The following is an 87,717-nucleotide window of genomic DNA, read 5'->3' as shown; positions in this document are numbered from 1 at the left end:
GCGAGGCGCGCGACTTCCGGCGCGCTCAGGTGGGCAACATCGGCGGGCGCGATGCCGAGGCCCTCCAGCAATGCGTCCAGCACTGCCGAGTCGTCCGCACGCGGGGCTGCGGGGCGGGTCTCCGGCGCCGCCGCGCGCGCCGCGTCCAACCGGTGCGCCGGTATGGCAGTCACGGCTTTTTCTGGCGAGACGTGCTCGAAACTGCGTGACGGCGCGGCCGGTTCGCGCTCCGCCGGCGCGGGGGCGTCGCGTAACGGGTCGGCGGAGCCCAGCACGTCCATTAGCGCCTGATTCGCTTCGCCGCCGAAATGGCCCGGTTCGCGCAGTAATGGCGTCGCGGCGAGCGGGTCGGGCGTGAACGGCGTTTCGTCGCGCACAGGCTGCGGCGCAGCGCAAGCGCGGGGCGCGTCCCAGTCGTCGGGGATGAGCGGCGCGCTCGGCGGCGCCTCGAACTCCGGCGTGCCCGGCAGGCTCGCTGCGGGTAGCCGCGCAGGCGGCGTGGCTTGCGTCATCAGTGTTTGATCGAATGGCGCCCGGCTTTCCTCGTCCTTTTCGATGGAAACCGCAAGCGTATAAGCGCCAATCCGGATCTGGTCGCCATCGGACAACACGGCCTCGTGCGCGCCGTTCAGCGCCTCGCCATTCAGCAGTGTCGGATTGCTTCCCGCATCGACTAGCACATAGATGCCGTCACGGCGCTCGATGCTCGCCTGCATGCGCGAAATACCGCGCTGCGCGTCGCTCAGCACCAGCGTGCTCTCCGGCGCGCGGCCAATCGTTGCGCGATCGTCGATCTCCATCGTGCGTGGCGCGGCGTGCTCACCGGCTTCGCCGCCCTCAACAGTCAGCGTCAATCTCACGGAGCCTCCTGATTGCGAATCTTGGTCGTGCCGTCGTCGGCGTCGCGGGGCGGCGTGGGCGGCGCGGGGGGCACGGAAAGCGGCACCGGCGGCACGCCCGGGCCGAGCGGAATCGGGAAGCTCGACATCTCGATCGTTTCCGGACCGATGAGGATGTACGACGCCCCCGCACGCAGCGCGATGGTTGCGCTCGCCTCGATTTCCACCGCCGCGCCCGCCTTGATGTGCACGGCTGCGCCCGCGTCGAGCGAGTACGCCTCGCCCACGAACTGCTCGTGCGTCGTCATGCTGGCGGCCGAGACGGCGCCAACCACGCGCGACGTGCTGCTGCCCAGCACCGAATCGTTACGTGCGCCGCGCGTCTCGCGAAACTCCTCGCCTCCGATGCACAGATGCCGCTCGCCGGTGACGTTCATCAGCGCGTCGTGCTTGACCCACGTTTCGTGATCGCGCTCGGCGTGAAAGAACATTTGTTCGCCGCCCTTGCGGTCGTCGAGGCGCACTTCGTTGTAGCCGTTGCCGCCCTTCGTCGACTGACTCTTGAGCGTGGACACCGCGCTTTGTGCGGGCAGGTCGTACGGCGGCATGTTGGTCGAGTTGTAGACCGCGCCGACGATCACTGGCCGGTCGGGATCGCCTTCGATGAAATCCACCAGCACCTCCTGGCCGATGCGCGGCAGGCACATCGCCCCCCAGCGCCGGTTCGCCCAGCCCTGCGCCACGCGCACCCAGCAGCGATCGAGCCGATCCGCGCCGCCTGCCTGCGAAAGCTGCTCCCAATGGAACTGCACTTTCACGCGCCCGTATTTGTCTGTGAGAATCTCTTCGCCCGGCGGGCCGATCACGACCGCCGTCTGCGGGCCCGCAGTGTGAGGAACGGGCGTGATGCGCGCCGAACGGAACGTGTTGTCGCTGCGAACCGCCCTGAAATGACAGTCGAACATCGGCTGTGTGGGAACGCTCGTGGATACATAGGCATCCGATACGATTTCGGCCTGATTCTCGATCACGAGATACTGACGGTTCTGTGCGCCACCCGGATGATCGCGCAGCCGGAACAAGCCGCCCGCTGCGATGCCGCGTGAGGTGGCGCGCCCTTCCATCGCGTCGTTCTGCGTTTGATGGATCTCCACGTTGATGCGCGCGAGGCGCTCGCCGTCGCCCGCTTTCAGATGCCCGCTCAGATGCTCCTGCATCAAATACCGCGGCGGATCGTAGGGTGCGCTGCGTGTCGCGCGCGAAACGAGCCCTTCGCTGTTGCTCACCGAGGCCTTTTCGAAGTCGTAGTCGTTGACTTCGTAGCGCCCCGTTTCGAGCGTCGCGCCCGCATGCCAGCGGTAGACGCATTCTTCATCGGGTTCCGGCGTGTCCCAGCCCTGAAACGGCACCGACTCATAGTGCGCGATGGGCCGATGCTCCGCGCCGGAATCGGCCAGCACGAGCGTATGCTTGCCGCCTGCGTGCTCGAAGAAGTAATGCATGCCTTCGCGCTCCATGAGGCGGCTCACGAAGTCGAAATCCGTTTCGCGGTATTGCACGCAATGGTCGAGCGCCGGGTAGCTCGCCGTACATGCGTTGCGAAAGTCGATGTCGTACGACTCCAGCACTTGCGCAACGATTTGCGGTGCCGTGCGCTGATGAAAGAAGCGCCGGTGCGAGGCGCGCGTGAGCAGCCACAGGCGCGGATGCACGACCGCCTCATAGCGCGCCATGCGGTTTTTCGTGGAGTCGCCGGGTGCGAGCAGACGCAGCGTCGTGACAATGCCGTTGAACTCGCGCGACCCGCCCGCTGGATAATCGAGCGTCACAGAAAGGTTCTGCCCGAGCACCGCGCCCGGGTCGATATCGTTGTGCATGCTCAGGAATGCGATCTCGAAGCGGCTCAGGCGTCCCAGCGCCTCGCTCGCCGACATACGCAGAAACACTACGTCGTCGCCGAGCGCCGCACAGGTCATACGCACATGGCGACTAGTCGAAGGCATAGCTGAACTCCTCGTCCTCGACGCTCACATGCACACGCGCAAGCGTCTTTCCGTCCATCACGCGCGAAAGGAACGCCGTGCTGATGTGCGGCAGCACGCTGTTGGTGAGGATCGCGTCGATCATGCGGCCGCCGCTTTCCATGCGCGTGCAACGCTGTGCGATCTGCGTCACCACGGTCTCGTCATAGGTGAACGGCACGCCGTGCGTGAGCGTCACACGTTCAGCCACGCGGCCGAGTTGCAGCCGGATGATGGCGCTCAGCATCTCATTGGAGAGCGGGTAATACGGAATGGTCACCATGCGTCCGAGCAACGCGGCCGGGAACGTCTCCAGCAATTGCGTGTGGAGCTCGCGTTCAATCACCTCCATCGGTGGGCTCGTTCGTGGATCGCAGCACAACTGCGCAATGCATTCGGTGCCCGCATTGGTCGTGAGCAGAATGAGCGTATTGCGGAAATCGATGGAACGGCCTTCGCTGTCGTCCATCCGGCCTTTGTCGAAGACCTGGAAAAACAGCTCGTGCACGTCGGGATGCGCCTTCTCCACTTCGTCGAGCAGCACGACGCTGTGCGGCCGCCGGCGCACCGCTTCGGTCAGCACGCCGCCTTCGCCGAAGCCCACGTAGCCCGGCGGCGCGCCCTTGAGCAGCGACACCGTGTGCGCTTCCTGATACTCGCTCATGTTGATGGCAATGAGGTTTTGCTCGCCGCCATAGAGTGCCTCGGCAAGCGCGAGCGCCGTCTCGGTCTTGCCCACGCCCGAGGTGCCCGCGAGCAGAAACACGCCAACCGGCTTATTCGGATCGTCGAGGCCTGCGCGCGAAGTCTGCACGCGCCGCGCGATCATTTGCGTGGCATGCTGCTGGCCGATGATGCGGCGGTCGAGCACCTCGTTCAGCCGCAATACATTGCCGATCTCGTTCTTCAGCATGTTGAGCACGGGCACGCCGGTCCAGTCCTGCACGACCGCGGCCACGGCATGACGGTCCACGCCCGGCAGCACGAGCGGCGCGTCGCCCTGATGCTCGGCGAGTTGCGCCTGGCGTTCGCGCAACGCGGCAAGATCGGCGTCCGGGGCGCCTTCCCGCAGCGCCTGGCGGCGCGCGAGGATGTCTTCGACCATCTCGCGCTCCACCTTCCAGCGCGCGTGCAGATCGGCAAGGCGCGCGGTCTCGGTTTGCAATGCCGCCGCCGCGGCTTCGCGACGTGCCGCCGTATCGACGCCGATCGCCGCCTCGCGCCCGATCACCTCCAGCTCCGTGTTGAGCGCATCGATGCGCCGTTGCGCGTCGTCGACGGCCGGCGGCGTGGCGTGCTGGCTCACCGCAACGCGTGCGCACGCGGTATCGAGCAGGCTCACCGACTTGTCCGGCAACTGCCGCGCGGGCAGATAGCGATGCGAGAGCTTCACCGCCGCCTCGATTGCCTCGTCGAGCACCTGCACGCCGTGATGCGTTTCCAGCGCGGCAGCGAGTCCCCGCATCATCGTCACGGCACGCGCCTCCTCGGGCTCGTGGACCTGCACGACCTGAAAGCGCCGCGTGAGCGCCGGATCTTTCTCGATGTGCCTGCGGTACTCCGACCACGTCGTTGCTGCGATGGTGCGCACGCTGCCGCGTGCAAGCGCGGGCTTGAGCAGATTCGCCGCGTCGCCGGTGCCCGCCGCGCCGCCCGCGCCGATCAGCGTGTGCGCCTCGTCGATGAAGAGGATGATGGGATGGAACGCCGCTTGCACGGCTTCCAGCACCTGACGCAACCGCGCTTCGAATTCGCCTTTCACGCCCGCTCCGGCCTGCAGCAGTGCGACGTCGAGCGCCCGCAGGCTCACGTCGCGCAGCGCGGGCGGCACGTCGCCCGCCGCGATGCGCAGTGCGAGGCCTTCGACCACGGCCGTCTTGCCCACGCCCGCCTCGCCGGTGAGGATCGGATTGTTCTGCCTGCGCCGCATGAGGATGTCGACGACCTGGCGAATCTCCGCATCGCGGCCCACCACGGGATCGAGCCGGCCTTCACGCGCCTGGACCGTGAGATCGACGGTGAAGCGCTGCAAGGCGTCGTCCGTTCGGTGCGGCGTGTCGGGCTCCTGCGTCACGACAGGCGCCTGCGTCGATGCTTCCGGCGAACCGTCGAGCACATCGGCGAAGTTGGCAACGAGGTCATCCAGCTTCACGCGATCGAACTCGCGCGAAATACCGCGCAATGCGTTGCGCAGCACGGGCGTCTGCAACACGCCGACGAGCACATGCGCGCTGCGCACCTTCTGCGCGTCGAAGAGCAGCGAAGCATAGACCCAGCCGCGCTCCACGGCCTCTTCCAGCTGCGATGAAATATCGCTGACCGAGGCCGCCCCGCGCGGCAGTCGGTCGAGCGCATCGGTCAGATCGCGCGCGAGCGCCGCGGGTTCGATGTGGGCGTGCCGGATGACGCGGTGCAGATCCGAATCGGGCAACTGCAGCATCTGATGCAGCCAGTGCGCAAGCTCGACATACGCATTGCCGCGCAAGCGGCAGAACGTGGTCGCACTCTCCATCGCGCCGAAGCTGAGCGTATCGAGTTTGCCGAACATGACGGCGCGGCTGATGTCTGCCATTGCACTAGTCCTTTGCATGAGATGGGATCAACGGACGAAGCTCGAGTTGCGTCGCGTCGGCCGTGGCGGCGCGCGCGTGCAGCCAGGTCGTGTAGCCGAGGCGCTGCTTGCGCCCCAATGCGAGACGCGGCACCTCTGCGCGCCGCAATTGCAGGTTCGCGTCCCATTCGAATGGGTCGCGCAGGTATAGACGCACCCAGTCGGCGAGCCGCGCGAGGCTCGTACCGCCCGGCAGGAAGCGCTCGTAATCGCTCAGCGAAAGCGGTCCGAGCACGACGCGGAACTTGTGCTGCCGATCGAACACGCGGCCCCCAAGCATCGTGCCGACACCCATGAGGGCGTTTTCATCGCGCGCGCCGAGGTGTGTCAGCGCAGCCGCGGGCAGCTTCATCCAGTGCCCCACGTTCTGCACGACTTCCACTGGCAAGCCAAAAAAGCGCGACAGCACGATCCGCAAACCCGCTGCGTGGCGCGTGGGCCCCGCGAGCAGCCCCGCGAAATGCAGCTTGGCGAAATCGGGGACGCTGTCGCGGTTGCGTAGCGCCGCTTCGTTGAGCCCGAACACGGTGCCCACGTATGCGGAGAATCGATCGTTGTCGTCGCGATCGAGACTGACCACCGGCTGCGCCGTGGCCCACGCGCGATAGAACAGCGAGGCCATGCGGTGATGAAAGACGTCGAGAAAGCGCGCGAAAGTCGGATCGCCCGCGTTACGCGCGCGATGACGCACGTATTCGGTCAGATGCGTGGGCATCGGGCCATTCGGGCCAAGCAGACCGAAGAAGTTCACGGCGAGCTTCGGCGCGGCGTCCTGCTTGCTGGCGAAATGGCGTAACGCAGTCGGAAAGAAGATCAATTCGGGTTCCTGACCGAATCGCACTGCGTCGTCACGCGGGCGCAGCGAAGCGCCCACGCGCGGCAACCCGCTATGCGCACATTCCACCAGCCGCACTGCCTGAAAGAAGTCGAAGCGGTTCGCATCGGCAGAGAAGCGCTCGAATAGCATCACAGCGTCCGGCATTGCCCGCTCCCCGGCGCCCAGCGCATGATTTCACCGCGTGTGGTCGAAGACACGCAGGTTTCCGTAAACGAATTCATCGACACGTATTGCTCGAAGAAGCGCGCGAGCACCGCGCCGAACAGAAACGCGCTCGCACCTTCGAAACCGTTCTCGTCGAGCAGCACATCGAGCGCGAGGCCGCGGCCGAACACGATCGGCCCGCGCGACGGCAAGCGGCGCGTGACTGCGCGCGAGCCGATGGAGCGCAGACCTTCGATCTGCCGCGCGGCCGCGCCGTCGCCTTCGGGCGCGTAGAGCGCGAGCAAGTCGCGCATGGCGCGCGCGCCGCTCCCGTCCGCGTCGTCCACGAGCGACGCATAGTTGAGCGACAGGTGACTCAAGAGACGCCACGCCACTGCACCTTGCGCATAGGACGGCAATGGGCGGCTCGGGCCGGCGACACAGCGCACGCCGGATACCGGCGCTTCCAGCTCCAGAGTGAAGTCGGTTTCGCCCCGCCCGAGCGGCATCGTCAGCGTGAGGTCGCGGTTGGTGCACAGCACGCTCACGCCGAGTTGATGCAGATCGCCGGGATACGGCGCTTCGTGCGTATCCACCAGGGCGATCCAGGTTTCGCTGCCCGAATACGACGAACGCGTGCCGCGCTCCTGCTCGCGGGCGGATGGCAGACGTTTCTCGCGCCGCACCTGATAAAACGCCGTGTCGGGTTCGCCTGCGCCCAGATCGCGCATTCGGTAGAACGGCTGAAATTCGATCGGCGCACCGCCGCCCGAGCGATGGCCCGTCACGCTTTGCACGCGATAGACCTCGAAGTCGCGCGGACGCGTGCGGTCCGCCACCACATGATGTTCGAACTGCTCACCCGTCACCGCGATGCGATCGGCGCGGCGCGCAAAGAGATTGATGGCGGGCGTGCAATGCAGCGCGAAGTTATCGTGGTCGACCCGTTGTTCGAGTGTGGTATCGCCCTTCGAAAGCAGTACCACAAGCTCGATTTCGTCGCTTTCGCAACGAGCGAAATGCGAGCGCAATCCATCGATGCCGATGAACATGAAGCGCTGGGAAAATGCGAAATACTCCTGCAGCAGCCGATAGCCGGGAAACGATTGATCGCTCAGGGGCAGCAGGGCTTCTTCGTCGGAGAAGCCGAGCGGGCGCAGCGACGAAGGCGACAGCACGCCACCGGATGTCGCGATGCCAAGCGTCGAGCCGACCAGCAGTTCATAAAGTTTCGCCGCCGCGCCGTCGCTGCCGCGCAGGTAGATGGGCAGATGATCGATCGTCAGATCGCCGATGGTGCGCTCGCCGAGCGCGCGCAACTTGAGGCGCAAGCCTGCCCTCACGCCGCGCGGCACGGCGGCGACGCCGGGCAGCGCGCCGGTGTGAGTGAAAAGCCGCGCCTCCACCAGTTCGAGCGGAGACAAAGTGAGCGCGTGCGCCGTGCGGAACTCGCAGCGCGTCGCACGTTCGCCGTCGAACCGGCCCTGCAGGGCCGTACCGCGCGGCACGGCAACGCCGTCCGCCAGTGCGGGGTGAGTCTTGTCGGGCTGCAGTTGCACGACCGTCATCGCGGGCGTCGGCGCGAGATAGTGCGGATACACCAGTTCGGCGAGATGCTGCGTGAAGCGCGGAAACTCCGCATCGATTTTCATCTGCACGCGCGCGGCCAGAAAGCCGAACCCTTCGAGCAAACGCTCCACATACGGATCGGCGCAGTCGAAACCTTCGAGGCCCAGCCGCCCCGCGATCTTCGGAAACGCCTTGGCGAACTCGCCACCCATCTCGCGAACGTGCTGCAATTCGCGGCTGTAGTACTGGAGGAAGTCGGGGTTCATCTGGGCGTCACCTCTTCGTACACGTTTGCCTTGCCGGCTTCCAGATCGAGTTCAGTGCGCAAATAAAGCCGCTCGGGTACAGGGTGCGCATGGAGATCGCCTTCGACGATGAACGCCAGCGCGTTGTGTGCGATATCCACCCCACCGGACTCAATGGCGCGCACGCGCAGGGTGCCGCGCACGATGCGCGGCTCGAATGCGCCGATCGCCTCGGCAATCAGCCGTTCGATCCGACTGAGCTCCACGTCCGACGCGCTCTTGCCCGCCAGCTCCGCGAAGCCGAAGTTGAGCACCGAGTCGGCCACGCACGGATAGCGCGCGATCTCCTGCGCCGACGCGATGCCCCGCGCATTGAGGAGCCAACCGATATCGCGCATGACGCTCAGGCGCTGCGCGCGCGCCGAGCTGGCGCGATGCTCGCGGACTTCGCTCGTGGCTTCGGGCGCGTGGTCGGTCAGCCGCTCCAGCAGCGAGGGCTGCACACGCTCCGCGTTTCTCGTGCGCATGTCCGCTTACGCCGTTGCGCTGGCCGGAATGTTCCACTTGCACTCGACTACGCCGCCGAGCGCCGAGCCAGTGGTCGGATCCTGCTGCTGGTAGGTCACGTGGAATTTCTCGAAGTTGAGCGTCACCGTTTCGGTGAAGCGGTCTTCGCCGTCCGATCCGCCTGTCGCGTAGTTCGTGACGAGCACTTTTTCCAGATCGATCGTGTAGTACTCCAACGGTTTGGTGCCGCCCGCCTTGCGCACGGTGAGTTTTCCGGTGGGGAAATGCTTGCCCGTCACGCAGGCGGTCATGATGGCCGGCGTGGCGTGGTCCGTGTACTTGGTGATCGAGAGATCGTGCACATCGACCTTGCCGCCGCCACCGCCCGTGCCGAGGTGCATCGTGCCGGACTGGTCCATGCTCCAGCTCCACGAGAGCACGTCGATTTCATCCTTGTGAGTCTGATCCAGCGACTCGCCCGTGACCGTGCCAAGTTTCAGAAAAATATCGACTGCCATTTGGATTCCTTATTGATCATGTTCGTACAAGTTTGAAAAACCGCCGCGGCTCAGGCCGCTTTGGTCGACGGCAGCCGGGAAACGAGCCGCAACGAGACGGTCAGGCCTTCGAGCTGATAATGCGGACGCAGGTAGAACTTCGACGTGTAGTAGCCCGGATTGCCCTCCACTTCCTCGACCACGACTTCCGCCGCCGCGAGCGGCCGGCGCGACTTGGTCTCTTCCGACGAGTTGGCCGGGTCGCCGTCCACGTACTGAAGAATCCAGTCCTGCAGCCAGCGCTGCATGTCGTCCTTCTCCTTGAAGCTGCCGAGCTTGTCGCGCGCAATGCACTTGAGGTAGTGCGCGAAACGGCTGCAGGCGAACAGATAAGGCAGGCGCGCGGCGAGGTTGGCGTTCGCCGTGGCGTCCGGGTCTTCGTATTCGATCGGCTTGTTGAGCGACTGCGCGCCGATGAATGCCGCGATATCCGAATTCTTCTTGTGGACGAGCGGCATGAAGCCGTTCTTCGCCAGTTCGGCTTCGCGGCGGTCGCTGATGGCGATTTCCGTCGGGCACTTCATGTCGACGCCGCCGTCGTCGGTCGGAAACGCGTGGACCGGCAGATCCTCCACCACCCCGCCCGACTCGATGCCGCGAATGCGCGAGCACCATCCCCACGTCTTGAACGAGCGATTGATGTTCACGGCCATCGCGTAGGCCGCATTGGCCCACGCGTATTTCGACGCGTCCGCGCCCGCGGTGTCTTCCTCGAAATCGAACTGCTCCACGGGGCTCGTTTTCGCACCATAGGGCGTGCGCGCGAGAAAGCGCGGCATGGCGAGGCCGATATAGCGCGAGTCTTCGGAATCGCGCAGCGAGCGCCATGCGGCGTGCTCGGGCGTCTGGAAGATCTTCGTGAGATCGCGCGGATTCGCCAGCTCCTGCCACGAGTCCATCAGCATGACGGCGGGGTCCGCGCCGGCGATGAACGGCGCGTGCGCGGCAGCGGAAATCTTGCCCATCTGCGTGAGGAAATCGACGTCGGGGCCGCTGTTGTCGAAGTAGTAATCGGCTACCAATGCGCCGTAAGGCTCACCGCCGAACTGGCCGTACTCTTCCTCGTAAAGCCGCTTGAAGAGCGGGCTCTGGTCCCACGCCACGCCCTTGTACTTGCGCAGCGAGCGGTGCAGGTCGGCCTTCGAAATGTTCATCACGCGCAGTTTGAGGCTCTCGTCGCTCTCGGTGTTGGTGACGAGATAGTGCAGCCCGCGCCACGCGCTTTCGAGCTGCTGGAACGGCTCCGCATGCAGGATGACGTTGATCTGGGCGCTCAGCTTTTCGTCGATGCGCGCGATCAGCGCTTCGATGGTCGCGAGCGCATCGTCGGACACGCGGTGCGTGTCGAGCAGCGCCTGCTCCGCGAGCGTGCGCACGGCGCTTTCCACCGCTTCGCGCGCTTTCTCCGTGCGCGGGCGGAACGCCTTCTGCAAGAGCTGTTGAAACTCGCCTGATGGGCTCGGCGCGTCGGCTTCCTGCCTTTCCGGCTGCGCGAACGCGGATGGATCGAGTTGGGTGTCTGCCATCTTGGGTCCTTTATTCGGAGTCGGGCTCGCCCTGGGGGTTCGGCGCGGCGGCAAGCGCATTCATCAGCGCAGGGTCTTCGAGCAAGCGGGCGACGAGCTTTTCCGCGTCGGTCTTGCCGTCCATATAGGTCAGCAGATTCTGCAACTGGCTGCGCGTTTCGAGCAGCCTCGCGAGCGGCTCGACGTTGCGCGCGATCGCGGCGGGCTCGAAGTCGTCCATGCTCGCGAAAGTCATGTCCACGCCGATCTTGCCCTCGCCGGTCAACGTGTTGTCGACCTGCATAGCCACACGCGGCTTCATGGAGCGCAGCCGTTCGTCGAAGTTGTCGATGTCGATCTCCAGAAACTTACGTTCCGCAACGGACGGCAGCGCTTCCTGCGGCTGCCCCGAGAGATCGGACAGCACGCCCATCACAAAAGGCAAGTTGACCTTCCTTTCCGAGCCGTACACTTCCACGTCGTACTCGATCTGCACGCGCGGCGCCCGATTGCGCGCAATGAACTTCTGACTGCTCTCCTTGGCCATTTGACCGTTCTCCTGGTTGAACTGCGTTGCAGTGCGGCTTAGATCATTCCGCCGGCATTTCGACGGCAGCGGTACCGATCACCTGGGTAAGTTGCGCGAGTCCTTCCGGCGCGAGGTCCTTCAAAAGATCGACAAAGGACTTCTCGACGAGGCCGCGCGCCCTTTCGAGCAGCAACGGCACCGGGCTCGCAGGTTCGTGTTGCGCGTACCAGGCGCAGATCCGCTGCAGCGTGGCGGCCACGTCAGCGCGGCTGCCGATCGTGCTGGAGGATGCGTTGCCGATGGCGGCTGCTGGCGACGCGACACCGGGCTCGTCCGCTTGATGCATTTGCGCCTCGCCCGGGTGCACGCCCGTCGCGAGCAGCGACGATGCGCGCTCCAGCAACGCCTTCAACGAAGCAAAATCGAGCGATTGGGTAGCGCCTACGCGTTCGGCAAGCGTCGCTTCGATTGCGCGGACGCTGGCGTACGCGGCATCGAACGCCCTCTTCGCGCTGCGCGCGGCATCGGGCGACACGGCGATCGACGCGTCGATCGCCGTGAGGCTCATCATCGTGTGCCCTTCTGGCGCGACGGCTTCGCCATTCGCATACGACCACTCGCGCAGCGTGACCGGAGAACGGCCTTGCAGCAGCGGGCTATCCATGAGACCGGCGAGCACGCCGCCGGCCGCCGTCCACGCGGCAAGCGCGTTGATGCGGGCCGTCGCGTCGTCGCCGTCGCTGGCGTCGAGTTGCGGGTGCACGTGCTCCCAATGGCGCTCCAGTAGCGCGGCGGTCAAGACGAGGCCGTCCGCGAGACCGGTAATGCCCTCGCGAACCCAGCGCGCTCGCGCTAGATGCATCACCACGCGAAGGTCTCGCGTGCGGGCCATCAATGCGGTGCCAAGCGCATCGGCGGCTTCCCAGTCGGGCGCAACGGCGGCCACGAGCGTGTCTCCGTACTCGGCTTCGGGACGTCCGCTGACCGCTTCCTCGAGTTCGCGAAATTGCGCGTCATATTCGAGGTCCGGGCCGCACGGCTGCGCTTGCGTGAGAGGTTCGAGCCACTCGGTCCAGTCCTGATGCGTGATGAATTCGATGATCATGGCGCTTTGACTGTCTTAAATTCGCATTCCGAATTAATTGCGGTGTCTCTTTCCAGAGAGACCGTTCTATGATCTGTCTTTTTACTTATAAAAGATGTAAGTCGCGATATAGGGCGAGCTACCCGTCTCGTGCTCGACTGTGCACGGCGCGGCCGGCTTCACACCGCCCACCGTCCTGACCCGCTGCACGTAGCGCACGGCTGCGAGCATGCCCGGTGATCCGGCGGAGTGCGCCTCGAGCAGCAGTTGCGGCACGCTGCCGGGCGTCCCGCTGGGTTCCTGCGCGACGACCTTTCCCTCGATGCGGCTGCCATCGTGCGCCTGCCACGACGGGCCGGCCGAATGCTCGATCACCTCGGCGCCGTGCGCGTCGTAGAGCGTGGCGCGCGGCTGCCGGAACACCCAGTCGAGCGTGTGATCCGCACCGTACTCGCAGGCGTAGATCTGCACCCCCGCTGCGGTCGTTTTCAGGAACGGCTGTACGCCCGGCACATCGATCGATTCGGCTTGCGCGGAAGCCCCACTCATCATCGAAATGAGCCCAGCCCCAATCGCAATATGCTTCCCGCGTGAGAGGTGATTCATGGAGAAGCTCCTTTAGCCCAGCGGGTCGATCCAGTTCGATCCGCTCTTCCACAACAGCCCGGCGAGGAGAACTATTCCATTTGTTTTTTGCAGCCTGTCGCCGTGCATGGGAGGGAATATCTGGAAACGTTCAGCTGTTATGGCTGCATCCCGAATTGCACAAAGGTGAGCCATGAAAGCCCGCATGACGATTTCCAATCTTGCTGTGCCCGTCGAGCGGATCAAACCCATTGGCGGACGCTCTTCCACTGCCACCGCCGGTCATCAATTCGACCTGACGTTTCGCGCTGAGGTCAAGGCGCCCATGCTCGGCAAGCTCATGGCCGATGACATCGAATGCCCCAACTGGAGTGGAACGAGTGCATCGAATGGTTCAGGTTCGACACCGTGACGCAGCAATGGGAGTTCGAAGGCAAAGTCGAGAGAAACATGTATGCGCACAATCGGGAGTCGAATACCTTCAGGAATTGGCACAAGTCGCGCTATACGATCGCGACCGATGTGACCAATCATCCGCCCGCTGCGCTCATGGCCATGAAGCGCGAGGAGGATGCAAAGAAGTGGATCGCGCGCAATGGCTTCAGCTGGAATCTCCACATACGGGATGTTCCCCAAATGGGCGTCCTTGGCGGGTCGGGCGGCGGGGGTGGCTTGAGCCTCGTCACCGGGGATACGCGTCGCCGCGTCATCTATTTCGATCTGGGCTTCAAGGGGCAGCGGGAGCGCGCACGGCTAGTACAGATCCTGGAGACAAAGCAGGGTCGGCTCACGATTCATCACCTGATTCGCGGCGACATCGAGAAGAAGACCGTGGATGAACTCTCGAATCTCGAGCGTTGGCGCTTTCAGTTGCGCACGAGTCACGGTTAATGCCCGTCGGGCTCCGGGTTCTTTCGGGCGTTAGCCTTCCGTGGGAGCAGTGCCGGCTTTCTTGGGGGTGGTGCGGGTAAAAACTGAATACCAGCGGTGTTCATCTTTCGTCTTCCAGTTTTTCGGAGTGGGCACGCCGTTATCGTCTTTGTCCTTCGTGTAGACATCGAGCCACGCCTGCACGAATCCCAGAAGGTGTTTCTCGTACGGACGAGATATCTCGTACACGCCGGCGTTCGGGTCGAAAAAATAGAGCGTGCCTCCCCGGCTCTTGTAAAACGCAACGGCGTGCCCGGGACCACCGGCCTCCTGCTTCAAATCGAGCACGATTGCATTGCCCTTGGGCAACTGCTCCGCGGCTCCGGCAATCGTGGCGTCGTCCAAGCGCTCGGCTACGAAACTCTCCTGGGGGCGGCTTGTGCCAACATTCTGCGCGACATGCTTTACCTTGCGCGTTTTTTCTTCTGGCGTATATCCGCCCGGATCGAGCTCGAGTTCAGCGACCAACCGGTCAGCGGTCTTGTAGCGGTTGTAAGTTTCCTGATTCTTCGCACCCTCCAGCATGGTCGCTTCGTTGCGCGCCCCGCTCTTTCTGCCGCGTGGTTGCCCGGGCTCCTTGCCGATGAGTTTCCCCAGCGTGGAATCCGTGGGCGGGGAGATGCCGTTGCGAATGCGCGAAAGGGGATTGAGTGGATTTGAAAAATGCTTGACGGCCGAATTGCGCAGGGGACCATCAGGACGAAGCAGCCCGTTCGAAGTCGACAACTTCTCCTTGACCCAATTCAACACGACGCCCATGCACGCCCCGCCATCCATATCTGTCCCGTAGGTCTGCCTGACCTGACGATATGAATCGGCCTGAACGAATTTGTATTCGCGGTGAGCGTGCTTGTTCAGCGCGCTGAAATCCCTTGCCATGTCGAGTCCTTTCGGGCGATTGCCGACAATAGAGCAATGTGAAGCGACCTGTCTTCAATAACAGGTCACTTCCGGGATTATTCCGTGCGGGCGCGCGTGGCGGTACCTTCTGTGCGGCGTCGTGACGGCCAGCCATACTCGGCCGCCTGCCAGGCAAGCAGGCCTGGCAGGTAGAACATCAGATCGCGCACGCGTCTTGCGCCCGCGAGCGCAAGGCATGTCGGCGCATCGAACCCCAGCAGTCCGCCAATCACGACGAAGCCGCCCTCCTGCACACCAAGGCCGGCGGGCACCAGAAACGCGATGCTGCTCAGCATCTGGATCAGGGCCTCGATCACGAACGCCTGCACGAAGGTCGCGTCGGTGCCGAGCACGCGCAACGCGATCCAGATTTCGAGCGCGTAACCGAGGCATTGCAGCGTCTGCCAGACGAGCACGTAGCGCACGATCACGCCGGTCTGCCGCCAGATCAGCTTGAGGGATAAATCGACGCGCGCGGACTTGCCCACGAGATCGACGACCTTGCCGCTCGTCACGCGGTTGAGCGTGCGTGCCGCGCGCTCGAACGGCCGAGCGTGCTGCACGAGTGCGAACAGCACCAGCAGCGGGATGAAGCCCGCGAGGCCCCATGCGAGCCGCCCCACGATCCGCGCGGTGTCGGAAGAGGAATGTTCGAGCAGGTAGCCGGCTGCGAGCAACGCAAAGAGCACCTGGCTGATCAGCGTGAGTTGCATGTCGGCGATGAGGCTCGCCACCGCCGTGGCCGGCCGTACGCCCGCACGGCCAAGCAGCCGGAACGAGACGAGTTCCCCGCCCACGCGCGCCACCGGCAGCAAGCCGTTGATCGATTCGCGGATCCACACGAGTTTGAGCATCGTCGCGAACGACGGCCGCTGCGCCGCGCGAATCAGGCTGCGCCAGTCCCATGCATTCGCGCACATCGGCATGATATGCACGGCCGCCGCCAGCACGAGGCCCATGCCCGCCCCGCGCAACAGTTGCAGCACCGCTGCGGGATGCTCGCGCCATACGAGCCACACGGCGATCGCAAGACCGACCAGGGCGGCGATACGTCCCATGTGCTTCATCTGCGGGTGCTCTCTAGTGGATGCTCCCGTCTCATTGTGCCCCCCATCTACTGTGACGCTCAGGTCTCGTGGACTGGCGAAAGCATGCCATTCCTGTCGACGCGAAAGCGCGTGCCGCGCCAAACGACGCCAGACGAACAAAAGCTCGCGACATAGATCGCGAACTGGACCATTTCCCAAAGGGGTAAGCATAACAGTCCGCTGGACTTGTCGCCGGTCGCGCGATCGGTCCGCCAGATCAGCCACGCGCGCGCGCACAGCGCCATGGCGGCCAATATCCACGCGGGCGCCGAGCCGCCGGACAAGGCCACGGCAAGCATGGCGAGCGCGAACGGATGCATCAGCACGGCGCCCAGATGCCCCGAGCGGTCCGCCGCGCGAACAGTGCGGCTCCAGCGCAATTCGTGCGCAAAGAGCTTGGCGAACGTATTCTCCACACACGCGTGCCGCACCAGAATGGGCGGAATGGACACTTCCGCACCGGCGCGGCGCACGGCTTCACCGATCGCATGGTCTTCGGCGAGGTGATGCGCGAATTGCGCCAGACCGCCAATGCGGTCGAGCATTTCACGCGTCATGGCGATGGACTGGCCAAAGCACGGCCGCGCGCGCCCGATGGCGAGCCCCGTGACGACGCCGGGCAAGAAATGATAGTTGGTCAAGGCCGACGCGACGCGCGGCCAGAATCCGGGCGCGCACAGGCCCCGATAAACCGCGCTCACGAGGCCGACGCCGGGTTGCTGCAGTGCCCCGACCACCTGGCGCAGATAGTTCTTGTCGACGAGCACGTCGCTATCGGCAAAGCACAGCACGTCGTGCTCCGCCTGTTCGAGCATGTTCACGAGATTCGCGATCTTGCGGTTGGGACCGTATAGGCGCGAATCGGCGACGACCGTGATGTGTGCATCGGGATAACGTGTGCGTAGCCGCTCGATCGCATTGAGCGCTTCGTCACGCGCGTCGTGAACACCGAACAGATACTGGACTTCTCCAGGATAGTCCTGCTCGAAAAAGCTGGCAAGGTGCTCCTCGAGGTGCCATTCGTCGCCGTGCAGCGGCTTGGCGAGCGTGATGGCCGGGAAGTGCTGCGGCGTCGCCACTTCGCGCGCGAAGAAACGACCGACCAGCGCGCTCGCCGTGCAGGTATAGATAATGCCGACCACGGCGCAAAGACCGCTTAGGACCGCGAGCGATTCGAAGAGCAGGTGCGAAAAGCCAGGCAATTCGGCACGCATGACTTCGATTGCAGCAGAAGCGACCGCAAGCACCGTCACGGCCATCGCAACGATGGCGCCGGTTCGCCCCGTCGCATGCGCGCGGTCCATCATGCCTCGTGTGCGCGCAGGAAGCGGAAGAACTCCACGCCTTCGCGCAGACGCCGCTTCATCATGTCCCAGCTCGTGAGCATCTCGCGCACGATCTCCCAGATCTTCGACGGCCGGAAATAGAACTGGCGATAGAACTGTTCGAGGTGGTGATAGATCTCGTCGCGCGACAGATGTGAATAGCCGATCGCCGCCAGTTGCACGCCTTCCTTGCTCACCAGGTTGATGGTCTTGTTCTCTTCCATCCAGCCGTTTTCCACGGCCTGCTTGTACAGCGTCGTGCCCGGATAGGGCGCCGCCAGCGACACCTGAATCGTATGCGGATTGATTTCCTTCGCGTACTCGATCGTCTTCTTGATCGTGTCCTGCGTCTCGCCCGGCAGCCCCAGAATGAAGGTGCCGTGCACCTTGATGCCGAGCGTCTTGCAGTCGGCGCTGAAGCGGCGCGCGAAGTCCGTGCGCACGCCCTTCTTGATGTTCACGAGAATCTGGTCATCGCCCGATTCGAAGCCCACGAGCAACAGACGCAGGCCGTTTTCCTTCATGATCTTGAGCGTCTTGTACGGCACGTTCGCCTTCGCGTTGCACGACCACGTCATGCCGAGCTTGCCCAGACCGATGGCGATCGCTTCGGCGCGCGGCAGGTCGTCGGTGAAGGTGTCGTCGTCGAACATGAGCTCCTTGACTTCCGGCATGTTCTCGCGGATCCACTTCGCTTCCTCGAGCACGTTCTCGACCGAGCGCGTGCGGTAGACGTGGCCGCTCACGGTCTGCGGCCACAGGCAGAACGTGCAGCGCGACTTGCAGCCCCGGCCCGTGTAGATCGACACGTACGGGTAGTTCAGGTAGCCGATGAAGTAATTCTCGATCTTCAGGTCGCGCTTGTAGATCGGCGCGACGAACGGCAGCGAGTCCATGTCTTCCAGCACCGGACGCCCCGGGTTGTGCTCGATCGAGCCGTCCTTCGCGCGCCACGAAATGCCCTTGACCTCGGCCAGCGGCATGCCTTCGGCGATTTCCTTGCAGGTGAAGTCGAATTCCTCGCGGCAGACGAAATCGATCGCCTCGCTTGCCGTGAGCGAATTGTGCGGATCGACCTGCACCTTCGCGCCCACCAGACCGATGACGATCGACGGCTTGCGCTTCTTGAGGTCTTCGCAGAAGAGCGCGTCGGTCGGGAACGACGGCGTGCTCGTGTGGATGATGACGAGGTCGTATGCGGCTGCAATCTTCAGCGTTTCTTCCACGCCCAGGCCGTCGGCCGGCGCGTCGAGCACGCGGCTGTCGGGCACGAGGGCCGCGGGCTGCGCGAGCCAGGTGGGATACCAGAACGAGCGGATCTCGCGCTTTGCCTGGTAGCGCGAGCCCGCGCCACCGTCGAAGCCGTCATACGACGGGGCCTGCAGAAACAGCGTTTTCATATTCCTTGATTGTCCGCGCAGTATGGTGAAACCCGGTGAGCCATCTTCGAACCAGCGCCGCGCAATTCCCTCGAAATGGATTACGTAAAACCTTCGATTGCCATTCCGGTTCGCATGTTTGTTATCGAATTGAAGGACTAAGCGCCACGGGTCAACCCTAGGATATTAAGCCGAAAATCTGATGCTGACCTTAAGCGCTTTCCCTTCTTCCAACGTATTGAAACATGCCAAACCTCCAGTGTGACGCATTGATATGACAGTTTTCATCGCCCCGCACCGATTGATGTCGGTTGTGATGACAATCGATTACAAGCCATGCGCAAACCCGCCCTCTGGCATCCGGAAATCGCTCCAATCGGCCCGACCTATGCAAGTCATGTGCCATTTCGTGCAAGCGCCTTGCGTATTCCTCGGAAGGATTGGCCCGCAAGGTTTCATCTGCTTTGCATCGCCTCCGCCATATCGGACAAGTTTTCGCTGATCACCGACATCACGTAAAAACGCCTCACACAATCGGGTTACGATGCAGCAAACGGCGCGACTGCGGGTCCCCGCCGCGATTATGCGAGCGGTTCGGCGCAGCCAACGCTGCCCGGCAGGTCTGGACGACTGTCCGGGATTTCATGCAGACCAGGCACCCGTGGTGCGCTGCCTGCTCAACCAAGCGCCACCGCGAGCCGTCATTGTCCATGCGTATCCTCTTCGTCATCGGCAACCTGGGCGACTATCACGTCCCTCGCTACGAGGCACTCGTCAGCGCGGCCTCCAGTCGCGGCCACCAGGTGGCGCTGCTCGAGGTCTTTGCGCGCTCGGGCGTCTACGGCTTTCCTCAGGAACGCCGCGCGGCATTCTTCGCGAACCGCCCGCGCATGGCGGAAACGCTGGTCGAGAACGGCGCCGACAGCGACGGTCTCGGCGCGCGCGACACCGCGCGCCTGATTGCGAAGGTGCGCAACTTCGAGCCCGACGTGGTCATCACGCTCGGCTACAACACCGGCTATTCGGCGGTGCTCTGTTTCCTCAGACATCTCACGCGCCGCTTCAAGCTCATCTACATGTCGGATTCGAAGGCCGACGACGGACTGCGCCAGCGCACCAAGGAGCGGCTCAAGCGCTTTATCGTGAGCCGCTTCGACGGGGCGCTCGTCGCGGGCGAGAAGCATCGCCGTTACGCGCAATCGCTTGGCATACCGAAGGAGCGTTCCCGCATTGGTTTCGATGTGATCGACGTCGACTATTTTTCGGATCTCGCGCAGGCCGCGAGCGTCAACCCCGAGGCCGTGCGATCGCGCTTCGGCCTGCCGCAGCGCTATGTGCTGTGCGTAAGCCGCTTCGTCGCGCGCAAGAACGTCGACGTGCTGATCGACGCCTACCGCAAATCCGGGGTGTACAACGAAAATATCGGCCTCGTTCTGGTGGGTCAGGGTCCGCTCGAAGCGCAGCTGCGCGCGCGCATCGATTCGCTCGGCCTGACGTCTCATGTGACGATACTCAACTCACTCGCCAACCAGGAAATGCCGAATCTCTACGCGCTCGCGGAATTCGTCGTCCTCGCGAGCGAATTCGATCAATGGGGCCTGTGCGTGAACGAAGCGTTCGCGGCCGGGTGCCCTGCCATCGTCACGCGCACATGCGGCGTGGCTGGCGAAGTGGTGATCGACGGCGTGAACGGTTTCGTGGTCGAACCGCGCGACGTCTCGACACTAGCGCAGCGTATCGGCGAGCTGGGCGGCGAGCCCGCGCTGCGCGAACGTTTCGCTGCCGGCGCGCAAAGCACGATCCGGCGCTGGACCCCGTTGCTCTTCGCCTCGAGCGCGCTGGAACTTGCCGAGGTCACGACCCGTCGCGCAAGCGATCCCGCGCGGCACGAACTCGTGTAGCGTGCGATATCGCTCGCCACACGACGCCCCCGCCGTCTATAGATTGGGGGCGAACACGCGCCCGGGCGCAATTTTCCGTTTAAGCGTACGCATCAGCAAATACACCGTGCCGTGGCGCTCGACGCCCAGCCGCTGCGTGAGCGTCGCGCCGAATCCGTTGAGGAAGTTGAATGTCGACGGGCTCGAAAAGCCGTCGAAGTCGAACGTGAGCCTGCGCTCCAGCGCGCGGCCAATGCCGCTCCACAGCAGCAGGCTGATCGAGCCGCTATGCGCGTCCTGCGCGCGCGATGACAACAGGTAATACATTGCCTGATGGTCCCAGACGAGGCCGACCGCCGCCACGAGCTTCCCGCCTTGCCCATAGGCGCCGAGCAGCATCCCGGCCTTGCGCTCGACGAACGCGTTGACGAGGTCGCGCATGACCGCATCCCCATAAGCGTTGGTACGCGAACGCGCCGCGAGATTCGCGTCGTAGAACGCGATGAACTCGGCGGGCTCGATATCCGGCACGACGGTCAATTCACGGGAGGCGCTGCGGATCACGTTGCGTGTCTTGCTGTTCAGACGCTTCCATGCTTCGTCGGCCGACGTGTTCCGGTCGATGCGAAACGTGTAGCGCGCCGTCACCGTAAAGCCATGCAGCGCGAACGCGAGGGCGTCGTCGATGCGCGGGTCGAGCACCTGAAAAAAGCTGTCGCAGTCGGGCAATTGCTCGATCAGCTTGCCGGTGACGTCGAGTTCATGATGCAGTTGGCGAGCCTCGCTGCCCGTCACGGACTTGATGACCGGCCCGAGCGTTCGCGTGAGCGGCGGCAGGTGCGAGACACGCCACAGTCGCGTGCGTTGCATCGCGTACGGCATCTCGCCAATGACCTCGTCGTCCTGCTTCACCACCGCAAGCTTCCAGTCGCCTTGCGTGGCGATGTCGAGCCACCAGCGCTCATGAAAGATCGAAGGCGCCGCGCGTACCGGCACCGGCGTAACAGTAGCAGCCGGCGCCTCGAAAACGGGCAACGTCCGGTCGTTTATGGTCGTCATCGATCACCGGTATATTCTGACTGCAAGCGCCGCGGGATCACACATGCGCTCCACCTCCCCCAGCACCCACGCTCCTCAATGACTTCTCGTCGACGTCGCAACGGCATGTACTCAATGTGACAGTTTACGTGGCTGGTGGTTTTGTCCCTTCCGGGTCCTGCAAGACTACATGCGAAACCACGCTTCGGGCGCTCATGTTTTCGTTTCCGGGGTCACCTGCTCGCGCCGCCATGGATTGCGACGCTCCATGGCGGCGAACTGCCATTTCGTACGTCGCCTTCAGTCTACGAATAGCCACCTGCCTATTTACGCCAAAACCAAGACGCATGCGGATAGGTTATCCCCCTGGTCAATTTTCGTCCGATCATACTGTTCGATTTCGCAATGCAGCAATGCACGAACCTGGTAAACGTTTGCACACCGATTGCTCAACGAGAACGATTCGCGATCAGGTAATTTAGTTAGGAATGCGTTCGACTAGATCAATACCCGCCGTCATCGCTCAAGCCAATGGTTGCGTCGACATCGCTCGCGTGAGCCCGTGCATGGGGCGGCGCACCGCCACATCGAACGGGTTCGTTTGCGGCCCGATGATTTCGGCCTGCCGCTTGAGCAGTTCTACGATCGTCGGCAACCGGTCTTCCGTGAGACGAGCAGCCAGCGTGCCCACGCTCAGTGCGCCCACGGCGCAGCCGTTCTGGTCCAGAATCGGCACAGCCACGCCCGCCATGCCCTCGAGCACGCCGGTGTTGCGCCCCGCGTAGCCGAGCTTGCGCACGCGCTCGATCTCCGTGCGCAAATACACCTCGTCCAGCACGCCGTAACTGCGCAAGCGCGGCACGTTGAACCGAATGATTTCTTCCCGCTCGGCCTCGGGCTGGAACGCGAGAATGGCGAGACTGCCCTGGCCCACGCCCAGCGCTACGCGCCCGCCGATATCGCCCGTGAACGAGCGGATCGGAAACGGGCCTTCGCACATGTCGAGGCACACCGCGTCGAAGCTACTCTTCACGAGCAGGAAAATAGTGTCGCCAAGGCTTGCGCACAGGCGCAGCAATGCAGGCCGGCATAGCGTGCGCATTCCGCTGGGATTACCGGCCTGCGCCGCGAGCGCAAAAAAATCCACGCTCAGCCGATAACGCCTCGTGCCTTCGTCCTGCTCGACCACGCCTTCGGCGATCAGCCCCTGCAGCAGTCGATGCACAGTAGCCTGGGTCAGGCCCACGGCCTTGGCGAGCGCGGTCACGCGACTGCCTTCCGCCTGACTTGCCCCCAGCGCGCGGATCACCGCAAATGCGCGCTGCAACACGCTCGCGCCACGTGCGTCGTCGGCCGGCGTTCCACTTTTCTCTTCCCCTGACGTCATAACGATCTCGGTTGATTCCATAGAGCGGAATATCCGCCAAAAGCTGGCTGAATTGGCGCGCGGCCCAAAAGATTGGACCACCAAACGTCATCGCGCTTGCATCCGGGCTTGTTCAGGGATTTCCCGAAGTTCACCGGATGAAACAATCGGCCAGCAAGCCGCATCCACATTCCATCAAACGGAATATAAGTCAGATTCCTATCGCTTGATGGAATTTTAAATTGACGACTAAAAATTTGGCTAGCTACAGTCGGTTCAACGCCCTGCACCTTGATTCGCCCAGCGGGTGCCGGCGCAACCCAAGCACTGGAAGGCCACACCATGTCGTTCCTCACCCTGACCGATGTATCGAAATCGTTCGGCGACCTGCAGGCGGTCGCGGGCGTCAATTTGTCGGTGGAAAAAGGCGAGTTCGTCTCACTGCTCGGCCCCTCGGGCTGCGGAAAGACCACGACGCTGCAGATGATCGCCGGCTTCGTGGAAACCACGCGCGGGCGCATCACGCTCGACGGGCGTGACATCACGCACATGCCGCCGAACAAGCGCGGCCTCGGCATCGTATTCCAGAGCTATGCGCTCTTTCCGCACATGAGCGTGGAGCAGAACGTGAGCTTCGGCCTCGAAATGCGCGGTGTGGATAAAGCCGAGCGTCGGGACCGCACTCGCGAGGCGCTCGCGCTCGTGCGCCTCGACGCCTACGCGCAGCGTTTTCCGCGCGAGCTTTCGGGCGGCCAGCGCCAGCGCGTGGCAATTGCGCGCGCCATTGTGATCGCGCCGCCCGTGCTGCTGCTCGACGAGCCGATGTCCAATCTCGACGCCAAACTGCGCGAAGACATGCAGTTCGAACTGCGCGCCATTCAGCGCAAGATCGGCACGACCACGCTGATGGTCACGCACGATCAGTCCGAAGCGCTGTCGATCAGCGACCGCGTGGTCGTGATGGAAAGCGGCCGCATCACCCAGGTCGACACGCCTTATCGCGCGTACGAGCGGCCCGAAAACGACTTCGTCTCGCAGTTCATCGGCAAGGCCAACATGCTCGCGGGCCGCATCGTCGCGCGCGAAGGCGATACGATCCGCGTGGATCTCGGCCACGATCTCGCCGAAACGGGCTCGACGGCGCAACTCCCCGAACGCGGCCGCGCGGTGGGTGTCGGCGACGCGATCACGCTGTGCATCCGCCCCGAAAAGCTCAAGCTCTGCGCGAGCGGTTCGGGCCGGCTCGCCGGGCGCGTGACGAGCCGCTTCTTCCTCGGCAGCCAGTGGCTCTACCGGCTCGACAGCCGCGCGGGCGAAATGCTCGTGTGCTGCCAGAACGAGGGCAATGAGCCGCTTGCCGAAGGCGACCAGGTGGGCATCGACTGGCATAGCGACGCGATCCGCTTCATCCATCGGGAGGGCGCCCGTGTCTAGCACGCTCCGCGCTTCGCAGCCAGCCCCGCACGCCACGGTGCGCGCGGGCTGGCAGGCTTACGTGCCGCTCTGGCTCATGAGCGCGCCCGCGCTGCTGCTGTTCGCCGCGCTCGTGCTCGTGCCGCTCGCCATGACCTTCGCGCTCACGTTCTACCGTTTCGATCCGATGAGCGGCCCCATCGCCGCATTCGATCTGCACAACTACGTAGAGGTGCTAGGCTCGTCGTACTTTCACACGATCTTCCTGCGTACCTTCGGCATTGCCGCGCTCACCACGCTGCTGTGCGTCGTGATCGGCACGCCGGAGGCGTACATCCTCTCGCGCATGCGCGACCCGTGGCGCTCGCTCTTCCTGCTCGTGATCCTCGCGCCGCTGCTGGTTTCCGTGGTGGTGCGCGCGTTCGGCTGGAGCATGCTGCTCAACATGAACGGTCTCGTGAACCAGTTCTTCGCTCTGTTCGGCGCGGGCCCCTTCAAGCTCGAATACACGACCTTCGCGATCGTCATTGCGCTCGTGCACGTGATGCTGCCGTTCATGGTGATTCCGGTGTGGACCGCGCTGCAAAGGCTCGATCCGCAAACCGGGAACGCGGCGCTGTCGCTGATGGCGTCGCCTTTCACCACCCTGCGCCGCATCGTGCTGCCGCAACTCATGCCGGGCATTCTCTCGGGCAGCCTCATGGTGTTCGGCCTGTCGGCGAGCGCCTTCGCGATTCCTGGCCTGCTGGGCGGCCGGCGCCTGAAGGTGGCGGCCACCGCCGTGTACGACCAGTTCCTCAGCTCGATGAACTGGCCGCTCGGCGCGACCATCGCCGTGCTGCTGCTCGTCGCCAATCTCGTGGTGATGCTCACCTACTACCGCGTGCTCGAACGGCGCTACGCGCGCAGCATGGGCTAAGGCCCCAGGACACAACATCATGCGCAAAAACGGACCGCTCGCCCTTACGTTCCATAGCTTCGTCATTCTGTTCGTGCTGGCGCCGCTCGTCATCGTCATTCTCGTGGCATTCACGCCCGACGAAACCTTGACGCTCCCCACGCACGGCCTGTCGCTGCGCTGGTTCCGCGCGATCCTCGACTACCCCGACTTCATCACCGCGTTCTTCAACAGCCTCAAGCTCGCGTTCGCCTCGGCCACGCTCTCGCTCGTCATCGCGTTGCCCGCGGGACTCGCCATTGGCCGTGCGCGCTTTCCGGGCCGCGGCTTTCTCAACGCGCTGCTGCTTTCGCCGCTCGTGATTCCGGGGCTCGTGCTGGGCATCGCGCTGCTGCGCTTTTTCGCGCTGCTCGGCGCGACCGGCTCGTTCGCGTGGCTGATCCTCGCACACATGATCATCATCACGCCGTTCGTCATGCGGCTCGTGCTCGCCTCGGTGAGCGGCCTCGACCGCAGCATCGAGCATGCAGCCGCGTCGCTCGGTGCGAACGCGTGGACCACCTTCCGCCGCGTCACGCTGCCGATGATCGTGCCCGGCATCACGGGCGGCTGGCTGCTCGCGTTCATCAACAGCTTCGATGAACTGACGATGTCGATCTTCGTGACCTCGCCGCAAACCGTCACGCTGCCCGTGCGCATGTATATGTATGCGACCGAGTCGATCGACCCGATGATGGCCTCCGTTTCCGCGCTCGTCATTTTCATCACGGCGGGTGCGATGTTCCTGCTCGACCGCGTATACGGGCTCAACCGCATTCTGATCGGGCAGCACTGAACGCCGCCCGCCTCTTTCGATTCCTGCTGCCGCGCCACCGACCTTCCATGAGCACCGCCACGCCGCTTCCCCTTGCCCAGTTCGTCCGCGTTGCCGAAACCGCGCGCGCGAGCGTTTCCTTCGTTTTAGACGGCGTCGAAGTCAAGGCGCTCGCGGGGGATACGCTGCTCACCGCGATCCTCACGCATCAGCGGCACGTGCGCCGCAGCGAGTTCAGCACGGAACCGCGCGCGGGCTTCTGCCTGATCGGCGCTTGCCAGGACTGCTGGGTGCGCTGCGAAGACGGCACGCGCCTGCGCGCCTGCTCCACGCCGTTGCGCGAAGGCATGCGTGTGGTGACGCGCACTGGTTCGGATACCAAAATTTATGGCGGAGGTGCGCGATGAGCGCGACCGGGCCCGACCGCATCGTCATCGTCGGCGCAGGACCGGCCGGCATTCGCGCCGCGCAAACGCTCGTGGCCGCGGGACTGCGCCCCACCGTCATCGACGAAAACGCGCGCTGGGGCGGCCAGATTTATCGCCAGCCCGCTAACGGTGCAGGCTTTTCGCGCACGAAAACCGCGCTCTACGGCTTCGAGGCGAAGAAAGCCGATGCGGTCCATCGCACCATGGCCGACATGCTCCCGAAAATCGACTATCGGCCCGACACGCTGGCCTGGTCGTGCGAGCCGGGCCGGCTCGACACCCTGCGCGCGGGCCGCGAATCGAGCGTGCCGTGGTCGCATCTGATCATCGCGAGCGGCGCCACCGACCGCATCGTGCCGCTGCCCGGCTGGACGTTGCCAGGCGCCTATACACTCGGCGGCGCCCAGGTCGCGCTGAAGGCGCAGGGCTGCGCAATTGGCCAGCGCACCGTGTTCGCCGGCACCGGGCCGCTGCTCTACCTCGTCGCGTATCAGTATGCGAAAGCGGGCGCGCAAGTAGCCGCCGTGCTCGACACGAGCCCGTTTGGGCGCCAGGCCGCCGCCGCGCCGAAGCTGCTCAACCAGCCGGGCACCTTCGCCAGGGGCGTTTATTACGTCGCGTGGCTCAAGGCGCATGGCGTGCGCATGGAGCATGGCGTCTCGCTCGAGGCCATCGAAGGCGACGCGGCGGTGCAATACGTCCGCTGGCGCGCGGCCGACGGCAAGGAGCACGCCATCGCCTCCGATGCGATCGGCCTCGGCTACGGCTTGCGGCCCGAAACCCAGCTCGCCGATCTCGCGGGCTGCCGCTTCGCCTTCGACGACCTCAACCGCTGCTGGCTGCCCGAACGCGATGCGGCGGGCCGCAGCTCTGTGCCGGGCGTCTATCTGGCCGGCGACGGCGCCGGTATCGCAGGCGCCGATGCCGCCGAACTCGCGGGCAGCCGCGCCGCACTCGCGATGCTCGAAGATATCGGCATCGAAGCGCCACAGCACGATGCTGCTTTGCCTGATGTGGCAACGATCGAGAAGCGTCTCGAACGGATCGCGCGCTTTCGCGTTGGCATCGAGCAGGCATTTGCCCCGCCGGCCAACTGCGCCGCCAACTGGCCCGACGACCTGACCATCTGCCGCTGCGAGGAAGTCGATGCCGGCACGCTGCGTAGTTGTATCCGCGACGGTTTCGCCAGCGAAGTCAACCGCCTGAAGGCGCTCACGCGTATCGGCATGGGGCGCTGCCAGGGGCGCATGTGCGGTGAATCCGCCATGGCGCTACTGAGCGTGGAGACCGGCAAGCCGCTGCACGAGGTGGGCCGCTTACGCAGCCAGGCGCCGATCAAGCCGATTCCCATTTCACCGATGCTGTTCGACGACGGCGTGCAAGTCATCGAAGAGGAAGCCCACGATGAGTGACACGCGCCACTTCCAGGTTGTGATTGCGGGTGGCGGGCTCGTCGGCGCATCGGCGGCGCTCGCACTCGCGCGCAAGGGGGTAAGCGTCGGCTTGTTCGAGCGGCGCTTTTGCGGCGCGCAGGCGAGCGGCGTGAACTACGGCGGCGTGCGCACCCACGGACGCAGCGCCGAGCAACTGCCGCTTGCGGTGCGCGCCCGGCGCGTATGGAGCCGCTTGCCCGAACTGATCGGCAGCGACGGCGAATTCGTCGTGTCGGGGCACTTGCGCCTCGCGCGCCGCGACAGCGATCTCGACGCGCTTCACGCGTGGTCCGCCATGGCGCGCGATTTCGGCGTGGAGTCGGTCGTCATGAGCGGCGAAGCGTTTCGGCGCCGCTACCCGTGGCTCGGCAAAACCGCCATTGGCGGGGCACTTTGCGCGAGCGACGGCCACGCGAATCCGCGTCTCGTCTCGCCCGGCTTCGCGGCGGCGGCGCGGCGCGCGGGCGCGCACGTGCAGGAGCAGACCGCGCTCGCCGACCTGAGCTTCGACGGCCGGCGTTTCCAGATGCGCGCGGGCCACGAGCGCATCAGCGCGGACTGGCTGATCAACTCGTCGGGCGCCTGGGCCAATACGGTGGCGGGCGCGTTCGGCGAAACCGTGCCGATGAAGCCGATCTACCCCAACATGTGGGTGACGGAGCCGCTGCCGCGCTTTATCCAGCACAACCTGGGCGTCTACGGCGGCGGCGTCTACGCGCGCCAGGTCGAGCGCGGCAACTGCGTGATCGGCGGCGGACGCGGGCACGGCGACGGCGAGTACGCACAGCCGTCCACCGCCACCACGCGCGCCGTCATGCGCGACGCCTGCGCGCTGCTGCCCGGCCTGCGCGACGCGCTGCTCATCCGCACGTGGAGCGGCGTGGAAGGCGAAACACCGGACAGCAACCCGATCATCGGTTTCAGCAACACCACGCCGCGCCTCGTGCACGCTTTCGGCTTTTCCGGCGGCGGCTTCCTGCTGGCGCCGGGCGTAGGCGAAGTCCTCGCCGAACTCGTCACAGAAGGCACGACGAGCACGCCCATCGAGGCGTTCGCTATCGGCCGCTTCACGCAGTCTTCCGTTCATGCCGCTCTCCCAATCAAATAAGGAGTCCCCACGATGAAACTCACACGCACCCTGGCTCCGCTGGCCGCATTCGTTGCCTTGGGCATCTCGCAAGGCGCCTGGTCGCAAACGAAGACGATCTACATCGGCATGAACGGCGGCCCGATGGAGAAGGCCTACACGAGCCAGGTCCTGCCCGACTTCGAAAAGGCCAACAACGTGAAGGTGGTGGTCGTGCCGGGCACCTCCTCCGACGTGCTCGCGAAGCTCCTCGCCAACCGCAACAGCCCGCAGATGCATGTCGCCTTTCTCGACGACGGCGTAATGGCGCGCGCGGTGAGCATGGGCGTATGCGAGAAACTCGACGATTCGCCGGTGCTCAAGGAGCTGTATCCGTTCGCGCGCATGAAAGGCGACGTGGGCGCGGGCGTGCAACTCGGCATGACGGGCATTGGCTACAACACGAAGGTGTTCGCCGATAAAGGCTGGGCGCCGCCCACTTCGTGGCTCGATTTCGCCAATCCGAAATACAAGGGCAAGGTGGTGTTCCAGTCGGCTTCGAGCAGCACGTTCGGGCTGCACGGCTTTCTCGCCATCAACCGCCTGATGGGCGGCAGCGAGAGCAATGTCGAGCCGGGCTTCACGAAGTGGGCGAGCACGGTGGGGCCGAACGTCGTCGAATATATTCCGAATTCGGCCAAGCTCTCGGAGATGATCCAGACCGGCGAGGCCGGCATCTTCCCGCTCACGCCCACCGCCGTGGGCGACCTGAAGGACAAGGGCCTGCCCGTGGCCTACGCCAACCCGAAGGAAGGCGCCGTGCTGCTGCTCGTGGACCTGTGCGTGGTGAAGAACAATCCCGACCCGCAGCTCGCGCAAAAGCTCGCGCAGTTCCTGCTGTCGGCGCCCGCGCAGAGCAAGGCGGCCTCCGCCGGCAAGCAGATTCCGACCAACCAGAACGCGACCATGCCGCCCGACATGCAAAAGAGCCTGGGCAATCTCGACCAGCTCGTGAAGAAGGTGACGGTGGTCGACTGGGACGTGATCAACGAGCACCGCGCGCAGTGGGATTCGCGCTGGAACCGGCAGATCGAGCAGTGATCGTTTGATTTTCGCGCAATAGCGAGGGCAGCGGGCGCGGCGCGTCCTGTATCATCCACGGGTTGTCGAACCGCCCGCTCGCCCATGCGCTCCGCCCTCGATTCTTCGTCTCGCCTTTCCGCTTTTGCCCTGGCTCCGCGCGCCCGCTTCCTCGCCCTGACGCTAGCCGCCGCGTGCGTGCTGCCGGGATGCGCGACCGGCCCGGCCTCGCAGAGTCCTGCCGGGCAGGCGCTCCCGCCCGATACGGTCACGCTCTTCCCGATCGAGCACTACGACCAGAACGTCGATCACTGGATCGATCCGGCCAGCGCCGGTTACGACAAGCCCTTCCTTTCGCCCGACGTCCAGCGCGCGCAATTCGATGCGCTCGTCGCGCGCTATTTCGGTGCAGGTCCGAACGATCCCTCGCCCTGGAATCGCGCGTTTGTCGAGCAGCGCGTGTATCGCGATGGCGGCAGCGACATCGCCGCGCTGCAGACGCGCCGCCTCGCATACTTCGACAACACCGGCAAGGAGGCGCGCCGCATTGGCTACGGCATGAATTTCCGGCCGCACACGAAGGCGTGGATCGACGCCATCGAGCGCAACGCCAACGTCAGCCAGTTCGAACAGTCCAGCGGCTTCGATGCCACGCGTCGCGCCATCGCCACGACGGCACTGTACGTGCGCGAGCTGCCCACCGTCGACCCGTCGTTCTATTCACATCGCATAGCAGGTGAAGGCTATCCCTTCGACAACCTGCAGGTGAGCGCCGTGCGGCCGGGCACGCCGCTCTACGTGCTCGGCACGAGCGCAGACGGCGCCTGGCGCTACGTGCAGACGCCGGACGTGCAGGGCTGGGTGCGCAGCGACGGCGTGGCGAGCGTCGATGAAGCCTTCGTTTCGACGTGGCGCGCGGCGGCGCATCACTCGCTCGGCGTCGTGGTCGTGGCCTCCGCCGCGCTGCGCGACGATGGCGGCCTGTTCCGCTTCGACGCGCCTGCCGGCACGCTGCTGCCGCTGCGGCCCGCTTCGGGCGCGAAGCCGGGCGAAGTGCTCGTGCCCGCCCGCGATGTAGATGGCCGCGCGGCGATCCGCACGGCAGTGCTCGATTCGAACGCCATCGTGCCTGCGCCGCTCGCGGCGACGCCGCGCCATCTCGCACAGTTGATGAAGGCGCTGATCGGCCGCCCCTACGGCTGGGGCAATACGAACTTCGACAACGACTGCTCGGCCGAATTGCAGAGCATTTTCGCTGCGTTCGGCGTGTGGCTGCCCCGCCATTCGTCCACGCAAATGAACGCGGGGGCGATGACCGATCTTTCGGCGTCCACGCCCGCACAACGCCTCGACTGGCTCGTGCAGCACGGCGCGCCCATGCGCACGCTCATCTATATAGGCGGTCACGTGATGCTCTATCTGGGCATCACGGAGCGCGATGGCAAGACGGTGCCGCTCGTCTATCAGGACGTCTGGGGCCTGCGCCCCGCCGACAACAGCCGCCGCGCCGTGATTGGCGGCTCGGTCATCTTGCCCTTGCTGCTCGCCTACCCCGAAGACCCCAACCTCGAGTCGCTTGCAGGCACGCCGGTTTTCCAGGTCAGCATCCTGGGTGCGCCCGCGGGCAGCGCGCCGCCGCAGGATGAGGAGAATCCGGCGGGGTGAGGCAGGCGCCCGTGTGTCGATTCATGCGCCGGGTGCAACAAATTGATGCGCAAATGTGATCGTTTCTCCCAGGGTGACAGATTCCGCACGGTCGTACAAAAATAGCCCCCATCGAACGTAGCATTCCGTCAACGTTGCACACCTCTCGTCAGGGGAGAAGCGATCGGTGAACGCGCATTCAATCCGGCCCATGCCTAGCCGCAAGCCCACGATGACCACGCGCTCGCCCACGCTGTTCCTGCGCACGCGAGAGGACCCCGGCCGCCGCGCCAGACCGCAGGACTACGCGAAGTACTCCGCGTAGTACGCCGAGCAGCACTCCCAGCATTCCGATTCATGGGGTTCCGCGAGGAACCCCGGCCCCCTTTTGCCTGAAGCTTTATCCGCGGCTTTGCCTGGAGCATGGCCTGAAGCGTGCGCAGCACCTGTCACATCAATCTCAATCCATAAATAACACTAAGGATGACGAAATGTTACAACGCGACAACCTCGGCATGAAATGGCTGGTCCGCTGCCTCGCGGCGGCCGGTTTGATGGGCACAGCGGGTGTCGCGAGCGCGCAGAGCAGCGTCACACTGTATGGCATCGTCGACGGGTCGATCCTCTACACGAGCCATACGCTGAACACGCGGACGGGCCAGAACGCCGGTCATCAGTTCTCGTTTACGGACAGCGGCATGTCCGGCTCGAACTTCGGCATGCGCGGCGCCGAGGACCTGGGCGGCGGGATGCGTGCGGTATTCGCGCTCGAGAGCGGCATCAGCATCGCGAACGGCCAGTTCGGCAATTCCAACGGCAACTTCTTCGGGCGTCAGGCGTGGATCGGCATGGAAAGTCCCTATGGTACGGTCAAGGCTGGTCTGCAGTACTCACCGTTCTTCCTCTCGCTCTACCAGACGGACCCGCGCGGCATGTCGTATTTCGGCAGCGGTCTCGTGAGCTACGTGAACAACGTCTACGTGACCGGGCTCTTCAACAGCAACGCGATTACGTATACGTCCCCGGAAATCGCCGGCATTCAGGCGATGGGCATGTTCGCCATGGGCGGCGCGGCGGGCAACTTCCAGGCGGGACGCCAGTATTCGGCGAGCCTGCGCTATCACATCGCGGGCTTCACGATCACAGGCGCGCTGTATAGCGGCAATGCCGGAGGCAGCGCGGCCACCACGCCAGTGCCGAGCACCATCGAGTTCGTGGGCCGCACGATCGGCGCGAGCTATCGCTTCCCGAACTCGCTCACGATCTCCGCTTCGTACGCGCTTTACAAGGTTGCGCAGTCGTTCGACAACAGCGTCTACTCCGGCGGGCTCAGCTATATGATCACGCCCTACCTCGACGTCGACGCCGGCGTCTGGTACACGCGCGACGGCAACGACGGCACCAACCACTCGCTCCTCGCGTCGAGCGGCGTGCAGTTCTTCCTCTCCAAACGCACGACGCTCTATGGCCAGGTGGGCTACGTGAACAACCACGGTCGTATGGACACGGGCTTGTCGATCAACAACGCGCTCTTTGAAGTCTCCGGGTCGACCGTGGGCGCGAGCATCGGCATCCGGCATCTGTTCTGATGCGCGCGAGTGTTCCGCGGCGCGCGCGTGATGCGACGCGACGCGGAACACTCTCTCGGGTTAGCTGCGGCTCAGCGGGTTTCGCGCCACGCGCACACGTCGCCTCGCGCAAGCTCGCGCGCGCCCAGCACGAACTGGGCCCCGTCGGGGGCCGGCGCCTGAACACGTTGCTCGCCAAAGTTGAAGGCGAAGCACAATCCGCCGCGTCGGCTCACGCGCAAGCCTTCGGGCAAGCGCTGCGTGGCGAGGCCCGCGCCGCGCGCGGCTTCGTCGAGCATGGCGAGATGCAGCTCGCGCGAAAACCACGCAGCGGCGTAACGCACGCGGCCATGCGAGAGCAGCGCAGGCCAGCCGTCTTCGAATTGCGCCTGAACGCGCGTGGCGCCGTTGGCGCGCACGTGATCGCGCCAATGCAATGCCTCGCCCTGCACGCCGGCTAGCGTGACCGCAGGCGCGAGCGTGGGCCGCAGCGATTCCGCCTCGAGCACCTGCAACGGCAGCACGCGCTGCAACACGCCGGGCGGCAGGTCGCCGGGTATGGCGAAGTGCGCGGTCTTCGAGCCGCTGCGCGGCCCGAACACCCACAGGCCGTCGCTGCGCTCGATCTGATCCACGAAGGCGTCGTCGATCACGGCCAGCGACGGCACCACCACGAGCCGGTACGCTGAAAGATCCGCGTGCCGCGAGACGATTTCGACATCGAGGCCCAGTTCGCGCAGCGCGCTGTAGTAGTCGAACGCGAGCGTCTGATAGTCGAAGCTCGCGCCGTGGCGCTGGATCTCGAACATCCACTGCGTTTCGTAGTCGAATACGAGCGCCACCTGGGCACGCCCCGCCGGTGCGAGTGTACGCAACACGTCGCTCGCCGCGATCTCCCGCGCGGCCTGCTCCACCTCGCGGCCGCCGGGAGACAGCTCGTTATTCGGCAGATTGAGGCCCGAATGCATCTGCTCCTGCGCATACGGGCATTGCCGCCAGCGGAAGTACGAAACGAGTTCGGCGCCGTGCGCGAACGCTTCATAGGCCCACAGGCGCACCATGCCCGGCGCGGGCACCGGATTCCACGGCGCCCAGTTCACCGGCCCCGCCTGCTGCTCCATCACCCAGAAGCGCCCGCCGCCTATTGTGCGGTAGCGGTCGTGGTCGAACGACGAGACGTCTGGGTGCGCGGTGCGCGCGTAGCGAGCCTTCTGCGCTTCCGGCAACCCGATCACTTCGGTGCGCGCGATCGGATAGCTGTCCCACGTCGCCACGTCGATGGCCTTGTCCGCCGCGAACTGGTAGTGATCGAAGGTCGTGAAAAAACCCATGAAGTTGTGCAATACGTCGGCGTTCGGCGCGTGGCGGCGCAGCACGTCTGCCTGCTCGCGATGAAAGCTCGCGACTTCAACCGACATGTAGCGGCGAAAATCCAGATGATGCGCCGGGTTGGCGTCGGTCGGCGTGCGCACGGGCAACCCCACCGCTTCGAACGACGGGTACTCCATGCTCCAGAACACGTTGCCCCATGCCTCGTTGAGCGCCTCGATCGTGTCGTAGCGCTTCGCGAGCCACGTCTGGAAGCGGCGCTGCGCGGCACTCGACCAGCTCGGCACGGTGTCGTGGCAGCCCAGCTCGTTGTCGGTCTGCCATGCGATCACGGCCGGATGCGCGCCGTAGCGCTGTGCCATCGCCTCCGTAATGCGCACACAATGGGCGCGATAAGCCTCGCTCGCAATGTCGTAGTGGCGGCGCGAGCCGTAGTTCCAGGGCGTGCCGTCGGCGCGCACGGGAAGCATCTCGGGCGTCGCGTCGACGAGCCACTTCGGCGGCGAGGCCGTGGGCGTGCCGAGCACGATCTTCAGGCCACGGGCCGCGAGCGTTTCGATCGCATCGTCGAGCCAGGCCCACTCATACACACCGGCGCGCGGCTCCATGCGGCTCCAGGCGAATTCGCCAATGCGCACGTGGGTAATGCCGAATTCGGCCATGCGGCGCGCGTCGTCGGCCCACATCGTTTGCGGCCATTGTTCGGGGTAGTAGCAGACACCGATTTGCATGAGTGACAATCCGCCTCGGAATAACGTCGGGAATACGAATGAAATAAAAAAGGGCCTTCGGCTGCGGCCGGGCTCTCTCAGCCCTTGCTCGCGCCGAAGGTAAGCCCCGCGACAAAGTGTTTCTGCATGGCGAAGAACATCAGCACCGAAGGCAGCGCCGCAAGCACCGAGCCCGCCGCCACGAGGTTCCACGCCGTGGTCCACTGCCCCTTGAGCGCGGCTACGCCCACCGTGATCGGCGCGGCGTCGTCGCCCTGGGTGAGACACAGCGCCCAGAAGTAGTCGTTCCAGACGAACGTGAAGACGAGAATGCCGAGCGCAGCGAGCGCCGGCCGCACGAGCGGCATGACGATGCGCCAGTAAATGGCCCATTCGCTCGCGCCTTCCACGCGCGCGGCCTCGATCAGTTCGAACGGCAGTTGCTTGATGAAATTGCGCAGGAACAGCGTGCAGAATCCGGTCTGAAACGACACGTGAAAGATGATGAGCGCCCACACGGTGTTGTAGAGCCCTACGCGCAGCGCCATGTCGCGCACCGGGATCATGAGGATCTGGATCGGCACGAAGTTCCCGGCGACGAAGGCGAACAATACCGCCGTGTTGCCGCGAAAGCGATACGTGGATAGCGCGAAGCCCGCCATCGAAGCCAGCGTAATGGCACCGATCACCGAAGGCACCGTGATCAGCACGCTGTTCGCGAAGTAATGGAGCATCGGTGTTTGCGTGAGCGCCGCCCCGTAGTTTTCCAGCAGCGCGAAGTGCTTCGGCCAGCCCCAGTAGTCGCCCTGCTGCAGTTCCTCGGTAGACCGGATCGAGGTAATGAGCACGGCGAGCATGGGCAGCAGCCAGATGACGAGCGCAATGGGCAACGAGATCTTGTAGAGCGCGCGATTCGCGGGTTTCCAGCGATCGACGGGAAGCGGATACATGGGCAGCGACTCCGTGAACAGCGACGAAAAATCGACGGGTAACTCAGCGTTCTTCGCGCAACATGCGGCGCAAATGGAACACGATATAAACGAGCATGATGGCGAACAGCACGACGGCAATCGCCGCCGAATAGCCTTCGCGGTAGTATTTGATCGCCTGGTCGTACATGAAGTACGCGAGCACCGTGGAGCTGTCGAACGGGCCGCCGCCGCTCATCACGGCGATCAGGTCGAAGCTGCGCAGCGCGCCAATCACCGTGAGCACGATGGCCATGAACGTGGCAGGGCGCAGCTGCGGGAGCACCACGTGCCAGAAGAGCCGCCAACCCTTCGCGCCTTCCATGCGCGCGGCTTCCACGATCTCGGGGTTGATACCCGTGAGGCCCGTGAGATACAGGATCATGCAGAACGGTGTTTGCGGCCAGAGTGCGGCGAAGATAATGCCGAACGTCACGAGCTTCGGGTCGCCCAATACGGGTATGCCATGGCCGACGATCATCTTGAGCAGACCGAAGGTCGGATCGTAGAACCACGAGAACACGAGACCGACCACCACGCCCGAGAGCACGAACGGCGCGAAGAACAGCGACTTCACCGCGCATATGCCGCGCACGTGCTGGTTCAGATAGAGCGCGAACACGAGACCGAGCGGCGGCGCGAGCAGGAAGAACACAAGCCACAGCAGATTGTTCTTGAGCGCGGTATAGAACGTGTCGGTCTGGAACAGTTCGACGTAGTTCGCGAGCCCGACAAACGTTTTCGCGGTCATCCCGTCCCAGTTATAGAAGCTGAGCGTGATGCTGCTGAAGATCGGGTAGACCACGCACAGCGCAAAGAGCGCGCAGCCCGGCAGCAGGAAAAACAGCGCGGCGCGATTCTGTTGCCGCCGCACAGTAGAGACGCGACGCGGCCGCGCCGCCCCAATGGGGCGCGCCAAGGTATCGGACATGGTGAAGTCTCGCCGGTGATCGAAGAAGGTACGGCCGGCGGCGCAATGCGCCGGCCGCACCGCGGCTTTACTTGTGGTAGATGCGCTGGCGCGTCGTTTCGAGGCGCGCGAGCAGCGTATCGAGCTGCGACGGGTCGCTGTAGAACTGCTGCATGGCCTTCATGCCTTCGTCGGCCATTTCCTTCTGCATGTCGCGGTCGTAGAACTGCGCAATGCCGCCGCGCGTGCTCGCGAGCGTCTGGAAGCCCACCTTGGAGATGGGATCGTCAGGCTCGGCTGCCTTGTTGTTCGAAGGCAGCTGGCCCCAGCCGTGCGCGAGTTCGGCGTTGATCGCGGGCGTTTCCATGAAGGCGAGCAATCTGCGCGCATCGGCCTTGTTCTTGGCCTTTGCAGGAATGAGCAGTACGTTCACGGGACCGTCTTCGGCCGTCGGCACATTGGCGTCGATGACCGGGAAGCGGAAGAAGCCCACGTTCTGTTTCATGTTCTCCGGGAAGCTCGCCGAGAAGAACGTGCCCATCAGCATCATCGCCGCCTTGCCGTTCACGAGCACCGGCGCGATCGAATCCACGTCGTAGGAAAGCGCGTTCTCCATGAAGCAATGGTTGTCCATCAGCGTCTTCCACGTGGTGTACACCTTCTTCACGCGGGGGTCGGTATAGGGAATCTGACCGGCCATCAGCTTCTGGTGGAACTCGTTGCCGTTGATGCGCAGGTCCAGATAGTCGAACCACGCGGCGAGCGTCCAGCTGTCGCGCGCGGCCACGGCAATGGGCTGCACGCCGATGGCGTTGAGCTTCTTGCAGCTTTCCAGCAATTCGTCGAAGGTCTTCGGCTCGGATTTGATTCCGGCCTTGGCGAACAGGTCCTTGCGGTAGAAGAAGCCATAGGCGTCATATCCCAGCGGCGCGGCATACTGCTTGCCGTTCCATGTGGACGCACTCTTCACCGATGCGTACTGGTCGTTCCAGCCGTTTTTGGCCCAGTCCGGGGAGAGGTCTTCCAGCAGGCCGCGCTCGGCGTAATAGGCCATGCGCTCGCCGTCGTGCCACGACACCACATCGGGCGGATCGGTCGCGAGCCAGCCGCCCATCTGCACCTTGTAGGCTTCCTCGGTTATATAGGATACCTTGAGGTCGACGTCGGGATTGGCTTTCTTGAACTGATCGAAGGCATCTTGCCATGTCGAGCGCTGGTTGGCGCGCGCCGAGACGTTGACGGTCAGCGTCCCGGCGTCGGCGGCCATGCTCGTGAACGCCGTCGCCGCCACGATCGCAACGGCGGCCGAGCCGCGGGCCAGCGAACCGAACGCTTTCAAGCGATTGGAAAACATCTGTTGTCTCCTGTGTCGATCCATCCAACATGCTGTTGGACTGCCTTTGTCGACTGACGGCACCCGCGCCGCCAGACCTGGTGACCCGCTCTACCGGCGGGGTATAACGAAATCAGGCCAGCGCCGGCGCATGCGCTGCCGCGAGCCGGCGCAACGCTGTGCCTTCGGCGTCGAACAGATGGCACGCCTGCGGCGGCACATGCACGCGGATGCGTTCGCCCACACCGATAAGCGAATCGCCCGGCGCTTTGGCGACCAGTGTGCCGGCCGCATGATCCGCATGCAGATAGCTATGTTCGCCCAGGCGCTCGGCGAGCACCGTTGCGCACGCAATCGATTGATCGTCGCCAGTCAGCCGCAGATGTTCGGGCCGCACGCCCAGCGTGACCGGCTGACCGCGCTTCAATGCGCGTCCGTCCACGCAGGCGAGCAGCGTCTGCCCGCCTTCGAGCGTGACGCGCACGCCCTCTTCATCCACCGAGTCGACACTCGCGTCGATGAAGTTCATGCGCGGCGAGCCGATGAACCCGGCCACGAAGCGCGACTTCGGGTGGTGATAGAGATCGAGCGGCGCGCCGCTTTGCGCCACGCTGCCGTGGCGCTCCATGTCGGCGCCCGCGTGCAGCAGCACGATGCGGTCGGCGAGCGTCATCGCCTCGACCTGGTCGTGCGTGACATACACGACGCTCGCATCCGTGAAGCGCTGGTGCAGGCGCGCGATCTCGATGCGCGTATGGCTGCGCAACGCGGCGTCGAGATTGGAGAGCGGCTCGTCGAACAGAAACACGCCCGGCTCGCGCACGATGGCGCGGCCGATGGCGACGCGCTGACGCTGTCCGCCCGATAGCGCCTTGGGATGCCGGTCGAGCAGCGCCTCCAGTTGCAGGCTGCGCGCGGCGTCGCGCACGCGCCGCTCGATCTCGGCTTTCGGCACCTTGGCGATCTTCAGGCCGAACGCGATGTTGTCGAACACCGTCATGTGCGGAAAGAGCGCGTAGCTCTGGAACACCATCGCCACGCCGCGTTCGGCGGCGGGCACGTCCGTCACCACGCGCGACCCGATGCGCAGTTCGCCTTCGCTCAATTCCTCGAGGCCCGCGATCATGCGCAGCAGCGTGGACTTGCCGCATCCGGAAGGCCCGAGGAACACGCAAAACTCGTGATGCCCGATGTCGAGATCGACATGCCGCACCACCGGCGGATGATCGCCGTAGCGCTTGCCGACGCCCGAGAGCTGTATCGTCGCCATGTTCTCGCCTCGAAATTTAAGCGCTTAAATTTTTATGCAGAAAACTTCCCACAGCCCTTGCGCAGCGGGCATTTAACCGCTTAAATTCGAATCCGGCACAATCGCGCATTCGTTGTCTCCGTTGATGTTGTGGGAGAAAAGTAGCAAACCCCGCCGCAGCATTGCAACATCTGAATCATCTTCCCTGAATGTGGGAAAGGTCCGACATGGTCACCCTGTCAGAAGTCGCGCGGCGCGCACGCGTCACGGCGGCTACCGTTTCGAACGTGCTGCGCAATCGCGAGAAGGTTCGTCCCGAGACGGCCGAGCGCGTGCTGCAGGCCATCGCCGAACTGGGCTACCGGCCCAACCTCAATGCGCGCGCGCTCGCGCAGGGGCGCTCGTCCACGCTCGCGCTCATGCTCTCGAACATCTCCAACCCGTTCTACCCCGAGTTCGTGCTCGCGGCGGAACGCGCCGCGCGCAAGGCGGGCCACTTCCTGATGGTCTGCAACACCGACGACGACGCGCAAATCGGCCGCGCCTACCTGAACCAGATCGCGGGCACCTTCGCGGACGGCGTGCTCGTGATGAACACCGACATCGCCATGAACGAACTGTGCATCTCGGCCATGCACAACGGCCCCATTCTGCTGGCGATGTGGGAGCACCCCGAGAATCCGCCCGTGTTGCCGTGCGTGGCCGTGGACTTCGCGCGCGCGGGCGCGCTCGCGGCGCACCATCTACTTGAGTTGGGACACCGAAATATCGCCATGCTGATCGGCGACGGCTGCGGCGGCCTGCAGGATGCCCGTTCGGAAGGATTCCGAACGGCCTTGCGCGAAGGCGGCGTGAATCCGGCGAACGTGGCGCAGATGCAGGTGCGCGACTCGATCGACTCCGGCTACGCGGCCTGCCAGCAATTGCTCGCGCAGCACCCGCGCGTGAGCGCGATCTTCGCGACCAACGACCTGCTCGCGATCGGTGCGATTCAGGCGCTGGTCAGCATGGGCCGCGCCGTGCCCGACGATGTGTCCGTGATCGGCATCACGGACATTCAGCTCGCCCATCAGATGCGCCCCGCGCTCACCACGGTCGCGATCCAGACCGAGGCCGTGGCCGAGCTGTCGATCCGCAGCCTGATCCGGCTGATCGACGAACCGGACCAGCAGCCGCCCATGGTGCTCGGGCCGCAGCCCGAGCTCGTCACGCGCATGTCCACGGGGCCGCGCAAACGGCGCGCCCGGGCCTGACCCTGCACGCGTCAGACCTCGCTCGACAGGTGCGGGCGAAGCGCCGACAATGAATGCCCTTTACGGCGCGCCCGTCCGGTTCAGCGGAGCCAGGCGCACACACGTTCGCGCGCTGCGGCGCGCACGGGGCACTACATGCAGGACACAAACGCAAGTCATCGACATTTCGACACGCTGATCGTCGGTGCAGGTTCGATGGGCATGGCGGCCGGCTATTATCTGAGCCGCCTCGGCAACAAGGTGCTGCTGCTCGACGCCGGCGATCCACCGCACGATCAGGGTGCGCATCACGGAGCGACGCGCCTCATTCGCCACGCCTATGGCGAAGGCGCCGCCTACGTGCCGCTCGCCTTGCGCGCCCAGCAGCTTTGGGAAGACCTCGAGCAGCAAACGCAGACTGCCCTTTTCGTGCGCACGGGCGTCGTCAACATCGGCTCGCCCGACGAAGCTTTCATGCGCGAGGTGCAGGCGAGCGCCGCCAGCCACGGCATCCCGCTGGAAACGCTCGATGCCGCCACGGCCGGCAAACGCTGGCCCGCGTGGCGACTGCGCCCAGAGCAGATCGCGAACTTCGAACCCGGCGCGGGCGTGCTCTATTGCGAGCGCGCGATCAGCACTTACCGGCAGCTCGCGACCGCGCTCGGCGCAACACTGGGCACGAATACGCGCGTCACGCGCATCGAGTGTCATGGGCGCGAGAGTGTCAACGTCTGGACCGACAGGAACGAAAAGTTCACCGCGCGCGACCTGATCGTGTGCGCCGGCAAATCGACTCGCGATCTGCTCGCGCCGCTGGGCCTCGAGATTCCGGTCACGCGCGTGCGCAAGAGTTTCGCGTGGTTCGAAGGCGAGCCAGGCCTCTTTGGGCCGGAGCGCTTCCCGGGCTTTTTCGTCGCCTCGGAAGTGGGCGGTTATTACGGGTTTCCCGATCTCGACGGCAGCGGCCTGAAGCTGGGCCGCCACGACACCGGCGAGCCCATCGCGGCGGACGCGCCGCTCGCGCCATTCGGCGCCGAGCCGAGCGATCTCGGCGATCTGCAAGCCTTCCTGGAACGCTACTTACCGGGCGCGGGCAAGCTGCGCGTAGGCCGGGCCTGCGAATACGACATGACGCCGGACGAACATTTCATCATCGACCGCGTGCCCACCTGCCCGAACGTGCACATCGCGACCGGCTTTTCCGGGCATGGTTTCAAGTTCGCCAGCGCGATCGGCGAGGCGCTAGCGGAGCGCATCACGCAAGGCGAAAGCCGCATCGACCTTGCGATGTTCGCGCGCAAGCGCTTCGCGTAGCGAGCCAGCTCAAGCCTAGTTCGCGGGAATCGTCACGACCGGCGCCTTGCTGCTCGTCTCGGCTTCCGCGAGCGCCATGAGGTTCTGCAGGACCGTGAACGCATATTTCGAGTCGAAGTCGGCGCGCTCGACCCAATAAGCCGTGCCGTCGTAGTCGATCGCGACATAGGCGTCCGCGGGCGCCTTCGGCCCCTGGTGCACGATGATGATCGGCCGCGTTTCGCCCCCAATCAGCCCGACGGTCGGTTTCGTCGCGCCGCTCTGCACCTGGGCGTCCGGCACCTGCACCTGCGCGCCGATATTCGTGAGGATGCCGAGTACCGAGCGCGTCACCATGGGAATGCGATTGCCGCCCTGCGCGGAGGGTCCATAGACGATCTCGTACGTGCGCGTGTCCGCCGCAAGATGGAGCAGTTCACGCACGCGCGCCAGGTCCGCCGAAACTTGCGGCGACTGCGCGCTGTTCGTCGCGCCGAGTGCGAGGAACACCGTGTTCTTGCCGTTCTCGCTGCGCGACTCCACGTTCAGCTCGCCCGCCAGTTGCAGGCGCCGCAGCGCCTGGAGCAACTGGAAGAAACCCGCCGAGCCCGCGCTGCCCTCCCCGCCTAGCGCGCTGCCGTTCTGCAGCCCGCCGATCGATTGCGCGCCGATACGCAGCAGCAGATCGACCGGCATGCCGCCTTCGGCGAGCGGCATCATGAGTTCCGGCGCGAGCGGCCGGATGTACGCCGAAGCGAACGCTTCGCCCGTAGTTGGCGTGAACGTGAAAGTCGGGCGATTCGACCAGGAGATATTACCGGTCGCAAGCGCATAGTCCGGCTGCGCGCCTGAGCCGATATTGCCCGTGACGCCCGCCGTCGAATCGAATTGATACGCGGCGATGATCGAACTCACCGTGAGAAAGGCGGGCGCGTCGCCGTAACGCAAACCGATCACGGCCGCGAGTATTCCGCGTTTATTTGCATCGCCGAGTGCTCTTGCGTAATCGACCTGATCGGCGCGCAAGCGCGTCGGGCCGAGATGCACACACGCCGTGCCCAGCAAGGCCGAGCACGAAACCGCCAGAATCGTCGCTTTTGAAATCATCGGAAGCCTGCGCGCCGGCCGCGCAAAGAGAGTGGGTCCGCGCGCACAGGTAGCAAGCGTTGTGCCCCGATATTTCAGAAGCGCAAGCGTGACCCTTCCGGAAATGACACCCTCAGGTCCGTGGCGCGCTCGATTGCGCCCGCGCCAGCAGCACTTCGCGGTCGCGCGCGTTCTGCGTGAGCGCGGCCGCGCGCTCGAATTCCGCTCGCGCTTCGGCATGGCGCGCCAGCTTTTCGAGCAGATCGCCGCGTGCGGCCGGCAGCCACGGATAGTGACGCAGCGAGGGTTCCGCACACAGCGCATCGACGAGATCGAGCGCCGCTTGCGGCCCTCGCGCCATACCCACCGCCACGGCGCGATTCAGACGCACGACGGGCGAGGCGTCGAGTTCGAGCAGCGCGTCGTAGATCGAGACGATCTGCGCCCAGTCGGTCTGCGCCGCGCTCGGCGCGCGCGCATGGCAAGCCGCGAGCGCCGCCTGCAGCGCGTATGGCCCAGGCGCACCCGCGCAGGCCGCACCGCGCGCGATCGCGGCAAGCCCGCGCCGGATCAATAGCGCGTCCCAGCGGCTGCGGTCCTGGTCGGCGAGCAGCACGGCGCGCCCTGCCCGGTCCACACGCGCGGGCAAGCGTGAAGCCTGCAGTTCCATCAAGGCAACGAGGCCGTGAGCCTCGCCCTCGAGCGGAACGAGTTCCGCCAGCATGCGGCCTAGCCGCAGGGCTTCTTCGCACAGCGCAGGGCGCGTCCAGTCCGGGCCCGCCGTGGCCGTATAGCCTTCGTTGAAGATCAGATAAATCACTTCGAATACCGAAGCAAGCCGCGGCTCGAGGTCGGCGAGGCGCGGCACTTCGAACGGAACTTTCGCCGCCGCGAGCGTGCGCTTGGCCCGCACGATGCGCTGCGCGACGGTTGCCTCCGGCACGAGGAACGCGCGCGCGATCTCAGCCGTAGTGAGGCCGCCGAGCAGACGCAGCGTGAGCGCGGCGCGTCCCTCCTTCGGCAACACCGGATGACACGCCACGAACACGAGCCGCAGCAAGTCGTCGCCGATCTCGTCCTCGCGCGCGGCGTCGAGCGCCTCCACGAAGTCGGGCGCGAAGTGCGCTTCGAGCGCTTCGAGGTCCGCGCCCATCGCCTCGTGCGCGCGCGCATGTGAGGCCGCGCGACGCAGCCGGTCGAGGGCGCGATGTTTCGCGGCGGTCATGAGCCACGCTCCGGGGTTCTCGGGAATGCCGCTCACAGGCCAGCTTTCCAGCGCGGCGACGAACGCGTCCTGCGCGATTTCCTCGGCCACGCCCACGTCGCGCACGATGCGCGCGGCGTGGGCGATTACCTTCGCCGACTCGATGCGCCACACGGCCTCGACCGTGCGGCGCGTCGCCGTGAATGGGTCGTGAGGGTCGCGCGCCTGCGTCACGAGCCGTGCGCGCCCTTTTCGATCGCGGCGGGCGACATGTACATCAGTTCCCAGATGTGGCCATCGGGGTCTTCGAAGCTGCGGCCGTACATGTCGGTGCCGCACTCCATCGGCGGGCGCTTCGAGGTGCCGCCCGCCGCGAGCGCCTTGTCGACGAGTCCGTCCACTTCCTCGCGCGACACGCACGAGAGGCAGGTCAGCACCTCGGTGCTTTCGCGGGCGTCCACGAGCGCCTTGTCGGTGAAGCCGCGCATGAAATCGAGGGTGAGCAGCATGGCGTACATGTTCTCGCCCAACACCATGCAGGCGGCCTGGTCGTTGGTGAATTTCGGGTCGAACTTGAAGCCGAGCTGGCCGAAGAAGTCCATCGAGCGCTTGAGGTCGCGCACGCCCAGATTGACGAAGATGTGCTTATGCATGTTTGGATCCTCACGGTGATCGAGCAAATGCTCAGGATGCCTTACGTTGTTCCTGCAGCTGGCGAAAACTCTCGACGCCCTCGCACTGCGGAAGTTCGTCGAGTTCATAGAGCTGCCGCACTTCGACCTCGCCCTCGGTGTGCTTGCCGAATGGCGACGGGAACCGGCGCGCCCATTCGAGCGCTTCGTCGCGCGAGCGGACCTGGATGAGCGTATAGCCGGCGATCAACTCCTTCGTTTCGGCGAACGGGCCGTCGAGGATCGTGGGCTTGCCGTTCGTGTAGTGCACGCGGAAGCCGCGCGAGCTGGGCTGCAGGCCCGAGGCGTCGAGCAGCACGCCGGCCTTCGCCAGTTCCTCGTGATAGCGGGCCATTTCGGCGAATACTTCGACGTCGTCGGGCGGCTCGCCCGCTTCGGTCAGCGCGTTGGCGCGCACCATGATCATGAATCGCATTGTCTACTCCTGAATGTGACGTTCGGGTCGTTCGAGGCAAGCGGCACCCTTGGGTGCGCTCATGAACACGACGCGCAGGGCGCACGGAAATCGACAAGAGACAGCGAAATCTTTTGCGTGCCTGGGGAAACTACCTGGAGAGGCACCCCTTCAGCGGAAACACGGACCAGTTTCGCGCACTTCGACGCTCGCCCATTGCGCCGCGGGACAGCGCTGCGCGATGGCCAGTGCCTCGTCGCGTGTTGCGCAATCGACAAGGAAAAAGCCGCCGATCATCTCCTTCGCCTCGGCAAACGGGCCATCGATGATGCTCGCGCGGCCTTCGCGCACCTGCACGCGTGCGCCGCCGGTGTCGGAGGTGAGCGCGTGTGCGTCGATCAGCTTGCCCTCGGCGGCGAGTTCGTCGGCGAACGCGACCATGCGCGCGTAAAGCGTCTCGCCTTCGGATGGCGCGCGCGTCTCGCGCTGGCCGCGCGGCTCGGCGATGAGCAGCATGAATGGCATGAAGGTGTCCTCTCAGTCAGCCTGCGATCCTGAAAGGCAAGAGTCTATTCCAGAAGGAGCGATGCGCGTCGCGACCGGGCGCGCTTTGAGGCGCTCACGCGTAGCGCGCGAGGAAGAGATCGGCGGACGACTCGGCGACCTGGCGCTGCTGCGCGTCGTCGAGCGGAGGCTGGCCCATTGCGACCTGCGGCCAGAACGCGAATGCCTTCACGATGCCGTGCAGTTGCTGCGAGGCGAATGCGGGGTCGGTCGTTTTCAGGCGGCCGTCGGCGGCGGCCGCGCGCACCCAGACCGTGAGGTCCTCTTCGCGCTCGCCGATGCGAGCCACCATGTCGCGTGCGCGCTCGGGCGAATGGATGCCCGCCGCGATCGCCACGCGCGCGAGCTTGAAGAACGCTTCGTCGCTCAGGAGCCGCAGCTTGCGCATCAGTAGCTCGACGAGCTGCGTGCGCAGCGGCTCGCCGGCGCGGTAGGCCGGCGCATCGGCGGTCGCGCTCGCATCCCAGAGCTGGCACAGGATCGACGCGAACAGCGCCTCCTTGCTCGGGAAATGGTTGTAGACCGTGCGCTTCGAGACGTTCGCGCGCGCCGCAATGCGATCCATGCTCGTGGCGTCGAAGCCGGAGGCCAGAAATTCGTCGATGGCCGCCGCGACGATGGCGGCGCGCTTGCGGTCGGTCAGGCGTTGAGGGGTGGCGGGGATGCAATCCATTCCCAAATCTTACACCAGACAGTTTACTTTTCACCAGAATAAACTACACTGTGCAGTCTACTTCCTGTTTCCAAAGGCAGCCGCCGACATGACCTCGCCTTTCGCATCGCTGAGCCGTACCTTGGGCCTGAGCGCCGCACAACGCGGCCGCGAGCTCTCGTCCACCTCGCCGCAACACGATGGCGAGCGCTTTCGCAACGTGCGTCCGCGTCCGGCCGAGGGCCTCGGCAAGACGCTGAAGATCATGTGGAACATGATCTTCCACAAGCCGGGCGGCACCATGCCCGCCGGCGCGCTGCCCGTTCAGGCGCTCACGCGCGAGGAGCTCGAGGCCGCGCCCGACCGCAGCGTCTACCGGCTCGGCCATTCCACGCTGCTCTTCAAGCTGCGCGGCCACTTCTGGCTCACCGACCCGGTATTCGCCGAGCGCGCCTCGCCGTTCCAGAACCTCGGGCCCAAGCGCTTTCATGCGCCGCCCATCGCGCTTGCCGATCTGCCGCCGCTGCGCGGCGTGATCCTCTCGCACGACCACTACGACCACCTCGACCGCGAAACCGTGCTCGCGCTCGCCGCCACGACGGGCGTATTTCTCACGCCGCTCGGCGTCGGCGACCGCTTGATCGAATGGGGCATCGACGGTGCGAAGGTGCGTCAGTTCGACTGGTGGCAAGGCGCGAATGTCGAGGGCGTCGAGTTCACCGCTACCCCGGCGCAGCATTTCTCGGGACGCAGCCTGTTCGACGGCAACAGCACGCTGTGGGCGTCGTGGGTGATCGCCGACGCCGACCTGCGCGTGTTCTTCAGCGGCGACACCGGCTACTTCGACGGCTTTCGCACGATCGGCGAGCGGCTTGGCCCCTTCGACGCGACCTTCATCGAAACCGGCGCGTACGACCCGCAATGGCCCTACGTCCACATGCAACCGGAGGAAACGGTGCAGGCGCACGTGGATTTGCGCGGCGAGTGGCTCGTGCCGATTCACAACGGCACGTTCGATCTCGCGATGCATCGCTGGCAGGACCCGTTCGAGCGCGTGACCGGCCTCGCGCTGGCGCGCGGCGTGACGCTCTCCACGCCGCGCATGGGAGAGCGGCTCGATCTCGTCGAGCCGCATCGTGGGGAGCGTTGGTGGCGTGAGGTGGCGGAAAGCGCGGAGCCGCCGCGCACGGCGCGCCGGTGGTTCGCTTGCCGCGATGCGCGCGAAGCGCAGTCCTGACACCCATCCTCACATCTCCCTCTACAGCCCGCGCGCCATACGAACGCGCGCGGGCCCACCTGCTGCTCGTTCCCCGCTTCTTCCCCTTCGCGGCAAAAGTCTCCTAAGCTTTTGCATCGGGGCCCGCATCGTACGGAGCCTCTTCATCCCGCCCCTTCACCCCTTCACGGGATTTCCCCAGGCTGACAGCCCGCGATTTCTGGCATTAAATAAATCAACTTGATTTATTTAGTCGGCGACGCAGTTCCAGGCCGACCTGCTTTGCATAGGACCGGAGCGAGCGCCAAAGCGCCCACTCCGGATCGACAGGAGGAGACACGTGAGAAGTCCGCATGTCGGTCAGGGCAGCAATTCCGCCAACGTCCGCCGCTTCAACGAACGCCTGCTGCTGCAGGCGCTGCGTCGCGCGGGCGAGGCGTCGAAGGCCGACCTCGCGCGTCTCGCGAATCTCACGAGCACCGCGGTGGGCACCATCATCACCTCGCTCACGGCCAATGGCCTGATCGAGGTGAGCGGCCGCCGCGACGGCCAACGCGGCCAGCCCGCCTCGCTGCTGCGCCTGTCGCCGCGCGGCGCGTTCGCCATCGGCGTGCGGCTCGACCGGACCAACATCGAAACCGTGCTCGTGGATTTCGCGGGCCACATGATCGAGCGCCGCTCGCGCGACATGCTGCTGCCGCAACCCTCGGTCGCGCAGGAGATCGTGCAACGCGACATCGCCGAGCTATTGGGCCACCTCACGACAGAGGAACGCAGTCGCCTCGCCGGCATCGGCGTGGCGCAGCCGTACAACCTCGGCAGCTGGCTGCGCGAACTGGGCCTGCCGGCGGACACCTTCCGCGTGTGGAACGATGTCGATTTCGCGGGCGAACTCGCGCGCGCCACGGCGCTGCCCGTGTTCAGCGAAAACGACGGCAACGCGGCCGCCATCGCCGAGATCTTCTACGGCTGCGGGCGCCAGCGCGACGACTTCCTCTACCTGTTTCTCGGCCCGGCGATCGGCGGCGGCATCGCCATCGACGGCGACTGCGTGCGTGGCCTCACCGGCAACGCGGGCGATTTCGCGGTGATGCCCGTGCCGCCGAGCCGCCTGCCCTCGGCGCACAAGCCGCCCGGTCAGTGGGACATCCTGCTGTCGCGCGCGTCGCTCATCGCGCTGCGCCGCCATCTGCAGTATTGCGGCGAGACGATCGACAGCCGCGCCGATCTGGAAGCGTGCATCGCGCGCGGCCACCCCGGCGTGCAGGAGTGGCTCGACGACTGCATCGATGCGCTCGCCCCCGCGCTGCGCTCGGCATTCTGCGTGCTCGACGTGCCCGCCGTGGTGCTCGACGCCGACGTGGACGCGGGCCTCATCGACACGCTCATGCAGCGCCTGCGCCTCGCGGTCGCGGCCACCGCGCCGGAAGCGCGCGGCACGCCCGCCCTGGTGCGCGGCACCTTCGGTCCCGATGCGGGGGCGCTCGGCGCGGCCACGCTCCCCATGTTCTTCAACTTTTCGCCGCGCGCGGGCATCCTCATGGGCGCCGGCGCACAAACTTACGCTCAAGCGCAGGAGGAGAGCCATGTCGCCCTCTGAGTCCACGCCGCCGCTGCTGGAAATGCGGGGCATCACCAAGACCTTCCCCGGCGTGCGCGCACTCGACAACGTGCGCCTCACCGTCTACCCCGGCGAGGTCCATTCGCTCATGGGCGAGAACGGCGCGGGCAAGTCCACGTTGATGAAGATCCTCTCGGGCGCCTATCAGGCCGACCCCGGCGGCGAGATCCTCATCGAAGGCAAGCCGGTCGTGATCGACGGGCCGCATGCGTCGCGCGCGCTGGGCGTGGCCGTGATCTATCAGGAGCTGAGCCTTGCGCCCAATCTCTCGGTTGCCGAGAACATTCATGCGGGCCGCGAACTGCGCAAGGGCGGCCGCCGCTTCGGCACGGTCGACCGGCGCGCCATGGAGCGCGGCTGCGAAGACGTGCTCAAGCGCCTCGGCGCGAGCTTCGGGCCCACCACGCTGGTCGGCTCGCTTTCCATCGCCGAACGGCAGCTGGTGGAAATCGCACGCGCAGTCCACAGCGACGCGCGCATCATCGTGATGGACGAGCCCACCACGCCGCTTTCCTCGCGCGAAACGGAACGCCTTTTCAAGCTCATCAACCAGCTGCGCGATGAAGGACTGGCGATCATCTACATCAGCCACCGCATGGCCGAGGTGTACGAGCTGTCGGACCGCGTTTCCGTGCTGCGCGACGGCAGCTACGTGGGCACGCTCATGCGCGACGCGCTCAACGCGGAAAGCCTCGTGAGCATGATGGTGGGCCGCGATATTTCGGGCTTCTACAAAAAGGCGCACGCACCGTACGATCCGGGCAAGGTCGTGCTCACCGTGCGCGATGTGGCCGACGACAAGCGCGTGCGCGGCTGCAGTCTCGACCTGCACGCGGGCGAAGTGCTCGGCATTGCTGGCCTCGTGGGCGCGGGCCGCACCGAGCTTGCGCGCCTCATCTTCGGCGCGGAACCGCGCTTGCGCGGCCAGATCGCCATCGACGGCCAGACGCTCAACGTGCACACGCCGCGCGACGCGATCAACGCGGGCCTCGTCTACCTGACCGAAGACCGCAAGCATCAGGGCCTCTTTCTCGACATGAGCGTGCGCGACAACATCAACGTCGCCGTGGCCGGGCGCGACGCGCGCATGGGCGTGCTCGACCTCGCGCGCGGCGGCGAGCGCGCGAAGGAAGCCATCCGCTCACTCTCCATTCGCGTGCCGAACGCGCGCGTGAACGTGGGCGCGCTCTCGGGCGGCAACCAGCAGAAGGTGCTGCTTTCGCGCCTGCTGGAAACGAAGCCGCGCGTGCTGATTCTCGACGAGCCCACGCGCGGCGTCGATATCGGCGCAAAATCCGAGATCTACCGCATCATCAACGACCTCGCCAAGACCGGCGTGGGCATTATCGTGATTTCGAGCGAGCTGCCCGAGATCATCGGCGTGGCCGACCGCGTGCTCGTCATGCGCGAAGGCGTGTTCGCCGGCGAGCTTGGCGGCTACTCCGGCAAACCCATCAGCCAGGAAGCGATCATCGAACTCGCCACCGGCTCGCAGCACCCGCTCGACGAAGCCGCTTGACCTTCACCGCATACGCAAGAAACGTCCCTCAGGAGTACGACATGAAAAGCATTCTTCCCCGGCACGGTGTCGCGGCCTCGCCCACACAGCCCGCGCAAGGCGCTCAACCCGCACGCAGCGTCGCGGTCGACGGTCATCGCCAGCGCATGAAGTCGCTCGTGCGCACCGCCGGCATGCTGCCGGTGCTGGTGCTGCTGTGCATCGGCTTCGGTCTGCTCACCGATGGCTTCTTCACGCTGGAGAATCTTTCGATCGTCACGCAGCAGGCGTCGATCAACATCGTGCTCGCCGCCGGTATGACCTTCGTGATTCTCACGGGCGGCATCGACCTCTCGGTGGGCTCGGTACTGGCCGCTGCCGCGATGGCCGCCATGATCGGCTCGAACTTCGCGGGCTGGGGCTGGGTCGGCGTGCCCATGGCGCTCGCGGTGGGCCTCGGCTTCGGCCTCATCAACGGCGCGCTCATCGCGCTGCTGCGCCTGCCGCCGTTCATCGTCACGCTCGGCTCGCTCACGGCGGTGCGCGGCATCGCGCGCCTCATGGGTCACGACACCACGATCTTCAACCCGCAGTTGTCGTTCGCCTTCATCGGCAACGGCACGGTGCTCGGCGTGCCCTGGCTCGTGATCATCGCGCTCGTGGTGGTGGCCGGCTCGTGGTTCGTGCTGCGCCGTACCGTGCTCGGCCTGCGCATCTACTCGGTGGGCGGCAACCCGGAAGCGGCGCGCCTCTCGGGCATCAAGGTGTGGGGCATCGAGATGTTCGTCTATGCCGTGTCGGGCCTGCTCGCGGGTCTCGGCGCGGTGATGTCGGCGGCCCGTCTCTACGCAGCCAACGGCCTGCAACTGGGCCAGTCCTACGAACTCGACGCGATCGCCGCGGTGATTCTGGGCGGCACGAGCTTCGTGGGCGGCGTGGGCTCGATCATCGGCACGCTGATCGGCGCGCTCATCATCGCCGTCCTGACCAATGGCCTCGTGCTGCTCGGCGTCTCGGACATCTGGCAGTACATCATCAAGGGTCTCGTGATCGTCGGCGCCGTGGCGCTCGACCGCTACCGCCAGCGCGGCTCGGCCCGTACCTAAGCGTAGATTCCATACAGCCTCAGCCAGAAACAGTCGCGAGCGCAGGCGGTCCTGCTGCGCTCGCCCGGAAAGCACCCAAACAGGACCCCTCAGGAGACAACCTCATGTTCAAGAAAAAAGTCGTTCTCGCCGCTGCCGCCCTCACGTTCGGTTTCGCACTGCAAGGCGCGCATGCCGCCGACAAGCAGCTCAAGTCGATTGGCATTACCGTGGGTTCGCTCGGCAACCCGTACTTCGTGACGATCGTGCAGGGTGCGGAAGCGAAGGCCAAACAGATCAACCCGAATGCCAAGGTCACGGCCGTTTCCGCCGACTACGACCTCAACAAGCAGTTCACGCAGATCGACAACTTCATTTCGGCGCACGTGGACATGATCCTCCTGAACGCGACCGATCCGAAGGCGATCTTGCCGGCGGTGAAGAAGGCGCAGGCGGCCGGTATCGTGGTGATGGCCGTGGACGTGGCCGCCGCGGGCGCCGACGCCACCGTGCAGACCGACAACGTGAAGGCCGGCGAGATCTCGTGCGAATACCTCGCGAAAAAGATCAACAACACCGGCAACGTGATCATCCAGAACGGGCCGCAGGTCTCGGCCGTGATCGACCGCGTGAACGGCTGCAAGCAGGTGCTCGCGAAGACGCCCGGCATCAAGATCCTCTCCGACGACCAGGACGCCAAGGGCTCGCGTGAAGGCGGCATGAACGTGATGCAGGGCTACCTCACGCGCTTCCCGAAGATTGCCGGCGTGTTCGCCATCAACGACCCGCAGGCCATTGGCAGCGACCTTGCCGCGAAGCAGCTGCATCGCACCAACATCGTGATCACGTCGGTGGACGGCGCGCCCGATATCGAAACGGCGCTCAAGACCGATACGCTGGTGCAGGCCTCGGCGAGCCAGGACCCGTGGAAGATGGCGCAAACGGCCGTGCAGGTGGGCTACGACATCATGAACGGCAAGAAGCCCGCCAACCCGATGATCGAAATGACGCCGCAACTCGTCACGCGCGACAACGTGGGCAGCTACAAGGGCTGGTCGTCGCAGCACTAAGCCCTGGCGTTGCATGAGCACGGGATGGCCCGTGCTCATGCAGTCAAGCAAGCACGGCGTCCTTCGTCACCACGCGGCGCGGAATGATTTTCAGGTCGTAGAACGTGTCCGCGATCTTCTGCTGCTGCGCGATCACGGCGGCGTCGATGGGCCGATATTCATGCGCGTAGTGCGTGAGGCCGGTCTGGATCGTCGCCGCATCGAGGCCCTGGATCGGTGAGAGTTTCGCGGCCGCTGCCGCCGTGTTGGCGCGCACCCATTGCCCCGTCTTGCCGAGTTCGTCCAGCGCGATCGCCAGCGCGTCCTTGCGGTTTTGCGCGAATTCGCGCTGGCTCAGGAAGAACTGATGATGGCTCGCCACGCCGCTGGCGTCGGCAAGCAGGCGTGCGCCGTCCTGCGATTCGACGGCCGCGAGGAACGGGTCCCAGATTGCCCACGCATCGATGGCGCCACTCTGCAGCGCCGCGCGCGCGTCGGCGGGCGCCAGATACACAGGCTGCACGTCGCCAATGGAAAGACCCTGCTTTTGCAGCAGCGCGACGAGAAACCAGTGCACGTCCGAGCCGCGATTCAGGCCGATCTTCCTGCCCTTCAGTCCCGTCACGTCACGGATCGGCGAGTTTTTCGCCACCACCACACCTTCCGCGTGCGGCGTGGGCAACTCATACGCCGTATAGACGAAATCCGCGCCCGCGGCCTGGGCAAACACCGGCGGGGCTTCACCGACATAGCCGAAGTCGATCGCGCCCACGTTCAAGCCTTCGAGCAATTGCGGGCCGGCCGGGAATTCGGTCCACGATACCTTGATGCCGAGCGGCGCGAGGCGCGTTTCGAGCGTGCCGTTGGCCTTGAGCAGCACGAGCGTGCTCGCGGCCTTCTGGTAGCCGATGCGGAACTGGTCCGGCAGATATTTCGCGAACGCAGTGGCGGGCAGCGCCGCGCCGGCGAGCGTTGCGCCCAGCGTGGCGAGGAAGTGGCGGCGGGTATAAGGTCTGGGCGACGTGGGGCGAGTCATCTTCAGCGCTTCCGTGTTGGCATGGGGCATGCACCCACACGGCACAGCCCTCGAAGCGTTGATGCTACCGGGCCGCACGCGTTCGCAGAACCGATGTTTCGCGCTAAGCAAATCACGCCGGCAGGAATACGCGGGCGCCCTATGTGCCGGCCGTCATGTGCGGATTGGGTGACATATGCGCCCCGTTCGCGCGATACCAGCGCACGAACGCCTCCGACGGCATGGGCCTCGCGTAGAAAAAGCCCTGGATATACGTGACGCCGCGCGCACATAGATAGTCGCGCTGCACCTGCGTTTCCACCCCCTCGGCCACGAGCCGCGCGCCAAGGCTATGCGCGAGATCGATAATGGCGTCGAGCACGGCCGCCTTGCTGCCTTGCGCATCGATGGTCAGCACGAAGCCGCGATCGATCTTCAGGATATCGAACGGAAATTTCTCGAGATAGGAGAGCGAGCAATATCCCATGCCGAAGTCGTCGATGGCGACCCTCACGCCCTCGCGCCGCAAGGTCACCAGATTGCTGCGCGCCTGCTCGGTATTGCGCACCAGCGTACGCTCGGTGATCTCCAGCGTGATCGTCGCGCCGTGCGGCGCCACGGCCGTGCGCAGCGCCTGCACGTCGCTCACGAGCTGTACGCCCGACAGATGCTCGGGCGCGAAGTTGACACCGAGGTGAAAGCCCGGCGCGACCTCCCATGTGGCGACGTCGCGCTCGATGAGCTTCAGCAGATGCTGCGTGAGCGGCACGATCACGTGCTCTTCTTCGGCTACCTGAATGAACTCGTCCGGACGGATCGCGCCCGTGCCTGGCCGCACCCAGCGCAGCAAGGCCTCCACGCCCTCGCAGCGCCCCGTTTCGACGCCGTAGAGCGGCTGATATTCGACATGGAATTCGTTCGCGCGTATGGCTCGCAGCAGTTGTTCGCGGCGCGACTGCCCGCTTTGCTGCAAGCGGCGCACGAGCCAGACGAGCCACGCCGAGAAGGCAGCCGCCCACGGCATGTAGCGCAGCAACAGGGCACGCCAGTTCTCCAGAATGCGCTCGGGCCGCCCATAGATCTTCAGATCGATTGTGGCGCCCGACATGCGCTTTTGCACATCGACCAGCAACGGTGCGCCACGCACGTTCACGAGCGCCATGGCTTCGCGCAGCACGGCGCCCTCGCCCACCCTCAACTCGGCCTGTCGAAACACCGTGAGCGGGGCCGCGCCATGCAGCAGGTCCAGCAGATACTGCACGTCCACCACGGCCACGACCGCGCGCCCCGCTTCGCCCGCGACGCCCACCAGCAGCGAGGGGCGGTTGCGCACCATCGGCGTGTCGTCCACGATCAGGAGCCACTCGTCCTGCGAGGCCTGCGCGCTGCCATTGAGCCAGCCGCCATCGGGGACCGCCTGTTGCGAGTACGCGGACGAGCAGTCGATGCGGCCTTCGTAAAGGATGTCGAGCTTGCGCACATAGGGCACGGCGGCGGCCTTGCGCGTGAGATCCGGCGAGAGCGTATCGCACGCTTCGTTCGCACGCGGCGCGAACGTGCGCGCCGCACTCTGCGCCGTCTCGACGATCGACACCACCTGCCCGACGATAAACGCAGAAGCGAGGCTCGCCTCGCGCTGCGCAATGCGTTCGGCCTCGTAACGCCCGAGCGCGACGCACAGCAGGATCGGAATCAGCGCCACGACCAGCAGCACGAGCAAACGCGAGACTCGCGAGCGGACCGCGCCGGGGTTGGGCGAGACTTCGGGCAAGGCGTCCTCCGCACCAGGGCCGTCATGGGAGCGGCTACGGTATGACGCCAACATACACCAACGCGCCAGCAGCGGGCGCGCGCGGTGCCCCGCGCACGCAAACGTCAGCTAACGTGAACGCCCATCATGCGCATTCGATGCGGTTGCGGCCGCCCTTTTTCGCGCGCTAGCGCGCGAAGTCGCTGCGCTTGAGCGCAGCTTCGGCGCTCACGCGCTCCTGAATGCGCCGCGCGACGCTTTGGGCGCCTTCGAGATCGCCGGCGACCCCGCAAGCCTCAGGTGTCGCCGCGCCGGCGGAACACCCACCATCCCAGCAGCGCCGTGAAGGTCGCGACGAGCACCACCATGAGCCAGAAGCCGTGGCGGTTTTCCGCGAGCGGAATGCCGCCCACGTTCATGCCGAAAAAACCCGCGACGATGTTGATCGGCAGAGCGAGCACGGTGACGAGCGTGAGCGTGAAAAGCGTGCGGTTGTTCTGCTCTTCGAGACGCGCGGCAATTTCTTCCTGCAGGAGCTTGATGCGCTCGACGAGTCCGGCCATGTCGCCCAGCACGAGCGAGAACTCCTCGGTCGCCTCGCGCAGGTCCTGCATGTCCGGTGTCTGGAGCCAGCGCGGCGGGCGCGCGAGCAGACGGAAAATCGAGCCCGGCTCCGGCGCGAGCATGCGTTGCAGGCGCACCAGAATGCGCCGCATGGCCGCGAGTTCATGGCGGCTCGCAGAGCGGCGCGAGGCGAGAAACTGGTCCTCGGCGCGATCGACGTCGACACTCGTGCGGCGCACGATCTCCACCATGAGGTCCGCCTGGTCGCGCATCAGGTGGATCAGCAGCTCGGCCGGCGAACGGAACGTCTCGCCGTTGCGCACATAGCCGCGCAGACGGTCGATGGAGCGCAGCGGCTTCAGGCGCGCCGTGACGAGAATGCGCTCGTGCGTGTACGACCAGAGCGTCGCGATCTGCGAGGGCGTGAGTTCGAAATCGAACATCACGTCGTTGACCACGGCGAACAGCCCGTTGTCCACGTGTTCGATACGCGTGGAGTGCGAGCCTTCCACGAGCATCTCGAAGAAGGCGTCGGGCAGGTCGAGATGCGCGCGCATCCACGGTTGCGCCGCGGCGTGGGCGAGATTGAAGTGCAGCCAGTAAAACGTGTCGTCGCGCGCGGCCTGCGGCTCGCCGCTTTCGTGCGTGTGCCGCAACGCCTCAAGGACGTCGTCGCACGAGACGGGCTGCCCAGGCTGGCCCGGCGTGAAGCGAAAACCGCAAATGAGGCCCGACAGGTCGGCGCCATACGTTGCGACGGACGAAGCGAAATCCATGGTCGTCATGGCCGGTTGATCGGCGCACAGCATGCCACACGCGTGCTTTGACAGGCAAGCGCGCGAATCGATGCGCCGACACGCGCGGGTCATGTGCCCATGTTAAGCCACGCCGGCCAAGCCGAGCTGGGTGCGGCCGAGCGGCGTGAGATCCGCCACGCCCGCCCGATCCGCCAGGTCGGCTTCGATATGCTCGGGGGGGAAGTCGGGCGGGCTGCGGCCTTCGAGAAAGCTCGGCAACTGGCGCTGCAAATAAGCAGCGTTCTTCGCGCAACCCGGCGTGGCCGGAATGTACATCACATTGCTGTAGCCGGTGCCGCGGTGCTCGTCTTCCACGGAGTGAATCACATCGCAGTGCCAGAACACGGTGTCGCCGGGCTGCATCTGAGGAATCGAAATCAGTGCGTCGATCAGCGGCGCATGCCACTCGGCGCTGATCGGCAGCCCACGGCCCGGCTGGGCGCCGCACAAGTCGTCCTCGGCCACGTCGTCCTGCAGCGCGCGCAAGAGGACGTACGCCATGGCGTTGGCGATGGGCACGATCTGCAGCGTGCCGTCGCCGGGGCCCTGCGGCGTAAGCGCGGTCCAGCCCTGGAAGGTGCGGAACATCGAAGAGGCGATGCGCGAGGGAATCTCGCTCGCGTGCGTGCGGTACGCGCCGTCGAACGGGTCGTAGCGCCGCCAGTCGCCCGAGAACACATGGCGATAGACCTGGCGGAAATTCTCGTCGACCCAGCGCTCGACCGCACCGCCGTCACAATGCGCGGCGAGGCCGGGCGCAGCCGTTCCGGGCGGCCGGCGCCGCAGACGGTCGGCGTAGACTGGCACGACATCGGGATCGAAATGCACGCGCCCTTCGCTTTCATGGCGCCAAAGGCGGTTGAGGAAGACGCGTGCGGCCGTCAGTTCGGCGGATTCGCGTGCCTGCACCTGCGGGCGCGACCAGTAGAGCCCGTAGATCAACGGGCGGGTCGCTTCCGGCGGGAGGGCATTGCGCTGTGCCGCGCGTTGCGCGGCGCGCGCGTCGAGATCGTTGCGCGCCACGTAATCGGCAATTTCGGCGTCCCAGCGCGTGGCCTGCTCCGGCTCGAACACCCGGCGGATCACACAGGCGCCGCGCGCCTTCACGAGCGCGATCGCCTCGGGGCTCACGCGCTGCGCCTGAATGTCGGCGAACGCGATCTCCGGGATCACGGGTTCGCCCGCCTCGCGCAGCCGGGCGATGTGCCGCGCTTCTTCGCCTATGGCCTGCGCGACCTCCTCGAACACTTCGCGATAGTTCGGCAGTTGCGCGCGCAACATCCGCTTGGCCTGCCGGATCGCGGCCGGGAGATCGTCGATTTGAAGTGCCGCCATGCGTGTCTCCATCGGGGTTGAATGCCGTCGTTTGATCGCAAGCATACGCCTCAATGGCGCTCGTCTGGCGTTAGCCGATTGGCATCGCTCTCTTCAGGTGCTCGAATTTTTAACAGATAAACTTGCAAGTCTACCTGTTTATCTTCATGATTCGATGACACATCCCAGCCGAATGCGTGTGAATCGCCATGTCTGCCAAAACTCCTGAACCCGCCGTCATCGACCTCATGCAGGCGATCGGCATGCTCGTGCGTCGCACGCGCAACGAGTCTTATGCGGGCGCTCTCTCGATGACCGAGTCCGTCGTCATGTCGCGGCTCGCCAACGACGGTCCCGCCACGATTGCCGCGCTCGCCCGCGCCGAAGGCATGCGGCCCCAGTCGATGGGCGCCACCGTCGCGGCGCTCGAGGAGATGGCCCTCGTCACGCGTACGCCTCACGCGACCGATGGCCGTCAGCTACTCATCGATCTGACGCAAAAGGGCAGGCAACTGCGCAAGCAGACCCGCGACGCGAAACAACTGTGGCTCTCGCAAGCCATCGCGGACCTCGACGAAGACGAGCGCACCACGCTTTTCAAGGCGGGCGACATCATGAGAAGGCTGGCCGAACGATGAGCGGCACGCGTGAGCCCAGCGGTGCCGGCAACCGGATTCCCGCGTCGGTCTGGAAGGTCGCCATCGTCGTCTCCATCGGCTCGTTCATGGCGCAGATGGATTCGACGCTCGTAAACGTCTCCCTCCCGGCCATCGGCGATGCGCTCCACTCGCCCGTTGCCACGACGCAGTGGATCATGAGCGGCTACCTGCTGGCCATGGCGCTCATGCTTCCGCTCAACGGCTGGCTGGTGGACCGCGTCGGCGCGAAGCGGCTCTATCTCTTCGCCTTCACGGCCTTCACGCTCGCTTCGGTACTGTGCGGCGCGGCGCAAAACATGGGGGAACTGATCGGTGCGCGCATCGTTCAGGGCCTCGTGGCCGGGCTGCTCGCACCCATGGCGCAGATGATGATCGGGCGCGTCGCGGGCAAGAACATGGAGCGCGTGATGGGCTACGCCACGCTGCCCATCCTGCTCGGGCCGATCCTCGGCCCGGTGCTCGCCGGCGCCGTACTCGCGCGGGCCGCCTGGCCCTGGCTCTTTTTGATCAACGTACCGGTCGGCATACTCGGCGTCGCACTGGCCGCACGTTTGCTGGCGCCCGACGCCGCTCGACCGCAAAGGCGCCGCTTCGATTTCGCGGGCTTTGCGTTGATCTCGCCTGGTCTCGCCATGCTTGTCTATGGATTCCAGAGCGCCATGCACGCCGAAGGCGCGGGGTTTCTGCTAGCCGGTGCTGCGCTGCTCGCGGGATTCGTGTGGCACTCGCTACGCCGGCCAACGACAGCGCTGATCGACGTGCGCCTCTTTGCGAACCGGACGTTCGCGGTTCCCGCCATCACGCAATTCTTCGCCAACGGCATCATGTACGGACGGCAGCTTGCCGTTCCGCTCTACCTCATAGCGGGCTGCGGCCTGAGCGCCGCGCATGCGGGCTGGCTGCTCGCGGCCACGGGCGCAGGCATGATGGCCTCATTCGCCTGCATGGGTTTTCTCACCGAGCGTCTGGGCTGCCGCGCGCTCGCGGCAGGCGGCGCGCTGCTGGCGCTCGTCGCCACGCTTGCGTTCTTGTGGATGAGCGGCCATGCGTTTTCCACGAGCCTCGCGTTGGCGAGTCTCTTTATCGCGGGCGCGGGTCAGGGAACCATTAGCATTCCTTCGATTTCCGCCGCGTATGCCCGCATACCGAAGGCGCGGCTTCCCGTGGCGAACACCGCGTTGAATATCGCGCAAAGAATTGGCGGCCCGGTCGCCACGACGCTCATCTCCATCGCGGTTTCTCTCGCCGTGCCGAGTTCTTCCGCCGCCGAACCGCGGCAATTCCTGCCGGCCTTCGCGGCGCTCTGCGGGCTGCATCTCCTGTGCTTCGCGGCGGCCATGCTGCTGCCGGCGCGAGTACGTCGCGCAAACGATGGCTGACGCCCCGCTTACGGCATTTCATCTGCCGCACTTCGGCGCTGCCGCCGGAAGAACTGCCACATCATCGCCATCGCGTCGGGGCCTCGGTCCGAATGAAACGCTTCGCGCGGATCGCCGCCGCTCCATGCATGCCCGAGGCCACGAACCACGCATACACGCACGACGAGCCTGCCCGACTTGACGTAGTCGGTATACGCCACCGCGTCGCGGCTATAGGTCCGGATCTCGCCGACGCGTAATTCGCCCTGCGTGTCGAGCAGCCGGTTGACACGCGCGAACTGCATGCCGAGCTGCACGGCGTTGCGCTTTGCCACGACCGCGTCGATTTCGCCCTGCACGACGAAGGCCGGCACACCGGGATGGGCGGCGACATCGACAGCGGCATCGACCAGATGCACCGGGTCTTCGCGGCTGCCGTGGCGCATGACGCTCATCGCGCTCATGGTGGAACTGGCCGCGTCGAAAACCGGGCCCGAATGCAGGCCCACTGCCGCGAACCGCCACGGATGGCGCATCGCGAGCACGGACGCAAGCCCCGCTCCCGCCGAGATGCCCGCCAGGTAGATGCGCTCGTGATCGAATCCGTGCTCGCGCGCGATGGCATCGACGAGCGAGCCGACCGCTGGCGCTTCCGACTGCGCATGATCGCCGTGCCAGTGCCAGCATCGCTGTGCGTGCGCCGTTTTCGCCTGCTCGGGAAGCAGCACGCCGAAACCCGCGCGATCCGCCAGCCGGCAAACCCGCGTGCCCGCGGCGAACGACTCCGCCGTCTGCTTGCAGCCGTGCAGCATGACCACGAGCGGCAGGCCCGTGGCGCTGGCCGCACCGGCGGGCAAATAGAGCGCATACGCGAGATGGTTGACGAGATGCCCGGCCCTGGGCGGCGCGGAATGATAGGAGCGGATCCACCTGCCGGCCGTGCCCGTCGGCTGCGCACGCCCCACATGCGCCTTCCCGGCGCGCCTCGCCGGTTTGGCTGCCGGCCTCGCGACCTGCGCGGCCTTGGCGGGCGCCGTTTTGCGTGCGGCGGCCCTTTTCTTCGGTCGCGGTGCGCTCATGCGGGTGAGCAATTCGAGACCTTTGAGCCAGACGCTGGTCTTTTTCCTGGGCATGAGCAATGGCGGCAGGGCGTTTTGTTCACGTCACGCCAGGCGGCACACGGCGGACAGCGCAAATACAACGATCACAGCGATCGCGCCGCTGCGAGTACGACCATCATAACGGCCCTGACCTCGCGCTGAATTTTGCGTGACCGCGCGCCCTCCGCGTCACACGTGTTGCGGCGCTATAATTTCGGCCACCACCGCACGAGACGACCGCCGAACCGTTCGGCATTATCCGCTTTGCGTCATCCCCGTGACTGCTTCCACGCCAAACGCCTCGCCGCGCCCCACGCTGTTCGGACTCTTTCTGATCTTCAGCCGCATCGGCATGACGAGCTTTGGCGGCGGCTTGAGCGGCTGGCTGTTGCGCGAATTCGTCCACGATCGCGACTGGATCAGCGAAGAGGACTTTCTCAACGGCCTCGCCCTCTCGCAGGCGCTGCCCGGCATCAACGTGAAAAACATGGCGATCTGGATCGGGCACCGGCTGCTCGGCTGGCGCGGCGCCGCCGTGGCCGTAACGGGCATCCTCGTGCCGCCCGCGTGTCTGATCGTCGTGATCGGCAGCGTGGTCGGCGCGCTCATCTTCCATCCACTCACGCAGATTCTGATCGCAGGCGCCGCCGCGGCGGCCACAGGGTTGTCGCTGTCGATGGGCGTCGTCACCGCTCGGCGCGTGAGGCGGCAGGGGCTTGCGCTGCTGCTCATGGCAGCGACCTTTCTTGCGATCGGCATTCTGCGTTTGTCGCTGGTGTGGGTGGTCGTGGCAGGCGGCACCGTGAGCGTGCTCTACGAATACGCAGCGATCCGCCGGGGTGCGCGATGAATGGACGCCTGCTCGGTCAGCTAGCCGCCATTTTCGCGCCACTTTCGCTCGTGACGATCGGCGGCGGCCAGGCGATCGTCGCCGAAATCCAGCGCCAGGTCGTGGACGTGCATCCGTGGATGACGCATTCGCAATTCGCCGCCGACTTCGCGATTTCCCGCATGGCGCCGGGTCCCGGCTCGCTGCTCGTCACGTTGATCGGTTGGCAGGTCGCCGGCTTCTGGGGCGCGCTCGTGGCGACCGCCGCGCTCCTGCTGCCCACCGCGATCCTCATCTACGGCATCACGCATATCTGGGGTCGCTATCAGGGCGCGGCGTGGCAGCTGGCGCTCGAGCGCGGCCTGCGTCCCATCGCGGCCGGCATGATGCTCGCGGCGGGCTGGGTGCTACTCAAGTCGCTCAACGGCGGCCTGCCCGCGAAGGCCATCGCCGTAATGTCCCTTTGCGTGTTGCTCAGAACGCGGGTGAGTCCGCTTGTCCTTCTATTTGCCGGCGCACTCGCGCTCTTTGGCGTCAGCCTGATCGGCGCGGAACTGCCGCATTGGCTCCAGGTACAGCTCACATAGAAAAATACCCCGCCGTTGCAACTCCACGGGAATAGCAATCCACCTTCAGCGGTATACCCATTGCAGTCTCCGTTGATTCGACCGTGCTCCAGCCGGTCGCCGAACCATGCTATTTAATCAGGAGTTCGAAATGACCATCCGCCGCCCCCTTTTCGCCTTGCTCGTCGTGACGACTTGCATCGGCGCTGTATCCACCGCGTCCGCACAAGGACTCACGCGTGCCCAGGTGCGCGAACAGTTGATCGAAGCGCAGGCCAACGGTTCGCAATTCGTGACCGATAGCTCGTATCCAGATGTGAGCCCCATCTCCGCGCAGCAAGTCGCGCGTGCGAAGGCACAGCATCAACAGCAGGAACCGGGCGGCATGGGCGCGCCCATGCAGGGCACGAGCGACGCCGGCGCACCGCACACGACGACGTGTGTCGGGCCGGTGAGCTTCTGCAACCTGTATTCGGGTAGCTGAAAGCGATCGCGATACGCACTCGCGCCGCCCCCCAGAGCCGAACGCCCCGCTCGCAACGAGCGGGGCATCTCGCGCACCTGTTCGGCGTCGCCCCCTCCCTTTCCTGAGCAGCCTGATCAGCCGCAAAGTCAGCAAAGCGTCATCTTCGATGCGCCGCGCATGCGTCGTTACGCCTGAGTGCCGATTTGCGTGCGCTACAGGACAAACCCTGCCCCCCAATTGCCTTGTGGCGTGACTACACTATGGTCGTCGGCACTCGTTTGCTATCCGCGATCGCGTGCCGCCCGCCAGCACGATGACCACTGGGAGGTGTGCTGTGCTCCGCCTGACCTTCGCCCGCACTTCGCGCCCTGCGGCGGCGCTTGCCCTCGCGCTTGCCAGCGCTTTCTGTTACGAGGCGAACGCGGCAACGCCGCCTCCGGCCGCCACCAAACCGCCCGCCAACAAAGCCGCCGCCAATAAGGCCGCTAACGACAAGGCGGCAAGCGCTACGGCGGCTGGCGACAAAGCGGCTGGCGACAAAGCCGCCGCCCCGAAGGCTACCGCCGAGGCCACCGCGCCGGCGGCCGTGGCCACACCCGACTTCTTCTCGCTCGCCGAGCGCTACGGCCCCGCCGTCGTGCACGTGATCGCGCGCAGCCCCGACGACCCGTCCGCGCCGCCCGAGCAGGAAGCCATCGACGACGCCGATCCTTTCTTCGCGTTCTTCAGTCGCGCGCCGAAGCCGGCGTCCGACGCCGAGGCCAGCGGACCGCGCGTGATGACGGGCGCAGGCTCCGGCTTCATCGTCAGCCCCGATGGCGTCGTGCTGACCACGGCGCATATCGTCGACAGCGCCGAGCAGGTGACCGTGCGGCTGACGGACAAGCGCGAGTTCAAGGCGGAGGTCGTCGCCGTCGACCCGCAAAGCGACGTTGCCGTGCTGCAGATCGACGGCCACGATCTGCCGTTCGTGAAGCTCGCCGATACGGCGAAGGTGCACGCCGGCGAACCGGTGCTGTCGATCGGGTCGCCGGACAGCTATCAGAACACCGTGACGACGGGCATCCTCAGCGCGACCTCGCGCACGCTGCCCGACGGCAAGGCGTTCCCGTTCCTGCAGACCGATGTGGCGGTCAACCCCGACAACTCCGGCGGCCCGATCTTCAATCGCGCAGGCGAGGTGATCGGCATCGGCGTGCAGATTTACGCGGATGGCGGCCGCTACCAGGGCCTGACCTTTGCGATTCCAATCGACGCCGCCAACCAGTTCCGCGCCCAGTTGCAGGCGCGCAAGGCGGCGCCCGCCGCCAGCGCCAATGCGGCGACCGCGGCAAACGCGGGCAACGGCGGCACGATCCGCACCTTCGGCATGCAGGTCGAGGACGTGAGTCCCGGGCTTGCGGCGGCGCTCGGCTTGCCGCACGCGGGCGGCGCGCTCGTCGACGCCGTCGATCCCGGCTCGCCCATCGGCAAAGCGGGTATCCGGACCGGCGACGTGATCGTGCAGGTCGGCACCAAACCCGTCGACCGGGCCGCGACGCTCGCCGCCGCGCTGGCTGCCGTGCCGCCGGCCACGCCGGCGTCGCTGAAGGTGATCCGCAACCGCCAGCCCGCGGTGGCCGGCTTCTCGAACACGGCGTTCGAGGCGAAGGCGGCGGATGCGGATGCGGCGGCGACAGGAGCGGCCGCTGGGACTGCGGGTGCGACAGCAGCTCAAGCAACCGATGCCGCACAGGCGGTGGAGAAGACCGACGCGCCGGTCGCACCCGCAGTAGCCGATCCGGTGAGCAAGGCCCCACCGTCTGACGTGAAAGCCGTCAAAACGGTGATGGCGGACCCGAACGCGCAGGCCGCCGCCGCAACACCGGCTCCGCGCCATGCCGCCGACCGACTCGGTCTGATCGCGCATGCGCTGAGCGCCGAGGAAAAGCGCTCGACCGGGTTGCCGCTTGGTTTGATGGTGGAAGCCTCCACTGGGCCGGCTGCGAGCGCGGGTGTGCGGGCTGGAGATGTCGTGCTGTCGCTCGATGACACGCTGGTCGAATCGCAGGAGCAAGCTGTCGCGCTCGAGGCGAAGGCGACGAAGAGTATGTCGCTGCTGATTCAGCGGAATAATGCGAGGAGCTTTGTGGCTGTGAAGGTCAGGTGATTGGCGCTGCGCTCGGTTCCTGGCTGCTTGTGCGATTACCTGTTTTCGCGTCGGTGTGCATGCGTTGCCCCTGTGCGGGGCGGCACCTACTTTTCTTTGCAGCCGCAAAGAAAAGTAGCCAAAAGAAAGCGGCTCAAACCGCTAATGCCTGCCACAGTTCACATCTCGTCGTAAATGGTGAATGGCTCCGGAGCGTCTGTCACCTCGCACCACCAAAGTGAGTGACAAGGCAGTCATTCATCCCGCTGCTCGCTACGCGCGCTGCGGTTGGGGCTGCATGGGAAACCAGGGGCGCAGTCAGCCTCGGCGAGGATGCACGCGCACCAATGGTTTCAGGTTATACCCTGCGGCGCGCGGAGCGCCGCCGGAAGGATGACTGCCTTGTCACCAACTTTGAAGGTGCGGAGTGACAGACGCTCCGGAGCCATTCACCGTTAGCGGCGCGATGTGAACCGTGGCAGGCGCTAGCGGTTTGAGCGGCTTTCTTTGCCTACTTTCTTTGCCGCTGCAAAGAAAGTAGGTGCCGCCCCGCACAGGGGCAACGCCTGCACACCGACGCGAACACAAGGAAAGGCCAACCCGGCCAGGAACAACGACAAAAAACCAACCCTCACCGCGGCGTCAGCTGCGCATAAACATCATGCGCAAGCTGCAGCAACGCCTTACGATCGATCCCCCCGGAAAGCGCATACCCAAAGTCGCCATCCACCCAATAAAACACATTCACAGGCCCATCCTGATAGAGCTTGAACGCGGTGGTATTGGCGCTCGCCTTGCGGTGCGAGATACACAGCGTCACCCGCTCGCCACGCGCATTGTGATACATGAACTGTGCGACTTCGCCGCCGTCGTCGGCCGGCAACAACCGCCCACCCGAAAGCTCGAACCCGCTCTTCGAGAGCATCGGCGCGCGCACATTGGTGCCGAGCCGGTTCGCGAGCCACTTCACGAAGTCCTGCTCCTGACTGTCGTCCATCGTGTCGGGACGCGCCACCGTCGGCATGTAGACCACGTGCGCGCGCGCCGCTTGCTGCGCAAAGCGCATGGTGCCATCCGCGCTCACCGCGCGTAGTTCGCCGCCGCCAGCCGCGCCTGCGGGTCCGCCCGTGCCGCTCATGCCGTAATGCATGCCCCACCCGATGCCCACGCCCAGCACGAGCGCCGCGGCGAGGCCCGCGAAGCGCGGCCAGTTTGCCGCCGGGCGCGCATTTCGCACCGCTTGCTGCGCGGGCTCAGGGGCGGCCACGCGCAGGCGCGCAGGCAGCGGCTCGTTGAGCACGCGGTCGTAACGCTCGTGCAGCAGATTGTTCAGCGCGAAGAAGTCGCTCGCGCGCGCGGCAAGCTCGGGGTTGCGCTCGAGCTCGCGCTCCACGTCGGCGCGACGCGCCTCGGATAGCGTGCCGTCCACGTAGGCGTGGATCTCGTCTTGCGTGACTGGATTTTGTTGCTCGCTCATCGCACCACCTTCAGATTCGCACGCGGGACGGAACCGGCCATGAGCGCCCGCAAGCGCTCACGTCCCCTCGACAGACGCGACATGACCGTGCCGATCGGTATGTCGAGCGCCAATGCGACATCGGCGTAGCTCATCTCCTCCAGTCCTACCAGAAGCACCACCTCGCGCTGCTCCACGGGCAGACGCTGCAGCGCAAAGTCCAGATCCCGCACTTCGAGCGCACCCGTCTGCGCGGCGGGCACGGCGTAGTCGGTTTCGGGCACGCTGTCGTCGTCGACGGAAACGTGGGCCCCGCGTGCCGCCGACTTGCGCACCTGGTTCACGAACAGGTTGTGCATGATCGTGAAGAGCCAGGCGCGCAGATCGGTGCCCGAACGGAACAACTCCGTGCGGGCGATGGCGCGCTCGAGCGTGTCCTGCACGAGGTCGTCGGCAAGCTCGCGGTTGTTGATCAGCGCGCGCGCGTAGCGTCGCAGGCGCGGCACGTGTTCTATCAGCTCGTCACGGATGTCCATGTTTCATCCTGGATTGCCGCAAGGGTCATTGCGCGGTTTGCATCCTCGGGCGGGTTCACGATCCTTCGCCTTCGCGCGCCGGCTGCGCGGCGAGCGTCGCGAGGTCCGCCGCGCGCATCAAGCCGCGCGTTTGGGCGTTGCCCGCGAGCACCCAGCGCGTGCCGTGCTCGCGCCACATCAGGAGCCGCAGCGGCCCCGCGCGGTGTGCGCTCCACTGCGGCGCCGCGCCGGCCAGCCACGCGCGGCTCGCGAGCAGCACCACGCGCTCGCCCTGGTTGTTCTCGTACACATAGCGCTGCGCACTCGCAAACGGGCCAACCCGCACTTCGCCACCGCCGAGAAAATGCAGGCCCGCCGCGCCGAAATCGAACGGCGCACGCGCCGCGCCCGCTTCCAGCGCCTCCGGCTGCCCGTTTTCGGCTTCCATCAGCGCCATCACCGCAGCGTTGTTCAGCACTTGTTGCGACGGCTCCGTCACGCCGATCCACGCCACTGCGGCACCCGCCATCGCCAGCGCAGCCGCGAGAGCGATAGCGTAGCGCAACGCCCGCCTGCTCCGGGCTGGCGCGGCGCGCGAGTGCGGCGTCTGCGCGGGCCGGGCCGGGTAAGCATCGCGGATCTGGGCGTTCAGACGCCGGTAGAACAGGATGCGATGCCATTCGCCGGGCTTGCCCGCGAGGTAACGCCGCACGTGCGCCGCCTGCGCGCCGGCAAGCGTGCCGTCGCTATAGGCCTGGATATCGGCTTCGGAAACCGGCGGCTCATCGAGCGGCCCGCGAAACTTCATGATCGTGAATCGACGTTGATTAGGTGGCGATGCGGGGGCTAACGCGCGGCGAGACCGGATTATTCCAGCAGGCGGCGAAATTCCCCTTTTGCGTGGCGCTCGAGCGACTTTGCGCCCCGCGGGCGGGCCATTCATCGCATCCGCATAAAAAAACGCCACATTACCCGCATTGAATAATATTTGAATTATTTCCTTAAAAGCGCATGCGAGCATCACGCCCAACTGCCGCGCATTTTGCGGCATGTTCGTAATTGACGGGAATTCAAGTGAAAAATGCTGCTCGCCTCATTGCCTTGTCGGTAGCGCTGCAAGGTCTCGCCATTCAACCCAGCGTTGCGCAAAGCACGCTCAACTACACCACGTCCTGGATCGGCAACAGCTTCGGTTTCGGCGACGGCAAGTGGATGCAGCAGGACGTACAGGCCATCGCCGTCGCGCCCGACGGCACCGTCTACGCGAACGCGCCCTGGGACGAAAGCGGCAGCGAGATCGGCGTCTACCGCGGCGGCGACAAGCTCGCGGTGGCCGGCAACACGCATGGCTGGGGCAATGCGGGCGGCGACGCCATCGCGGCGAACAGCACCTATGTCTATGCCGCGATGTCGATCGGCAACCAGAGCAATGCTCTCGTGGGCGCGGACTATCCGCCCGCCAACCAGACCTGGTTCGGCGTGACGCGCCGGCTGCGCTCGAACGTGGCGCAGGGCGCGCCGTTCGCGAGCGGCATCGGCAACAGCGCGAACGCGACGAAAAACAGCTTCCTGCGCGTGCTCGCCGCCCCGAGCAGCAGCGACGGCGCCGTGCGCGGCCTCGCCGCCACCGACGCCGAACTGTACGTTGCCGATACCGCGGACAACCGCATCGTGGTCTACGACGCGCAAACCATGCGTCAGCTCCGTGCTTTCACCGTGCCGACGCCGGGCCGCATTGCGCTGGCCACGGACGGCACGCTCTGGGTGATCCAGGGCATGCAGGACGCGAACGGCCCAAGCATCGGTCACTACCGCAAGGACGGCACCGCGCTCAACGATGCACCCGTGCTGCCTGCGGGCACCGTGCCGACCGATCTCGCCTTCGCGCCTTCCGGTCAGCTCTCGATTGCCGACAACGGCCCTTCGCAGCAGATTCTGCTTTACGCCCGCTCGTCGAGCGGCCAGTTGGCGGCCGCGGGCACGCTGGGCACGCGCCAGGGCATCTTCCACGTCGTGGAAGGCGCGCCCGGCGACTGGCGCTTCAACGGCATCACCAGCATCGGCTACGACCAGGCGGGCAACCTGTACGTCGCGCAGAACGGCCAGGGGCCGCGACCGTACGGCACCGCGCTGGTCGGCCAGGGAGCGGTGCTCGAGAGCTACGCAATGGGCACGCGCACGCTGGGCTGGCGCCTCGACGGCCTGACCTTCGTCGATGCCGCCGCCTTCGACCCCGCCAATACCGCGAACGTCTTCACCGGCTCGAAGCGCTTCACGCTCGACTACAGCCAGGCGCCCGGCAAGCAATGGACCTATGCGGGCTTCACGCTCAACCGCTTCGCGTATCCCGACGATCCCGCGCTGCACTCCACGCGCGGCGTGCGCGGCTCGCCCATGGTGCGGCGCTTCAACGGCCAGCCATTCCTCTATACGCTCGACCAGTACGCGCACTACCTGAACATCTACCGCTTCTCGAGCGCGACCGATGGCGAAGTCGCGATTCCCTCGGGCCTGCTCGCCCAGAATCCGATGCCGGGCAACTGGCCCGCCGGCCAGCCGACCTACGGCGAGTGGATGTGGCGCGACGCGAACGGCGACGGCCACGTGGACGCGAGCGAGATCACCTCGAACCCCTCGACGGGCGCGACCGTCGGCAACGGCTACTGGTGGGTGGACACGCCCGGCAACGTGTGGCTCGCCACGCCGCTTTCGGGGATTCGCGAGATGCCGATGCAAGGGCTCGACGCACAGGGGAATCCGCAGTACACCTATGCATCGTCGAAGATGTTCCCGATGCCGGCGCCGTTCAACCGCATCGCACGGATCGTCTACGTGGCCGAAACCGACACGATGTACATCACCGGCTTCACCGCGAACATTCCGTGGGATGCGTCGCACTGGAAGGAAGCCGGGCCCGTGCTCGCGCGTTACGACAACTGGTCGAGCGGTTCGCCCACGCTCACGTGGCAGGCGTCGTTGCCCTGGAACACGGGCAGCAGCCCGCAAGTGACAACGGTCGGAATCGCCGTGGCCGGCAACTATGTGTTCATCGCGGAGCTCTACACGCAGAAGGTCGACGTATACGACGCGCGCAGCGGCCAGATCGTCGGCTCGATGACGCCCGGTGCGAACGTGGGCAACACGAGCGGGTGGGTGGACATCTATATGGGCATGAGCGCCGCGCAGCGCGATAACGGCGATTACGTGGTGCTCGTGGAGGACGACGCGCGCGCCAAGATCCTGATGTACGACTGGACGCCGGGTTGAGGCGCTGCGCCTTTACGGCCGCCCCGACACGTGCGTGGAGAACGCCACGCGATTGCGGCCATCGCGCTTTGCGCGGTAAAGCGCGGCGTCGGCTTCCTCGATCAGCGCCGTTTCCGCGAGCCCCGGCGCGGGCGTGAGCGTCGCCACGCCAATGCTGATCGTAAGGTGCTCGCTCACGGCTGAACCCACGTGCGGCAACGCGAGTCCCACCACGTCGCGGCGCATTTTCTCGGCGAGCAGCCGCGCGCCCGCGCTGCCCGTGCCCGGCAGCACCACGGCGAACTCTTCGCCGCCGAAGCGCGCCACGAGGTCGCGCGGCTGACGTATCTCGCGGCGGATCGTCGTCGCCACCGAGCGCAGCACGTTGTCGCCCGCCACGTGGCCGTAGGTGTCGTTATAGGGTTTGAAGTAGTCCACGTCGATCATCAGCAGCGACACTTCGGTGCGCTCGCGCTCCGCCCGCTTCCACTCGGCGCTCAGGAATTCGTCCAGGTAGCGCCGGTTCGAGAGGCCGGTCAGGCCATCCGAATGCGTCAGGCGGCGCAGTTCGAGGTTCGCACGGAGCAGTTCCTGCTGCGAGCGGCGCAGCGCGCGATAGGCCTCGTCGCGCTGGAGCATGTTTACGTAGGATCGCGAATGATATTTCACGCGCGCGATCAGCTCGACGCTGTCCGGCAGCTTGACGAGGTAATCGTTGGCCCCCGATGCGAACGCCGCGCTCTTGATGGCGGGTTCTTCCTTGGTGGAGAGCACGATGATCGGCACGTCGCGTGTCGCTTCGTTCGCGCGGTAGGCGCGCACGAGCGTGAGGCCGTCGGTGCCCGGCATCACGAGGTCCTGCAGGATCACGGTCGGGCGCACTTCCTCGGCCGTGCGCACGGCCTGGTCGGGATGCGCGCAATAGTGGAAGTCGATCTCGCGTTCGCTGGCGAGCGCCCGGCGCACCGCCTCCGCCACGATCGCCTGGTCGTCCACCAGCAGCACCATCATCGGCATGTCGGCGGCGGGCATCGTTTGCTCCAGCGCGCTACGCACAGCCTCCAGCGCGACGGCGAGCGAAGCGTCGTCGGCGCTGCTGGGGTCGAGATCCGCGTCGATGCCGACGTCCGGCCCGATGCTGTCTGCAACGTTTGCGCTGGTTGGAAGATTGGACTTCTCGGTCATGATATCGGTCGCGTCTCGTGATGGCTGGCATCTAGCCGGCAGGTTGATGCGGGAGTTTCACCCGGCTCGCAAGCTCGGCGGCAATGGCGTCGAGCGGCAGGATCGCGCGCGCGGCGAAGAGCGCCGCCGCCGCTTTGGGCATGCCGTATACGGCGCTCGTCGCCTCGTCCTGGGCGATGGTGTGCCAGCCCTTGGCGCGCATCGCCTTCAGGCCGATCGCCCCGTCGCGTCCCATGCCCGTGAGCAGCACGCCAATCGCCTCGCCCGTCCAGCGCTCGACGAGGCTGTGAAAGAACGTATCGACGGAGGGACGGTAGGGTGTGTCGGCCGGCTCGCGAGTGTAAGCCAGCTTGCCGCCCGCTGTCATGCGCAGATGATCGTTGGTCGCGGCGAGCAGTACGCAGCCGGGCTCAGGCTGCTCGCCCTCAAGCGCGATGCGCACTGTGAGCGGCGTCTGGCCGTCGAGCCAGGCGGCCATGCCCGCGGCGAACGACTGGTCCACGTGCTGCACGATCACGACACTCGCGCCGAAACCGGCGGGCAGCCCACCGAGCACGGTGGCGAGCGCGCTGGGGCCGCCCGCCGAGGCGCCGATCGCGATGAGCGGCGCTTTCGGCATGCCGGAAGCGGTGAACGCCGGCGCGCGTGCGGCGAGATCGAGCGCGCCCGACACGCGCCCGATCTGCTCGATTTTCGCGAGCAGCAGGTCCATGGTGCGGCGCGTGTCGGGCCCGGCGAGCGTGGGAGTATCGACAGCATCGAGCGCGCCCGCGCCCATCGCCTCGTACACGCGCCAGGCGTTCGCGCCCACGCTGCTCGTCACGATCAGAATCGGGCACGGCGAGCGCGCCATGATCTGCCGCGTGGCCTCTACGCCATCGACCTTCGGCATCACGAGATCCATGAGGATCACGTCGGGCACCTGTGCCGCGCAGAACTGCACCGCGTCCTCGCCGTTCGCGGCGACCCACACCACGCGATGGCCTGGCCGCGTCGCGATGGCCTGGCGCAGCGCCTCGACTGCTAGCGGCATGTCGTTGGCGATACCGATTTTCATCCCGTCGCCTCTCCGATCAGGTCGTTCACCGCGTCGAGCAGCGCTTCGTCGTGGAAGCTGCCCTTGGTCAGATAGTAGTCGGCGCCCGCGTCGAGGCCGCGCCGCCGGTCGTCTTCACGATCCTTGTACGAGACGATCATCACCGGCACGTTGCGATGCATCGCGTCGCCCTTGATCATCGTGACGAGTTCGATGCCGTCCATGCGCGGCATGTCGACGTCGGTGATGACGAGGTCGAAGTGCGCGTTGCGCAGGGTGCTCCAGCCGTCCATGCCGTCCACCGCCACCGTGACGTCGTAGCCGCGTTTTTCGAGCAGCTTGCGCTCCAGCTCCCGCACCGTCGAGGAGTCCTCGACAACGAGAATGCGCTTGCGTGCGCGCGCCCCATCGTGTGCGCCGCCGCGCGCCACGCCCGCGAGCTGTCCGTCGCGCACGAGACGCGCGACCGACGTCACGATGTCCTCCACGTCGACGATCAGCGCGACCTCGCCGTCGTCGAGCAGCGCCGCTGCCGAGACATTGCGCACCTTGCCCAGACGCACGTCGAGCGGCTGCACGGCGAGCGTGCGCTCGCCCGCGAAACGGTCCACGGCCACGCCATAGAGGCCCGCCTCGCTGCCCACCAGCACGACGTTGAGGTCTTCCGCGGTCGTGGCTTCGGCACCCGCGCCGAGCAGCTGGCGCGCGGTCACGAGCCCCACGGGCCGCCCTTCGAAGGCAATGTGCTGCTGGCCTTCGAGCATCTCGATCGTGCTGCGCGGCACGCTGAGCGCGCGGCGCACGTGCGCAAGCGGGAACGCATAGGCTTCGCCCGCGACCTCGACGATCAGGCTGCGCACCACCGAAAGCGTGAGCGGCAACTGCAGCACGAAGCGCGTGCCCTGCCCCGCCGCGCTCTCGATGCGCACCGTGCCGCGCACGGCCTTCGCGAAGTTCTGCACGGCGTCGAGGCCGACGCCGCGGCCCGACACGTCAGTGACGGTGTCGCGCAGCGAAAAGCCCGGCAGCAGCAGGAAGTCGAACAACTCGGCGTCGGACATCGCGGCCACGGCCTGGGGCTGCGCGAGCGAGCGCGCGGCGATGCTCGCGCGCAGTGCGTCGAGATCGATGCCCGCGCCGTCGTCGGCCACGGCGATCAGCAGCTTGCCGGCGCTATGGTGCGCTTCGAGCGTGAGGCTCGCCTCTTCCGGCTTGCCCGCGCGCTGTCTCGTTTCGGGGTCTTCGATACCGTGGTCGAGCGCGTTGCGCAGCAGGTGGCCGAGCGGCGCGTCGAGCATTTCGAGGATGTCGCGGTCTACTTGCGTCGACTCGCCGGCAATCGTGAAGCGCACCCGCTTGCCAAGCGAGCGCGCAAGATCGCGCACCACGCGCGGATAGGTGTGCGCCGTGTCGCCGAACGGCCGCATGCGACACTGCAGGGCCTCGTCGTAGAGGCGCTGCGCGAGTTGCGTGCCGCGCCGGTCGATGCGATCGACGTCGTCGAATCGTTCGGATAGCTGACGATCGAGCGACGCAACCGCATGGCGTATTTCCGCGAGTGCGTCGCGCGCGTCGGCGTCGAGCGCATCCCCGTGGCGCTCCTGGAACTGGCCCAGCGCCGCGAGCACGTCGCCCTGCGCGCGGCGCGTGCGCAAGAGCCCTTCCGCGAACGGCCGCATGCGGCGCGACTCCACCAGCGATTCGCCCGCGAAGCCGAGCAAGCGGTCGAGCGTGCCGGCGCGCACGCGCAGCATGCGCTCGGCGTCGGCTAAGCGGGGTGGCAGGGGTTGCGCGAGTGGCGCGGGTTCGACGTCGGTGGACGCCACCGCCTCACGCTCCGGCTCGGGCAGACGCAGTGACGCCGCGAGCGCGGCAAGGTCGTCGGTTTCGGGCGCACTTTCGGCGGTGGTGTTGGACACGCTGGCCTGCGCCCCACCCTGAAGGCGCGCCGCGAACGCCACGACCGCCTCGTGCGAAAGCGGCGGCGCGTCGGCATCGCCTGCCGCGCTCAGCAAATCGATGCCGACGAGCAGTGCATCGATGCGCGCCGCGTCGATGCGCAACTCGCCGCGCTGCGCGGCCACGAAGCAATCCTCCATCGCGCTCGCCACCTCGACCGCCTCGGGCAGCCCGACGATGCGCGCTGCGCCCTTGAGCGAGTGCGTCGCGCGCATGCAGGCTTCCAGCGTGGCGGCATCTTCGGGTGCGGACTCCAGCGCGAGCAGGCCCGCGGAAAGCGTGCGCGTCTGCGCAGCGGCCTCCTCATGGAAGAGGTCGAGCAGCGAGCGGCGGCTCAGTTCGTCGTCGCTCATCGCAAACTCCTTGCAAGCGCATCGAATAGCACCTCGGCATCGAGCACGCCCACCGAACGCCCGCGCCAGTGCGTCACGCCGCGCACGTGCCGCCCGGCCGACTGCGCGAGCGTGGCGGGCGCGGGCAGGAGCGCGTCGGCGCCGAAGTTCGCGACGCCCTCCACGGCATCGACGGGAAACGCCGTCGTTGCGCCCGCCCATTCGGTCACGAGCAGGCGCGGCGTGGCGGCGCGCGACGGTGCGCCGGGCGCCGCGGCATCGATACGCAGCAGCGCGGCCAGCGATACCGCGAGCGTGAGCACGCCGCGCACGTTCACGACGCCCAGCACGGCGGCGCTGCGCCGGTGCGGCAGCGTGTGGATGGCGCGTGCCTCGTGCACCTGGCGCAGCGCGGTGGCAGGCAGCGCGAGCCACTCGCCGCCCACGCGAAACACGAGCGAGCCTGCCTCGCGCGTGCGCGTGTCCACTGACTCAGGCGCGCGTTCGAGCGCAAGCGCGGTTGGCGCAAGCGGCGCGGGACGGTCGAGCATGCGCGCCGCCGCTTCTTCGAAGATCGGGCAATTCAGGCAGCGCACGCACGTCTCGAGGCGCGGGCACGAGTTGTCGCCCAGCGTGCCGATGACTTTCCAGCACTGCTCGGGCAGTTGCGACGTCGGCACGAGGTCCTGCGCGCGGTCTTGCTCCAGTTCGCGCTCAGGCATGGGAGCCTCCTGCGTCCGGTTCGGCACGCTGTGCGACTTCCTGTGCGGCGCGCTGTGCACGGCGCATCAGCCGGCGCGCGCCTTCGGCATCGCCCTGCACTTCGAGCAGCGCCGCCAGATGCGTGAGCGCTTCGTAGTGCGAAGGCTCCAGATAGATGGCCTTGCGATAGTGCGCGAGCGCCGCGGCTGCGCGGCCCTGCGCATCGGCGATCAGGCCTAGCAGGTACCAGGTGCCCGCGTTCTGCGTCAACGCCTGCGCCGCTTGCGTGGCGAGACGTTCGGCCTCGTCGAGCGCGCCGGCATCCGCGAGACGACGCGCGTCGGCAAGCGCGGCTTCGGGCGTGGCGCCAATGGACGGCCCGTCCGCCGCGTGGGCGTTCATCACGGCCGCCGCGCGCGGAGCCGGCGCGACGTGCAAGGGCCGCAGCGAGAGCCGCGACGGCGCGGACCCGCGCGCTGCCGCGGCCAGCGGCGCGTCCAACGGTGCAAACACCGGCGCGCTGCCGAATGCGGGCGCCGCTGCCGTGGCGGCAATTACCGGCAGCGGCGTGAGCGCAGGCGGCACGGCGGCCGCCGGGCTCGCCGGATGTTGATGATCCGCCGTCGCGCCGGGTTCCGGCGCGCGAAAACCGAACGCGAGCGGAATATAGGCGGACACCATCTCATGGCGCATCATCAGCCCCGTTTCCGCCGGTCCGACGAAGATCATGCCGCCCGCCGAGAGGCGCGCACGCAGCAGGTCGATGGCGCGGTCCTGCGAGGCGCGGTCGAAATAGATGAGCACGTTGCGGCAAAAAATGAAGTCGTAGCGCACCGGGTGCGGCGCGAGCCATTCGAACAGGTTCGCGCGCTCGAAGGTCACGGCGCGGCGCACCGTCGCGGCGATACGCCATCCGTCCGGCGCCGCCTCGAAATAGCGGTCGCGAAACGCGAGGCCGTCGCCCCGAAACGCGTTGCGGCCATACACGCCGCGCGCGGCCGCCGCAATCGACTGGCCGCTGATGTCGATCGCGTCGATGGCGAACTGCTCGTGCGCGAGGCCCGCGTCGAGCAGCGCCATGGCCGCCGAGTACGGCTCCTCGCCGCTCGAGCACGGCGCACTCAGCACGCGCAGCACGTCGCCGGGCTGCGCGGCCAGCCGCTTCGTGCCGAGGCGCGCGAGCGCGGCGAAGGCCTCGCGCTCGCGAAAGAACCAGGTCTCGGGCACCACGAGCGCATCGATCAGCGCCTGGCGCTCGGCAGGCGTGGTCGTGAGACGCTGCCAGTAGGCTTCGCGCGCCCAGTCGGGCAGCGCGGCGCCGCTCATCCACTCCTTGCGCGTGTCGGCCGGATGCAGGTCCGCGTGAACCTCGAGCGTCACTGCCGCCCGAGAGCCCACCGCGCGGGCGAGCGCGTTGGCGCCCAGCGATTCGGCGTCGATGCCGGTTTCCTCGAGCAGCCAGCCGGCAAAGCGCGGGTCGGCCTGTCTCATGGGGCGCCTTGCCACGAAGGCGGATCGGGAAAGAGCAGCGCGCGCACGCGCGCATCGAGCAGCTGGGCGACTTTCACCCACTGCACGAAGCCGCGCTCGTCGCGCGCGACGGGCCCGAGCCAGCGCGCCTCGGGCGTGGCAATGCCGCCTTCGGCAAAGCGCTCGGGCGCAATCGACTGTGTGCGCGTCGCGCTTTCGAGCAGCAGCGCGAGGCGGCGCGGCGGCGCATGGGCGGCAGCGGCGCCGGTCGCGGCGCCACCGTCATACACGAGCACGAGCCGCGTGGACATGAGCGTGCGCGCAGGCCGCCCGAGCGCGAGCATCGGCAGATCGACCACGGGCACGGGCGCGCCCTCGTAGTCGATCACGCCGGCGATATACGCGGGCGTGCCCGGAAACGCGCGCACGGGCGCGAGCGGCAGCACGTGCGCAATCTCGCGGGCATCGAGCGCGTAACGCTCGCCGTCCAGTTCGAACACCAGGAAGAGCATCGCCGCTCCCGCGTCACGCCTCGATCCTGAACCGCGACACGCCGGTGCGCAGTTCGTTGGCGACGAGCGTGAGATTGTCGATGGCCTGCGAGGACTGGCGCAGCGACTCCGCCGTTTGCTGGGCGGCTTCGGAAAGCTGCGTGAGCGCCTGGGTGATCTGCTCGGCGCTCGTGGCCTGCGCCTGCATGCCGTCGTTCACCACCTGGAAGCGCGGCGCGAGCGTCTGCACCGCGCCGATGATCTGCGAAAGCTGCGCGCCCACGGCCTGCACGTCGTGCATGCCGCGCCGTACTTCCTCCGCGAACTTGTCCATGCCCATCACGCCCGCCGAAACCGCTGACTGGATCTCTTTCACGGTCTGCTCGATGTCGTAAGTCGCGACGGCAGTCTGGTCGGCGAGGCGGCGGATTTCAGTCGCGACCACGGAGAAGCCGCGCCCGTACTCGCCCGCCTTCTCCGCTTCGATCGCCGCGTTCAGCGAAAGCAGATTGGTCTGGTCGGCCACCTTCGTGATCGTCGCCACGACCTGATTGATGCTCACGGCCTTCTCGTTGAGGATGGCGAGCTTGGCGTTCACCGAGCCCGCCGCTTCCATCACGCTGCGCATGGTGTCTTCCATGTGGGTGAGGCCGCTCTGGCTCGTGCTGGCGAGCCCGGCCGACTGCTCGGCCACTGTCGCCACCTCGCTCATGGTGCGCACGAGGTCGCGCGCCGTGGCGAAAATCTCGCGCGAGGTCGCGCCGATCTCGGTCGTGGTGGCGGCCGTCTCGCTCGCGGTGGCCTGCTGCTCTTTCGACGTCGCGGCCACTTCGGCCACCGAGGTCGAGACCTGCAGCGACGACTTTTGCGCCTGGGCGACGAGGCTGGCCAGTTCGTCGCTCATTCGGTTGAAGCCGTCTTCGAGCACGCCGAATTCGTCGGTGCGGTTTAGCGCGAGGCGCTGCGAGAGGTTGCCGGTGCGCATGGAGTCGTGCACATCCACGAGGCGCGCCATCGGCACCGTAATCGCGCGATAGAGCGCGTAACCCGTGGCGAGCGCCGCGAGCAGCACGACGCCCAGCGCCGTGGCGAGCGTGAACTCCGTGCCCGTGACCGAGTTGCGGATGGTCTGGGCGGACTCGTCGGCCTGCTGACGGTTTTCGTCGACGAGCGTGTTGGCCGTGGCGAGCACCTCCTGCCACGCCGGGCCGATCTGCGCAAACGCGGCCTGCGCGGCGGGGCGCGAGGCGGGCAGTTGGCTCACGACCGCCTTCGCCAGCGGCAGATAGCGCGCGTAAGCGTCGCGAAAGCGCTGGAAGCGCTCGCGGTCGTCGCTGCGAAAAAGCGTGTGTTCATACTGCCGTGCGGTCTCCTCGACCCGCGCCAAGGCAGCGGGCAGGCCCGACAGGTCGCGGGCCACGCTTTCCGGGTCGGCATCGACGAAGGCCGCGCGTTCGACGAGGCTATAGGTCTGGTTGGCCGCCGCGCGCAGCGAGGTCGCGTAGAACAGGCCCGGCACCGAATCGCTCGTGAGGCTCATCGCCTCGCTGTCGATGGCGCGCAGGCGGTCCCACGAGATCGCGGCCATCGCGAGCATGAGCACGAACAGCAAGCCGAAGCTGAGGACGATGCGTGTGCCGAGGGTGAAGCGAGCCTGAGTCTGTCGAGGCAGGCCGGCTCGGCCGGAACGGGGCATGGCGGTGCTCATTGCGCTAAAGACTCTCCGGTGGCGTGGACCGGCGCGACCGCCCTGCCGGCGAGGCGGGGCGCGGCTGCGCAGGGCGAGGCCGCGCGCGGCGGCCTTGACCGCCGTAGTGTAATGGGTTTGCGCACTTTTATGGAACAAGCGATGCTAGCGGTCAGCCACGCAGGACGGGGCTTGCCGGGCTTTCGGAGATAAATCTGCAGAGTTCGCCGGGCCTTTTGGCGGCCCGGCGCAGCGCCGCGCGGGGACGCGGGCGCGCCGTGGGCGATGCGTCCCGCATCGGCGGGCGGCCGAGAAACAGCCAAAGCGGCCGGGGCGGCCGCAGCGCAGGGAGCGCTTTACTTCTTGACGAAGCGCAGCGTAGCGTCGACGACCATCTCGCGATGGCGCGCACGCAAGCGCGGATGCGAGGGGTCGCGCCCGAACGCCGCGCCGAACGTGTGGCGGTTACCTACGCGATGAAAGCACATCGAGCTGATGAGCAGGTGCAGGTCGATGGGATCGATGTCTTCGCGAAATGCGCCGCTCGCCACGCCGCGCGCGAGCAGGTCTTCGATCGTGCGGATCGCGCTGGCGTTGCGGCTGCGGAAGGTCTTCAGGCGCTCGATGTACTTCGCGCCATGAATGTTCTCGATGGTCACGAGGCGCACGAAGTCGCGGTGGCGGTCGTGATAGTCGAAGGTGAATTCGACGAGCCGCCGCAGGCCTTCCATAGGGTCCAGTTCGTCGATGTGCAGGTCCAGTTCGAGCGCGCGGATGTCGCCGTAGACCTTGTCGAGCACCGCTTCGTACAGCCCTTCCTTGCTGCCGAAGTAGTAATACAGCATGCGCTTGGTGGTGTTGGTGCGTTCGGCGATCGCGTCTACACGCGCGCCTGCGAGACCCATGGCCGAGAATTCGGCCGTCGCCACTTCGAGGATATTGCGCCTGGTCTGCTCGGGATCGTACTTGCGCCGGCTTTCGGATTGAGCATCGTTGCGTTCGGCCGAAGCCGCCGGTCTTGCCATGTTTTTTTGGCCCGCAGCAGGGAAGGAATGCGGGCGATTTTAGCACGCGGGGCGCGGCCCTATAGAAGGTGCCGCGCCCCGCTGTCCCGCCGAAAGCCCGCGCGCAGGCGGCCTGCGAGCCTTACAGCTCGATGCGCTTGATATCGCCCACGATGAAGATATACGAGGCCGCGCCGATCAGCGCGATCACGCCGATGAATACGAGCGCCCAGACGAACGAGCCCGTCGCACCCACGATCAGCCCCACCACCAGCGGCGTGATGATGCCCGCGAGATTGGCCGCCAGGTTGAAGATGCCGCCGGTGAGACCGAGCATGCCGGCCGGCGCGATATCCGACACGAGCGTCCAGCCGAGCGCGGCCATCCCTTGGGCGAAGAACGCCACCGAGAGGATCGCGATCACGGCCACGTTGCTCTCTACGAAGTTCGCGAGAATGATCGTCGAGGCGAGCAGCAGACCGGCGATGATCGGCAGCTTGCGCGCCACGTTGGCCGAGATGCCGCGGCGCAGCATCCAGTCGGAGAAGGTGCCGCCGAACATCACGCCGATCGACGCGGCAATGAACGGCATGATCGCGAAGAAGCCGATCTTGAGCCAGCCCATGTGGCGCTCGGTGGCGAGATAGGTCGGGAACCACGTGAGGAAGAACACGAGCGTGGAGTTGCCCGCGAACTGCCCGAGGCAGATGCCCGCGAGCTGACGGCGGCGCACCAGTTTGCCGGCCATGCGCCAGTCGAAACCCTGCTTTTTCGGTTCGCCGGCAGCGGCTTGCGCGTCGGCCTTGCGTTCGTGGCGAGCGAGACCGCCGCCCGCCTCGATGTAGTCGAGTTCGGCGCGGTTGGCCGCGGGGTGCTCGTGCGGCTCGCGATACAGGAACCACCACACGAGGCCGAACGCGATGCCCACGCCGCCCACCACGTAGAACAGCGAGCGCCAGCCATACGCCCCCATCAGCGCGAACAGGAACGGACTGAAGAACGCGAGACCGATGTATTCGCCGACCGTATAGGTGCCCGTGGCGAATGCGCGCTCGCTTTGCGGGAACCATGTGGCGACCACGCGGCTATTGGTCGGGAAGCACGGCGACTCCGCGGCGCCGAGACCCAGACGACACGCGAACAGCGCGCCCACGCCGCTGATGAAGCCCTGAGCGAGCGTGCACATCGACCAGAGCGTCATCGAGAGCCAGTAGGTGAACTTGCTGCCGAAGCGGTCGAGGAACACGCCGCCCGGAATCTGCGCGACGACGTAGCTCCACGAGAACGCCGAGAACACGAGGCCCATGAGCGCCGCGTTGATGCCCAGTTCCTTGGTGAGCTGCGGCGCTGCGATGCCGAGCACGGTGCGATCGAGGTAATTGATCATCGTGCCGACGGCCAGCAGGCCCAGGATGCGATAGCGCGCTTTCGAGCGGCGCATCGCGCCCTCGACGGGGGCGGCTGCGGAAAGGTTCGGCGCGTCGCCGCGCCCCGTGGATACGGGTGGTGCCATGTCTTCGTCTCCGATATGTCGACAGGAGTTGGCGCTTCAGCGCTTACTCCTGTCCCATGCCCATGTGGCGGTCGACAGGAGTTGGCGCAAAAGCGCTGACTCCTGCCCCATGCCTATGTGGCGGTCGACGGGAGTTGGCGCTTTTGCGCTGACTCCCGCCGCGCGCTGTCGTTGTTATTCGCTGGCGCTTGCAGCATTCGCCGCCAGCATGGACTGCAGATGCGCATACATGCGTTCCGCGTCGGGCTCGACACCCGTGAACAGCCGGAACGCATCCACTGCCTGGTACACCGCCATGCCGCCGCCGCTCAGCGTGCGGCAGCCGCGCGCCTCGGCCGCTTCGAGCAGCGCGGTGCGGATCGGGAAATAGACGATGTCCGCCACCCACAGCCGCTCGTGCAGATACTCCGCAGGCAACGGCATACCGGGCAGCTTCGCCATGCCGGTAGGCGTGGCGTGGATGAGGCCGGTGGCGTGCTTGAGCACTTCGCGCAGATCGCCGCCCGCGCTCACGCGAGCCGCCGGGAAGCGCGCCTGCAATTCGCTGGCGAGCGATTCGGCACGCGAAGCGTCCACGTCGAACAGCGTGAGCGCCTGGGCGCCCATCTGCAGCGCCGCGTGCGCGACCGCCGCGCCCGCGCCGCCCGCGCCCAGTTGCACCACCGCTTCGAGCGAGACATCGGGCAGGCCACGCTGGAACGCGCGCGCGAAACCCGACCAGTCGGTGTTGTGGCCGATGCGCTTGCCGTCGCGGAAGAGCACCGTGTTCACGGCGCCGAGCGCGCGGGCGTCATCGGAGAGTTCGTCGAGCAGTTCGATCACGGCCTGCTTGCACGGATAGGTAATGTTCAAACCGTCGAAACCCATGCGCTCGGCGGCCAGCAGCAACTCGGGCAGCGCGGCGGGCGTGAGCTTCAGCGCTTCGAGGTCGATGCGCCGATATACATAGTGGAAGCCGAGTTCGCGGCCTTCCTGCTCCTGCATCGCGGGCGTGAGCGAGCCGCCGATGCCCGAGCCGATCAGGCCGCAGAGAAACGAGTTGGCGGTTGCGCGCGCGCCCAGCGCATTCGTTTTGGCGTGGTTCTGGGCGCTCATTTCGTCACCTTTTTGGCGAGCAGCGTGGCCATGCGCTCCAGCGCGAGCACATACCCTTGCGTGCCGCAGCCGACGATGATGGCCTCTGCAATGGGCGAAACGAACGAATGGTGCCGGAACGCCTCGCGCTTGTGCACGTTCGAGATATGGACCTCGATCACGGGCTTCGCGATGGCGGAAAGCGCATCGGCGATCGCCACCGACGTATGCGTATAGGCCGCCGGATTGATGACGATGCCGTCCACGCGCGTGCGCGCTTCGTGCAGCCAGTCGATCAGCTGATGCTCGGCGTTCGACTGGCGAAAATCGATCTCGATCCCAAGACGCGCCGCCGCCTCGCGGCACAGGTTGGCAACGTCATCTAACGTTTCAGCGCCGTAGATCGCAGGCTCCCGCGTTCCCAGCAGATTCAGGTTCGGTCCGTTCAGGACCAGCACCGAAGGCATTCCCATTACACACACTCCAGAACAGCTTGACGACCGGCACGGCGCATGCTCGATAACCGTTGCATGTTTCACCGCATGGTCGCCAGTGTGCCGCGAAGCGGTACACCGGTCACCTGGGGTTTGCCAGAATTTGTACTAACTAGTTAGTTTGGCGTATCCTTCGGACACTCCAGCGGCAAGTGTGTCTGCGGTGCGCCAGTTAGTTAAATGCCGCCCTACACCGCCGCGCCGGACCCTTGTTCAACACCGAAGTCGCCGTCAGCAAGCTCGCCATGCCCATGTCCAAGCCGCTCCACGCCCCCTCTCGCGCGCTGCGTCGCTCGATCGCCACGGTGTCGATCAGCGGCACGCTCGCCGACAAGCTCGCCGCGATCCGCGCCGCCGGCTTCGACGCGGTCGAGATCTTCGAGAACGATCTGCTCTATTTCGAAGGCTCGCCCGCCGACGTGCGCCACATGGCCGGCGATCTCGGCCTCGATATCGTGCTGTACCAGCCGTTCCGCGATTTCGAAGGCGTTGCGACTGAGCGCCTCGCGCGCAACATCGAACGCGTGAAGCGCAAGTTCGACGTCATGCATCAGCTGGGTACGGACCGTTTGCTGGTGTGCAGCAATGTCTCGCCCGACACGATCTGCGACGACGGCCTCGCCGCCGAACAGCTTGGCGCGCTCGCGCAGGCCGCCGGGGAAGCGGGCGTGACGATCTGTTATGAGGCGCTTGCGTGGGGACGCCACGTGCGCACCTATGGCCACGCGTGGCGGCTCGTCAACACCGTCGATCACGCGAACCTGACGCTCGCGCTGGACAGTTTCCACACGCTCTCGCTCGATGACGCGCCGGACGGCATCGCTACGATTCCGGGCGCGCGCATCGGCTTCGTGCAGATCGCCGACGCACCGAGAATGCAAATGGACGTGCTCGAATGGAGCCGGCACTATCGCTGCTTCCCGGGCCAGGGCGACTTCGCGCTCGCGGATTTCACGGCCCAGGTGGTGAAAAGCGGCTACACGGGCCCGCTTTCGCTCGAAATCTTCAACGACGGCTTTCGCGGCGCGCCGCCCGCCGCCACGGCCGCCGACGGCCATCGTTCGCTCTTGCTGCTCGAATCGCTCACGCGCGAAACCCTGCAGGCGGAGCATGTCGAAGCGAGTGCGCTCTACCACCCGAGCGCCGCACCCGCGAACGCGCAGTGGCAATTCCTCGAGTTCGCCGTGGACGACACCGCCCGCGCGCATGTGGCGAACTGGCTTGAAAAGCTGCATTTCCGCCGCGCGGGCCAGCATCGTTCGAAGGACGTGACGCTCTATCAGCACGGCTCGGCCGCCATCGTCCTCAACGCCGAGCCCGACTCGTTCGCCGACGCGTTTTTCCAGCGCCACGGGCTCTCGCTCTGCGCCTCGGCGTTTCGCGTGGACGATGCGCGCCTCGCGCTCGAACGCGCGGCGGGATTTGGCTACCAGCCGTTCTCGGGCCGCGTGGGTCCGAACGAGCGCGTGGTGCCCGCCGTCCAGGGGCCGGACGGCAGTCTTAACTATTTCGTTAACGAGGAGCCGGGCCAGCCCACCCTCTTCGAGGCCGATTTCGCGCTCACGGATATCGACGGCCCGGTCGAAGTAGGACCGATCGCGGGCATCGATCACGTGAGCCTTTCGCTGCCTGCCGGCTCGTTCGATTCATGGGTGTTGTTCCTGAAGTCGGCGTTCGGGCTCGAAGCGACGCCCGCCGTGCTGCTGCCCGATCCGTACGGCCTCGTGCGCAGCCGGGCGCTCATGAGCCGCGACCGCGGGCTGCGCGTGGTGCTCAACGCCTCGGTGGACCAGCACACGGCCGCGGCAGAAACCGTGCGCGCCTACCACGGCACAGGCCTGAATCACGTGGCGTTCAGCACCGGCGACATCTTCCGCGCCGTGACCGAATTCGAGGCGGCCGGCGTGCCGCTCCTGCGCATACCGGCGAACTACTACGACGATCTCGACGCGCGCCACGCCCTCGACCCCGAGTTTCTCGACGCGCTGCGCAACCACAACCTGCTCTACGACCGCGACGAGCGCGGTGGCGAGTTCCTGCACGCCTATACGGAGACGCTCGACCAGCGCTTCTTCCTGGAGATCGTGGAGCGGCGCGGCGGCTACGACGGCTACGGCGCGCCCAACGCAGCCGTGCGCCTCGCGGCGCAGGCGCGCCAGCGCGCACTTGCCGCACAGAGCGCGGGCAAACCGCTGGATTGATTCAAACGCAGTCACCGTAGTCACTTCGCGCAGCAGTAAGCACGCCGCATCGACCTGAAAGTCATGCGGCTTAGCAAAGAAAAATATAAGCAGTCCAAATCTCACCCGGAGACACACACCGATGAAGAAAGCAGGCCTTGGTATCGGCACGTTCCTCGCGACTAGCGCAGCCCTCGTGGCCAGCCCCGCGTTTGCGCAAAGCAGCGTTACGCTTTACGGCGCAGTAGACGACGCCATCACCTACGTCAACAACCAGAATGGTCACTCGAATGTCTATCTGCGCCAGGGCAACCTGTATGCGTCGAAGTTCGGCTTGCAAGGCAAGGAAGATCTAGGTGGAGGCACGTTCGCGATCTTCGACCTGCAGAATGGCTTCGACCTCAACTCGGGCGCGCTGTCGTCGAGCGGACTGATCTTCAATCGCCAGGCCTACGTGGGCCTGCAGAACCAGAACCTGGGCACGTTCACGGCCGGCCGTCAGTACACGCCGTATTACCTGTTCGTCGGGCCGCTCACGGGAAGCTCGTGGCTCACCGGCGCAACCGGCGCGCACCCCGGCGATATCGACGGTCTCGACACGACCGTGCGCATCAACAATTCGGCGACTTACACCTCGCCGATCTTTTACGGCGTGCAGGCGAGCGCCATGTACGCGCTCGGCGGCATTGCGGGGAGCACCGGCAAGGGTCAGACGTGGAGCGCCGCGCTGCGCTACTCCGCCGGCCCGGTGAGCCTCGCGGCGGCCATCCTGCGCATGGACAACGCGCAGTTGACGAGCGGATTCGACAGTTCGTCAACGGGCAGCTTCGGCAAGTCGTCGCTTAATACGGGCTATGTCTCGGCTAGCGCGGTCCAGCACATCGCGGCGGGCGGCAACTACACGCTCGGCAACCTGGTCCTCGGCGCGTCGTATTCGAACGTTCAGTACATCGCGGGCGGCAAGTCGATCTTCCACGACACGGCCATCTTCAACACCTGGGCGGCGCTCGCCGTGTATCGCTTCACGCCGGCCTTCGACGTGGGCGGCGGCTTCGCCTATACGCTGGCTTCGAAGGCCAACGGCATCACGAGCGCGGCGCGCTATCAGCAGTACTCGCTCAAGGAGTCGTACCACCTCTCGAAGCGCACCACGCTCTATGCGCTGCAGGCCTACCAGCACGCCGGCGGCCAGACGCTCGGGGCGAACGGCGCGGGCAACATCGTCAACGCAAGCCCCGCCGTGGGCGACTCGCAAAACTCCACGCCTTCGTCCACGCGCTCGCAGTTCGTCGGCATGGCCGGTATCGCGCTGCTGTTCTGATCCGGTGTTCCGATCCACCGGCGGGGGCCGCCTGCACGGCCCCCCCTCGACGCAGCGGCACGGCGCTGAGTACACTCGCGGATATCGCCTAAACGAATCCACGCGAATCCGCGAACTCACCGTGCCGCCCCCCGTTC

Annotated in this window: 77 protein-coding genes (1 of these 77 cut by a window edge); 30 read left to right on the top strand and 47 right to left on the bottom strand. The window is 66.0% G+C overall.

Translation table 11 applies throughout. From position 1 onward, the window contains the following. The 11 genes from AB4Y36_RS16420 to AB4Y36_RS16370 form a co-directional block, all read right to left on the bottom strand. A partial coding sequence (locus AB4Y36_RS16420; protein WP_368683557.1) for an FHA domain-containing protein occupies window positions 1-860 on the bottom strand: 860 nt, incomplete at its 3' end. Then, a complete protein-coding gene (locus tag AB4Y36_RS16415; protein WP_368683556.1) occupies window positions 857-2,842 on the bottom strand; it encodes a type VI secretion system Vgr family protein in 1,986 nt (661 codons plus the stop codon). The genes AB4Y36_RS16420 and AB4Y36_RS16415, both read right to left, overlap by 4 nt. Further along, window positions 2,829-5,432 carry a type VI secretion system ATPase TssH gene (gene tssH, locus AB4Y36_RS16410; protein ID WP_368683555.1) on the bottom strand — a complete coding sequence of 868 codons (2,604 nt, stop codon included), beginning with the start codon at window positions 5,430-5,432 and terminating at the stop codon, window positions 2,829-2,831. Before tssH ends, AB4Y36_RS16415 begins: the two co-directional genes overlap by 14 nt. Window positions 5,433-5,436: 4 nt before the next feature. Beyond that, window positions 5,437-6,453 (bottom strand): type VI secretion system baseplate subunit TssG, encoded by a 1,017-nt coding sequence (gene tssG, locus AB4Y36_RS16405; RefSeq protein ID WP_368683554.1) that lies wholly within the window; start codon window positions 6,451-6,453, stop codon window positions 5,437-5,439. Next, a complete protein-coding gene (gene tssF / locus AB4Y36_RS16400) occupies window positions 6,438-8,288 on the bottom strand; it encodes a type VI secretion system baseplate subunit TssF (RefSeq protein WP_368683553.1) in 1,851 nt (616 codons plus the stop codon). Before tssF ends, tssG begins: the two co-directional genes overlap by 16 nt. Beyond that, a complete protein-coding gene (gene tssE, locus AB4Y36_RS16395) occupies window positions 8,285-8,794 on the bottom strand; it encodes a type VI secretion system baseplate subunit TssE (RefSeq protein WP_069268865.1) in 510 nt (169 codons plus the stop codon). Before tssE ends, tssF begins: the two co-directional genes overlap by 4 nt. Window positions 8,795-8,800: 6 nt before the next feature. Beyond that, on the bottom strand, window positions 8,801-9,292 hold the full coding sequence (locus tag AB4Y36_RS16390; protein WP_069268864.1) for a type VI secretion system tube protein Hcp: 492 nt from the start codon (window positions 9,290-9,292) through the stop codon (window positions 8,801-8,803). A gap of 50 nt (window positions 9,293-9,342) precedes the next feature. Further along, on the bottom strand, window positions 9,343-10,857 hold the full coding sequence (gene tssC / locus AB4Y36_RS16385; protein ID WP_368683552.1) for a type VI secretion system contractile sheath large subunit: 1,515 nt from the start codon (window positions 10,855-10,857) through the stop codon (window positions 9,343-9,345). A gap of 10 nt (window positions 10,858-10,867) precedes the next feature. Then, on the bottom strand, window positions 10,868-11,383 hold the full coding sequence (gene tssB / locus AB4Y36_RS16380; RefSeq protein ID WP_368606368.1) for a type VI secretion system contractile sheath small subunit: 516 nt from the start codon (window positions 11,381-11,383) through the stop codon (window positions 10,868-10,870). A gap of 43 nt (window positions 11,384-11,426) precedes the next feature. Further along, window positions 11,427-12,470, bottom strand: coding sequence for a type VI secretion system protein TssA (tssA, locus tag AB4Y36_RS16375; protein ID WP_368683551.1), 1,044 nt, complete (start codon window positions 12,468-12,470; stop codon window positions 11,427-11,429). Between the two features lie 81 nt (window positions 12,471-12,551). Continuing rightward, window positions 12,552-13,055 (bottom strand): DUF3455 domain-containing protein, encoded by a 504-nt coding sequence (locus AB4Y36_RS16370; protein ID WP_368617299.1) that lies wholly within the window; start codon window positions 13,053-13,055, stop codon window positions 12,552-12,554. 184 nt (window positions 13,056-13,239) lie between these two features. Here AB4Y36_RS16370 and AB4Y36_RS16365 point away from each other — a divergent pair, with 184 nt between their 5' ends. Both AB4Y36_RS16365 and AB4Y36_RS16360 read left to right on the top strand, forming a co-directional pair. Next, window positions 13,240-13,446 carry a hypothetical protein gene (locus AB4Y36_RS16365; RefSeq protein ID WP_368683550.1) on the top strand — a complete coding sequence of 69 codons (207 nt, stop codon included), beginning with the start codon at window positions 13,240-13,242 and terminating at the stop codon, window positions 13,444-13,446. Then, window positions 13,392-13,925, top strand: a complete 534-nt coding sequence (locus tag AB4Y36_RS16360) for a hypothetical protein (RefSeq protein WP_368683549.1) — start codon at window positions 13,392-13,394, stop codon at window positions 13,923-13,925. Before AB4Y36_RS16365 ends, AB4Y36_RS16360 begins: the two co-directional genes overlap by 55 nt. Before the next feature lie 30 nt (window positions 13,926-13,955). Here the strand turns inward: AB4Y36_RS16360 and AB4Y36_RS16355 are convergent, their stop codons facing one another. The 4 genes from AB4Y36_RS16355 to hpnJ all read right to left on the bottom strand — a co-directional run bounded on the left by AB4Y36_RS16355 (window position 13,956) and on the right by hpnJ (window position 18,677). Then, window positions 13,956-14,843, bottom strand: a complete 888-nt coding sequence (locus AB4Y36_RS16355; RefSeq protein ID WP_368683548.1) for a YopT-type cysteine protease domain-containing protein — start codon at window positions 14,841-14,843, stop codon at window positions 13,956-13,958. A gap of 77 nt (window positions 14,844-14,920) precedes the next feature. After that, on the bottom strand, window positions 14,921-15,931 hold the full coding sequence (locus AB4Y36_RS16350) for a lysylphosphatidylglycerol synthase domain-containing protein (protein ID WP_069268857.1): 1,011 nt from the start codon (window positions 15,929-15,931) through the stop codon (window positions 14,921-14,923). A 59-nt stretch (window positions 15,932-15,990) separates the two neighbouring features. After that, a complete protein-coding gene (gene hpnI / locus AB4Y36_RS16345) occupies window positions 15,991-17,166 on the bottom strand; it encodes a bacteriohopanetetrol glucosamine biosynthesis glycosyltransferase HpnI (protein WP_368683572.1) in 1,176 nt (391 codons plus the stop codon). Between the two features lie 89 nt (window positions 17,167-17,255). Further along, window positions 17,256-18,677, bottom strand: a complete 1,422-nt coding sequence (gene hpnJ, locus AB4Y36_RS16340; protein WP_342945568.1) for a hopanoid biosynthesis associated radical SAM protein HpnJ — start codon at window positions 18,675-18,677, stop codon at window positions 17,256-17,258. Window positions 18,678-19,366: 689 nt separating this feature from the next. Here hpnJ and AB4Y36_RS16335 point away from each other — a divergent pair. Further along, window positions 19,367-20,557, top strand: a complete 1,191-nt coding sequence (locus tag AB4Y36_RS16335; RefSeq protein WP_069269081.1) for a glycosyltransferase family 4 protein — start codon at window positions 19,367-19,369, stop codon at window positions 20,555-20,557. 36 nt (window positions 20,558-20,593) lie between these two features. Here AB4Y36_RS16335 and AB4Y36_RS16330 read toward each other — a convergent pair whose 3' ends face one another. Next, window positions 20,594-21,595, bottom strand: coding sequence for a GNAT family N-acetyltransferase (locus tag AB4Y36_RS16330; RefSeq protein WP_342947478.1), 1,002 nt, complete (start codon window positions 21,593-21,595; stop codon window positions 20,594-20,596). Window positions 21,596-22,097: 502 nt separating this feature from the next. Further along, on the bottom strand, window positions 22,098-22,961 hold the full coding sequence (locus AB4Y36_RS16325) for an IclR family transcriptional regulator (RefSeq protein WP_368683547.1): 864 nt from the start codon (window positions 22,959-22,961) through the stop codon (window positions 22,098-22,100). A 321-nt stretch (window positions 22,962-23,282) separates the two neighbouring features. Between AB4Y36_RS16325 and AB4Y36_RS16320 the strand changes: the two genes are divergently transcribed. The 10 genes from AB4Y36_RS16320 (at window position 23,283) to AB4Y36_RS16275 (ending at window position 33,305) form a co-directional block, all read left to right on the top strand. Next, a complete protein-coding gene (locus AB4Y36_RS16320) occupies window positions 23,283-24,374 on the top strand; it encodes an ABC transporter ATP-binding protein (protein ID WP_368683546.1) in 1,092 nt (363 codons plus the stop codon). Beyond that, window positions 24,367-25,272, top strand: a complete 906-nt coding sequence (locus tag AB4Y36_RS16315) for an ABC transporter permease (protein ID WP_368683545.1) — start codon at window positions 24,367-24,369, stop codon at window positions 25,270-25,272. The genes AB4Y36_RS16320 and AB4Y36_RS16315 overlap by 8 nt, the downstream gene beginning before the upstream one ends. A gap of 19 nt (window positions 25,273-25,291) precedes the next feature. Then, window positions 25,292-26,086 (top strand): ABC transporter permease, encoded by a 795-nt coding sequence (locus AB4Y36_RS16310; RefSeq protein ID WP_368683544.1) that lies wholly within the window; start codon window positions 25,292-25,294, stop codon window positions 26,084-26,086. 47 nt (window positions 26,087-26,133) lie between these two features. Further along, window positions 26,134-26,472: a (2Fe-2S)-binding protein gene (locus AB4Y36_RS16305; RefSeq protein WP_342947474.1), complete on the top strand. Its 339-nt coding sequence runs from the start codon at window positions 26,134-26,136 to the stop codon at window positions 26,470-26,472. Beyond that, on the top strand, window positions 26,469-27,905 hold the full coding sequence (locus tag AB4Y36_RS16300) for an FAD-dependent oxidoreductase (protein ID WP_368683543.1): 1,437 nt from the start codon (window positions 26,469-26,471) through the stop codon (window positions 27,903-27,905). The genes AB4Y36_RS16305 and AB4Y36_RS16300 overlap by 4 nt, the downstream gene beginning before the upstream one ends. Further along, entirely contained in the window at window positions 27,898-29,034 is a 1,137-nt protein-coding gene (locus AB4Y36_RS16295) for an NAD(P)/FAD-dependent oxidoreductase (RefSeq protein ID WP_368683542.1), read from the top strand. The genes AB4Y36_RS16300 and AB4Y36_RS16295 overlap by 8 nt, the downstream gene beginning before the upstream one ends. A 12-nt stretch (window positions 29,035-29,046) precedes the next feature. Next, a complete protein-coding gene (locus AB4Y36_RS16290) occupies window positions 29,047-30,093 on the top strand; it encodes an ABC transporter substrate-binding protein (protein WP_368683541.1) in 1,047 nt (348 codons plus the stop codon). A gap of 84 nt (window positions 30,094-30,177) precedes the next feature. Further along, a complete protein-coding gene (locus AB4Y36_RS16285) occupies window positions 30,178-31,737 on the top strand; it encodes an SH3 domain-containing protein (RefSeq protein ID WP_368683540.1) in 1,560 nt (519 codons plus the stop codon). A 166-nt stretch (window positions 31,738-31,903) separates the two neighbouring features. Then, the gene (locus AB4Y36_RS16280; protein ID WP_176733017.1) at window positions 31,904-32,041 is read left to right on the top strand and encodes a hypothetical protein; all 138 of its coding nucleotides are present in this window, start codon (window positions 31,904-31,906) and stop codon (window positions 32,039-32,041) included. 190 nt (window positions 32,042-32,231) lie between these two features. Further along, window positions 32,232-33,305, top strand: coding sequence for a porin (locus tag AB4Y36_RS16275; protein WP_368683571.1), 1,074 nt, complete (start codon window positions 32,232-32,234; stop codon window positions 33,303-33,305). A 71-nt stretch (window positions 33,306-33,376) separates the two neighbouring features. Here the strand turns inward: AB4Y36_RS16275 and AB4Y36_RS16270 are convergent, their stop codons facing one another. The 5 genes from AB4Y36_RS16270 to AB4Y36_RS16250 all read right to left on the bottom strand — a co-directional run bounded on the left by AB4Y36_RS16270 (window position 33,377) and on the right by AB4Y36_RS16250 (window position 39,804). Beyond that, the gene (locus AB4Y36_RS16270) at window positions 33,377-35,344 is read right to left on the bottom strand and encodes a beta-galactosidase (RefSeq protein ID WP_368683539.1); all 1,968 of its coding nucleotides are present in this window, start codon (window positions 35,342-35,344) and stop codon (window positions 33,377-33,379) included. A 77-nt stretch (window positions 35,345-35,421) separates the two neighbouring features. Next, window positions 35,422-36,273 (bottom strand): carbohydrate ABC transporter permease, encoded by an 852-nt coding sequence (locus AB4Y36_RS16265; protein ID WP_069269070.1) that lies wholly within the window; start codon window positions 36,271-36,273, stop codon window positions 35,422-35,424. A 43-nt stretch (window positions 36,274-36,316) separates the two neighbouring features. Beyond that, window positions 36,317-37,222, bottom strand: a complete 906-nt coding sequence (locus AB4Y36_RS16260; RefSeq protein ID WP_368683538.1) for a carbohydrate ABC transporter permease — start codon at window positions 37,220-37,222, stop codon at window positions 36,317-36,319. A gap of 67 nt (window positions 37,223-37,289) precedes the next feature. Then, window positions 37,290-38,555, bottom strand: a complete 1,266-nt coding sequence (locus AB4Y36_RS16255) for an ABC transporter substrate-binding protein (protein ID WP_069269068.1) — start codon at window positions 38,553-38,555, stop codon at window positions 37,290-37,292. 112 nt (window positions 38,556-38,667) lie between these two features. Beyond that, window positions 38,668-39,804 carry an ABC transporter ATP-binding protein gene (locus tag AB4Y36_RS16250; protein ID WP_069269067.1) on the bottom strand — a complete coding sequence of 379 codons (1,137 nt, stop codon included), beginning with the start codon at window positions 39,802-39,804 and terminating at the stop codon, window positions 38,668-38,670. A gap of 206 nt (window positions 39,805-40,010) precedes the next feature. Here AB4Y36_RS16250 and AB4Y36_RS16245 point away from each other — a divergent pair, with 206 nt between their 5' ends. Further along, on the top strand, window positions 40,011-41,036 hold the full coding sequence (locus AB4Y36_RS16245; RefSeq protein ID WP_368683537.1) for a LacI family DNA-binding transcriptional regulator: 1,026 nt from the start codon (window positions 40,011-40,013) through the stop codon (window positions 41,034-41,036). Window positions 41,037-41,171: 135 nt separating this feature from the next. After that, a complete protein-coding gene (solA, locus tag AB4Y36_RS16240) occupies window positions 41,172-42,329 on the top strand; it encodes an N-methyl-L-tryptophan oxidase (RefSeq protein WP_069269065.1) in 1,158 nt (385 codons plus the stop codon). Window positions 42,330-42,344: 15 nt separating this feature from the next. Here the strand turns inward: solA and AB4Y36_RS16235 are convergent, their stop codons facing one another. The 6 genes from AB4Y36_RS16235 to AB4Y36_RS16210 form a co-directional block, all read right to left on the bottom strand. After that, a complete protein-coding gene (locus AB4Y36_RS16235; protein WP_368617285.1) occupies window positions 42,345-43,415 on the bottom strand; it encodes a hypothetical protein in 1,071 nt (356 codons plus the stop codon). A 112-nt stretch (window positions 43,416-43,527) separates the two neighbouring features. Then, entirely contained in the window at window positions 43,528-44,832 is a 1,305-nt protein-coding gene (locus AB4Y36_RS16230) for an RNA polymerase sigma factor (RefSeq protein ID WP_368606605.1), read from the bottom strand. Further along, window positions 44,829-45,251: a VOC family protein gene (locus AB4Y36_RS16225; protein ID WP_069269062.1), complete on the bottom strand. Its 423-nt coding sequence runs from the start codon at window positions 45,249-45,251 to the stop codon at window positions 44,829-44,831. Before AB4Y36_RS16225 ends, AB4Y36_RS16230 begins: the two co-directional genes overlap by 4 nt. A gap of 31 nt (window positions 45,252-45,282) precedes the next feature. Then, window positions 45,283-45,705: a YciI family protein gene (locus AB4Y36_RS16220; RefSeq protein WP_069269061.1), complete on the bottom strand. Its 423-nt coding sequence runs from the start codon at window positions 45,703-45,705 to the stop codon at window positions 45,283-45,285. Window positions 45,706-45,855: 150 nt separating this feature from the next. Next, window positions 45,856-46,209 (bottom strand): YciI family protein, encoded by a 354-nt coding sequence (locus AB4Y36_RS16215; RefSeq protein WP_368683536.1) that lies wholly within the window; start codon window positions 46,207-46,209, stop codon window positions 45,856-45,858. Between the two features lie 94 nt (window positions 46,210-46,303). Beyond that, window positions 46,304-46,921: a TetR/AcrR family transcriptional regulator gene (locus AB4Y36_RS16210; RefSeq protein ID WP_342947463.1), complete on the bottom strand. Its 618-nt coding sequence runs from the start codon at window positions 46,919-46,921 to the stop codon at window positions 46,304-46,306. 88 nt (window positions 46,922-47,009) lie between these two features. On the opposite strand from AB4Y36_RS16210, the gene AB4Y36_RS16205 reads away from it, so the two are divergent. The 5 genes from AB4Y36_RS16205 to AB4Y36_RS16185 all read left to right on the top strand — a co-directional run bounded on the left by AB4Y36_RS16205 (window position 47,010) and on the right by AB4Y36_RS16185 (window position 53,390). Then, a complete protein-coding gene (locus AB4Y36_RS16205; protein ID WP_368683535.1) occupies window positions 47,010-48,137 on the top strand; it encodes an MBL fold metallo-hydrolase in 1,128 nt (375 codons plus the stop codon). Between the two features lie 319 nt (window positions 48,138-48,456). After that, entirely contained in the window at window positions 48,457-49,716 is a 1,260-nt protein-coding gene (locus AB4Y36_RS16200; protein WP_069269057.1) for an ROK family transcriptional regulator, read from the top strand. Next, complete coding sequence (locus AB4Y36_RS16195) at window positions 49,703-51,256, top strand: sugar ABC transporter ATP-binding protein (protein WP_368606607.1); 1,554 nt, start codon at window positions 49,703-49,705, stop codon at window positions 51,254-51,256. The genes AB4Y36_RS16200 and AB4Y36_RS16195 overlap by 14 nt, the downstream gene beginning before the upstream one ends. 41 nt (window positions 51,257-51,297) lie before the next feature. Further along, entirely contained in the window at window positions 51,298-52,341 is a 1,044-nt protein-coding gene (locus AB4Y36_RS16190; RefSeq protein ID WP_069269055.1) for a hypothetical protein, read from the top strand. A gap of 104 nt (window positions 52,342-52,445) precedes the next feature. Continuing rightward, a complete protein-coding gene (locus tag AB4Y36_RS16185; protein WP_069269054.1) occupies window positions 52,446-53,390 on the top strand; it encodes an ABC transporter substrate-binding protein in 945 nt (314 codons plus the stop codon). 43 nt (window positions 53,391-53,433) lie between these two features. On the opposite strand, the gene AB4Y36_RS16180 is transcribed toward AB4Y36_RS16185, so the two are convergent. The 4 genes from AB4Y36_RS16180 to AB4Y36_RS16165 all read right to left on the bottom strand — a co-directional run bounded on the left by AB4Y36_RS16180 (window position 53,434) and on the right by AB4Y36_RS16165 (window position 58,830). After that, window positions 53,434-54,405: a sulfonate ABC transporter substrate-binding protein gene (locus AB4Y36_RS16180; RefSeq protein WP_368683534.1), complete on the bottom strand. Its 972-nt coding sequence runs from the start codon at window positions 54,403-54,405 to the stop codon at window positions 53,434-53,436. A gap of 139 nt (window positions 54,406-54,544) precedes the next feature. Next, on the bottom strand, window positions 54,545-56,155 hold the full coding sequence (locus AB4Y36_RS16175) for an EAL domain-containing protein (RefSeq protein WP_368683533.1): 1,611 nt from the start codon (window positions 56,153-56,155) through the stop codon (window positions 54,545-54,547). A 275-nt stretch (window positions 56,156-56,430) separates the two neighbouring features. Then, window positions 56,431-57,474 (bottom strand): transporter, encoded by a 1,044-nt coding sequence (locus tag AB4Y36_RS16170; protein WP_069269082.1) that lies wholly within the window; start codon window positions 57,472-57,474, stop codon window positions 56,431-56,433. A 102-nt stretch (window positions 57,475-57,576) separates the two neighbouring features. Next, window positions 57,577-58,830 (bottom strand): DUF1479 domain-containing protein, encoded by a 1,254-nt coding sequence (locus AB4Y36_RS16165; RefSeq protein ID WP_368683532.1) that lies wholly within the window; start codon window positions 58,828-58,830, stop codon window positions 57,577-57,579. A 188-nt stretch (window positions 58,831-59,018) separates the two neighbouring features. On the opposite strand from AB4Y36_RS16165, the gene AB4Y36_RS16160 reads away from it, so the two are divergent. Then, entirely contained in the window at window positions 59,019-59,447 is a 429-nt protein-coding gene (locus AB4Y36_RS16160) for a MarR family winged helix-turn-helix transcriptional regulator (RefSeq protein ID WP_368683531.1), read from the top strand. Further along, window positions 59,444-60,847, top strand: coding sequence for a DHA2 family efflux MFS transporter permease subunit (locus AB4Y36_RS16155; protein ID WP_368683530.1), 1,404 nt, complete (start codon window positions 59,444-59,446; stop codon window positions 60,845-60,847). Before AB4Y36_RS16160 ends, AB4Y36_RS16155 begins: the two co-directional genes overlap by 4 nt. An 8-nt stretch (window positions 60,848-60,855) precedes the next feature. On the opposite strand, the gene AB4Y36_RS16150 is transcribed toward AB4Y36_RS16155, so the two are convergent. Then, window positions 60,856-61,959, bottom strand: coding sequence for a PHB depolymerase family esterase (locus AB4Y36_RS16150; RefSeq protein ID WP_368683529.1), 1,104 nt, complete (start codon window positions 61,957-61,959; stop codon window positions 60,856-60,858). A 244-nt stretch (window positions 61,960-62,203) separates the two neighbouring features. On the opposite strand from AB4Y36_RS16150, the gene AB4Y36_RS16145 reads away from it, so the two are divergent. The 4 genes from AB4Y36_RS16145 (at window position 62,204) to AB4Y36_RS16130 (ending at window position 65,936) form a co-directional block, all read left to right on the top strand. Continuing rightward, complete coding sequence (locus AB4Y36_RS16145; protein ID WP_368606615.1) at window positions 62,204-62,776, top strand: chromate transporter; 573 nt, start codon at window positions 62,204-62,206, stop codon at window positions 62,774-62,776. Beyond that, window positions 62,773-63,342 (top strand): chromate transporter, encoded by a 570-nt coding sequence (locus tag AB4Y36_RS16140; RefSeq protein ID WP_368606616.1) that lies wholly within the window; start codon window positions 62,773-62,775, stop codon window positions 63,340-63,342. Before AB4Y36_RS16145 ends, AB4Y36_RS16140 begins: the two co-directional genes overlap by 4 nt. Window positions 63,343-63,472: 130 nt before the next feature. Next, window positions 63,473-63,805, top strand: a complete 333-nt coding sequence (locus tag AB4Y36_RS16135; protein WP_368683528.1) for a DUF4148 domain-containing protein — start codon at window positions 63,473-63,475, stop codon at window positions 63,803-63,805. A gap of 316 nt (window positions 63,806-64,121) precedes the next feature. After that, the gene (locus tag AB4Y36_RS16130; protein ID WP_368683527.1) at window positions 64,122-65,936 is read left to right on the top strand and encodes a trypsin-like peptidase domain-containing protein; all 1,815 of its coding nucleotides are present in this window, start codon (window positions 64,122-64,124) and stop codon (window positions 65,934-65,936) included. A 610-nt stretch (window positions 65,937-66,546) separates the two neighbouring features. Here AB4Y36_RS16130 and AB4Y36_RS16125 read toward each other — a convergent pair. From AB4Y36_RS16125 to AB4Y36_RS16115, 3 genes are read right to left on the bottom strand one after another with little or no spacing between them, the layout of a single operon-like run. Then, on the bottom strand, window positions 66,547-67,392 hold the full coding sequence (locus AB4Y36_RS16125; protein WP_368683526.1) for an anti-sigma factor: 846 nt from the start codon (window positions 67,390-67,392) through the stop codon (window positions 66,547-66,549). Further along, window positions 67,389-67,907: a sigma-70 family RNA polymerase sigma factor gene (locus AB4Y36_RS16120; protein ID WP_069268594.1), complete on the bottom strand. Its 519-nt coding sequence runs from the start codon at window positions 67,905-67,907 to the stop codon at window positions 67,389-67,391. The genes AB4Y36_RS16125 and AB4Y36_RS16120 overlap by 4 nt, the downstream gene beginning before the upstream one ends. Window positions 67,908-67,962: 55 nt before the next feature. Next, window positions 67,963-68,694: a transcriptional regulator gene (locus tag AB4Y36_RS16115; RefSeq protein ID WP_368683525.1), complete on the bottom strand. Its 732-nt coding sequence runs from the start codon at window positions 68,692-68,694 to the stop codon at window positions 67,963-67,965. A gap of 404 nt (window positions 68,695-69,098) precedes the next feature. Between AB4Y36_RS16115 and AB4Y36_RS16110 the strand changes: the two genes are divergently transcribed. Continuing rightward, entirely contained in the window at window positions 69,099-71,153 is a 2,055-nt protein-coding gene (locus AB4Y36_RS16110) for a hypothetical protein (protein ID WP_368683570.1), read from the top strand. A 12-nt stretch (window positions 71,154-71,165) separates the two neighbouring features. On the opposite strand, the gene AB4Y36_RS16105 is transcribed toward AB4Y36_RS16110, so the two are convergent. The 11 genes from AB4Y36_RS16105 to aroQ all read right to left on the bottom strand — a co-directional run bounded on the left by AB4Y36_RS16105 (window position 71,166) and on the right by aroQ (window position 84,058). Then, window positions 71,166-72,164: a diguanylate cyclase gene (locus AB4Y36_RS16105; protein WP_176732995.1), complete on the bottom strand. Its 999-nt coding sequence runs from the start codon at window positions 72,162-72,164 to the stop codon at window positions 71,166-71,168. A 184-nt stretch (window positions 72,165-72,348) separates the two neighbouring features. Then, the gene (locus AB4Y36_RS16100) at window positions 72,349-73,374 is read right to left on the bottom strand and encodes a chemotaxis response regulator protein-glutamate methylesterase (protein WP_368683524.1); all 1,026 of its coding nucleotides are present in this window, start codon (window positions 73,372-73,374) and stop codon (window positions 72,349-72,351) included. Beyond that, complete coding sequence (locus AB4Y36_RS16095) at window positions 73,371-75,665, bottom strand: hybrid sensor histidine kinase/response regulator (protein ID WP_368683523.1); 2,295 nt, start codon at window positions 75,663-75,665, stop codon at window positions 73,371-73,373. The genes AB4Y36_RS16100 and AB4Y36_RS16095 overlap by 4 nt, the downstream gene beginning before the upstream one ends. Beyond that, complete coding sequence (locus AB4Y36_RS16090; RefSeq protein WP_368683522.1) at window positions 75,662-76,366, bottom strand: chemotaxis protein CheW; 705 nt, start codon at window positions 76,364-76,366, stop codon at window positions 75,662-75,664. Before AB4Y36_RS16090 ends, AB4Y36_RS16095 begins: the two co-directional genes overlap by 4 nt. Then, the gene (locus AB4Y36_RS16085) at window positions 76,359-77,837 is read right to left on the bottom strand and encodes a CheR family methyltransferase (RefSeq protein ID WP_368683521.1); all 1,479 of its coding nucleotides are present in this window, start codon (window positions 77,835-77,837) and stop codon (window positions 76,359-76,361) included. The genes AB4Y36_RS16090 and AB4Y36_RS16085 overlap by 8 nt, the downstream gene beginning before the upstream one ends. Continuing rightward, window positions 77,834-78,328, bottom strand: a complete 495-nt coding sequence (locus AB4Y36_RS16080) for a chemotaxis protein CheW (protein WP_069268600.1) — start codon at window positions 78,326-78,328, stop codon at window positions 77,834-77,836. Before AB4Y36_RS16080 ends, AB4Y36_RS16085 begins: the two co-directional genes overlap by 4 nt. 13 nt (window positions 78,329-78,341) lie before the next feature. Continuing rightward, entirely contained in the window at window positions 78,342-80,015 is a 1,674-nt protein-coding gene (locus AB4Y36_RS16075) for a methyl-accepting chemotaxis protein (protein ID WP_368683520.1), read from the bottom strand. 335 nt (window positions 80,016-80,350) lie between these two features. Then, window positions 80,351-81,019, bottom strand: coding sequence for a TetR/AcrR family transcriptional regulator (locus AB4Y36_RS16070; RefSeq protein WP_069268602.1), 669 nt, complete (start codon window positions 81,017-81,019; stop codon window positions 80,351-80,353). A gap of 121 nt (window positions 81,020-81,140) precedes the next feature. Further along, the gene (locus tag AB4Y36_RS16065) at window positions 81,141-82,439 is read right to left on the bottom strand and encodes an MFS transporter (RefSeq protein ID WP_368683569.1); all 1,299 of its coding nucleotides are present in this window, start codon (window positions 82,437-82,439) and stop codon (window positions 81,141-81,143) included. A 246-nt stretch (window positions 82,440-82,685) separates the two neighbouring features. After that, window positions 82,686-83,606: a shikimate dehydrogenase gene (locus tag AB4Y36_RS16060; RefSeq protein ID WP_069268604.1), complete on the bottom strand. Its 921-nt coding sequence runs from the start codon at window positions 83,604-83,606 to the stop codon at window positions 82,686-82,688. Next, entirely contained in the window at window positions 83,603-84,058 is a 456-nt protein-coding gene (aroQ, locus tag AB4Y36_RS16055; RefSeq protein ID WP_368683519.1) for a type II 3-dehydroquinate dehydratase, read from the bottom strand. Before aroQ ends, AB4Y36_RS16060 begins: the two co-directional genes overlap by 4 nt. A 305-nt stretch (window positions 84,059-84,363) precedes the next feature. On the opposite strand from aroQ, the gene AB4Y36_RS16050 reads away from it, so the two are divergent. From AB4Y36_RS16050 to AB4Y36_RS16040, 3 genes are all read left to right on the top strand, one after another. Beyond that, window positions 84,364-86,280 (top strand): bifunctional sugar phosphate isomerase/epimerase/4-hydroxyphenylpyruvate dioxygenase family protein, encoded by a 1,917-nt coding sequence (locus AB4Y36_RS16050; protein ID WP_368683568.1) that lies wholly within the window; start codon window positions 84,364-84,366, stop codon window positions 86,278-86,280. Between the two features lie 121 nt (window positions 86,281-86,401). Further along, window positions 86,402-87,580: a porin gene (locus AB4Y36_RS16045; RefSeq protein ID WP_069268606.1), complete on the top strand. Its 1,179-nt coding sequence runs from the start codon at window positions 86,402-86,404 to the stop codon at window positions 87,578-87,580. Between the two features lie 121 nt (window positions 87,581-87,701). Then, window positions 87,702-87,717 carry the 5' end (the start) of a PucR family transcriptional regulator gene (locus AB4Y36_RS16040; RefSeq protein ID WP_368683518.1) on the top strand. It continues 1,328 nt past the right edge of the window, so the window shows 16 of its 1,344 coding nt (coding positions 1-16); it begins with the start codon at window positions 87,702-87,704; its stop codon lies off the right edge, out of view.

The sequence above is a fragment of the Paraburkholderia sp. BR10936 genome, assembly GCF_040965735.1.
GTDB classification, from domain to species: domain Bacteria; phylum Pseudomonadota; class Gammaproteobacteria; order Burkholderiales; family Burkholderiaceae; genus Paraburkholderia; species Paraburkholderia nodosa_A.
This window is presented reverse-complemented; position numbering and strand designations above follow the sequence as displayed.

Coding starts and splice junctions, on each gene's coding strand:
- tssG (WP_368683554.1), bottom strand. CDS start 6,453: ATGCCGGACGCTGTGATGCTATTCGAGCGCTTCTCTGCCGATGCGAAC.
- AB4Y36_RS16160 (WP_368683531.1), top strand. CDS start 59,019: ATGTCTGCCAAAACTCCTGAACCCGCCGTCATCGACCTCATGCAGGCG.
- AB4Y36_RS16080 (WP_069268600.1), bottom strand. CDS start 78,328: ATGCTCTTCCTGGTGTTCGAACTGGACGGCGAGCGTTACGCGCTCGAT.
- AB4Y36_RS16235 (WP_368617285.1), bottom strand. CDS start 43,415: ATGATTTCAAAAGCGACGATTCTGGCGGTTTCGTGCTCGGCCTTGCTG.
- AB4Y36_RS16360 (WP_368683549.1), top strand. CDS start 13,392: ATGCCCCAACTGGAGTGGAACGAGTGCATCGAATGGTTCAGGTTCGAC.
- tssE (WP_069268865.1), bottom strand. CDS start 8,794: ATGCGCACGAGAAACGCGGAGCGTGTGCAGCCCTCGCTGCTGGAGCGG.
- AB4Y36_RS16220 (WP_069269061.1), bottom strand. CDS start 45,705: ATGCGATTCATGATCATGGTGCGCGCCAACGCGCTGACCGAAGCGGGC.
- AB4Y36_RS16195 (WP_368606607.1), top strand. CDS start 49,703: ATGTCGCCCTCTGAGTCCACGCCGCCGCTGCTGGAAATGCGGGGCATC.
- AB4Y36_RS16135 (WP_368683528.1), top strand. CDS start 63,473: ATGACCATCCGCCGCCCCCTTTTCGCCTTGCTCGTCGTGACGACTTGC.
- AB4Y36_RS16100 (WP_368683524.1), bottom strand. CDS start 73,374: ATGAAAATCGGTATCGCCAACGACATGCCGCTAGCAGTCGAGGCGCTG.
- AB4Y36_RS16370 (WP_368617299.1), bottom strand. CDS start 13,055: ATGAATCACCTCTCACGCGGGAAGCATATTGCGATTGGGGCTGGGCTC.
- AB4Y36_RS16255 (WP_069269068.1), bottom strand. CDS start 38,555: ATGTTTTCCAATCGCTTGAAAGCGTTCGGTTCGCTGGCCCGCGGCTCG.
- AB4Y36_RS16125 (WP_368683526.1), bottom strand. CDS start 67,392: ATGAGCGAGCAACAAAATCCAGTCACGCAAGACGAGATCCACGCCTAC.
- AB4Y36_RS16095 (WP_368683523.1), bottom strand. CDS start 75,665: ATGAGCGACGACGAACTGAGCCGCCGCTCGCTGCTCGACCTCTTCCAT.
- AB4Y36_RS16075 (WP_368683520.1), bottom strand. CDS start 80,015: ATGAGCACCGCCATGCCCCGTTCCGGCCGAGCCGGCCTGCCTCGACAG.
- AB4Y36_RS16310 (WP_368683544.1), top strand. CDS start 25,292: ATGCGCAAAAACGGACCGCTCGCCCTTACGTTCCATAGCTTCGTCATT.
- AB4Y36_RS16275 (WP_368683571.1), top strand. CDS start 32,232: ATGAAATGGCTGGTCCGCTGCCTCGCGGCGGCCGGTTTGATGGGCACA.
- tssH (WP_368683555.1), bottom strand. CDS start 5,432: ATGGCAGACATCAGCCGCGCCGTCATGTTCGGCAAACTCGATACGCTC.
- AB4Y36_RS16245 (WP_368683537.1), top strand. CDS start 40,011: ATGGTCACCCTGTCAGAAGTCGCGCGGCGCGCACGCGTCACGGCGGCT.
- AB4Y36_RS16265 (WP_069269070.1), bottom strand. CDS start 36,273: ATGTATCCGCTTCCCGTCGATCGCTGGAAACCCGCGAATCGCGCGCTC.
- AB4Y36_RS16215 (WP_368683536.1), bottom strand. CDS start 46,209: ATGCCATTCATGCTGCTCATCGCCGAGCCGCGCGGCCAGCGCGAGACG.
- tssF (WP_368683553.1), bottom strand. CDS start 8,288: ATGAACCCCGACTTCCTCCAGTACTACAGCCGCGAATTGCAGCACGTT.
- AB4Y36_RS16305 (WP_342947474.1), top strand. CDS start 26,134: ATGAGCACCGCCACGCCGCTTCCCCTTGCCCAGTTCGTCCGCGTTGCC.
- AB4Y36_RS16350 (WP_069268857.1), bottom strand. CDS start 15,931: ATGAAGCACATGGGACGTATCGCCGCCCTGGTCGGTCTTGCGATCGCC.
- AB4Y36_RS16150 (WP_368683529.1), bottom strand. CDS start 61,959: ATGCCCAGGAAAAAGACCAGCGTCTGGCTCAAAGGTCTCGAATTGCTC.
- hpnJ (WP_342945568.1), bottom strand. CDS start 18,677: ATGAAAACGCTGTTTCTGCAGGCCCCGTCGTATGACGGCTTCGACGGT.
- AB4Y36_RS16285 (WP_368683540.1), top strand. CDS start 30,178: ATGCGCTCCGCCCTCGATTCTTCGTCTCGCCTTTCCGCTTTTGCCCTG.
- AB4Y36_RS16085 (WP_368683521.1), bottom strand. CDS start 77,837: ATGAGACAGGCCGACCCGCGCTTTGCCGGCTGGCTGCTCGAGGAAACC.
- AB4Y36_RS16110 (WP_368683570.1), top strand. CDS start 69,099: ATGCAGCAGGACGTACAGGCCATCGCCGTCGCGCCCGACGGCACCGTC.
- AB4Y36_RS16170 (WP_069269082.1), bottom strand. CDS start 57,474: ATGGATTTCGCTTCGTCCGTCGCAACGTATGGCGCCGACCTGTCGGGC.
- aroQ (WP_368683519.1), bottom strand. CDS start 84,058: ATGGGAATGCCTTCGGTGCTGGTCCTGAACGGACCGAACCTGAATCTG.
- tssB (WP_368606368.1), bottom strand. CDS start 11,383: ATGGCCAAGGAGAGCAGTCAGAAGTTCATTGCGCGCAATCGGGCGCCG.
- AB4Y36_RS16335 (WP_069269081.1), top strand. CDS start 19,367: ATGCGTATCCTCTTCGTCATCGGCAACCTGGGCGACTATCACGTCCCT.
- AB4Y36_RS16325 (WP_368683547.1), bottom strand. CDS start 22,961: ATGACGTCAGGGGAAGAGAAAAGTGGAACGCCGGCCGACGACGCACGT.
- AB4Y36_RS16045 (WP_069268606.1), top strand. CDS start 86,402: ATGAAGAAAGCAGGCCTTGGTATCGGCACGTTCCTCGCGACTAGCGCA.
- AB4Y36_RS16320 (WP_368683546.1), top strand. CDS start 23,283: ATGTCGTTCCTCACCCTGACCGATGTATCGAAATCGTTCGGCGACCTG.
- AB4Y36_RS16295 (WP_368683542.1), top strand. CDS start 27,898: ATGAGTGACACGCGCCACTTCCAGGTTGTGATTGCGGGTGGCGGGCTC.
- AB4Y36_RS16090 (WP_368683522.1), bottom strand. CDS start 76,366: ATGCCTGAGCGCGAACTGGAGCAAGACCGCGCGCAGGACCTCGTGCCG.
- AB4Y36_RS16330 (WP_342947478.1), bottom strand. CDS start 21,595: ATGACGACCATAAACGACCGGACGTTGCCCGTTTTCGAGGCGCCGGCT.
- AB4Y36_RS16065 (WP_368683569.1), bottom strand. CDS start 82,439: ATGCGCCGCTCGAAAGCGCGCTATCGCATCCTGGGCCTGCTGGCCGTC.
- AB4Y36_RS16155 (WP_368683530.1), top strand. CDS start 59,444: ATGAGCGGCACGCGTGAGCCCAGCGGTGCCGGCAACCGGATTCCCGCG.
- AB4Y36_RS16365 (WP_368683550.1), top strand. CDS start 13,240: ATGACGATTTCCAATCTTGCTGTGCCCGTCGAGCGGATCAAACCCATT.
- AB4Y36_RS16205 (WP_368683535.1), top strand. CDS start 47,010: ATGACCTCGCCTTTCGCATCGCTGAGCCGTACCTTGGGCCTGAGCGCC.
- AB4Y36_RS16190 (WP_069269055.1), top strand. CDS start 51,298: ATGAAAAGCATTCTTCCCCGGCACGGTGTCGCGGCCTCGCCCACACAG.
- AB4Y36_RS16165 (WP_368683532.1), bottom strand. CDS start 58,830: ATGGCGGCACTTCAAATCGACGATCTCCCGGCCGCGATCCGGCAGGCC.
- tssA (WP_368683551.1), bottom strand. CDS start 12,470: ATGATCATCGAATTCATCACGCATCAGGACTGGACCGAGTGGCTCGAA.
- AB4Y36_RS16115 (WP_368683525.1), bottom strand. CDS start 68,694: ATGAAGTTTCGCGGGCCGCTCGATGAGCCGCCGGTTTCCGAAGCCGAT.
- AB4Y36_RS16120 (WP_069268594.1), bottom strand. CDS start 67,907: ATGGACATCCGTGACGAGCTGATAGAACACGTGCCGCGCCTGCGACGC.
- tssC (WP_368683552.1), bottom strand. CDS start 10,857: ATGGCAGACACCCAACTCGATCCATCCGCGTTCGCGCAGCCGGAAAGG.
- AB4Y36_RS16250 (WP_069269067.1), bottom strand. CDS start 39,804: ATGGCGACGATACAGCTCTCGGGCGTCGGCAAGCGCTACGGCGATCAT.
- AB4Y36_RS16210 (WP_342947463.1), bottom strand. CDS start 46,921: ATGGATTGCATCCCCGCCACCCCTCAACGCCTGACCGACCGCAAGCGC.
- AB4Y36_RS16415 (WP_368683556.1), bottom strand. CDS start 2,842: ATGCCTTCGACTAGTCGCCATGTGCGTATGACCTGTGCGGCGCTCGGC.
- AB4Y36_RS16270 (WP_368683539.1), bottom strand. CDS start 35,344: ATGCAAATCGGTGTCTGCTACTACCCCGAACAATGGCCGCAAACGATG.
- solA (WP_069269065.1), top strand. CDS start 41,172: ATGCAGGACACAAACGCAAGTCATCGACATTTCGACACGCTGATCGTC.
- AB4Y36_RS16300 (WP_368683543.1), top strand. CDS start 26,469: ATGAGCGCGACCGGGCCCGACCGCATCGTCATCGTCGGCGCAGGACCG.
- AB4Y36_RS16260 (WP_368683538.1), bottom strand. CDS start 37,222: ATGTCCGATACCTTGGCGCGCCCCATTGGGGCGGCGCGGCCGCGTCGC.
- AB4Y36_RS16060 (WP_069268604.1), bottom strand. CDS start 83,606: ATGAGCGCCCAGAACCACGCCAAAACGAATGCGCTGGGCGCGCGCGCA.
- AB4Y36_RS16140 (WP_368606616.1), top strand. CDS start 62,773: ATGAATGGACGCCTGCTCGGTCAGCTAGCCGCCATTTTCGCGCCACTT.
- AB4Y36_RS16290 (WP_368683541.1), top strand. CDS start 29,047: ATGAAACTCACACGCACCCTGGCTCCGCTGGCCGCATTCGTTGCCTTG.
- AB4Y36_RS16390 (WP_069268864.1), bottom strand. CDS start 9,292: ATGGCAGTCGATATTTTTCTGAAACTTGGCACGGTCACGGGCGAGTCG.
- AB4Y36_RS16105 (WP_176732995.1), bottom strand. CDS start 72,164: ATGCCCGCCGCCGACATGCCGATGATGGTGCTGCTGGTGGACGACCAG.
- AB4Y36_RS16070 (WP_069268602.1), bottom strand. CDS start 81,019: ATGGCAAGACCGGCGGCTTCGGCCGAACGCAACGATGCTCAATCCGAA.
- AB4Y36_RS16185 (WP_069269054.1), top strand. CDS start 52,446: ATGTTCAAGAAAAAAGTCGTTCTCGCCGCTGCCGCCCTCACGTTCGGT.
- AB4Y36_RS16225 (WP_069269062.1), bottom strand. CDS start 45,251: ATGCATAAGCACATCTTCGTCAATCTGGGCGTGCGCGACCTCAAGCGC.
- hpnI (WP_368683572.1), bottom strand. CDS start 17,166: ATGCGTGCCGAATTGCCTGGCTTTTCGCACCTGCTCTTCGAATCGCTC.
- AB4Y36_RS16355 (WP_368683548.1), bottom strand. CDS start 14,843: ATGGCAAGGGATTTCAGCGCGCTGAACAAGCACGCTCACCGCGAATAC.
- AB4Y36_RS16180 (WP_368683534.1), bottom strand. CDS start 54,405: ATGACTCGCCCCACGTCGCCCAGACCTTATACCCGCCGCCACTTCCTC.